The 115,343-nt window shown below is 38.1% G+C and carries 100 protein-coding genes and 1 pseudogene (2 of these 101 running past the window's edge); 67 read left to right on the top strand and 34 right to left on the bottom strand.

All coding sequences use genetic code 11. The annotated features are described in order from the left end of the window. Nucleotides 1-208 carry the 3' end of a hypothetical protein gene (locus tag JG479_RS17765; RefSeq protein WP_200220622.1) on the top strand. 524 nt of this gene lie to the left of the window's left edge, so only the last 208 of its 732 coding nucleotides appear in the window; its start codon lies off the left edge, out of view; its stop codon occupies nt 206-208. An 18-nt stretch (nt 209-226) separates the two neighbouring features. Here JG479_RS17765 and JG479_RS17760 read toward each other — a convergent pair whose 3' ends face one another. Beyond that, nucleotides 227-718: a helix-turn-helix domain-containing protein gene (locus JG479_RS17760; protein ID WP_200220621.1), complete on the bottom strand. Its 492-nt coding sequence runs from the start codon at nt 716-718 to the stop codon at nt 227-229. A gap of 338 nt (nt 719-1,056) precedes the next feature. Here JG479_RS17760 and JG479_RS17755 point away from each other — a divergent pair, with 338 nt between their 5' ends. Genes JG479_RS17755 through JG479_RS17735 form a run of 5 tightly spaced genes read left to right on the top strand, consistent with a single transcriptional unit; the run spans nt 1,057 to nt 7,973 of the window. Beyond that, nucleotides 1,057-1,929, top strand: coding sequence for a TnsA endonuclease N-terminal domain-containing protein (locus tag JG479_RS17755; RefSeq protein WP_024611443.1), 873 nt, complete (start codon nt 1,057-1,059; stop codon nt 1,927-1,929). Further along, complete coding sequence (locus JG479_RS17750) at nt 1,917-4,208, top strand: hypothetical protein (RefSeq protein WP_200220620.1); 2,292 nt, start codon at nt 1,917-1,919, stop codon at nt 4,206-4,208. The genes JG479_RS17755 and JG479_RS17750 overlap by 13 nt, the downstream gene beginning before the upstream one ends. Then, entirely contained in the window at nt 4,205-5,611 is a 1,407-nt protein-coding gene (locus JG479_RS17745; protein WP_200220619.1) for an ATP-binding protein, read from the top strand. Before JG479_RS17750 ends, JG479_RS17745 begins: the two co-directional genes overlap by 4 nt. A 50-nt stretch (nt 5,612-5,661) precedes the next feature. Continuing rightward, nucleotides 5,662-6,567, top strand: a complete 906-nt coding sequence (locus JG479_RS17740) for a hypothetical protein (RefSeq protein ID WP_200220618.1) — start codon at nt 5,662-5,664, stop codon at nt 6,565-6,567. Nucleotides 6,568-6,569: 2 nt separating this feature from the next. Beyond that, nucleotides 6,570-7,973 (top strand): TnsD family Tn7-like transposition protein, encoded by a 1,404-nt coding sequence (locus tag JG479_RS17735; protein WP_200220617.1) that lies wholly within the window; start codon nt 6,570-6,572, stop codon nt 7,971-7,973. 7 nt (nt 7,974-7,980) lie between these two features. On the opposite strand, the gene JG479_RS17730 is transcribed toward JG479_RS17735, so the two are convergent. Further along, entirely contained in the window at nt 7,981-8,373 is a 393-nt protein-coding gene (locus JG479_RS17730; protein ID WP_200220616.1) for an antitoxin Xre/MbcA/ParS toxin-binding domain-containing protein, read from the bottom strand. Between the two features lie 534 nt (nt 8,374-8,907). Next, entirely contained in the window at nt 8,908-9,876 is a 969-nt protein-coding gene (locus JG479_RS17725; protein ID WP_193227147.1) for an integron integrase, read from the bottom strand. 229 nt (nt 9,877-10,105) lie between these two features. Here JG479_RS17725 and JG479_RS17720 point away from each other — a divergent pair, with 229 nt between their 5' ends. The 14 genes from JG479_RS17720 to JG479_RS17655 all read left to right on the top strand — a co-directional run bounded on the left by JG479_RS17720 (nt 10,106) and on the right by JG479_RS17655 (nt 24,130). Continuing rightward, on the top strand, nt 10,106-10,528 hold the full coding sequence (locus JG479_RS17720; RefSeq protein ID WP_200220615.1) for a hypothetical protein: 423 nt from the start codon (nt 10,106-10,108) through the stop codon (nt 10,526-10,528). Nucleotides 10,529-10,649: 121 nt separating this feature from the next. Then, nucleotides 10,650-11,024 carry a hypothetical protein gene (locus tag JG479_RS17715; RefSeq protein ID WP_200220614.1) on the top strand — a complete coding sequence of 125 codons (375 nt, stop codon included), beginning with the start codon at nt 10,650-10,652 and terminating at the stop codon, nt 11,022-11,024. Nucleotides 11,025-11,117: 93 nt separating this feature from the next. Then, nucleotides 11,118-11,501, top strand: coding sequence for a hypothetical protein (locus tag JG479_RS17710; RefSeq protein ID WP_200220613.1), 384 nt, complete (start codon nt 11,118-11,120; stop codon nt 11,499-11,501). A gap of 123 nt (nt 11,502-11,624) precedes the next feature. Further along, the gene (locus JG479_RS17705; protein WP_200220612.1) at nt 11,625-12,035 is read left to right on the top strand and encodes a hypothetical protein; all 411 of its coding nucleotides are present in this window, start codon (nt 11,625-11,627) and stop codon (nt 12,033-12,035) included. A 122-nt stretch (nt 12,036-12,157) separates the two neighbouring features. After that, nucleotides 12,158-12,601: a hypothetical protein gene (locus JG479_RS17700; RefSeq protein ID WP_121955211.1), complete on the top strand. Its 444-nt coding sequence runs from the start codon at nt 12,158-12,160 to the stop codon at nt 12,599-12,601. Between the two features lie 259 nt (nt 12,602-12,860). Continuing rightward, a complete protein-coding gene (locus JG479_RS17695; protein ID WP_200220611.1) occupies nt 12,861-13,835 on the top strand; it encodes a transposase in 975 nt (324 codons plus the stop codon). A 591-nt stretch (nt 13,836-14,426) separates the two neighbouring features. Then, nucleotides 14,427-15,401 (top strand): hypothetical protein, encoded by a 975-nt coding sequence (locus JG479_RS17690; protein ID WP_200220610.1) that lies wholly within the window; start codon nt 14,427-14,429, stop codon nt 15,399-15,401. A gap of 124 nt (nt 15,402-15,525) precedes the next feature. Beyond that, nucleotides 15,526-15,933 carry a hypothetical protein gene (locus JG479_RS17685; protein ID WP_200220609.1) on the top strand — a complete coding sequence of 136 codons (408 nt, stop codon included), beginning with the start codon at nt 15,526-15,528 and terminating at the stop codon, nt 15,931-15,933. Between the two features lie 277 nt (nt 15,934-16,210). Next, nucleotides 16,211-17,167 (top strand): phosphotransferase, encoded by a 957-nt coding sequence (locus tag JG479_RS17680; protein WP_200220608.1) that lies wholly within the window; start codon nt 16,211-16,213, stop codon nt 17,165-17,167. A 146-nt stretch (nt 17,168-17,313) separates the two neighbouring features. Beyond that, complete coding sequence (gene upp, locus JG479_RS17675) at nt 17,314-17,943, top strand: uracil phosphoribosyltransferase (protein WP_002958676.1); 630 nt, start codon at nt 17,314-17,316, stop codon at nt 17,941-17,943. 10 nt (nt 17,944-17,953) lie between these two features. After that, complete coding sequence (locus JG479_RS17670; protein WP_200220607.1) at nt 17,954-19,192, top strand: uracil-xanthine permease family protein; 1,239 nt, start codon at nt 17,954-17,956, stop codon at nt 19,190-19,192. Between the two features lie 145 nt (nt 19,193-19,337). Continuing rightward, complete coding sequence (locus JG479_RS17665; RefSeq protein WP_149603638.1) at nt 19,338-21,083, top strand: HAD-IIB family hydrolase; 1,746 nt, start codon at nt 19,338-19,340, stop codon at nt 21,081-21,083. After that, the gene (locus JG479_RS17660) at nt 21,076-22,296 is read left to right on the top strand and encodes a glycosyl transferase (RefSeq protein ID WP_002958673.1); all 1,221 of its coding nucleotides are present in this window, start codon (nt 21,076-21,078) and stop codon (nt 22,294-22,296) included. The genes JG479_RS17665 and JG479_RS17660 overlap by 8 nt, the downstream gene beginning before the upstream one ends. Nucleotides 22,297-22,351: 55 nt before the next feature. After that, on the top strand, nt 22,352-24,130 hold the full coding sequence (locus JG479_RS17655; RefSeq protein WP_200220606.1) for a sugar phosphorylase: 1,779 nt from the start codon (nt 22,352-22,354) through the stop codon (nt 24,128-24,130). A 421-nt stretch (nt 24,131-24,551) separates the two neighbouring features. On the opposite strand, the gene JG479_RS17650 is transcribed toward JG479_RS17655, so the two are convergent. Further along, the gene (locus tag JG479_RS17650) at nt 24,552-27,398 is read right to left on the bottom strand and encodes a TonB-dependent receptor domain-containing protein (protein ID WP_149603640.1); all 2,847 of its coding nucleotides are present in this window, start codon (nt 27,396-27,398) and stop codon (nt 24,552-24,554) included. Nucleotides 27,399-28,011: 613 nt separating this feature from the next. Between JG479_RS17650 and JG479_RS17645 the strand changes: the two genes are divergently transcribed. Both JG479_RS17645 and JG479_RS17640 read left to right on the top strand, forming a co-directional pair. After that, a complete protein-coding gene (locus JG479_RS17645; RefSeq protein WP_200220605.1) occupies nt 28,012-28,401 on the top strand; it encodes a cytochrome b562 in 390 nt (129 codons plus the stop codon). Between the two features lie 83 nt (nt 28,402-28,484). Continuing rightward, nucleotides 28,485-28,871, top strand: a complete 387-nt coding sequence (locus tag JG479_RS17640; protein WP_002958670.1) for an OsmC family protein — start codon at nt 28,485-28,487, stop codon at nt 28,869-28,871. A 63-nt stretch (nt 28,872-28,934) separates the two neighbouring features. On the opposite strand, the gene ykgO is transcribed toward JG479_RS17640, so the two are convergent. Further along, nucleotides 28,935-29,069: a type B 50S ribosomal protein L36 gene (gene ykgO, locus JG479_RS17635; protein ID WP_138490415.1), complete on the bottom strand. Its 135-nt coding sequence runs from the start codon at nt 29,067-29,069 to the stop codon at nt 28,935-28,937. Further along, nucleotides 29,066-29,332 carry a type B 50S ribosomal protein L31 gene (locus tag JG479_RS17630; RefSeq protein WP_149603641.1) on the bottom strand — a complete coding sequence of 89 codons (267 nt, stop codon included), beginning with the start codon at nt 29,330-29,332 and terminating at the stop codon, nt 29,066-29,068. Before JG479_RS17630 ends, ykgO begins: the two co-directional genes overlap by 4 nt. A gap of 241 nt (nt 29,333-29,573) precedes the next feature. On the opposite strand from JG479_RS17630, the gene JG479_RS17625 reads away from it, so the two are divergent. Then, complete coding sequence (locus JG479_RS17625) at nt 29,574-29,843, top strand: hypothetical protein (RefSeq protein WP_039487544.1); 270 nt, start codon at nt 29,574-29,576, stop codon at nt 29,841-29,843. A 324-nt stretch (nt 29,844-30,167) separates the two neighbouring features. Further along, nucleotides 30,168-31,130: a sensor domain-containing diguanylate cyclase gene (locus tag JG479_RS17620; protein WP_200220604.1), complete on the top strand. Its 963-nt coding sequence runs from the start codon at nt 30,168-30,170 to the stop codon at nt 31,128-31,130. Between the two features lie 74 nt (nt 31,131-31,204). Here JG479_RS17620 and JG479_RS17615 read toward each other — a convergent pair whose 3' ends face one another. Together JG479_RS17615 and JG479_RS17610 are read right to left on the bottom strand one after the other, a co-directional pair. Beyond that, nucleotides 31,205-32,245 (bottom strand): metal-dependent hydrolase, encoded by a 1,041-nt coding sequence (locus tag JG479_RS17615; protein WP_200220603.1) that lies wholly within the window; start codon nt 32,243-32,245, stop codon nt 31,205-31,207. A gap of 107 nt (nt 32,246-32,352) precedes the next feature. Beyond that, nucleotides 32,353-33,240, bottom strand: coding sequence for a LysR family transcriptional regulator (locus JG479_RS17610; RefSeq protein WP_039487554.1), 888 nt, complete (start codon nt 33,238-33,240; stop codon nt 32,353-32,355). A gap of 116 nt (nt 33,241-33,356) precedes the next feature. Between JG479_RS17610 and JG479_RS17605 the strand changes: the two genes are divergently transcribed. The 7 genes from JG479_RS17605 to JG479_RS17575 all read left to right on the top strand — a co-directional run bounded on the left by JG479_RS17605 (nt 33,357) and on the right by JG479_RS17575 (nt 38,848). Then, nucleotides 33,357-34,529, top strand: coding sequence for an MFS transporter (locus JG479_RS17605; RefSeq protein ID WP_039487557.1), 1,173 nt, complete (start codon nt 33,357-33,359; stop codon nt 34,527-34,529). A gap of 424 nt (nt 34,530-34,953) precedes the next feature. After that, nucleotides 34,954-35,769 (top strand): 2,5-didehydrogluconate reductase DkgB, encoded by an 816-nt coding sequence (dkgB, locus tag JG479_RS17600; protein ID WP_024605501.1) that lies wholly within the window; start codon nt 34,954-34,956, stop codon nt 35,767-35,769. A gap of 79 nt (nt 35,770-35,848) precedes the next feature. Further along, a complete protein-coding gene (locus JG479_RS17595) occupies nt 35,849-36,136 on the top strand; it encodes a putative quinol monooxygenase (RefSeq protein WP_002958660.1) in 288 nt (95 codons plus the stop codon). A gap of 449 nt (nt 36,137-36,585) precedes the next feature. Beyond that, complete coding sequence (locus tag JG479_RS17590; protein ID WP_039487563.1) at nt 36,586-36,807, top strand: hypothetical protein; 222 nt, start codon at nt 36,586-36,588, stop codon at nt 36,805-36,807. A gap of 94 nt (nt 36,808-36,901) precedes the next feature. Next, nucleotides 36,902-37,246 (top strand): hypothetical protein, encoded by a 345-nt coding sequence (locus tag JG479_RS17585; protein WP_039487564.1) that lies wholly within the window; start codon nt 36,902-36,904, stop codon nt 37,244-37,246. Between the two features lie 294 nt (nt 37,247-37,540). Then, nucleotides 37,541-37,945 (top strand): hypothetical protein, encoded by a 405-nt coding sequence (locus JG479_RS17580; protein WP_002958658.1) that lies wholly within the window; start codon nt 37,541-37,543, stop codon nt 37,943-37,945. A gap of 138 nt (nt 37,946-38,083) precedes the next feature. Beyond that, entirely contained in the window at nt 38,084-38,848 is a 765-nt protein-coding gene (locus tag JG479_RS17575) for a 2-keto-4-pentenoate hydratase (protein WP_200220602.1), read from the top strand. A gap of 77 nt (nt 38,849-38,925) precedes the next feature. On the opposite strand, the pseudogene JG479_RS17570 reads toward JG479_RS17575, so the two are convergent. Both JG479_RS17570 and JG479_RS17565 read right to left on the bottom strand, forming a co-directional pair. After that, nucleotides 38,926-39,776 (bottom strand): annotated as a pseudogene (locus JG479_RS17570) (delta-class carbonic anhydrase). Between the two features lie 96 nt (nt 39,777-39,872). After that, the gene (locus tag JG479_RS17565) at nt 39,873-40,526 is read right to left on the bottom strand and encodes a DUF6058 family natural product biosynthesis protein (protein WP_002958653.1); all 654 of its coding nucleotides are present in this window, start codon (nt 40,524-40,526) and stop codon (nt 39,873-39,875) included. Between the two features lie 171 nt (nt 40,527-40,697). On the opposite strand from JG479_RS17565, the gene dapA reads away from it, so the two are divergent. Both dapA and JG479_RS17555 read left to right on the top strand, forming a co-directional pair. Next, on the top strand, nt 40,698-41,615 hold the full coding sequence (dapA, locus tag JG479_RS17560) for a 4-hydroxy-tetrahydrodipicolinate synthase (protein WP_138490423.1): 918 nt from the start codon (nt 40,698-40,700) through the stop codon (nt 41,613-41,615). A 129-nt stretch (nt 41,616-41,744) separates the two neighbouring features. Continuing rightward, nucleotides 41,745-43,049, top strand: coding sequence for a DEAD/DEAH box helicase (locus tag JG479_RS17555; RefSeq protein WP_002958629.1), 1,305 nt, complete (start codon nt 41,745-41,747; stop codon nt 43,047-43,049). Nucleotides 43,050-43,080: 31 nt separating this feature from the next. Here JG479_RS17555 and JG479_RS17550 read toward each other — a convergent pair whose 3' ends face one another. Further along, the gene (locus JG479_RS17550; protein ID WP_200220601.1) at nt 43,081-44,580 is read right to left on the bottom strand and encodes an amidase family protein; all 1,500 of its coding nucleotides are present in this window, start codon (nt 44,578-44,580) and stop codon (nt 43,081-43,083) included. A gap of 95 nt (nt 44,581-44,675) precedes the next feature. Continuing rightward, the gene (locus JG479_RS17545) at nt 44,676-46,283 is read right to left on the bottom strand and encodes an NAD(P)/FAD-dependent oxidoreductase (protein ID WP_182673551.1); all 1,608 of its coding nucleotides are present in this window, start codon (nt 46,281-46,283) and stop codon (nt 44,676-44,678) included. 194 nt (nt 46,284-46,477) lie between these two features. Between JG479_RS17545 and fdxA the strand changes: the two genes are divergently transcribed. The 3 genes from fdxA to JG479_RS17530 all read left to right on the top strand — a co-directional run bounded on the left by fdxA (nt 46,478) and on the right by JG479_RS17530 (nt 51,504). Next, nucleotides 46,478-46,801, top strand: a complete 324-nt coding sequence (gene fdxA / locus JG479_RS17540) for a ferredoxin FdxA (protein ID WP_002958626.1) — start codon at nt 46,478-46,480, stop codon at nt 46,799-46,801. Nucleotides 46,802-46,938: 137 nt separating this feature from the next. Continuing rightward, the gene (locus tag JG479_RS17535) at nt 46,939-49,182 is read left to right on the top strand and encodes a carbohydrate binding family 9 domain-containing protein (protein ID WP_200220600.1); all 2,244 of its coding nucleotides are present in this window, start codon (nt 46,939-46,941) and stop codon (nt 49,180-49,182) included. A gap of 567 nt (nt 49,183-49,749) precedes the next feature. Then, complete coding sequence (locus JG479_RS17530) at nt 49,750-51,504, top strand: putative bifunctional diguanylate cyclase/phosphodiesterase (protein WP_442793220.1); 1,755 nt, start codon at nt 49,750-49,752, stop codon at nt 51,502-51,504. Between the two features lie 115 nt (nt 51,505-51,619). Here JG479_RS17530 and JG479_RS17525 read toward each other — a convergent pair whose 3' ends face one another. From JG479_RS17525 to JG479_RS17495, 7 genes are all read right to left on the bottom strand, one after another. Next, on the bottom strand, nt 51,620-52,321 hold the full coding sequence (locus JG479_RS17525) for a TorF family putative porin (RefSeq protein ID WP_138490427.1): 702 nt from the start codon (nt 52,319-52,321) through the stop codon (nt 51,620-51,622). Nucleotides 52,322-52,330: 9 nt separating this feature from the next. Beyond that, the gene (locus tag JG479_RS17520) at nt 52,331-53,548 is read right to left on the bottom strand and encodes a BCCT family transporter (protein ID WP_182716610.1); all 1,218 of its coding nucleotides are present in this window, start codon (nt 53,546-53,548) and stop codon (nt 52,331-52,333) included. A gap of 158 nt (nt 53,549-53,706) precedes the next feature. After that, on the bottom strand, nt 53,707-55,374 hold the full coding sequence (betA, locus tag JG479_RS17515; protein ID WP_024596000.1) for a choline dehydrogenase: 1,668 nt from the start codon (nt 55,372-55,374) through the stop codon (nt 53,707-53,709). An 11-nt stretch (nt 55,375-55,385) separates the two neighbouring features. Next, complete coding sequence (gene betB, locus JG479_RS17510) at nt 55,386-56,849, bottom strand: betaine-aldehyde dehydrogenase (RefSeq protein WP_002958619.1); 1,464 nt, start codon at nt 56,847-56,849, stop codon at nt 55,386-55,388. A gap of 1 nt (nt 56,850) precedes the next feature. Then, entirely contained in the window at nt 56,851-57,426 is a 576-nt protein-coding gene (gene betI / locus JG479_RS17505) for a transcriptional regulator BetI (protein ID WP_002958618.1), read from the bottom strand. A 409-nt stretch (nt 57,427-57,835) separates the two neighbouring features. Further along, entirely contained in the window at nt 57,836-58,141 is a 306-nt protein-coding gene (locus JG479_RS17500; RefSeq protein WP_002958617.1) for a hypothetical protein, read from the bottom strand. Further along, nucleotides 58,141-58,398 (bottom strand): DUF3081 domain-containing protein, encoded by a 258-nt coding sequence (locus tag JG479_RS17495; protein ID WP_002958616.1) that lies wholly within the window; start codon nt 58,396-58,398, stop codon nt 58,141-58,143. The genes JG479_RS17500 and JG479_RS17495 overlap by 1 nt, the downstream gene beginning before the upstream one ends. Before the next feature lie 146 nt (nt 58,399-58,544). Here JG479_RS17495 and JG479_RS17490 point away from each other — a divergent pair, with 146 nt between their 5' ends. Further along, a complete protein-coding gene (locus JG479_RS17490; protein ID WP_002958615.1) occupies nt 58,545-59,825 on the top strand; it encodes a flavohemoglobin expression-modulating QEGLA motif protein in 1,281 nt (426 codons plus the stop codon). A gap of 71 nt (nt 59,826-59,896) precedes the next feature. Here JG479_RS17490 and JG479_RS17485 read toward each other — a convergent pair whose 3' ends face one another. From JG479_RS17485 to JG479_RS17470, 4 genes are read right to left on the bottom strand one after another with little or no spacing between them, the layout of a single operon-like run. Next, entirely contained in the window at nt 59,897-60,700 is an 804-nt protein-coding gene (locus JG479_RS17485; RefSeq protein ID WP_096794559.1) for a DUF1338 domain-containing protein, read from the bottom strand. Between the two features lie 35 nt (nt 60,701-60,735). Further along, nucleotides 60,736-62,202, bottom strand: coding sequence for a succinylglutamate-semialdehyde dehydrogenase (gene astD / locus JG479_RS17480; RefSeq protein ID WP_200220598.1), 1,467 nt, complete (start codon nt 62,200-62,202; stop codon nt 60,736-60,738). A gap of 7 nt (nt 62,203-62,209) precedes the next feature. Then, nucleotides 62,210-63,244, bottom strand: coding sequence for an arginine N-succinyltransferase (gene astA / locus JG479_RS17475; protein ID WP_182671203.1), 1,035 nt, complete (start codon nt 63,242-63,244; stop codon nt 62,210-62,212). A 50-nt stretch (nt 63,245-63,294) separates the two neighbouring features. Further along, entirely contained in the window at nt 63,295-64,500 is a 1,206-nt protein-coding gene (locus JG479_RS17470; RefSeq protein WP_200220597.1) for an aspartate aminotransferase family protein, read from the bottom strand. A gap of 194 nt (nt 64,501-64,694) precedes the next feature. Between JG479_RS17470 and JG479_RS17465 the strand changes: the two genes are divergently transcribed. From JG479_RS17465 to JG479_RS17455, 3 genes are all read left to right on the top strand, one after another. Then, complete coding sequence (locus JG479_RS17465; protein WP_002958609.1) at nt 64,695-65,123, top strand: Lrp/AsnC family transcriptional regulator; 429 nt, start codon at nt 64,695-64,697, stop codon at nt 65,121-65,123. A 266-nt stretch (nt 65,124-65,389) separates the two neighbouring features. Further along, complete coding sequence (locus JG479_RS17460) at nt 65,390-65,764, top strand: hypothetical protein (RefSeq protein ID WP_033020651.1); 375 nt, start codon at nt 65,390-65,392, stop codon at nt 65,762-65,764. Nucleotides 65,765-65,865: 101 nt separating this feature from the next. Continuing rightward, nucleotides 65,866-67,035 (top strand): cache domain-containing protein, encoded by a 1,170-nt coding sequence (locus tag JG479_RS17455; RefSeq protein WP_200220596.1) that lies wholly within the window; start codon nt 65,866-65,868, stop codon nt 67,033-67,035. Between the two features lie 57 nt (nt 67,036-67,092). On the opposite strand, the gene JG479_RS17450 is transcribed toward JG479_RS17455, so the two are convergent. Continuing rightward, a complete protein-coding gene (locus tag JG479_RS17450; RefSeq protein WP_039487606.1) occupies nt 67,093-68,025 on the bottom strand; it encodes a hypothetical protein in 933 nt (310 codons plus the stop codon). A 386-nt stretch (nt 68,026-68,411) separates the two neighbouring features. Here JG479_RS17450 and JG479_RS17445 point away from each other — a divergent pair, with 386 nt between their 5' ends. The 10 genes from JG479_RS17445 to rluF all read left to right on the top strand — a co-directional run bounded on the left by JG479_RS17445 (nt 68,412) and on the right by rluF (nt 83,949). Further along, complete coding sequence (locus JG479_RS17445) at nt 68,412-68,714, top strand: isoamylase early set domain-containing protein (RefSeq protein ID WP_002958606.1); 303 nt, start codon at nt 68,412-68,414, stop codon at nt 68,712-68,714. Between the two features lie 9 nt (nt 68,715-68,723). Beyond that, a complete protein-coding gene (gene malQ, locus JG479_RS17440) occupies nt 68,724-70,718 on the top strand; it encodes a 4-alpha-glucanotransferase (protein ID WP_200220595.1) in 1,995 nt (664 codons plus the stop codon). After that, complete coding sequence (glgB, locus tag JG479_RS17435) at nt 70,719-72,926, top strand: 1,4-alpha-glucan branching protein GlgB (RefSeq protein ID WP_200220594.1); 2,208 nt, start codon at nt 70,719-70,721, stop codon at nt 72,924-72,926. Beyond that, nucleotides 72,919-74,982 (top strand): glycogen debranching protein GlgX, encoded by a 2,064-nt coding sequence (glgX, locus tag JG479_RS17430; protein ID WP_200220593.1) that lies wholly within the window; start codon nt 72,919-72,921, stop codon nt 74,980-74,982. The genes glgB and glgX overlap by 8 nt, the downstream gene beginning before the upstream one ends. Next, complete coding sequence (locus JG479_RS17425; RefSeq protein WP_200220592.1) at nt 74,975-77,512, top strand: glycogen/starch/alpha-glucan phosphorylase; 2,538 nt, start codon at nt 74,975-74,977, stop codon at nt 77,510-77,512. Before glgX ends, JG479_RS17425 begins: the two co-directional genes overlap by 8 nt. A gap of 14 nt (nt 77,513-77,526) precedes the next feature. Beyond that, nucleotides 77,527-78,828, top strand: a complete 1,302-nt coding sequence (gene glgC / locus JG479_RS17420; protein ID WP_002958601.1) for a glucose-1-phosphate adenylyltransferase — start codon at nt 77,527-77,529, stop codon at nt 78,826-78,828. A gap of 80 nt (nt 78,829-78,908) precedes the next feature. Next, the gene (locus JG479_RS17415; RefSeq protein WP_200220591.1) at nt 78,909-80,444 is read left to right on the top strand and encodes a glycogen synthase; all 1,536 of its coding nucleotides are present in this window, start codon (nt 78,909-78,911) and stop codon (nt 80,442-80,444) included. A gap of 89 nt (nt 80,445-80,533) precedes the next feature. Continuing rightward, complete coding sequence (locus JG479_RS17410; protein WP_200220590.1) at nt 80,534-81,748, top strand: EAL and HDOD domain-containing protein; 1,215 nt, start codon at nt 80,534-80,536, stop codon at nt 81,746-81,748. A 30-nt stretch (nt 81,749-81,778) separates the two neighbouring features. Further along, a complete protein-coding gene (locus JG479_RS17405) occupies nt 81,779-82,849 on the top strand; it encodes a DUF418 domain-containing protein (RefSeq protein ID WP_200220747.1) in 1,071 nt (356 codons plus the stop codon). Nucleotides 82,850-82,935: 86 nt separating this feature from the next. Then, entirely contained in the window at nt 82,936-83,949 is a 1,014-nt protein-coding gene (gene rluF / locus JG479_RS17400) for a 23S rRNA pseudouridine(2604) synthase RluF (RefSeq protein WP_200220589.1), read from the top strand. Between the two features lie 22 nt (nt 83,950-83,971). On the opposite strand, the gene JG479_RS17395 is transcribed toward rluF, so the two are convergent. From JG479_RS17395 to JG479_RS17385, 3 genes are all read right to left on the bottom strand, one after another. Beyond that, nucleotides 83,972-84,556, bottom strand: coding sequence for a hypothetical protein (locus JG479_RS17395; protein ID WP_200220588.1), 585 nt, complete (start codon nt 84,554-84,556; stop codon nt 83,972-83,974). 11 nt (nt 84,557-84,567) lie between these two features. Then, the gene (locus tag JG479_RS17390; protein ID WP_039487621.1) at nt 84,568-84,825 is read right to left on the bottom strand and encodes a hypothetical protein; all 258 of its coding nucleotides are present in this window, start codon (nt 84,823-84,825) and stop codon (nt 84,568-84,570) included. Between the two features lie 92 nt (nt 84,826-84,917). Next, a complete protein-coding gene (locus tag JG479_RS17385) occupies nt 84,918-85,658 on the bottom strand; it encodes a putative quinol monooxygenase (protein WP_200220587.1) in 741 nt (246 codons plus the stop codon). Nucleotides 85,659-86,002: 344 nt separating this feature from the next. Here JG479_RS17385 and JG479_RS17380 point away from each other — a divergent pair, with 344 nt between their 5' ends. After that, complete coding sequence (locus tag JG479_RS17380; RefSeq protein ID WP_200220586.1) at nt 86,003-86,335, top strand: PBPRA1643 family SWIM/SEC-C metal-binding motif protein; 333 nt, start codon at nt 86,003-86,005, stop codon at nt 86,333-86,335. A 109-nt stretch (nt 86,336-86,444) separates the two neighbouring features. On the opposite strand, the gene JG479_RS17375 is transcribed toward JG479_RS17380, so the two are convergent. Continuing rightward, the gene (locus JG479_RS17375; protein ID WP_039487627.1) at nt 86,445-89,525 is read right to left on the bottom strand and encodes an efflux RND transporter permease subunit; all 3,081 of its coding nucleotides are present in this window, start codon (nt 89,523-89,525) and stop codon (nt 86,445-86,447) included. Nucleotides 89,526-89,527: 2 nt separating this feature from the next. Further along, entirely contained in the window at nt 89,528-90,610 is a 1,083-nt protein-coding gene (locus JG479_RS17370) for an efflux RND transporter periplasmic adaptor subunit (protein WP_039487629.1), read from the bottom strand. Nucleotides 90,611-90,732: 122 nt separating this feature from the next. On the opposite strand from JG479_RS17370, the gene JG479_RS17365 reads away from it, so the two are divergent. After that, nucleotides 90,733-91,629, top strand: coding sequence for a LysR family transcriptional regulator (locus JG479_RS17365; RefSeq protein ID WP_200220585.1), 897 nt, complete (start codon nt 90,733-90,735; stop codon nt 91,627-91,629). Next, nucleotides 91,619-91,930: an MGMT family protein gene (locus tag JG479_RS17360; protein WP_200220584.1), complete on the top strand. Its 312-nt coding sequence runs from the start codon at nt 91,619-91,621 to the stop codon at nt 91,928-91,930. The genes JG479_RS17365 and JG479_RS17360 overlap by 11 nt, the downstream gene beginning before the upstream one ends. Before the next feature lie 56 nt (nt 91,931-91,986). Here JG479_RS17360 and JG479_RS17355 read toward each other — a convergent pair whose 3' ends face one another. The 3 genes from JG479_RS17355 to JG479_RS17345 all read right to left on the bottom strand — a co-directional run bounded on the left by JG479_RS17355 (nt 91,987) and on the right by JG479_RS17345 (nt 97,046). Continuing rightward, nucleotides 91,987-92,565 (bottom strand): DJ-1/PfpI family protein, encoded by a 579-nt coding sequence (locus JG479_RS17355; RefSeq protein WP_039487634.1) that lies wholly within the window; start codon nt 92,563-92,565, stop codon nt 91,987-91,989. A gap of 440 nt (nt 92,566-93,005) precedes the next feature. Next, entirely contained in the window at nt 93,006-96,203 is a 3,198-nt protein-coding gene (locus JG479_RS17350) for a DEAD/DEAH box helicase (RefSeq protein ID WP_200220583.1), read from the bottom strand. Next, nucleotides 96,204-97,046, bottom strand: coding sequence for a hypothetical protein (locus JG479_RS17345; protein WP_200220582.1), 843 nt, complete (start codon nt 97,044-97,046; stop codon nt 96,204-96,206). 467 nt (nt 97,047-97,513) lie between these two features. On the opposite strand from JG479_RS17345, the gene JG479_RS17340 reads away from it, so the two are divergent. Continuing rightward, nucleotides 97,514-100,027, top strand: a complete 2,514-nt coding sequence (locus tag JG479_RS17340; RefSeq protein ID WP_200220581.1) for a metallophosphoesterase family protein — start codon at nt 97,514-97,516, stop codon at nt 100,025-100,027. 133 nt (nt 100,028-100,160) lie between these two features. Here the strand turns inward: JG479_RS17340 and trhA are convergent, their stop codons facing one another. Beyond that, on the bottom strand, nt 100,161-100,790 hold the full coding sequence (trhA, locus tag JG479_RS17335; RefSeq protein WP_182681986.1) for a PAQR family membrane homeostasis protein TrhA: 630 nt from the start codon (nt 100,788-100,790) through the stop codon (nt 100,161-100,163). 219 nt (nt 100,791-101,009) lie between these two features. Here trhA and JG479_RS17330 point away from each other — a divergent pair, with 219 nt between their 5' ends. The 3 genes from JG479_RS17330 to JG479_RS17320 all read left to right on the top strand — a co-directional run bounded on the left by JG479_RS17330 (nt 101,010) and on the right by JG479_RS17320 (nt 105,679). Continuing rightward, nucleotides 101,010-103,361 (top strand): TonB-dependent receptor, encoded by a 2,352-nt coding sequence (locus JG479_RS17330; RefSeq protein ID WP_200220580.1) that lies wholly within the window; start codon nt 101,010-101,012, stop codon nt 103,359-103,361. A gap of 88 nt (nt 103,362-103,449) precedes the next feature. Next, nucleotides 103,450-103,800, top strand: a complete 351-nt coding sequence (locus tag JG479_RS17325) for a hypothetical protein (protein WP_200220579.1) — start codon at nt 103,450-103,452, stop codon at nt 103,798-103,800. 400 nt (nt 103,801-104,200) lie between these two features. Continuing rightward, nucleotides 104,201-105,679, top strand: coding sequence for a cellulase family glycosylhydrolase (locus tag JG479_RS17320; RefSeq protein WP_200220578.1), 1,479 nt, complete (start codon nt 104,201-104,203; stop codon nt 105,677-105,679). A 60-nt stretch (nt 105,680-105,739) separates the two neighbouring features. Here JG479_RS17320 and JG479_RS17315 read toward each other — a convergent pair whose 3' ends face one another. After that, entirely contained in the window at nt 105,740-107,431 is a 1,692-nt protein-coding gene (locus JG479_RS17315; RefSeq protein WP_200220577.1) for an alkaline phosphatase D family protein, read from the bottom strand. 298 nt (nt 107,432-107,729) lie between these two features. Between JG479_RS17315 and JG479_RS17310 the strand changes: the two genes are divergently transcribed. From JG479_RS17310 to JG479_RS17265, 10 genes are all read left to right on the top strand, one after another. Then, nucleotides 107,730-108,002 carry a hypothetical protein gene (locus JG479_RS17310; RefSeq protein ID WP_002962453.1) on the top strand — a complete coding sequence of 91 codons (273 nt, stop codon included), beginning with the start codon at nt 107,730-107,732 and terminating at the stop codon, nt 108,000-108,002. A gap of 235 nt (nt 108,003-108,237) precedes the next feature. After that, nucleotides 108,238-108,816, top strand: a complete 579-nt coding sequence (locus JG479_RS17305; protein WP_039487779.1) for an LON peptidase substrate-binding domain-containing protein — start codon at nt 108,238-108,240, stop codon at nt 108,814-108,816. 68 nt (nt 108,817-108,884) lie between these two features. Continuing rightward, complete coding sequence (locus JG479_RS17300; protein ID WP_002962457.1) at nt 108,885-109,508, top strand: sigma-70 family RNA polymerase sigma factor; 624 nt, start codon at nt 108,885-108,887, stop codon at nt 109,506-109,508. Beyond that, entirely contained in the window at nt 109,501-110,181 is a 681-nt protein-coding gene (locus JG479_RS17295; RefSeq protein WP_002962459.1) for a ChrR family anti-sigma-E factor, read from the top strand. Before JG479_RS17300 ends, JG479_RS17295 begins: the two co-directional genes overlap by 8 nt. A gap of 8 nt (nt 110,182-110,189) precedes the next feature. Beyond that, nucleotides 110,190-111,143, top strand: a complete 954-nt coding sequence (locus JG479_RS17290) for a YbgA family protein (protein WP_138490055.1) — start codon at nt 110,190-110,192, stop codon at nt 111,141-111,143. Beyond that, the gene (gene phrB / locus JG479_RS17285) at nt 111,143-112,537 is read left to right on the top strand and encodes a deoxyribodipyrimidine photo-lyase (protein WP_200220576.1); all 1,395 of its coding nucleotides are present in this window, start codon (nt 111,143-111,145) and stop codon (nt 112,535-112,537) included. The genes JG479_RS17290 and phrB overlap by 1 nt, the downstream gene beginning before the upstream one ends. A 1-nt stretch (nt 112,538) precedes the next feature. Continuing rightward, complete coding sequence (locus JG479_RS17280) at nt 112,539-112,967, top strand: nuclear transport factor 2 family protein (RefSeq protein WP_002962464.1); 429 nt, start codon at nt 112,539-112,541, stop codon at nt 112,965-112,967. Between the two features lie 2 nt (nt 112,968-112,969). Next, nucleotides 112,970-113,680, top strand: coding sequence for an SDR family NAD(P)-dependent oxidoreductase (locus tag JG479_RS17275; protein WP_002962466.1), 711 nt, complete (start codon nt 112,970-112,972; stop codon nt 113,678-113,680). After that, nucleotides 113,677-114,933: an NAD(P)/FAD-dependent oxidoreductase gene (locus tag JG479_RS17270; protein ID WP_002962467.1), complete on the top strand. Its 1,257-nt coding sequence runs from the start codon at nt 113,677-113,679 to the stop codon at nt 114,931-114,933. The genes JG479_RS17275 and JG479_RS17270 overlap by 4 nt, the downstream gene beginning before the upstream one ends. Next, nucleotides 114,926-115,343: the 5' portion of a DUF1365 domain-containing protein gene (locus JG479_RS17265; protein ID WP_149603676.1), read on the top strand. The gene runs 320 nt beyond the window's last position; the window shows 418 of its 738 coding nt (coding positions 1-418); the start codon lies at nt 114,926-114,928; its stop codon lies off the right edge, out of view. The genes JG479_RS17270 and JG479_RS17265 overlap by 8 nt, the downstream gene beginning before the upstream one ends.

Here is a 115,343-nt window from a genome sequence, read left to right as displayed (position 1 = left end):
AGCGATTATTCATTACGCTGCTGCAAAATTTGGAGCTAACTCCCCGTTTTATCGCTTATCCAAAGCAATATTGAGCCCTCTTACATCTTTTAGTATTGAATTGACGGGAACAAGTGTAGTCATCAAAGGTTATTATCCTCGGGGAGATTCAGAGTTCTACCTAAAGGTAAAAGAGATTGATTTTATTATGAAATATCTCCCAAGCTAAGGTGCTATCGAAGTCAAACTACTTATCTTCTAGGGAAGTGGGGCCATAATTTTCGAGATCGTCTTTAAGGTTTTTTAGTTCTTTGGCATTAAAGTTAGCGAGTATTCGATAAACACCCTCAAGCAAGGGTTTTGATTGCATCTCTAATATAAGGGCTAATAAACTATCAGGGTCACTCAGACCTACTTTTATAAAGCCTAACTTTTCTTCATCGAGATATATTAGTTGTTCTAATAGCCCCGATATATCATCAAGTTCATATACCTTTTTACTCATTACCTCAGGAATGTAACCACCAAGCATTAATACCTTGGTTTCGTTTATACAATAATACTGGGCGATTTTTTGAAGAAAAGCACGTGATAGCTGTTTTTCTTTGCCGCTCTCGACTCGGCTTATATAGCTGCGATTGCAATCTAAGGCTCGCGCAACAGCCGACTGAGAGTATTTAGCTTTTCCGTCAAGTAGCTCTAATTGGCTACGAATGTCTTTTAAATATTGATTTATCATAATGTTTCGTAATTACGAAACAAAAAGTTATAAGGCAATATCACTTATGATGATATTGCTTATATTTTGTTCGCATTAAAAGCTTCTCTTTTACAACTAAAAGTTATCAAAATAAAGATATTTCAATTAGTTACAAAAAAAGATATTTTTATAACTGTATGGAATACCAGTTGTTTTTATGCATTCTAATGAAATTTACTAAAAAAGTAAAAAACTACTCTCTATTCATTACAAAAAAAGATAAAAATCAGTAGGTTAAATAAATCCTCGTTTGCTTGTACAAACAAAATTTGGGCACTATAACTTTTACCAATTAAGATTTTAAAGTTGGTGAAAACATGACAAAACCTGAGAAAACTAAAAAACACTCGCCTAAAGGCCAATTATGGCTTCGTGACGTAGATAGGAAAAAATTTATCAAATGGAAGGAAACCACTTCCTCGCATAAACCTTATGAATCTTTCATACGGACTCAATCCACTCATTCACTCGGGCGAAAACATCAGCTTTTTTGTAAAAAGCAAAATCGATTAGTTACGTTGCTGAGTGACGGAGAATTACTTGCTTATAAGCACCTTATCTGGACACAAAATGTATTCAGTGTCGAAGAACAATATGCATTAAATCCAGTAGAGACATTCAATATCGCAAAGCAGTTAGATATTGTGCATCCTTATGATTTCAAAAAGGCTATTCATCATGTAATGACGACTGACTTTTTAGTGACATCGTTTAATGATGATGGGGAACTATACAGAACAGCCTATTCATATAAGCCAGTTTTTGATGGAAAAAAGACGTCACGTACATATAAAAAATTACAGATAGAACAAGCTTTTTGGGCACGAAAGAAAATCCCTTATCGTGTTATTACTCGTTGTGATTTTGGTTTGAATGAAGAAAAAGATAGTAAGGCTTGGCTGGCTTCATTGTTATTTTGTGAAATTCATTATGATAGTGCTATCGATGAAAATGCACTTCAGTTATTTACGCATAACTTAATTATGCAACATCAGTTAGAGCCATGGTCTCCACTTCGCAATATATTGAAATCATTGTCAAATAAGTATCGCTATACCCAAATTGAAGCCGAAATATTTTTTAAAAATGCCGTATTAAAAGGGTTTCTCAAAATACAAAGAGCTAAGCGTATCCGTTTAAACGAAGCTTTGAACTTAGACCTAGTGGGAGGTAGTGAGTGTTTTATTTAAATACAGAGCTTCGACTAAAGCCTGAATCATTACACAGACTTAGAAAGGTCTGTATATCCGATGTTTTTGTTGTTTGCGTTGAACTCCAGATGAAGCGAGTTGCTATTGTTAATATGAGCGAAGCGCTAGGAATTGATGTTAATAAAAATACTCTCATTGATAAAGGTATAAAGAAAAAAGCTTATCAGATAACAAAGCCTAAGGTTTATTTATTTGATGAAGCTAATGAAATATTTGATTTAGTGCAGTTAAACGGCGGAGTCAAACGTTTCATACCACCAAAGCTTCTTAGAAATCCAACGGAAGTGCTGAGTGAAGAAAAGCGAATTACTTGGTTCAAAAAGCGAGATCTTGCATTAAATAAACTTGGTTTTCTGATAGAAGATGAAAGTGTGAAGCGGTATCTTTTTCAATATAACGCGACTGAGTTATTAGAAAAGCGCTTAGCTGAGTTGCGAGATGAAGATCCGACTAAAAAATATTCATCCCCTACAGCACTAATACGTTATTTAAATCAGTTTATTACACTAGGCAGAAATACAAATGCGTTGTTACCGATTGGCTTAATGAATAGCGGCTGTAATTATCAACATAATACGGAGGAGAAAGTTATTAAACGCGGCCGTGGTGGCGCTGATGGTCGAAATACACTATCAAGGCATAAAGCTATAACCGCTAAAGAAAAACGCATCATAAAGAAAGTTGCGAAGTTATTTGGTACAAACACGAGAAGTGGCCAGCTCCTTTTTACTGAGATTTATTATGAATACTGCTTATATTCACTAGAGCTGGAAAACTACACGTTACCAAAGCCTGATAAGAATGGAATGCGTGATCTATCGAACCTTGAAAAATACATTATTTCATACGACCAATTTATTTATCATTACAAGCAAGTAATCCCACTAATAGATCGCTTACTTTTACGATATGGAAAAATTAAGACAAGTCGCGATATGGTTGATCGTCAAGGCATATCAACGGATGGGGTTCTTGGTGCTAATCATGTAGTGGAAATTGATTCTACAGAGTTATCGCTTCATGTCAGGGATATGCGAGTAGGCCACAAGCGACTCTCAGCAGGCCGTCTTTTTATTTGTATCGCGGTATGTATAAAAACACGCTACATATTAGGTTACAGCTTATCTTTTAAAGCGCCTGTTTGGGAAAATGTTGCTGAATGTCTTTACAATATTTTAGACGACAAAAAATCCTACTGTGCAAAATATGGCATTCCACTTCAAGATTACCAATGGGAATCACATCATGACATTTATTCAGCACGTATCGATAATGGTATTGAATACCCAGAGGAACAAGTTGACGAACTTTTGAATGGACGGTACGGGCCAACTAGGGTCGAAACTGTGACTAAAGCTCGTGGTGATTTAAAGGGAATTATTGAGCGTTTAGTTGGTACTGTTGATCGCATAATTGCAACTCAACAAGGTGGAATTGAAGCTCAGCGTGACCATACGGAGCAGGATGCATCCCAAAAAGCTATTTATTCAATCGAGCAAGTACACCAAAAAATTATTCGTGAAATCATCCATCATAATACTTATAAAAACTGTGCAAAAATTTTAGATGCTGATATGGCTGAAGCTGGTATTGGTATAACACCGAGAAGTATGTGGAATTTTAGTATAAAAGAACAAATGTCGGGGGGAATACCTATTGCTAAAGAGCAATTACCCTCATTTCGTTATCAATTATTACCTAAAGCTAAAGTGACTGTAAAAGAGGATGGTATTTCTTGTAATGGACTCATTTTCACTGGTGATTATGCAAAGTCTGAAGAGTGGTATTTGAGAGTAAAACATGGTGAAAAGTTAACTTTTAAAATGGCCTACACTCCGACAAATTGTAATGTCATTTTTTTTGAGGATAACAAAAGTAATATACATCCATTTATATTGTCAGAAAAAAGTGAACAGTTTAAAAATTTAAGTTGGGTAGAAGTTCATGAGCGACGAGAGTTTTTACGAGAGCAGCAAAGGGAATTAAGTTCTCAGCGATTAGCAAATAAACTTGCTAATAAAACCGAAGATAAAGAAATGCTTATTTCTGCGAATAAAGAGGCTAAAGATGCTCCGCGAAATGATCAAACTAGCTATCAAAATGGCGTTAATAATCGCCGAAAAGAATACGCTGAGTCTCAAGCCATTTCTAAAGATAAAGAAATTCAAAAAGAGCTTATTAATCAAAATAACGATTTTACTAAACAAGATCCCCCATCAGTAGAAGTAGATACATTTTCAGAGGACAAATTCATATGATACACAACGCGATATACGCACCTGCACAGTCAAATATTTATAAAAACAATCCTCTTATTGAATGCATACCGATCATTGAAAGTGAAGTCGATTTCTACAATGCTATTAAGACGACCCCCGAGCTACCTGTTGGACTTTGGGATTATGATAATTTCTCAGCAATGGACTACTTCTCAGAACTTGAGGTGGCTTACTTGCCACACCCGAGTGCTTGGACCCTTTATCTTCATTTTATTCAGCAGATAAAGTCGGGTTATCGGTCTAAAAATCCATTAGACAAAAGTGGTCAGTGCTTTATTAATACCGTAATAACTCGGGGCAACTTCGAGCAAAAATATGCCATTCCAAAGCGAAATAAAGCGCACGCAGGAAAAGCTAAATGTTCATTCGCGAAGGGGATTTCGGGGGTTGGTAAGTCGGAGGTAATAAATACAGTACTTAGTTGTATTCCACAAGTAATTAGACATGTCGAGTATAACTCGACACCGCTTATCATGGATCAGCTAGTATGGGTTTCAATAGATGTTAGTGCATCAAATAGTTTAAAAGGGCTTGCTTTGAATTTCTTTACAGCACTCGATGAGCAGCTGGGGACAAGCTATGCGTATAATAATAGGGCATTAAGAAACCCTGTCGATTTTTATATTGGTGCGATTAGAGAGTTATGCGCAAAGCATATGATCGGATTTGTTCATATCGATGAATGTCAGCACCTTTTGAAAAGCATTAAAAGTGGAGAAAGTGCCACTTTAGAGCATCTTGAAAGCTTATTTAATCGAATAGGCATTCCTATGCTTATGACGAGTACTCCTGAAGGTGCTAAGTTGTTTTTTAATGATAATGATGAAGGAAGCTCACCAAGAGTCCAAAATGTAAGGCGTTTAATGTCTGAGCGAGTATATGAATTTGAACCTATCGACATTAACAGCAAATTTTATCATACTTTTTTTGATTTATTTTTACCCAAGTACCTATTCACTGATAGTGAAGTGCAAAAGAATGAATTTAGACATCGGGTTCATTATTTAACGTTTGGCATACATGCAATTATAGCTCGATTGTTGCGTTTATTTTTTGAAGCGGCTCATAAATTGAATCTCACACCTGAAAATGTAAATACTGGTGAGTATTTCTCGTTACTGGACAAGGTGTACTTACAACATTTTGAAGCAATTTCCCTATCTATCGCACAGTTGAGACAAAATAAAGCTCAAGAATATGAGTATATGATTCAACAAAGTTCGGATAAGAAGCCAAAAAAACTGAATACATCTAGAACTATGCATTCATCTGTACGAGGTGCAAAAATGGCATCAGAACGGTCAAAAGCTAAATTGAATAGTTGTAATGCTGAGGTTCATAAAAATGAGCTACAGGCCGGTTTATCGGAGCATCACCAGTAATGCTACCCAAGTCACAATACATACCCGTAATTCACCCTGACGAGCATTACATGAGTGTTATTTTGAGATGGGAGGGGGTACATAATAGTTTCCCTCTTTTTAAAGAAAGTAAATTCAATAAAAATAGAAGCTTGAGTAAGTACTTGAAGGTTTCATTTATTAAAAAACTAGTATGGGAACTGCCCTCCGGCTTGGACCTTAATTGGTTTCTATCAAGGACAACACAATTTGGTCACTTTAACTTTTATGGAGCAGTGCTAGATAAGGCGATAGAGTTTTGTGACAGCATAAAAAAAGACAGCCAAATACTTCATGTAACTGATCTTCAATTGCGTTGGTGTAAAATGTGCGCGAGAAATGATATTTCAGATTATGGGTATTCTTTCTGGAGAAATAGCCATCAGGACCCTCGGTTAATTCGTTGTCCGCGTCATAAATTGATTCTGAATTCTTGCTGTAAATTTTGCAATATTAAAACACCTGAATATAAGCAACTTAAAGCATTTAAAACTTTAGAAAGATGTATCGTTTGTAATACTTTATTACCCCCATCAGTGAAAATAAATATACTTACACCGTTTGAAACGTGGTTAGAAGAGCTTCACCATTTATCAAATAAAGGAATATATGTTGATAAGTTAGCTTTAATTGATCGTGTTAATCAGATCATTAATACTAATGATAATTTTACTCCGAAGAGTAGATTAAGCACACGACGAAACGAAGCACAAAAGCATTTAGTGAGTGAATACAACGAAACTGGAGCCTATAAATTATTTACTTTTAAAAAAGTTACTTATGATGCAGTTAGACATTATAAGGAGCTAACTCTTGGGTGTATTTTAAATAAATCTACATGCTACTCACCTGTAATATATGCACTTTTAGGTTGGGTTTTTCTGAGTATTGAAGAGCGAAATGAGCTTTTCGGATCGTTTAAGAAATGGGGTAAATAACAATGGAGACATGTCCTACTTGGTTAGACGGTGAAACTGTATTTAGTTTGATTCAGCGCTTAGCCGTATTGCAATGTAAAACTAATAAAATGCATAGTCTCGACCACCTTTTTGGATCTTGCTCACTATTATATTTTTCTGACTTTCCATCTTTTCTACCAAAACTTAGCGAATTAAGTGGGGTCGATATTGAGTATATAATTCGTGAACATACGATTTTACCTGCTTGTAGAGTATTTTTAGCACCCTCTAAATATAAGTCTGTGATGTCAGGATTACTCAAGTCAGAATCGAAAAAGGTGTTCACTTGTCAGTCGCTCACAGCCACTAAGAACTATGAAAAGAAAGTGCTCTATTTTTGTCCGCAATGTGCCCGAGATGATGAATCTGAGGTTGGTGTTGCGTATTGGCATATACGTCATCAATTACCGGGTGCTCATGTATGCCTCAGACATAAGTGTATACTGGAGAAGCAACTAGCAACGAAATACGCATTTGAAAACTGGCCTAATTGGTCTAGATGCCAGCACGTATTAGCAAGTGATAAAGCCGTTAAATTAACGCAGTTTATTAACTACCTTTATGATACCCCATTTTCATTTCAGCATAGTCTTAAAGCGTTATATATAATCGCACTGAGATATAGAGGTATGGTAACGCGAAAGGGATTGGTTCGGATGACGCTATTGCGAGAGCAATTAATCCAATACTGGGAACCACTTTTTAATATTGATGAGATTTCAGATGTGTTCTCTGCAAAACAGAGTGAGGTATTTCCAGAGGCCATTTTTTATCGCTCTGATAGTACGTTTACACCCATAAAGCATTTATTGATAATGGTGTATCTATTTAAAAGTGTCCATCAAATACGTAGCTTTGATAGGAACTATGATGATTTCGTATTAGCTTCTAGCGCTAACTTAGCTTTTACTCAATCATTGGGTGGATCTGAAATGATTATTGAGTTGATTGAGAAAAAGTACACACTCCATGAAATTGCCGAAACGACCACGATGTCTATAAATTATATCCGTAAGATAGCTAAAAAAAGTGGCCTAAATATAAAAGCCAAAAAGCACTTTATGCCACAAGCAGAGCGTAAGGCGATTATTTTCAAGCTATTAGCTGGATATTCAACTAAAAATATAGCGATGGAATTTGAACGTCATGAGGGTACTATTGAAAAGATTTTAAAATTACATCCAGATATCGTTGAGCTCAGGGTTAAAAGGCGTCACTACAAAAAACGTAAAATTGAAAGAGAAAAATTATTACACTATTTAGCTCATAATGAAGCGAAGACCAGAAGAAAAATACAGCTTGCGATTACATCTACATACCACTGGTTGTACAATTATGATACAGAATGGTTGTATGGGCACGTACCTGCATCTATACGATATTAAAATTACTCTAATTGTTTATTTGCGCATCGATATACTCTCTAACTTCTCGTAAATTAAACACTTCGCCCTGTAACATATAATCAAGAGCAGAGAGACTACCGAAATTTACATTAGGTTTTTTAATCCATTTATTACTTTGTGTTCTTGTCGGTAATAAATTACCCAAACCTTTGTATATACCTAGGATATAAGAAATACGTTTTAAGATTTCATCAGTAAGAGTTACCGGAGTGCTTATTTTGAAATTATCTAGGCTTTCAGCCTCTTTTAATCCAAGTAAGTTCGCTTGATTGGCTGCTGGGACTTCCCACTCATCCATGATGTTAAAAAATGTTTTGATTGCAATAGCACTTATTTTATCACCGGATACTTCAGAAATTTCATTTGTTAAATCAGCCATTAAAACCCACATTCATATTATTTGTTTATATCTAAATCTAGCTCATAAACTACACTAGAGCAACGACTTCATTTACCAGCAATCTCATTCATGTAAATTTTTGACTAGGAAAAATGCACTTGTATTTTCTATTCATTAGATGTAACTTGATTAACAATATGAAATAATTAATAACATAAAAGCAACCTATCTAATCTAAGCGGTTTTTAATATATTCTAAATTTAAAGCTGTTAATTTATCATCACAATCTTAATTAATATTAGGCTGAGTCTTATTGATTATAATTGGTTAATATCACAAACTTTATTAATATCCCCTTAGTATTAATTACAGTCGTGTCGGTGAATAAAATCACAAACTTAATTCAAAACTGACAGCAGTATCGGCGCTTTTATTGTTGAGTAAAGAATTAGTGTGGGGCCCCGCTTGTGTAAAAACAAGCGGGGCTTTTTTATGTGTTATTTAAAGTAGAAATAGATGACGGTATTGGTTTGAAAGTGAATATGTATCTGTAGAGGATTAAAAAGAGACGCTTATAATCTTGAAAAAGGGCTAACAACCCCGTTAGCACCTTGCTGTAGTACATGGGTATAAATTTGTGTAGTTTTAACATCAGAATGGCCAAGCTGAGCTTGAACAGTTCTTATATCGGCGCCACTTTGCAGTAGATGAGTAGCAAAAGAGTGTCTCAATGTATGAGGTGTTATTATTTTTGTTAACCCTGATTTTTGGACGGCTTTTTTAATCTCTTTTCTAATACAAGAGTGATGAAAATGATGTCGCCTTATTTCACCACTTTGAGGATCTGAACTTAATATATGAGAAGGAAATAAATATTGCCACGCAAGCGATTTTGCGGCACTTGGATATTTTTTTGTTAAAGCATATGGCATCCATACGCCAGAATATTCCGTATTATTTAAATCCAGTTTTAAATAGTCATCAACGTTCAAAATTTGATTTCTCAGCATAGGAATTAGCTCTGTGGCCAGCGTAACAATGCGGTGTTTATTACCTTTTCCATTCCATACTTGAATGCATTTATAATCAAAATCAATATCTTTTACTCTTAATTGCACCGCTTCCATTACTCTTAAGCCACTTCCATACATAAGGGCTGCAATTAAATAATAGCGCTTATTTAAATGAGCCATCAACATTTTAACTTCCTCTGGGGTCATCACCACAGGGAGCTTTGCTGGTTTTTTACTACGGGCAAAATTTAAATTTAATGAGAGTTCTTTTTTTATTATGTGCTTGTATAAAAATGACAATGAATTGAGTGCGGTGGCTTGCGTACGTGGTGCAACGTTTTGCTTTAACACTAAATGTTCTAAGTAGCGTTCGACTTCATTGTCCCCCATTGAGGCGGGATGGCGTTTATTATGAAAATGGATATAAGATGCAATCCATCTTAGGTAGGTATCTACGGTGCGTAATGAATACTGACGTACCAACATATAATCGGCTATATAATTTAAAAATGGGGAACGTGTTTTCATACTATTACCAATAATGGCGCTGTTTTTATATACAGTATAGTTGTGATGCACACATATTCAAGAAAATGAGCGGCGAGCGCATTTTCTCTTTTATTGAGAGTTTGAATGCTAATAAAAATTATATATAGCAATGTGTTAAGTTATTTGGTAAAAATGATTTATAAAATACATGAGCGTATCGTTGGCAGAAATATGCGCGATGAGCGCACTATTAAATTGTTATACGCTAATGAAACTTTTATTTTTAATTACTATTATATTAATCATACCGTTTAAGGCAAAAGCTCTTGATTCACCCATATTCCATTCGGTCAATATTGGTGATCAGTTCATAGGTGAATATATATATTTGGGCTATTGGGATCAGGAACCTTTAGAAGGAGGTGCTAAGGGGATATCATATAGATATGGACTTGGAACCCATGGTCAAAAGGTTACAGTGTCATTTTCTAAATTTCAGTATTTTGGCGGCTATGATATTGGTTTGAGCTACATTAAACCATATGAAGAAAATACTCATGTATTTAATGGGAAAAACTCTGCATTAGCTATTGAAGGAACCTTAAGGTTTTTTCTATCAAATCTGACTATTGGTGTCACTGAAGAAACTGTATATGCTTCAGTAGGGTGGTCTTTCAATTATGGCTTTTAGCGTATAACAAGCGCATTAATAATGGACGTCTTAAACTTGGCTGGACGCTCATTCTTCGCTAATTTTAGCCAAGTCTAATACGCCCATTATGCGGGCGTTTTATGTTGCAAAGGAAGTGTAATTGAAAATTTCTATATTTTTATTATCTTGTTTATTTTCGGCCAGCTCCTATGCATGCTTTTCACCACCTGAAGGTTTATATGAACAACATGAACTCCAAGCTAAAATATTTTTTTCATTAGCTATCGCACTTTGTTTATTGTCAATTACTATACGCTTGTTATCAAACTACAAAAGAGTTTGGGTTCCTCTATTATTCGTCACTACCTTTACATATTGGCCAGCGTATATTTGGCACTGGGGGCATGCATATTCTGGTTCATGTGGCATGCCTGAAATAGTTTTGGCTTACCAGATACTTGCGGGCGGCATGGCAGTTTTATTGGCATATGAAGCATTTAATTTTTACAAGTTGCGTCGTAATAATGCAACATAACAAACCAAGTCATCGGAAAACCACTCACTGGCTGCGCCAAAGCGTTCGCGTTTTCCGCTGCTTGGGGCGTTATGTCTCAGAAGGAATTGATAAATGCGGTTAATTTTTTTATTACTTCTATTAGTCAATTTTGGCTGTCTTGCCTCATCCTGTATAGTAACCGATGAAATGCGCGAACAGTTCAATTCCAAACATGTCGAAGATGTTGCTATTGATACAACCCTTAGAGGTTCAAACTTCTTTGTAACTATTAAATTACCAGAGAGCATTGAAGGTCAAAGTTCTTATTCAGTGCGGCTGGTATCAGACAGCCTTGTAGAACCAACATTCATCTTCCCTCTAGACTTGTATGAAGAAGATAACCAAACAAAGGCATGGTATGAAATAGATGCGGGGCTTGTGAGAAAGCACTTCATAATGGTCAGCTTAAATGACTATTGTGCTCCGAGCATATTCAAGGAAGTTTTTTACCAATGAGACATAACAAAAAAATTAAGTTCGCCCGCTGCGCGGGCTGGGACGCAAACATGTGGGCTGCTCACTTCGTTCGGATTTTAGCCCACATGCCTGCGCCCCTTATTTAAAAGTTATGTGTAAACTATGAAATCAACATTTGTCGCAATTTTAGCAACTATATTCACAACATTTCTTATTACATTTATTGTTACTTATATAGGCACGCTTAATTCAGAGTATTATGATTTTAAAATGGCTTTGTTAATGTCTAGTGTGGCAGCTTTTGTTAGCTTAATAGTTACAATTTGTTGGTCTTTACCTATTCACTTATATCTTAAAAAGCATAATAAAGTTAGTTTAGGTTGGTATGCTTTAATTGCTGTTATTCCATCACTTGGATTTATTTACCTACTAAAACCATTTGGGGAAGACTCTGCATCAGACTTGTTTACTCAAGCATTATTTTGTACTTTAGTTGGCGTGGTTGCTGCCGTGGTGTTTTGGTATTTCGCTGTTTACCAAATTACACATAACAAGCAAATCAACAAGGACTAAAAACAGCGGGCTGTTCGCTCCGCTCCATTTTAGCCCACTATTTTTAGCCTGTTATTTAGGCGTTATGTAACCAAGGAAGAATCGTGAAATTCTGGAGAAACTCGTCCACAGAACATTATCCAATGTGGAAAGCATTCTTGATGTACATCTGGGTAATACCTGGAGTTCCGATAGGAACCTTTTTAGGTGTTTATTTCTTAGAGGCTCGTAATAGGAGCGATGATGAATTATTACTTAGCTTGCTTAACTATCGTTTAGATTTTACTTTGATTATTTTATTTGGTGTTGGTTTTATCCTTTGGGTTTGGTCTATTAGAGCTTTAAGTAAGCCTGTTTTTCAAATTCATCAAAATAGGTTGTACTTTTACGGTTATGGCTTTTTTAAAGATGACATTGCACTTGATTCACTTCAAGAAATACGCTCCTATAATCTTGGTCCGCTGGGTCACCTAATAGACTTTAAATCTAAAGTCGGTATTACCTTTAGATCTTTTGCTTTTCTATCAAACATTAATAAAAGTAAATTAGAAAAGTTTTTTGAGGAAAGTGGTATAAAGGTTACATAACAAACCATTCAAGCAGGACATTGCTCCTCACCCGTTTTAGTGGACACCTCCTCATCACTTTGAAGAGGCTAAAATGCCTAAATATACTCAACCTAGGAAGACATGGTTTTATCCAGTTAATTTCAAAATCAAAGTGTTGTGGCATAGTGATTTTGGCCACTATTTACAAGAAAACAAATTAGACACCCATCCTAAATTTTGCACTTTTCAAAATAAAAGGCTAGCCTTTTATTAGTACAAAAAAAAAGCAGGGCGTCTTATGGCAATTGCAAGAAAACGACAAGTAAGTTTGGTTGATACAAAATACTACCACTGTATTTCGCGTTGCGTGCGCCGTGCATTTTTATGTGGCGAAGACCGTTTTACTGGTCAATCTTACGAGCATCGACGAGGGTGGGTTGAAGATAAGCTGCTTGAATTAGCGAAGGTATTTTGTATTGATGTATGTGCTTACGCTGTTATGAGTAATCACACCCACTTAGTACTGTATGTTGATGATAAAAAAGCGAATCGATTAAACGATAAAGCGATTATTATTCGCTGGCATAAACTCTATAAAGGCACATTGCTAACGCAAAAATATGTACAAGGTGAAAAGCTAAGTAAAGTTGAACTCATCTTTTTCAATCAAACGGTTAAGCAATACCGAGAGCGCCTATCAAGTATCAGCTGGTTTATGCGGCTATTAAATGAAGACATTGCTCGCAGAGCAAATAAAGAAGATAACTGCACTGGACGGTTCTGGGAGGGTAGATTCAAATCGCAGGCATTACTAGATGAAGCAGCCCTAGCGGCCTGCATGGCGTATGTCGACTTAAATCCCATTAGAGCTAAAATGGCTAACACTCCAGAGGATTCAGGCCATACCAGCATCAAACAGCGTTTAACGTATGCAAAGGATGGTAAACAACCAAAAAAACTACAGCGCTTTTCAGGCATGCCACGTCAGATAATGCCAAAAGGGCTGCCGTTTGAGCTTAAATCGTACCTTGAACTTGTTGAATTAACAGGACGTTGTATACGAGAAAATAAGCGAGGGTATATTGAAAGTACACACTTGCCTTTACTAGAAAAGGTGAATATATCTCCAGAAAACTGGTTAAAGCTTACAACCCAATTTACGCGCGTATTTCATGGCGCAGTGGGCAGACCAGTCTCACAAGAAGGTTATTGTGAAAACTTAAACCGAAAGCGGCGAACGAATATCAGTAACTGCGAAAAGCTACTGGCATAAAATTTAAACTACTCAGTAAAACTATTCAGTAAAAAATCACAACTGCACCATGCAGTCATTTTCATGCGTGCAATTTAGATTAAGAGCGCTAGTGACTTATTTGATGGATGAAATAAAAATAACCTGTCGATAAAAGATATATTATTAGCCTACAAATTAAATTTTATGGCAACATTTTGTTTGTTCAATTAGAATGGCTGTCCAGTTTAGCTTTATAAAACTATTATTCCTTTAGAATTCAATGCCGCTATAGCATCATCTGGAAATTTACATAATCCAGCGTTAATCCCTCTAATGAATAAATTTGAAGCTGCATTATCATCAACTAATTTTTATATAAATTTAGCTAAAGAATTAAGTCAGATTGGTTATATTATCGAGTATGTTCAATTTGAAAAATTCACATTTATAAATAGTGAGGTTTTTGTAGCAGAAATTACGTTAAGGTGTAAAAATGCTACATAACAATAAAATCAAGCAGGACGCCTAACAGCTGGCTGTCGTTCGTGCCTCACTAATTTTAGCCAGCTATTATCCGCCTCTTATTTAGGCGTTAGGCTTTCAGCATTTACTTTAATCTTCGGAGTGTTAATGAAACCAATAATCATTGATGCAGCAACCATTTTTGACCCTGCACGACTCTTAGCAGTGTTAGCATCAGTAGATATCCGACACTCAGAAGTATGGGTGTCTCAACGATATGATCATTTTAAGGAAAAAGATTTTTTGACTGGTTGGGGGACTGATAGTCGATTTGCGTTACTTCCTGATTCAAAGGGTAAATATAAATGTGATCCTTTAGGTGTCCCACTAGCGGATGAAAAATTACCCGCTAATAGTGATATGACTGGGCCCAAAATTTTACGTTGGGCTTTAGATAAAGGCATGGTTGTAGTAAAAGATTTATATAAGTATGAAGAGCTGGCAATTGAACTTGAAAATCAATATAAATTAAATGACTTATCTGAAGCCATAATGCTTGGTCCTCCACATGAATACGATCTTCGTGCTGGAAAAGAAAGGACTGAGGAGTTTTTACAACGTTCTGGAAAAACAGCTTTAGGGCCTGAATATGCTTGGAGATTAGAGCCATACGGTATTGGGCACGGACTTGGCTTAATTTTAGCCGCTGCTCAAGAGGATAATGTAGAACCATTTCTTAGTCACCCATATTTTAAAGATAATGTATCAACACATAATTATTCTTTTTATAAAAAAGATGAAGCATTGAAGCTGCTACTATCAGACGATGTAGATAATTCTTTCCAAATTATTGAGGTAGAAAAAACACTTAAAGATGCTAAGCGTTTACTTAAAACTCCAGAGTCTTTGAAAATAGCTGAAATTGCTTACTACCTAAATCAGAAAGAAAGAATTGATACTATTAGTGGGTTAATTACTGCTTCAGAGCAGCTTGAAACAAGAAATAAAGACTGCGGTATAATTGCTACTAAGTATGTTGGAACATTAACGACTGATTTAGCTCTGTTTGGTGGTATTCCTATTACTTCAACTCTTACTTCTATTTATGATGTTGGGACTAGGTTCTTCAAATCGTCCCAATAGTAAAAAAGCCTAACAAGAATTTCAAGCAGGACAAAATACAGTTGGCTTTTTGTTCACTACGTTCACCTATTTTAGCCAACTATATTTTGCCTCTTAAATGGGCGTTATAAAGCAAGGAAGATGTATGAAGTATCACGTAAAATCAGAGGGCCCAAATCAAGAAGGTTTCTTAAAGGGGCTCGAAAGTGCGATTAAAATTGCAATTAAGAATGGAACTAATGAAGTAGCGTTAGCAGTTCATGGTAAATCTAATCTATCGGGAACAATTCAAGATGCATTAGATGAAACCTTTGTAAAACAGCTAAAAAAAGATGGTTTCATAAATAATAAAGGCATAAAAATTTTTCTGCTAACAGAGAGAATTCAATCTAGTTTTGAGAGTGGAGTTATTTTGGCTTGCCACGCTAGCGGAAAATATCTAAATAAATTAATCAATGATTATCGTGCAACAGATATTGTATATGTACCTTGGCATCCTGATGAAGTAGCTGTATATCTTGAAAAGTATGATTCTCAAGAAATAGCGCTATAGCTTTATAACAAGACGTTCTAACGGATAATGTTCCTCACCCGTTTTAGTGGACACCTCCTCATCACTTTGAGGAGGCTAAAATGCCTAGATATACTCAACCTAGGAAGACATGGTTTTACCCAGTTAATTTCAAAATCAAAGTGTAGTGGCATAGTGATTTTGGCGACTATTTACATACAAACTTGTATAAAACCAAGTGGGGCTTTTTTATGCCTTAGTTTTATTAAAAACGTCCACTAATGTTAAACTACAAAAAACTTAATTACTTAATATAGCTATGGCATTTTACATTCCTTTATTACAACCTCACTTTAAGCACATTGAAATTGGCGATACGCTTACATCACTTTGGAGTGGATGTGGCAGTATTGTGCAGTGCCAGCTTGATGATAAAGCCTGCGTTATTAAAGCTATTAAAATACCCAGTTATATATACCATCCTAAAATTAAACAAAGCGAATTTGCGCTTAAAAGAAAGCAGCATTCATATAGTGTTGAATACACATTTTATAAGCTTTATAGCCAGCATTTACCAGTACATGCGCAAAGTATTGAATGTATAGGTGCAATTAATAAAGATGATGAATATGCGCTGGTGTTTAAGGATTTCACCAAACATGGGTTTACTCAAGCAGGGCCACAACATGTTAAAGCTATATTAAGGTGGCTTGCACACTTTCATGCGTTTAACTTAAGTAAACCCGCTGAAGGGTTATGGCAGCAAGGCAACTACTGGCATTTAAGCACGCGCCCAGATGAGTTTAATAAACTAAAAGATAACCTTGATAAAAAGTCCGATATTAAAAATGCTGCACATAAAATAGATGAGCAGCTACAAAGTTGTGCGTATAAAACGCTGATTCATGGCGATGCAAAACTTGCTAACTTTGCAGCAAATGAGCGCGATGAAATACTCGGTTATGATTTTCAATATATAGGTGCAGGTTGCGGGATTATTGATGTAATGTATTTTATGACCAGTTGCTTAAGTGATGCACAATTACACGAGTGCGCTGATGAGTACATTGCGTATTATTTTGACAATTTAAAGGCTGCTATTACTACTTATCACCCTACAGCACCAGCAAGTAAAATAGCTGACGATTGGCTCGCTTTATGGCCTTCTGCATGGGCTGACTTTTATCGATTTTTAGCTGGCTGGAGCCCCGAGCACCAAAAAATAAATAGTTATATGCAACAGCAAGTAAACAGCTGGTTAGCGAGTAACATTTAATAAACACAACGGGTTGATTGCTTGCATAAATATCAAGCAAAACAATACATTTTGGCACGATGTATGAAAATCTCTTTAAAACTACAGGTCAAATGACCTTTTTTAATATAAAATACTGCAAATTCTTGTATCAGTAGGTTTATATCATGGCAATTCACGTTATTTCACACCCTCTTGTTCAACATAAACTAGGCCTAATGCGAGCGCATGGTATTAGTACTAAAAGCTTTCGTGAATTATGTTCTGAAGTTGGAACCTTATTAACTTACGAAGCAACTAAAAACCTACAGTTAGAAGATAACGAAATTACAGGCTGGGATGGCAATAAATTAAAAGTAGAGCATATTAAAGGTAAAAAAATTACCGTAGTGCCTATTTTACGCGCAGGTCTTGGCATGATGGACGGTGTTATGCAGTTATTACCGGCGGCTAAAGTAAGTGTTGTTGGTCTTGAACGTAACGAAGAAACGCTAGAGCCAGTACCATATTTTGAAAAGCTAGTAGGTAATATTGATGAGCGCTTAAGCTTAGTTATTGACCCTATGCTTGCAACAGGTGGCTCAATGATTGCCACAATCGATATGCTTAAAAAAGCAGGCTGTAAAGAAATCAAAGTAATTGTATTAGTAGCTGCACCAGAAGGTGTGGAAAAAACACTTACAGCACATCCCGACGTAGAAATATTTACAGCCTCTGTAGATAGCCACTTAAACGAAAAGGGCTATATTATCCCTGGTTTAGGCGATGCGGGTGACAAAATATTCGGTACTGTTTAGGAGTCTTTAAGTGCAAAATAATGACACCTTTTCAATAAAAACTATTTTAACAGGCGCGCAAATGCTGTTTGTAGCATTTGGTGCGCTGGTATTAGTGCCACTTTTAACGGGCTTGGATCCTAATGTTGCGCTTTTTACCGCTGGCATTGGTACTTTGCTGTTTCAGGTAGTGACTAAAGGCCAAGTGCCTATATTTTTAGCATCATCATTTGCTTTTATTGCACCCATTATTGCCGCTGTGCAAATGTGGGGCGTGCCAGCCACTATGGGCGGCTTAATGGTAGCGGGCTTTGCTTATATGCTTTTAAGTTTATTAGTAAAATTTAAGGGCGTTGCAACGCTTCATAAAATTTTACCGCCTGTGGTTGTAGGCCCTGTAATTATGGTTATTGGTTTAGCGCTTGCACCTGTTGCTGTAAATATGGCGATGGGTAAAAGTGGCGACGGCAGTATTCAAATTATTGATTACAACAGCGCTATTTATATTTCGTTGTTCTCGTTAATGGTTACGCTTATTTTTGCAGTGTGGGGAAAAGGCGTATTTAAGCTTATACCTATTCTGGCAGGGGTTGTAGCGGGTTATTGTTTATCGCTTGCAATGGGCGTTGTGCAATTTGATGCAGTAACTAACGCACAGTGGTTTGCTGTACCAAACTTCACATGGCCTGAGTTTAAATGGCAGGCTATTTTGTTTATGGTGCCTGTAGCAATAGCACCTGCAATTGAGCATATTGGCGATATGATGGCTATAAGCCAAGTAACCAATAAAGACTTTTTGAAAAAGCCTGGGCTTCACCGTACTTTGTTTGGTGATGGCCTTGCGACGTCTGCTGCATCATTATTTGGCGGCCCGCCTAACACAACTTACTCAGAGGTAACGGGAGCAGTAATGCTTACCAAAAACTTCAATCCTAAAGTAATGATGTGGACAGCCATTATCGCCATTATTTTAGCCTTTGTTGCTAAAATGGGATCTGGCTTACAGACTATACCTGTACCTGTAATGGGCGGCATTATGATTCTACTTTTTGGCTCTATTGCTGTAGTGGGTTTAAATACATTAGTTAAGTCGGGCGATGATTTAACAGCACCACGTAACTTAAGTATTGTTGCACTTATTTTGGTGTGCGGTATTGGCGGTATGCATATTGGTGGTAGCCAATTTAGTTTAGAGGGCGTAAGTTTATGCGCTATTTTAGGCATTGTGCTCAACCTTGTATTACCTAAGGCGCAGCCTCAAGAGAGTTAATAGTGCACGTAAGTTAAAAATATTGCACCAAAATAGCGCATTTTCAATGCGCTATTTTTTTAACCTACTAATAAATATACAAAAATAATAATGGTCTATTACCTGCATTTAATTTCCAGAACGCATCGTATGCAAAGGAGTTACTATGTCAGAGGCCAATATTGTGGATATAACCCCGTTTTTAGCAAAACACCAACTGCCTTTAAAGTATCAATATTTGAGTGAGCAATATTTTGTTCCACTTGCGCATGACATCCTCGAATCTAAAAAAACAAATACTCCTATTTTTGTTGCCATAAATGGATGCCAGGGCTCAGGAAAAACAACACTCGCAGATTTCTTAGTTACGTGGTTTTCTAAAAACACACCACTTAACAGTGTAGCATTGTCAATTGATGACTTTTATTTAGCAAAACAAGCACGTACTGAGCTTGCCAAAGACGTACATCCTCTTTTTACTACTCGCGGAGTACCGGGTACTCACGACGTAGCGTTAATGAATAGCACAATAACTAATTTACTGGCAGGAGAGGTAAACGTACCGCTTCCACGTTTTAATAAACACGAAGACGACTGCGTGCCAACAAGTGATTGGCTAACAAATGAAAAGCCAGTTGATATTGTTATTTTAGAAGGGTGGTGCGTTGGCAGTGAGCCACAACCGCTGTTTTCATTAAGTGAGCCGCTTAACGAGTTAGAGCAACAGTTTGATAAAGAAGGCGTTTGGCGCCGCTGTGTAAATAGCTGTTTGGCAAATGAATATAAAGCCGTTTTTAACCTAATTGATTATACAGTTATGCTAAAAGCACCGAGTTTTAGTGATGTTTTTACATGGCGACAAGAGCAAGAACAAAAGCTAATAGCCAAAAAAGGTGAAGGCTCAGGCACCATGACTAATGAGCAATTGGTGTATTTTATTTCTCATTTTGAGCGCATTACGCGTGAGAACTTAAACACACTGAGCGCTAAAGCAAATGCTTTAATTGAACTTGATAGCAACCGAGATATTAGCGGTATGCACCTAACGAGTGATGACACCCTTCAACCTATTATTTTTACAGATTTGGACGGTACATTACTCGATCACGCCGATTACAATACCAATAATATCAGTGAGTTATTACAGCAGCTGCAAAATGCACATATTCCTGTGGTGTTTAATACCAGTAAAACTTTTTGCGAAGTTATAGAGCTTAAAAACGATTTAAATATTCAACAGCCTTTTATTGTCGAAAACGGCGCAGCGGTATTTATTCCAGAAGACTATTTTGAATTAAAGCCAATTGGTTGTAAAAAAGTAGGCGCTTATTGGTGCTACGCAATGGCAAAGCCGTTATCGAGTTTATTAAATGATTTAAATACTTTAAAGGCGGATTATAAAGCGCATTACAAATTGTTTAGTGACTTATCGAGTGAGCAAATATCAGAGCTTACCGGGCTAAACGATGCACAAGCAAGGCGCGCACAAACTCGCGATTATTCAGACCCACTTTATTGGTATGGCAACGACGAATTGCTCACAGCCTTTGTAAACGATGTTGAAGCACTCGGCTACGATATAAAAATTGGCGGACGCTTCATTCATATTGCCAAAAATACCGATAAAAGCGCTGCACAGCAGTGGTTAGTTAAACAGTTTACCCATCATTTCAGAAAGCCTCTCACGGTTATAGCACTGGGTGATAGCGATAACGATAAGCAAATGTTAGAACACGCAAATATCGCCATTATTATTGCCAATCCGGCGAGTAAAAAGCCGGTTAAATTGTCGCACAACAAAGCACGATATTCTCAATCACCAGCACCGCTGGGCTGGATTGAAGAAATAACGTCGTTGCCGTGTATTAGCAGTATTTTAAGTATTTCTGAGGAGCAAACATCTCATGGCTGATTTTTACCAAAATGGCATTATTACAACACTACATAATATTGCCGACAGACCAATAGAAGACCTAGAAAAAGAGCTACTTACTTTTAGTAAGCAGCGCCCTATGGGGTTAATACTTCCTTCGCTATTTAGTGAACTTGAAGGCCCTGCGCTGCAAAATATAGTTAGTGAATTACGCGAAGTACCATATTTATCACAAATTACGATAGGCTTAGATAGAGCCGACGAAGCACAGTACCGTCATGCACTTGGCTTTTTTAAAGAGCTAAACCAAAACCATAAAGTATTATGGAACGACGGCCCACGCTTACAAGCACTAGATAAAGAATTACAAGAGCTAGGTGTTGCACCACGTGAGCTGGGTAAAGGGCGTAATGTGTGGTACTGCATGGGCTATAAATTAGCTACAGCAGAAGTAGAGTCTATCGCGCTACATGATTGCGATATTTTAACCTACGACAGAAGCCTACTTGCTCGCTTAATTTACCCCGTTGCGCATCCGCGCTTTAACTATGAATTTTGTAAAGGGTTTTACCCGCGTACTGCGAATGGCAAAATTAATGGCCGTGTATCGCGCTTATTAGTAACGCCATTGCTTCGCTCATTTAAAACAATTTTAGGCAATACCGACTACCTTGAATATATGGACTCTTTTAGATACCCACTTGCAGGTGAGTTTTCGTTTAGACGCGATGTATTAAACGATATTCGTATCCCAAGTGATTGGGGCCTTGAAATAGGTGTACTGAGTGAAATGTATCGTAACTATTCGCATAACCGCTTGTGCCAAGTAGATATTGCCGATAATTACGATCATAAACACCAAGAACTTTCACTTGATGATCAAAGTGCAGGTTTGTCTAAAATGTCGATTGATATTACTAAGGCATTGTTTAGAAAGCTGGCGACTCAAGGTGTTACTTTTACCAGCGAAACAATCCGTTCATTAAAAGCAACTTATTACCGTATTGGTCTAGATTTTATAGAAACGTATCATAACGACGCGCTAATGAACGGGTTAACGCTTGATGTACACCAAGAAGAAAAAGCAGTGGAAATGTTTGCACAAAATATTATGGAAGCAGGGCAACACTTTTTAGAAAACCCAATGGAAGCGCCATTTGTGCCAAGTTGGAACCGTGTTGTATCAGCAATGCCAGACGTACTTGAGCGCTTAAAAGAAGCCGTAGAGCTAGATAACGAAGAATATAGTTAACCTGCGTGCAGGTTAACTAGCCTATAAGTCTAAACAATAAATATTAGGGGCGCATGTGAGCACAGTTAGCGAATTATTTTTACAACGAGTAGAGCAACATCTTCATATTATTTATGAGGGTGTTGAGCTGCCTTTATCGGTTACTGAGCTTGCTCAGCAACTCATTAAAATTATATTAGGTAGCAATGCACTGCGCGACCCGACACCCCATACAAATCGATGGGATGAACAAGATATAGTATTGATTGCTTATGGCGACTCTATTATTAAACACGATGATAGCGAATTTGCCGTATCGAGCCCAATGGAGGCACCGCTTAAAACACTACACAGATTTATAAAAGAGCAATGTGATATGCAACTAAATGCGCTGCACATATTGCCATTTTACCCGTACAGCTCAGACGAAGGCTTTGCCGTAATGAACTACGTGCAAGTGAACGAGTCCTTGGGTGATTGGGGAGATATTCAAAATATCGCTAAAGATGTAAAGCTAATGGCGGATTTGGTTATTAACCATTGCTCAAGCAGAAGTGTATGGTTTGAGAACTTTTTAAATGATTTACACCCGGGTAAAGATTATTTCAAAACGGCGAGCTTAACGGATGATTTAAGCCAAGTTGTACGCCCGCGAACCTCATCGTTATTAAATACTGTAACTACGCCAAGCGGCGAAAAACACGTGTGGTGTACGTTTAGTCACGATCAGGTTGATTTTGATTTTGCAAACCCCGAGGTACTTAAAGAGTTTGTGGGAATAATTCGCCATTATTTAGACAATGGCGTGCGTTTATTTAGACTTGATGCGGTCGCATTTTTGTGGAAACAGCTTAATACAAGTTGTATTAACTTGCCGCAAACACATGAAGCCGTAAGGCTAATGCGAACACTTATTGAGCACGCAGAGCCGAGCGTAGTTATAATTACCGAAACCAATATTCCAAATCAAGAAAACTTGTCTTATTTTGGTAATGCCAACGAAGCGCACAGTATTTATAACTTTGCACTGCCGCCTTTATTGCTTCATACATTACTTAGTGGCGATAGCACTGCAATTAAGCATTGGATGATGAGCATGCCACCTGCGCAAAATGGTACGGCATACTTTAATTTTATAGCCTCGCACGATGGAATAGGGCTCAGACCAATTGAAGGTTTATTGCAACCCAGTGAAGTGGCGTCACTTGTAAGTACCACTATGCAATTTGGTGGTCGTGTATCAATGCGAACCAGTAACGATGGAACGCATACACCGTACGAGCTAAATATTGCTTTATTTGATGCTCTCCAAGGGACGCACAATGGCCCAGATAAGTTTGGCCTGGAGCGGTTTATGTGTGCTCACGCAATTATGTTTGCGCTTGAAGGTATCCCAGGGCTTTATATTCATAGTTTGTTGGGTACAACTAACGATTACGAACGCTTTGAAAATTCACAGCATAACCGTGCTATTAACCGCCATCGTTGGCAAGAGTCAAAGCTACTGGCGGCAATTGGTGAAAAGTACAGTCATCATCATAAAGTGTTTAACGGCATAAAAAGCTTATTGGCAGTGCGCAAAAAGCAAAGTGCCTTTCACCCAAATGCTACACAGTTTACGCTGCATTTAGCGGGGGGATTATTTGGTTTTTGGCGACAAAGTATAGACAGACGCCAAAGCATATTTTGCGTTTATAACATTAGCGATAAACCACAAACACTCACATTGGCCGACTTGAACTTAATTAACACCCAAAAGTGGTTTGATTTGGTGGCAGATAAAACGATTGAAGAAAGCCAATTAACAATAGAGCTAGAATCATACCAAAGCGTGTGGCTGAGTAATATTAAATAAGACCTATTAAAAAGGCTCGCACTGCGAGCCTTTGTTTTAACTAGGGCGTGTTGAACTTTGTGGATTGAAATTTGTTCAATCTAGAGGCGATTAAATCGCGACGCGAGGTTTGTAACCTAGTGGGCTCGGTAACTGCTCCTGCGTTACCCTACTGGCTTACATCCATGTAAGAATAAGTAAAAACCGAGCAAAGCTTCCGCGTCCTGCTCACGCCCCTTACCTACATCCATGTAGGCAACAAAGAGTTAATCGTCCCTAGAAAGAACCCTTCGGGCAGCGCATGTTTGGTATTTATGCTGCGTTATCGCCTATTTATGGGGAATAACCACACTACATAGGCTCTGCCTTGCCTAAAAACCAAACATACTGCTGCAAATTCACCCACCAATGATCAACACGCCCTAATAAGTTATTTTATTAATTATAAGCTGTAGCTTAAGTTAATGTAGCCAAAGCGGCCAATGTTATCGTAACTTGCGCTGCCCGCGCTTGTACCACGTGAACCGTACGGAAGTTTACGATTAAATACGTTATCAACACCTACTTTAACGCCTAAACCGCTATCGAAGTTGTAACCAACAGTCATATCGGTAATAAAGTATTTACCGTAAGACATTTGGTTACTTGGGTTCGAGTTACTTTCAAGCTCAACATTTGTATATAAATCTACTTCACTTAAAAAGCGTGTTTCAACTGTTGAGAAAAAGTTATCCATAACATAGCTTACAGATAAGTTAGTTTGCCACTTAGCTTCACCTGTAGTACCGGCGTATTCAATGTAGTTACTAGGGTCGTCTTGGAACGGGTAATCTTTACGTTCAATTAAGTAAGTACCAATTAAGCGGGTTTTAAAGCTACCTTCAAGCGCGTCAAAGTCGTAACCTAGTTCAAAATCTATCCCTGATGCTTTTTGGCCGGCAACATTTAATACAGAGTTTTGTATTAAAGTAATTTCACCATTAGCATTACGTGTAATTAAGTTACAGTACTGATTGTTTATACCTGTTGCGCTATCAACACAGCGATCAAGAATGTCTTGCGCGTCGATTGTGTCAATCGCATCTTCAAGTTCAATTTCCCAGTAATCAATAGTAAGCAGCGCGTTTTCTAGAAACTCTGGTTGGTAAACAATGCCTACAGTTGTACTTGTTGACTCTTCGCCTTTTACATCGCGGTTACCGCTAGTTAAACCATCTAATGAGGCTGCATCGTAACCTGAGTTAAAGTCACTCGCTACACCTAATGCGGCACAGTTTGCAGTACGTGTTGCACCGTTTGATAAGTCACCTAAGTTGTCGGCGCGACACGGGTCGTCTACATTGTAGAAAGTTTGACTTGCTGCCCCAAATACTTCACTAATGTTTGGCGCACGAAGTGCTGCAGATTGAGTTACACGTACACGTAGCTCATCATTTACAGTCCAATCAAGGCCAAGTTTCCAGCTAGTTGCTTCGCCAATCGTACTGTAGTCAGCATGACGTACTGCAGTATCAAACACTAAATCTTGAATAAGCGGTAAGTCAGTTAAAATTGGCATCGTCGCTTCAAAAAATACTTCGCGTACGTTGAACGAGCCTTTATCTTCGCCCAGTGCGTTAAAGAAAGTACCTTCTGCGTTATCTGGCTCTTTAGTTTCGCTTTCTTCTTTACGGTACTCGGCACCAAATGCAATACCTACATAACCTGCTGGTAATTCAAAAATAGCGCCATTAGCAAGTGATCCAGAAACAACTGTTTGCTTAATTGTTGAAGTACCAACTGATACCGTATTTATGTAATCAATAGCTTGTTGAGATGGTGCGCCAAAACCCATAATATTTACAGGTACACATCCGTCAGCTTGCGCAGCAGCGCTACGACATACTACGTTGCCATTTGTATCTTCAACGGCATCAAGTGCATTAAAGTAGTTGGCTAAAATCATGTTAGCGCCGTTTTCACGCTCTAGATCTGTTTGGCCGTATACAACTGACGTATCTAATTCCCAATCTTCTAAAACAGTCCCTTTTAAGCCTGTTACAAAACGCGTTGTTTCACGCGTATTGTTTTCAATGCGGCGGCCAAGGTCACTCATCATGCGGTTAACCATGATCGAATCAACACCTTGTTCTTCCATACGTGCTTTGATGGCTGGGTCTAGGTAAGGGTTGTCGATTTTAATGCTATTGTCGCTGTCAAAAAAGAAAAACGCAGGTTGGCCTATGCTTTCGCCTTGGCTGTTTACGTATTTTGCATCAAAGTAAACGTTTAAGTCGTCGGTAACATCGTAGTTAACTTTAAAGTTTACGTTGTAGCGCTCAAACTCAGGTTGTATTTCTTCAAATTGACCTAAGTTAAAAAAGTCACATTCTGCACATGAATATGGATCTGCGTTATTGCCTATGTATAAATCACGTGCGCTGCTATCAGGGTTAAAGCTATTAATATACTTAGTTGGATCTTCAAGTGCATAAACACCTGAATCATTGATGGCGTAATAACCCGCATTAGGTGTTAAAATATCATCAGGAAAGTCAGCACTATTTTTGTTCTCATCCGTTTGGGCTTGGTTAGGTAAGCTGCTAAAAGATGTGCTAGTCCAAGGGTGGTCAAGTGCATTTAATGAATCTTGACCTGAGTACTCAATAGCAAAAGCGGCATTACCACGGTCGTTATCAAAATTAGAGCCGTACGAGAACGTTGCTTTTTCGTTGTTGTAGCTGTTTAAATCGGCAAAACCACGGGTAACGCTAAAATCCATACCTTCAATGTTGTCTTTTAGTATAAAGTTTACAACACCTGTTACCGCGTCAGCTCCATATACAGCAGATGCACCACCAGTGATAATTTCTACACGCTCAACCCATACACTTGGAATAGTATTGGTATCTACAGCTTGAGAACCAGCTGAGCTTGATACATGACGCTTACCATTTACAAGTACTAAGGTACGGTCTGTACCCATGTTACGTAAATCAAGAATATTTAAACCAGCAGTACCAATAAAACGGCCTGAGTTAGCCATAGAATATGTATTGCCAAGTGCTGGTAAATTGTTTAGCGCTTCACCAATGTTTACAGCGCCTGTATTAATTAGTTGCTCGCCACTTATAACTGTTACTGGTGCAGGTGCAATAGCACCTTCACGTAAGATACGTGAACCCGTTACTTCAACGCGTTCAATTTTTGTTGCTTGCTCATCTTGTGCAAGCACAGAATTACTTGCTGTTGCAGCAGCAGTAATTAATGCACATTTAATGCTAGTAGAAAGTAAATTATGACGTTTCATGTGTTTCCCAAAGGACATTTTATAGTAATTTAAAACAATATTTATTTTTACCTAGTACAATTTGTATTAGGTAAAAACCTATAACTTTTGTTATGAGGGCGGCGATTATTGCATGCTGATAATCTTATTAAAAGTAAGTAACTTACTGTTAAATAAGCAACTTGAAATAATTTGAATGGCTATTGTTGCATTTTTTACATTAGTTTGTGAGGGGGATTAGGTGGCTCTTTATGGTTAATTTACATGGTAGGTTTGTTTTGTGTTTATGCTGTTTACATCTTTATAGTTTTTATAATTTTAGAGATGGTTTTTATAGCAATTATTTTTTAGTTAAAAGTAGTTAGGAATATTCTAATTTATATAAAGAGCAGGCGGTGAGTGTTATATGTACTTAGTTGTAAGTATTATGTATGTAAATCCCGTTTTAAAATGACTTTAATGTAAGGCTTTATTTTCAAATAAAGTGAAGTTTGAATATTTTTCATTATTAATGTTTAAAAAGGTCTAAACGTGTAAACCCCCTTTACAGTTTTTGGGGTCTCAATTGCTCCTTAAGTTACTTTAGCGCGTAAACTTGGTACAATTTAGCTGTTTTTAATTAATAGGTTTGACCATGAAGTATTTAGTTATTATTTTTACCTTGTTGTTTAGTTCAATGTCTTTTGCGCAGCAATCTGTCGATCTTGAAATAAATATGAAAAAAACGGGCCTTGCGTATAAACAAGCAGTACAGGCAACTCAACTTAGTGAATTTAATACTGCGATTGATGAATTTATAAAGCTAGTAAAAGTAAGTAAAACAGGTAAGTTTTACAAAAAACCTGAGCAGTCATTGCAGGGCCTTGATAAAGTGATTGCCCAAGCTGAGCTTGCTAAAAAAGCAGCGAACGAGCAGGGGCTAAGTGCGGCAAAAGAACCGTTAAAAAATATAGATAATTTACGTAAAAAATATCATGAGCTACATGAGCCTCCAGGGTTCTTTGAATTACTGTTCGGTTCATAAACCTAAACTATATGTATCTTTAGTCGCTACTTTTAAGCTAATTGCGTTAAAGGTATCTGCAGCAATAAATATAAGGAAACACAATGGAAATTTCAGTTTCAATGTTAGAAGGCCAAAAGCAAAGCGCTAAATTTGGCGACCTAGAAGTAATCAGCGATCAAAGTGTAAACGCTGGTGGCAACGCAGAGCATCCAGAACCGTTTGATTACTTTTTAGTAAGTATGGTTTTATGTGCAGGTTTTTATGCGCGTAAATTTTGTGAGCAGCGTGATATTTCAACGCAAGGTATGACGCTTACTCAAAATAATGAAAATGTAGATGATAACGGTAAAAAGTTATTTTCAATTGAGATTAACCTACCAGACGGTTTTCCTGATAAATATAAAAAGGCGCTTATTGCAGCCGTTAACACCTGTACGGTAAAAAAAGTAATTCAGGCAGTGCCAGAGTTTTCAGTAGTGGTAAAGTAATCCACCCTAAATTAGGTAGCTTTAACAAGCTACCTAAATATGTATAGTGCCCCACGGCTTAACTTATTTTTTTTTCATTCCTTGTACTGCTTTAAAGCGTGGGTTGTTTTTACAAATTACAAATACACGACCTTTGCGTTTTACAATTTGACACCCCGGACGTCGCTTCGCACTTTTTAGAGAACTTAATACTTTCATACCTTTTCCTTTTTAACAGTCGATAAACTTTTAAAACGACGGTTAAACTGTGCAACACGGCCATCTGTAGCAACAGTTTTTTGCTTGCCTGTATAAAATGGATGTGAGTCACTTGATACGTCAATAGGTACATATGGATAAGTTTTACCGTCTATTTCTACTGTGCGGCTTGTTTTAATGGTTGAGCCAATAATAAAGTAAGAATCGGCAGCAGTATCGTGAAAAGCAACCTCTTGGTAATCAGGATGAATATTTGGTTTCATAATACGCCTCAATAAATGATATGTGATAATGTATCATTTTAATTTAACGTATTTATTCTCCCATTGCAAATTATTTAAATGTTCCTCAAAAAGGCCATAGTTGCTGGCTATTTGCGCAAACAAATCAAAAAATAAGCACTTGAATCAAAAATGCTGGCTATTGGCGTTTAGGCTGTTATAACTATATTTAAGAGTTAAAACGTTAACAAATACGGTTATAAAGTTATTACAGAGGTTATGTATGAGTGACGCAACACAACAACAAGAACAAATTGACCAAGGGGTGATGGAAACCCTAAGAGAGCGCGACCACAGTACCTTGGCGCAACAAGTAAATCCGTTAACCTGCAACCACAATGATATTGTAGAGTTACTAGCAAGGTATATGGCACTAAGCGAGCAAGAAGATGATGAGCTGTTTGATACTTGGTTTGATAACCTAACTAAAGAGCAACATACTGTTTTAAAAGTATTTGAAGTTTACCGTGGACAATATGAGCACCAAAATTAAAGTGTTTATTTTTGTAAGTATACCAGGTTCAGTGGCTATTTAAATAAAACTAAATAACCACTACTGCCTTTTGTATTAACCAGTAGCGCTGCTTTATTGATCACAACCCCACGTGTTTACACCATAAGTTCGGATTTAATATTATCTTTATTTAGGCACTAGTTACTGATATTTATCAGTATTCATTTATTGCTATTTTTAAGTAATGTTCTAGTTTTAATTGGTATGCTGTTTATAGTTTAGATAAGTTTATCGGATTATATATTCGAAAATATTCGCTCCCATTTCGTAATTCATAAAACACTTAAAATTAATTGAGCTTTAATGATTAAACCTGAGATCCCAAGTAACGAAGCAGAGCGATTACATGCGTTAAAAACATTAAAAATTCTAGATACGTCGCATGAAGAGCGCTTTGATCGTGTTACTCGTATTGCCAAGCGTATGTTTAATGTTTCTATTTCATTGCTTACTTTGATTGACGAAGACCGCCAATGGTTTAAATCTAGGCAGGGGCTTGATGCGCCTGAGCTTCCTCGCGAAACCTCATTTTGTGGCCATACCATAAATCAAGACGAGCTCTTAATAATCCCAGATACAGTCCAAGATAAAAGGTTTTTTGATAACCCTTTTGTTACAGGCGATCCTAAAGTACGCTTTTATGCTGGCTTTCCTTTAAAATTAAGGCAAGGGGTTATTATAGGCACTTTATGCCTTGCCGATAATAAACCTAGACACCTTAATGGTGAAGAAAAACAATTACTAAAAGATTTAGGCACGTTGGTTGAGCAAGAGATTCAATCAATTCAACTAGCCACAATTGACGAGTTAACAAGAATCTCTAACCGGCGTGGCTTTTTGAACCTTGCTGAGCATACGCTAAATATATGTAGGCGAAACAAAGTATCAATGTCGTTTATCTTGTTTGATCTTAATAAGTTTAAACAAATTAATGATGTTTATGGACACCACGAAGGCGATTTTGTATTGAATAAATTTGCGCAAATTATGCTTAGTTCATTTTGTGATTGTGAAGTAATAGGTCGACTTGGCGGAGATGAGTTTGTAGTAATGCTAAGTGATTTAGATGAAACAAAAGCTGAGTTTGTTTTACAAAGGTTTGCGGATGCAATTGCGCATGCCAATAATACCTTAAATAAGCCTTATAAAATCGATTACAGTGTAGGGGTAACACACTTTAAATACGATACAGGTAAATCGGTTGAGGATATGATTCAAGATGCTGATGTTGCAATGTATCAGCAAAAAAAGCAGCAATCACTTTAGTGATCTATTTAGTTTAATTGCTGCTTGAACTTCACTTAACTTCCTCATGCTAGTACGAATCTTATAATAGGTAGTTATTGGCTATTGCAGTCATTTTTTGCAGCGGGTGATGCTAAAGACACATTTGGTTGCCAAATCCTGTCCCATATTTTATGAAGATTGTTTAAGTTTGGTCTTTGACTTATTTTTTCAAAGTTACCAATGCTCACCTCTGAATCATTTTTTTGACCCACTACAAAATTAAACACATAGTTGCATTCCATGCCCATACGTAAATCAGAAAGTACAATACTGCTTTGCTGTTGGCGCACCGAATAAAACCCTTTAGTAAACCACTGCAAGCGTTTTATAGCCCATTCATCGCTAATATTATTTAACAGTGAAGGCGTTGTTTGATAAGGCGTTAATGTAACATCGCTGGGCGCGTCAAATACTGATGCATAACCTTCGTAGTATTGTCCGTCAGACATCACAACAATACGCCACAGCAAAGTGGTTAGCGGAGCAGGCGTACTAACATACGCATTTACTGGTATTTGTCTGTTGTTGAGAGCCGTTTTTACTTTGTCATCAATATTTACTTTTAAAATTAAAGCGCAAAATAAATATAGACTACTTAAAACTAAAGTCGCTGCATTTATACGATAAGCCGTTGCTGCTTTTATTTTGGGTATTAGCGTACATATTACGCCAATTAATAAAGGAAGCGTGTAAGCGGGGTCAATAATAAACACACTAGAAACCGCAAAGGGGTACTCAGTAAAAGGCCAGAGTAGTTGTGTACCGTATACCGTTAGGCTGTCTAATATGGCATGTGTAGATAAACTTAAAAATACTAGCCAAAACCAGCGCACTTTATAAATTTGCATTCCGGTGTGTATTTTTAATATTAGCCATACAATGAGCGGGCTAATTAATAAATGTATTAATAACGAATGACTAAAGCTACGGTGATAAGTAAATGCTTCTACAGAGCCACCATATGGCAAAAATACATCTAAATCAGGGAGTGTGCCTAAAATTGCTCCCCATAAAACGGCTTTTCGACCTATTTTATTGCCTAATACCGCATAACCTACAGCACTGCCTAATGCTATCTGCGTTAAAGAATCCATTTTGATTAATACCTTTAATTACTACTTTTATTATTTATACTTTTTGATTATTAAAAAGCGTCAAAAAATAATGTGAAATATTTGATAAGCACATCAATGCCCAAAATTTATAAACTAAGCCTAGGTTTTATAAAATCTAAAAATGCTGTAATGCGAGACGATACAGCACTATTTTTATAATACACGGCTTGTACAACCTCTCGGTTATTAGGTGAGCTAACTGCACTGGGTAACACTTCAACTAATTTACCTGTTTTTAGGTCATTGCCAATCATAAAGTGAGAAAGTAGCGCCACACCTTGGTTTGCAATACATAGTTGGCGCACTGTTTCGCCGCTGCTTGCGCTAAGCGAAAACGTAAATAAAGCGGGCTTTACTAACGGCCAATTGTTTAATTTAGGGAAGTCACTAAAACCAATTATCTTGTGATTTTGTAAGTCATCTATTTGTGTAATTGCTGCGTTGTTTTTTATATATTCTGGGCTGGCTACAATACGTAACTGGCTGCTGCCAAGTTTACGAACATGTAAATTTGAGTCTTTTAAATCACCAATACGTATGGCTAAATCGGTTTTATGTTCAAGTAAATCAATAATGCTGTCGTGTGAGGTTATATCAAGCGTTATGTGGGGGTATTGCTTGGCAAATTCGCCAATTAAAGGCGTAAGTTGGTGCAATACAAAAGGGCTTGCAGCATCTATTCGCAGCTTGCCACTTGGCGCTTGTTTTAAAAGCTTTATGGCTTCTTCACCGGTATAAAGCGTATTTAACCCTTCGCGCGCATATTTTATAAAAGTATGGCCTTCTTCGGTAAGCTCTAATCGGCGTGTTGTTCTGTTTAGCAAAGTACATTGCAATGTATTTTCAAGGCGTGATACAGCTCGCGACACTTTAGCCACCTGTTGATCAAGCAAATTAGCCGCCCCCGAAAAGCTTCCGCAATCTACTACCGTTATAAACGTTTCTAAATCTTCAGTTTTTGAATGAACAGCCATAAGTATACCAACACCATCTTTGCATTATTAACAAAAGTATTTTGTCACTAATGCTATTTTTTGCAAACGATATTTTAGCCAAACTACATTCTTCAAATATTAATGAGGATATAACTATGCCATTGGCTTTATGGGCGCTTACCTTAAGCGCATTTGCAATAGGAACAACTGAGTTTGTAATAGTGGGATTAGTACCCACCATTGCAAACGACTTAGGCGTAAGCCTACCTTCAGCAGGTTTGCTTGTAAGTTTATATGCGGTTGGCGTTGCCATTGGTGCGCCGGTGCTAACAGCTTTAACGGGTCGTTGGAATCGTAAAGTGGTACTAATAAGCTTAATGGGCTTATTTGTTTTAGGTAACTTACTTGCATGGCAAGCGCCAAGTTACGAAACATTAATACTTGCGCGCATTTTAACGGGGCTTGCCCATGGTGTGTTTTTTTCAATCGGATCGATGATTGCCACTAGCCTAGTAAGCAAAGACAAAGAAGCCAGTGCAATAGCCATTATGTTTACCGGGCTTACTGTAGCACTAGTAACTGGTGTGCCACTAGGTACATGGATTGGACAACACTTTGGTTGGCGTGCAACGTTTTTAGTTGTGTCGGTATTAGGTTTAATTGCATTAATCGGCAGCTCTATTTTAGTACCAAAAAACTTAAAACAATCAATACCAGCGACGTTTAAAGAGCAACTACAGGTAATCGTAAAACCGCGTTTATTACTCGTATATTTAATGACGATATTGGGCTATGGCGGCACGTTTACAGCGTTTACTTATTTAGCACCTATTTTAGAGCAACAAACAGGTTTTGCGCCTTCGGCTATTGCCTTAATAATGCTTGTTTACGGTGTGTCGGTAGCGGTAGGTAATATTTGGGGTGGAAAGTTGGCCGACAAACGCGGCCCAATTAGCGCACTGAGCATTATATTCAGCGCTTTGAGTATTATTTTACTGATATTTACTTTTACGATGGAATCAAAAATTGCTGCTGTACTTACTATTTTAGTATGGGGCGCATTTGCTTTTGGTAATGTGCCAGGCTTGCAACTTTATGTAGTAAAGCAAGCACAAAAGCACACGCCCAATGCGGTAGATGTTGCATCAGGTTTAAACATAGCCGCATTTAATATTGGTATTGCACTTGGCTCAATTATTGGCGGTAGTGTAGTAGAGAACATGACACTGCAAGATACAGCATGGATAGGCGCCGTTATCTCTGTTTTAGCACTTGGTGTTACACGCTACAGCGGTATGCTTGATAAACGTGAAATTCAGCAAGCATAAAGTATCTTCTGTTAACCTTGAAACTAAAATTAATGACCTCATACCTGTTATGAGGTCATAGATTTTTAAGTGACAGTCGTAATAAGAAGTAAAAGGTGTATTTCGTAAAACTATAGGGCGTGTTGCTCTTTGGTTGTTGAATTTGCAGTAGTAAGTTTGGTTTTTAGGCAAGGCAGAGCCTATGTAGTGTGGTTGTTCCCCATAAATAGGCGATAACGCAGCATAAAAACCAAACATACACTGCCCGTTGGGTTCTTTCTAGGAGCGATTAACTCTTTGTTGCTCGGTTTTTACTTAGCCCACTAGGTTACAAACCTCGCGCCGCGATTAAATCGCCCCTAGATTGAACAAATTTCAATCCACAAAGAACAACACGCCCTAGTGAAGTTTGTATTTCAAACCGATTATTTTATAAGGATAAACCATGACAAAACGTGTAATAGAAATGCCAGAACTAGGTATGGGAACATTCCGTTTGGAGGGCGACACTGCCTATAACTCAGTAAAAATGGCGCTCGAAGTTGGGTTTCGCCATATTGATACTGCACAAATTTATGGCAACGAAGAGCAAGTAGGCCAAGCCATAAAAGATAGTAATATTCCGCGCAGTGAAATATTCTTAACTACCAAAGTGTGGAATAACAAATTAAATAAAAGCGACTTTATCCCAAGCGTTAAAAAGTCACTTGAAAAGCTACAGGTTGATTCGGTCGACCTACTGCTAATTCATTGGCCATCGCCTGCTAACGACGAGCCAATGAGTGAATACCTCACTGAATTACTAAAAGCGAAGCAGCTTGGTTTGACTAAGCACATTGGTGTATCAAACTTCACCATTGCAAACTTAAATGAAGCAATGCAAACACTCGACTCGCGTGAAATATTTACCAATCAGGTTGAGGTTCACCCATATTTAACTAATACTAAATTACGCGCATTTTGTGCTCAGCACGATATACATGTAACTGCGTATATGCCATTTGTAGTAGGTAAAGTACTTAAAGATCAAACTATTATCGACATTGCTAAAAAGCACGATGCAAGTCCAGCACAAGTTGTTTTAGCATGGGTTAACGCAAGCGGCATGACGACAATTCCATCATCAACTAAGCGCAAAAACTTAGAAGATAACTTTAACGACCACGTTAAGTTAGATGATGAAGACATAGCCCGCATTGATGGTCTTGATTGTGGCGACCGCCAAGCAACACCAGACTTTGCGCCGCAGTGGGATCAGTAAACTTACCTCAAACGCAAAGTTAAACTAAATATTTTAAGGTGTAGATTATCTACACCTTAACTTTTAAAAAGGAATACACATGTTAACGGTTATAGCTGCACTGTCGTGCAAAAATATTGATGCAGATGTGATGCTTACAGCACTTGAAAACTTACAAAAGTCATCGCGCCAAGAAGTAGGGTGCTTACGTTATGAACTATCGGTAAAAAGTGATGATGAACATACCGACTACGTTGTTAGCGAACAGTGGGCGTCTGACGAGCACTTTGAAGCGCATAAAAACGAGCCACACTTTAAAGCATTTGGTACGCAAGTTACTGGGCTTTTAACCAATAGTAGTATTGATGTATATAAATCAATTGGTTAAATTCTTTTTATAGTGCCTTTTATGGTACGTATTAAAATACTTAGCTAAATTACGTGTAACCAAGTAAATACTCAAATAGGTGCTGTTAACTTACATCACCTTTTATTCTTACACTCCAACCTGCCTAAATACTCAACTTCGCCAATATCAATGAAACCTATTAGGACTCTTTTTTGTTAATGCACAGTGCGTCGAAATCAAAAGAGGTTTATAACTTTATTAAAGTCGTTTTGGTATCACAACCCACTCTAATAAATAGCCTATTTAATTTGTTGTTTACATTAAAGTTCTCTGGTGTAAATTATAGAAATATAATATGGCATTTTAGTCAGCCGTAAATAGTTCGAGTGGTACTGAATAAGAGACTCAAAATAGCAAACTATTTATATATTTTTTGTGTGTTATATTTTTAGAGCTGAGTTAATTAAACTAATAATGGAGACATGGGTATGGAAATTAATAAATCTAATCAATCTATTCTTATTTTTGTAATTCCTTTATTAACTGCGTATTTTGGATCAAAAGTTATATTTCATTTATTTTCTTTTGAGTATCTTGTGTTTACAGATACTTTTGACATTCTAAAGCTACTCATTGATATTAGTGTATTTGGAGTGTTGTTCTATATTAGTTCGCTGGGCGTTGGTTATGTCATCAGAGCTAAAACATAAGTTTTTAATCATTAGCTGGTAAATTGCTAGCTAAAAAATCACAGCCAATAAAGCCTTAACAGCTTTAAACTGTATAATTTATATGGAGATAATAATGAAAAAATTAATCGCAATAGTAGCGTTGTTAGGCTTTGCCTCATTTGCACAAGCTAATGATAGTTTTGTAGTTAATGCTAAATTTTATGATAATAAAAACTTAATTGGTTCACCTGTTTTAGTAGTCAATTCAAATGAAGAGGCGTCAGTTTCAGTTGATAATTCGTATAGTTTTGCTCTTACAGTAACGCCAATTGATGATTTTACTGTTAGTTTAGCAACTGACCTAAAACTAGGTGGAAAACATATGGCTCCCTCTTTAGTTGTTGAACTAGGTAAAGAAGCAAGTATTAATATTGATGGTAAAGAACTGTCAGTTTTAGTAAGCAAATCAAGCAGCTAATAATTTAAAAACTAGGAATATAATTAATGAGAAACTCAAGAAATGAGATAGTAAAATATGGAGTCTCTTTTGGTACGGCCCTAGCAATTGCTATTTCATGGAGTGCTAATGAGTCTGTGTTATGGGCAATTTTGCACGGTTTTTTGTCTTGGTTTTATGTTATTTGGCATGTAATTACGCGATAAGTATTTTCGCGTGTGCACTCATTGATTATGTATATTTCGGTCAATGTTAATACTCGAGCAATTACCATCTAAAACTATTAAGTTAAAAATATAAAAGGAATAATTAATAATGAAAGGTGCGGGTGGAAGCTCTGGTGGTATTGGGCATTTTTTTATTGGTTTAATTATGATGTGCGGTGGCTTTTATATGCTGCTAAACGCAATTTCGGTGACCTCTAATTTTGGACTAAGTTCTCGCATTTATAGTGTTAATGCTTTAGGTGGCTTTGGCGTTACAGGCGGCATGGTTATGATCCCGTTTATTTTTGGTGTGGGTCTGATTTTTTATAATTCTAAAAATATTTTAGGCTGGGTGCTATCTCTTGGCTCGTTAACCGCACTAATATTTGGTGTTATATCGAGTGTTCGATTTAGTATGCGAACTATGACGTCGTTTGATTTGATCGTTATTATAATTTTAGCGTTTGGCGGTTTAGGACTGTTTTTACGCTCGCTCAAATCTATTGATACTTAAATAATTACCACGCTTTGTTTTAAATACAATTTTAATTATAGGCATTTAACATGATGTTCTAATGCCTAAGCTAATGCATTAATAATGTAATCCTTCCTATTTACTGCTTAACCAGTAACGTATTTTAAAGAGATTTATGTGAACAACTCAATACAGCTAAAACTAATTGCTACTCACTTATTAGCACAAAGAGAAGAAAACCCAGCGCGTTCAAACTTTCCTAAAGAGTTAGTACTAGACTCGACTGACGATGCAATAGAAGTACAAAAGTTGATGATTTATTTAAATGATCAAACTGTATATGGCTGGAAGTGTATGCTGCCTTTAGATGATGGCTCAATTATATTAGCGCCTCTTTTACATGCACCTATAAAACAAGCTGAAAATTGCCCACTGTATACAACAAACAATAAAGTGCTAATTGAACCAGAAATTGCATTTATTTTGCAAAGCGATTTACCAAGTAATAAAACCTATACAAATGAAGACGTAGATACTGCATTTGCCAGCGCCCATTTAGCACTTGAGCTTATTCAAAAAAGGTTTGATGAAGACACTCCAAGCACTCACATTGAAAAACTGGCCGATGGCCTATCCAATCAAGGCGTGTATTTAGGCCCGCAAATAGATAAAGCCAAAGCGTATAACGCAAGTACTGTAAATATCAACGTTAAGCAAACTGAGCTGGAGTTAAACTTGGCAGGTGTGCATCCTGCAGAACTTGCGCAGCTTCCTCTTTATTGGGCGGTTAATTACTTATCAGCAAAGGGAATTAACTTAAAAGCAGGGCAAGTGTTTATAACTGGTTCTTACTGTGGTGTGGTTGAGCTTAATACTAATGAGCAAACATGTATTACATATGAAGATTTAAATACATTTAATGTGACATTTTTATCCCATTAAGCGAAGTACTCATTTTAACGGTCATAATAAAAACAACCCACTAATTAGTGGGTTGTTTATATTTGGCTAAATTTTAATTATTTGATTTTAGAGAGTAGTGCGGGATTTATTACGAGATTTCGTACGCCGTGGGCATGATCTTCATCAAAGGTGTTACTTTCACACCATTTACCAACACTGTTTATATCAACCTTTGCTACTTTTGGTTTAACTGACCATGTTACTTGAAAAGGAGAGCCTGCTTCGTTGTAACTCGGGCCAGTAGTTGAACCGCTATAAACAACAGGTTTACCCGTATCTGTAGGTGTAGCAATAGCTTGATAGTAACCATTAACAGATGACACGGCGCTTATTTGAGCAAAATCAAGTGCGTTAGCATCGTTTACTAATACATATACTTGAGCTTTAACACGTAGTTGCGGATTTTTAATCGAATCACTTAAACAGTAGGGCCTGGTTTTACAATTGCTGACGTATGAACGTTATGAACCTCAATGGTATCGCCAACTAATAGCGCGCCGTGATCGCTTGGACAAATTTCAATTTTTGCTGGTTTACTTTCACTTTTAGTTAAAGAGCCTGAATATAAGTAGCCACTTTGAAAACCTTTTCCATTACCATTTCCTGCATATTTGCTAAATTCGCCACCGGCATGTTCAGCATTTTTATGAAAATGTATATTACATAAGTTCATATTTGATGAAGTTGGGGCATGAGAGAAAACTGCCGTGTTTTCGCCTTTATAATTATCAATATTGCGTGGAGATTGTGGCCCAAAACCTTTATTAGCGGTGTTTTTAGCAAGCGCTGCACGCTGTATTTTTATTATGTCGTCATTTACTATTTCGTGGTTAGCTTTAGCTGGTGTATTAAAAGATAGGATAGTGATTACAGCAGAAATTACACTTATTTGTGTTTTGATTGTCATTGAGTCAGTGCCTTTAAATTATTTTTTGCGTAACAATTAAGTTAACAGCTCTTGTTTTTCGTCAAATAATCCTAAAATAATTAGACTAATGCAAAACTATTTAATAGATAAATCGTATTTTAAAATAAGTGCATCTATATAGCGGGTGCGTAATGTATGTTGTTTTTCATGATCGGCGCCATGCCCTAACGCTTTGTTTAAAAGCTTCATGGCGGGGTGTAGTAGCGCTCTTTCTTCTTGGTTTAAACTCGCTTTACTGCGCAGTTCTGTAATGTCGTCAACTAATAGCCTGCCAATGTCTACCGAGACTATTTCGTCTATTAATCCATTTTGAGTAAGTACGCCATATTTACTGCATAAAAACTGTTGCCAAACTTGCTGTAAGTGCTCGTCTATTTCACAGCCAAATAGCTCTTCGCTAAACGTAAATCCTTGCTGAGCGAGTTTAGTTAGGCTTGCAGTATATTGCTGCGCAAAATAATTAAAAGCATGGCTTGATGATTCTATTTTTTGTTTTAAAAGACCTTGCCCCCAATTAACACAGCCGCGCGGATAATAGTCGTCATATTCTTCGCATTCATACAAACCCGAATATGAGCTGCAGCTAAGTTGACTTTTAATACAGTAACTTGGTTTGGGGAACACACTTCGCTCTTGCCAAGCTAAAAGTGTATCTGCATCTATGTTTAATGCTTGGCACAGTTCATCGGTGTTATAAAAATGAGTTGCTAAGTAGTCAGATAAACGCATAAAGCCTCTGGTATCGTTAAAAATAAAATACTGTTTTTATATACAGTTATTCATTTTGTATTACCAAACTCAATAACACAAGCGATTTTATAATTAAATGTGCGCTTATACCTCCAAAAATACTGGCAAGTATGTTACAAATAGCGCAAGTTTTATAAATAATGAATTTTTATGCGCACCCTAGACCAAATTAAACAAGCAAGCCTTATTACAGCTATTAAAACGCCATACTTAGCAAACGGTGAAATTGATCTCGCAAAGTACGATGAACTCGTTGAAATACAAATTGCAGCGGGCGTTGATGGCATTGTAGTTGGTGGCACAACAGGCGAAGGCCAGTTAATGAACTGGGAAGAGCATTTAATGCTTATAGCGCACAGTGCAAACAAATATGGTGACAAACTGGTTATTGTTGGTAATACCGGTAGTAACAACACCCGTGAAGCGATTAAAGCAACTAAATATGGCTTTGCCAGCGGTATGGATGCAGCACTGCAAATTAACCCATATTACGGACGTACGTCAATCGCGGGTGTTAAAGAGCACTTTAAACGCGTACTTGATATTGGACCTGCCTTTATTTACAACGTAGCCGGTCGCACAGGTCAAGACCTAACACCTGATATTATTGAACCATTAGCACAGCACTCGAACCTAATTGGTATTAAAGAATGTGGCGGCAATGAGCGTATTGCACGCTATGAGCAGCAAGGCATTGCGTGTTGGTCTGGTAACGACGATGAATCACACGACGCTCGTCATGTACACAAAGCTCACGGTGTTATTTCGGTTACTTCTAACCTTATTCCTGGGTTGTTTCGCCAATTAATGGATACTAAAAATGATGAGTTAAATACGTCATTACAACCATTAATGAGCTGGTTGTTCTGTGAGCCAAACCCTATTGCTATTAACACTGCGATGATGATGACAGGTGCAGTAAATCCAGTATTTAGATTACCGTATTTACCGCTTAGTGATGAGCAACAAAAAGTAGGTTTGCCATTAATAAATGAGCTTAACGAACGTGAAGTTGTCGGTGGTAAAGCACAGTTATTAAAACAGAATGAGGTATTAACGCTTTCTTGAGTTGATAATCAATATTTTAATGACTTAACAAACTAATTTTTAGCTTTTAATCCAGTTTAAAGCTAACTGTTGACTCGTTTTTGCTGTATAATTTGCGACCCTTGATAATGTGGCCGTAGGTTATACAGCATGAATTTTAAATCTTTTAGTTTCGCTCCTGAAATCATCCAGGCGTTGGACGAACTTAACTATCACACTCTTACGCCCATTCAGCGCGCAGCAATCCCTGCTGTTCGTAAAGGTAAAGACGTTTTAGCCAGTGCACAAACTGGTACCGGCAAAACTGCCGCGTTTGCTTTACCTATCATCCAAAAATTGGTTGAGTCTGAACTCAGCACAACGAATGCACCTCATGCGTTAGTACTTGCTCCAACGCGTGAACTTGCAGAACAAATTGCAAATAATTTTAGAGATTTTGCAAAGCATACATCACTTAAAGTCGTTAGTTTATTCGGTGGTGTTAGTACCGCCGGCCAAGCAAATGCTTTAAAAGAAGGTGTAGATATTGTTGTTGCAACCCCAGGTCGTTTATTTGATCATATTCGCTTAGGTAACTTGAGCCTTGCAAGTGTTAAGCACCTTGTTCTTGATGAAGCTGACCGTATGCTTGATATGGGCTTTATTGAAGACATGCAAAACGTGATTAAAAGCTGTGCAGAAGAGCGCCAGATTTTACTTTTCTCTGCTACTTTCCCTGCAGCAATTAAACAATTTGCATCTAAAGTATTAAAACAAGCTGAAATAGTGCGTGTTGATCAAACTAACAGTACAGCAAGTACTGTTGAGCATGTTGTTTACCCTGTTGAAGAACGTCGTAAGCAAGAGCTACTTTCTGAATTGATTGGTAAGAAAAACTGGCAACAAGTGCTTGTATTTGTAAACATGAAAGAAACGGCTGACGAGCTTGTTAAAGAGCTTAACCTTGATGGTATTCCGGCAGGCGTTTGCCACGGTGACAAATCTCAAGGTAACCGTCGTCGTGCTTTACGTGAATTTAAAGAAGGCAAAGTACGTGTATTAGTAGCTACAGAAGTGGCTGCTCGCGGTATTGATATTGATGGTTTACCTCGTGTAATTAATATTGATTTACCATGGCTTGCAGAAGATTACGTTCACCGCATTGGCCGTACAGGTCGTGCTGGTCGTCAAGGTCAAGCAATCTCATTTGTTAGCCGCGAAGAAGAAAACACTTTGTTTGAAATTGAAACGTTAATCGGTCAAAAAATCAAACGTGTATATTTAGAAGGTTACGAAGTGAGTAACCGTGAAGTACTCATTGATAAAATTGGTAAAAAACCAGCGCATTTACGCCGTACACGTTCTAACAAGTTATCAGGACAAGCAACCGGTGAAGCGAGAGCAGTAAATCGCTCACGTATTTCAAGCGTTCGTAAAAGCTTAAAAGGCGAAAAACTGTCACTTAAAAAGTCATAGTTAACGCTGTTTAGTTTAAAAAAACCTGAGTTTACTCAGGTTTTTTTGTGCCTGGTGATAACACCTCATCAATAATATTTGCGTATAAATAAGCCGCTTGCTCGTCCTCTTTATTTGCTATTATGGACAAACCAACCGGTAAACCACTTACTTTTCCGACCGGTAGGGTTATGTGCGTTGTGCCAGCAATAGCAGATAACGAACTACTACCGCCATTAAAATTATCACCATTAACTAAGTCTGTTTTCCAGGCTGGTGATACTGTAGGCGCTATAACAATATCAAGCTTGTTGTTTTTATATACATTAACAATGGCTGTCGTTGCTAAAGTGCGATAGCGTTCTTTAGTCTCCTGATATTTTTGTTTGTTAGTTAAATCAATGGCCTGCGATTGAACTAGGATGTCTTGCTCAAAGTGGGGCATTTCTGTATTTTTATTTTTAATATTAAAATTAATAAGTGCTTTTAGGCTTTTAACAGCCACTTGTGTTGGAGTGTTTGCGAGGTAATGATTAATTTCGGCTTTAAAGTCGTAAAGTAAAATATAGTATTCATCAACAAATAGCGTATCTAAGTTATCAGTAATATCTACATTAATAACAGTGTGCCCAGCCTGTTTTAATGCTTGTAACTGCTTGGCATAAAGGCGCTGCGTTTCAACTGTAAATTTATCGCTAGGGAGTGCACCAATAATAAGTGACGATTTTGATTTTAGATTACCTGTTTTTAATTTAAACCCTGTAGTTGTTGCATCAAGGGAGTCCTCACCTTGCAAAACTGATAAAACCAGCAATGCATCTTTAAGTGAATGCGCCATCGGCCCTACTGAATCTTGGCTACTTGAAAGAGGTATAACGCCTGAGCGTGATACTTGGCCCATACTCGGTTTTATTGCATAAACTCCATTTACTGAGGCAGGGCACGTAATTGAACCGTCTGTTTCAGTCCCTAATGCTATAGGCGCAAAGTGAAGTGCGACTGCCACAGCAGAGCCTGCACTAGAACCACATGGATTACGTGTTACATCGTGCGCATTATGTGTTTGTCCGCCTACGGCACTCCAGCCTGACGACGAATAGGATGAACGAAAATTTGCCCATTCACTTAAATTAGCTTTACCTAAAATTATAGCGCCCGCATTACGTAGTTGTTTAACAACAAAAGCATCATTATTAGTAACGTTATTTTTAAGTGCTAAAGAGCCAGCCGTTGTGGGAAGTGTGCCCTTCGTTTCTATATTATCTTTAAGAAGTACAGGTATTCCGTGTAATGGACCTGCCCAAGTGCCTTTGGCGGCAAGTTCATCTAACGTTTTAGCTTGAGCAATCGCTGTAGGCTCAATACTAATAACTGCATTGTATTGTGGGTTAAGTTTATTAATTCGGTCTATATAATTTTGGGTGAGTTGCTGTGCATTAATAGAATTATTTTTATATGCACTGTGGATTTCATCGATGGCTTTTAGCTCTTGTGCTTTAGCGTTAAAAATTGCTAATACACTAAGCAACGAAAAGGTAAATGTTTTGATCATTGTTGAGGTGCTTGAGTTGTTATTATTTTCTATACATTTAGCACAAAAAAACCTCACAAAGTGAGGCTTTTCGATAAACAGCTTAAAAAAGAGGTTTAAGCGCTTTCTAACATAGACAGTGCGACTGCTTCAGCTGCTTTAATACCATCAATACCCGCTGATAAAATACCGCCAGCGTAACCTGCGCCTTCACCTGCAGGGTAAAGCCCTTTGGTGTTAATACTTTGGAATGTTTTATCACGCTTAATACTAATAGGCGACGAAGTACGTGTTTCAACACCGGTTAATAAACCGTCGTTAGTTGAAAAGCCACGAATTTGTTTATTAAACGCTGGTATCGCTTCGCGAAGGGCATCAATTGCAAATTGTGGTAACACTTTACTCAAGTCAGTTAACTTAATACCAGGTGTGTAAGAGGGTTGTACTTCACCTAAGTCTGCAGATGATTTACCTTTTAAGAAATCTCCAATTAACTGTGCTGGTGCGTCGTAGTTGCTACCACCAAGCTCATACGCTTGCTCTTCAAGTTTGCGTTGTAAGTCTATTCCAGCAAGTGGATTACCAGGGAAATCTTGCTCTGGTGATATACCTACCACAATAGCGCTGTTAGCGTTGCGCTCACTTCGTGAATATTGACTCATACCATTGGTAACAACACGGCCTTCTTCAGAGGTTGCCGCGACTACTGTGCCACCTGGGCACATACAAAAGCTGTAAACCGTGCGGCCATTGTCGCAGTGATGAACAAGTTTATAATCGGCAGAGCCTAAAATTGGGTTTCCTGCATTTGTGCCAAAACGACATTCATCGATCATTGATTGTTTATGTTCGATTCTAAAACCGACTGAGAATGGCTTTGCTTCAACATAAATCCCTTTTTTGTGGATCATATCAAACGTGTCACGTGCGCTATGGCCAACGGCTAATACAACATGGCGAGTGTTTAGTTGCTCGCCATTTGAAAGCGTTAAACCTGTTACTTGCCCGTCGTCTAAATGAATATCGTCAACACGTGTGCTAAAGCGAATTTCGCCGCCAAGCTCTATTATACGAGCGCGCATTTTTTCAATCATGGTGACAAGTTTAAACGTACCAATGTGTGGCTTACTTACGTATAAAATTTCATCGGGTGCGCCTGCTTCTACAAATTCAGTAATGACTTTTCGGCCATAATGCTTTGGATCTTTTACTTGGCTGTATAACTTACCGTCTGAGAATGTACCTGCGCCACCTTCACCAAATTGTACATTTGATTCTGTATTAAGTGTGCGTTTACGCCAAAAGCCAAACGTGTCTTTTGTACGTTCACGTACTTCTTTACCGCGCTCTAATATAATGGGTTTAAAGCCCATTTGAGCAAGTAATAAGCCCGCAAATAAACCACAAGGACCAAAACCAATCACGACAGGGCGCTCTTTGATATTATTGTTAGCTTGGGCTACAAATTTATAACTTGTGTCTGGTGCTACTTTTACATGTTGGTCTTTTTCAAATGCTGCGAGTAGCTCGGCTTCGTTATCAACTTCTATATCGAGTGTATAAATAAGTAAAATAGCTGATTTTTTACGTGCATCATAACCACGTTTAAACACATTAAAACTGTGCAATTGTTCAGGTTGGATTTTGAGTTTATTTACAATTGCTTGACCAATTGCGTCTTCGTCATGATCAAGTGGCAGCTTTATTTCGGTTAAACGTATCATTTATATCTCTTTTAGGTGTCATAGCGGGGTATTATTACCGCTCACAATAAGGGGATGCAGGGCACAACGAGTGTGCAAACATTAGGCGCGCATTTTACGTTAAAATAGCCTGATATGGCACTTATTTATTGTATTTTTGGAGTGGATGGGTATGATCCACAACTGTTGTTCAAAATCTTAGGTATTAAAATAGTATGGCGTTTGTTGTCACCGAAAATTGTATAAAATGTAAGTACACCGATTGCGTATCAGTGTGCCCAGCAGATGCATTTTTTGAAGGCCCTAATTTTTTAGCAATTAGCCCGATTGATTGTATCGATTGTGGTTTATGTGTCCCTGAGTGTTCAGCTGATGCGATATACCAAGAAGATGAGCTACCAGAGTCTCAAAAAGAGTTTACTGAATTAAATGCTGAACTTGCACTGGTCTGGCCGCGCATTACAGAGGTTAAACCTGCTCCAGAGGACGCTGATGTATGGAATGGCATAGACGATAAGCTTAAACTACTCGAAACGTAATGTATAACAATTAGTTACTCCTTTATCATTAAATAGTTAATTTTTTTATTTCAAAGTATTAACAAATGTACCTGGATAAATTACAATCCTCAGCTTAAGTTGCTCCTTATGAGTAATTACAGTCTAAATGGATGTTTATGCAGTACTTTATAACTATAATAAAAAAGTTTACCTTCCTATTTTTAAGTTTTGCTTTATTACTTTCAAGCCTTGATGTAGCGGCTAAAAAACAGCAAGTATCCTTATCCCGTATTGATTCAAATATCACCGTTGATGGTGTTATGGATGAGGCGCACTGGCAAAATGCAACACGTGTATCTTTACTCTACCAAGATGAGCCTAACGAAAAAGGCACTCCTCCTGTAAAAACTGATGCCTTTATTTACGAAGATGGCACTAACTTATATGTTGGTTTTATTGCTGAGGATCCTAACCCTGAGCAAATTCGTGCATCACTTCGTGACCGCGATACGCTATGGGAAGACGACGTCGTTATTCTTGTTATTGATACATTTAATGATGAACGCAGTGGTTATGAATTCCATGTGAACCCGCTGGGCGCGCAAGGCGATATACGAATGACCGACACCGATGGGTGGAGTTCTGATACCTCATGGAATGCTATTTGGGATAGCGCAGGACAAATTAACGACAAAGGTTATGTTGTTGAAATGCGTATTCCTTTTAAAGCACTGCGTTTTCCTGAAAATAAAAATGAGCTAACGTGGGGTTTTTCTGTAATGAGAAACTACCAACGTGATGTGCTATATCAGCTATCAAATATGGGGTTTGATAGAAATGTGAAATGCAGCCTTTGCCAGTTTGATAAGTTAGTTGGATTTAGTGACATTGAATCAAGTAAAAATATCCAATTAACACCTACATTAACCACACTGCGTAACGATAATAAATCTGCGTTGCCAGGTGATTGGGATAAGGGTGATATAGATACTGAAGTGGGTTTAGATTTACGCTGGGGTTTAACAAAAGATGCTGTTTTAAACGCGACAATTAATCCTGATTTTTCGCAAGTAGAAACTGACTCTTTAGAGCTTGATGTAAATACAACCTTCTCAATTTATTACGCTGAAAAACGTCCTTTCTTTTTAGATGGTGCTTCTTACTTTAAAAGTAGCTTATTTGAGCTTTTATATACACGTACAATTGCAGAGCCTACTTTAGGTGCAAAGCTGACGGGTAAAACGGGCGATCATAGTTATGCGCTAATGCTAGCTGATGACGACAATAGTAATATTTTACTGCCAACGAATCAGGGCTCTGGCTTTGCAAGCTTAAACGAAAAAACGAATGCAGCCGCAGGGCGTTATCAATATGACTTAGGTCAGCAAGGTACTATTGGTATTTCAAGCACGCACAGAGAGAGTGATGACTATCACAACACTGTATTATCAGTGGATGGTAGCTACTGGTTTAATCAATCGGATACTCTTTTGTATCAAGTATCATCTGCTGATACTCGTAACTCTGAATTTTTAATTCAAAATTATAATCTATCCGAAACTCAATCAGATGAAGCTTATGCTCTAGAATTTACCCGCGATAAACGTGATTACAAATTATTTGCATCTTATGAAAATATTGGGCAGGACTACCGCACTGATTTAGGTTATCAAGCTAAAGTCGATTATGAAAAAGTAGGCTTTGGTGGCGGACAAACATGGTACAGAGATGAGTCTGATTTACTTACCTCATGGTCATACGAAGCTGACTGGGATAAAACGTGGGCGCAAAATGGCGACTTACTTGAAGAAGAATACGAAGGCTTTTTGAGTTTTAAAGGCCAAAAACAATCTATTTTTGAAATTGGTTTAGTACACCGTTATGAAAATTATAATGACAATTTTTATAATCAAAATATTGGTTACATTTATACGGGCTTTAAACCCACTAAAGATTTAAAGTTATCATTATATATTGAATACGCTAGCCGCATTGATTATTCAAATGAGCAATTAGGCGATGCGTTTGACACCCAAACCCAAATGGTGTGGGACATTAACGACCATTGGCAGCTCGATGTAAAACATAACTACAGCCAATTAGATAACCCACAAGGGGAGCGTGTATTTACAGCTAACTTAGTTGATTTTAGGCTTCATTATAAATTTAGTATGCGTTCAATTCTTAAGCTTATTTTACAATTTGAAGATATTGATAGAGACGAAAATGCCTACTTTTATCAAGTTAGCCAAATTAACAAAGACTATGGTAGTCAGCTTGTTTACTCATATAAAATTAATGCGCAAACACTGTTTTATTTGGGTTACTCAGATAGAGGTTACCAAGATGATTCACTTAAAAATATTGAGCGGGATCAACGTACCTTATTTACAAAAGTTAGCTATGCCTGGCAGCTTTAAATATTAATAATAACTTTATTAGCGATAATTCTTACTAGTTTGAGTAGCAATGCATAATGCGCAAGAATAATTTTTAAATGATGTACGACAGCGGAGCAAATGCGATAAAGGTTGAGTAAATATAAGTACTTAAAGCTGTAGTGGTGAGGCATAGATTAATGCGGCAAAAAAACGACAAAGCTTATATACCTAATGTATTAAATTTTAAACAATTGAAACGTTTTTGTTTATTTTTATTAATCCCACCTATACTATATGTAGATATAGTTAGTTAATCCATTATCGTTACAATTTTTTGTTATTCTAATGGCTTAGGGTTATATCAATGCTTGCGTAGTACTAAATGCAAGCGATATAATCCGTTTTTGGTAATAGGTTTTATAGGAGAAGCAAAATAGATGGATTTTTTTTATGAATAAACTTAAGCCACTCGGTTTTATTTTCCTAATCATAGTTCTATTTTGTTTCTGCTTAAACATAGAGTTAACGAATCAGATAAACCGTATAAATCTATTTCAGACTAATATTGATATACGAAGTTTCGAGATCACGAATACCTCCCTTGATATGGCTCCTTGGTATAATCCCATTTTAAATGGCCATTATATAATTGAGCAGCCAACAGCTGATTTTTTACTTATCAAAACCACTGATACCCAATTTGTAGCAGCTGATTCTAATAAGTTAATTATGATGACGCTCTCATCACCCATGAACTTTTTATTTTTATGTATATTGATATTTGGCTCAGGTATCTACTTACGTAGAGAACGTAGAAAACGTCATTATAAAAATCAAATAGCGGAGCTCAATCGCCAAGCCAATAGCTTACTTACTGCATTTAATTTACAAGTTAAACCGGCAGAGAACCCATTAGGTGTAAACAGCTTAAGCCAATCTATAAATAGCTTAAATTCACACGTAGTTAATTATGTAAAACAAACTCAAACAAGTATTTGTCAAGACAAACTGACGCTGTTAATTGACCGCCATGCATATATTGAACACATAGACAGACAAATAAATCATGCGAATCAGGAAGATCTCAAGTGTGCGCTTCTATTTATCGACTTGGATGGCTTTAAACAAGTAAATGATTCGTTTGGCCACAGTTTTGGTGATGAAATATTAGTTCAAGTTGCCAGTCGACTTGCAAATGTTTTACGTCATCATAAGTTAAGTAATATTAATAGCGCTAATCAATTAGAGCAAAACTTATCAAGATTAGGAGGAGACGAATTCTCCATATTTATAGAACTACTTGATGATAGCGACAGAGTTGTTGACATAGCGAAACACGTGCTAAGTGAGCTTGAAAAAGACTTTGTGCTTGGCAATAAAATAGTAAAAATTAGTGCCAGTATTGGTATTGCTGCTTACCCAGAAAGCGCGTCAACCCCACAAGCACTTTTACAACTAGCTGATGTTGCTATGTACAGAGCTAAGAGTGATGGTAAGGGAATATTTAAAGTTTACTCGCCAGAGATGGGTAACAAAATGCGCCGCTACCATTATTTACTCGAAGAATTGCGTTTAGCGCTAGCGTGTAAAGATTTTTACTTATCTTTTCAACCAATTGTGCATGTTGAAGATTGTATGATTGATTATTTTGAAGCGCTTACACGCTGGGACCACCCTGTTGAGGGTATGATCCCACCTTCAGAATTTATTCCAATAGCAGAAGAGTCGAATTTAATATTAGAGCTTGGCGATTGGATTATGCTTGAATCGTGCCGGCAAATGGCCGCATGGCATAATGCAGGTATGCGCAAAGTAAAAATATCAGTTAACGTTTCGGGCATTCAGTTAAAGCACCGTGATATTTATGATTGGATAATGAATAAGCTCAAAAAAACCGGCTTACCGGCGACGTCTTTAATGCTTGAAATTACCGAATCAACATTTATTCAAGCCAGCCCTAGAATAATTAAAGAGCTAAGTAGATTAAGAGAAGAAGGCATCACTATTGCAATTGATGACTTTGGTACAGGTTTTAGCTCGTTAAGTACATTAGCTGATTTACCAATTGATGTTATTAAAATTGATCGCTCGTTCATAGCTCAAGCCAATAAAAGTCAAAAATATAACGATATATTAAATACAATTAGTGAGCTTGGACAAAAGCTTGGCCTTAAAATTGTAGCTGAAGGCGTTGAAGAAATAGGGCAGTTTGAGCTTGTTAAAAAAATGGGGGTGAGTTCAGTTCAGGGGTATTTAGTGAGCCGTCCTGAGTCATCAGTTAATGTAGGCAATAAAGTATTACGTAATAATACCAGCAATCTTTCTGCATCGGGTACAAGTGCGTGGGATATTGTTAGTTAGTTAGTTAGTTAGTTAGTTAGTTAGTTAGTTAGTTAGTTAGTTAGTTAGTTATTTTACAAATAAAAATGCCACTCTAAATAGAGTGGCATTTTTTGTTTAATCAGTAATTAATGTATTAAAGATCAAATGTGCGTGAAACAGCAAGTACAATACGCTCATCAGCATAATCGTAATCTAAGCTAGTGTTTTCAGCAGCCACTTCAATACCAAAACCTTCGTAGCTTGTTTGATAAGCTAGGCGGTAGTGCTTGTACGATTTTTTCTGGTTTGTATCCCAAGCCCACTTTTCACCATCAAGTGAGTTTGAAATATCAAAACTTGCACGTAGTGCGTGATTTGGAGCTAGTTCATAAGTGTGAGCAACCATTGAAATTACATGACCCGCACCTGTTCCAAAGTAATCCCAGCTATACCAAAAGTTAAGCTCAGTTTGGCCGTATTCACTTGCATAACCAAACTTAGTGTAAGCTTCGGCGTAGTTACCATCGCTGTTATTACCTTGATAAGTGTAATAAGCGATACCGTAATCAACGCTAAATTGCTCATCAAGTTGTACATATTTACCTAAGTAAGCATCTAGCTCAAAATCAGTGTCGTCACCAAAATCTACGTTTGAGGCCCAAACACCAGCGTAAACACCATTATCAAAGGCATAATCTAAGCTGCCTTGAATTGCAGGGTCGCTATCGGTCTGTGTTACACCATTAAAAGTGTAGTCAGACGCTGCAGTGATTGTTGTTGACCAATCAGCTGCTGCAGTTGTTGATAAAAGTGCAAATGGTAGTGCTACTACAAGTTGTTTTAGTTTGTTATTCATTATTAATCCCTAGTGTACTGTGTCTATTTTTGTGTAATCAATTGCGTTTGCTTTTGGTGAGCTATCTATATTCGTTACTGTTTTAAATTTACTGTAACCAATAAAAGCTGCACAGATAAAGAACAAGCCAATAACTAATGCGCCTACCCACTGAATTTGTAAAAATTCTAATTTAAACAATAGTGTAAGTAATGATAGAGCAACAACATTTCCGATTATGTATTTCATTTTGCCAAAACGCTTTACGGTAAAGTTTAGGTTATCTGTATATAAACGCACTAACGAATCAAGTGAGTTAATTACAAATACAATACCTACAAATACCATAGCGAAGTTTTTAATACCTTGAGTTGGGATGCCCGCTTCATGGTAGTGATAAAGTACGCTAAACCAAATCGCAATAGGAATAGAAGGGAAAATCAACATTGCAGCTAATACTTGGTATGTTTTAAGTCCACCAACAAAGCGTGATGTAAATTGACCAATCATTATGCTCCACGCAAACCACCAGAATAAGTAAAACTCATGGTAATCATTAAGCGGTAAAACAAATTCATTAATGTTTGCAAAGTAAGTACCAATAGAACCTAAGTTATCTGTAAATGCTGACATTTGACTATCACCAATCACAAATGCGCCAGCCCACATAAAGGCGATTAAGGCTAAGAATAACCACGTAGTAGAGATACTTAAAATACGTACATATTTAATGTCAGTACTTGAGTACACAGCAAAACAAATAGCCGCGAATACAATTAAATAAAACTCAGAAACTATACTTGTTCCATCGCCTAATTCGGGTAAATACCATGGTAGGTTTGTAAGCAGTAAATAAGCGGTAAATGCACATGTACCAATAATTACAACGTTATTGATAAATTTAACCCAAGGAATTTCGAAAAATTTCACTTTAGGTTCTATTACACAGAAATAAAAGCACGTAAGAAAGTAAAATCCCCAGATCAAAAATCCCCAGTAGCCAAACTCAATAGCCAGTGGATTTGCAAACGCGTATTCTGGGCTTGCTTTTATGTCTGCATAACCTGCAAACTCAGTTAAAGGAAACATAATAAGGCCAACATCAAGGCCAGAAGTAAATAGTATTGCTATAAACGTAAAGGTTCGAACTGGTGTTACACCTACTACGCGAACATTACCCCATTTAATTAAAATAGTGATAATAGCAAGTAAGGTAAAAATGATGCCTGCATTAAGCCAAATAGTCATTGTTACCCTCCAATAATGAATAAAAATAATTCATAAGCACTCCGTATTTTATTGTTTTATTCTCGCATTAACACAACGTAACCTATTTACATCGTGTGCCACTGCAAGGCACGCAATGGTTTAGCCCGGCGAGGCTAAACCTGAGCATGAGGCTAAAGTTAGATCTCCGAACTACGTTGTGTTTCTTGCCAATTTGTTGTTATGGCAACATTCACATCCGATTTCTGTAATGGTTCTTTACCTAAAATTATGTCAGCTGCTTTTTCGGCAACCATAATAGTAGGCGCATTCAAGTTTCCGTTAGGAACTGTTGGGAATATAGATGAGTCAACAACACGTAGTCCTTCAATACCATGTACTTGCGTATTTGAATTAACAACGGCCATATCATCTTCACCCATTTTGCATGAGCAAGAAGGGTGGTAGGCACTTTCTACGGCTTGGCGTACAAAGGCATCTATTTCTTCATCTGTTTGAATATGTTTACCTGGTTGAATTTCTTCATCGCGGTATTCATCAAAGGCACTTTGTTCGATTATGTCGCGTGTTAAGCGAACGCACGCTCTAAAGCCTTCAATATCGTCTTGGTGTTCAAGGTAATTAAATAAAATGGTTGGTGGTTGCTCAGGGTTCGCAGAAGCAATAGTGACACTACCGCGACTTTTTGGTTTGTTATGACCAACATGTACCTGAAAACCATGACCTGCAAATGCACTTCTACCATCGTAACGCATAGCCGCTGGTAAAAAGTGATATTGAATATCTGGCCATTCAACACCTGGTTTTGAGCGAATAAACGCACACGATTCAAAATGATTCGTTGCACCTAAACCCGAACGCGTTAATAACCAGCGCGCACCAATCAACCCTTTTGAAACAATGCCTAGTTTGCCGTTAAGCGTGATAGGTTGCTTACACTTGTATTGAAAGTAAAACTCAAGATGATCTTGTAAGTTTTGACCTACACCTGGTAGATGATGCTGTACTTCAACGCCTGCTTTTTCAAGCGCTTGAGTATCACCAATACCAGAGAGTTGTAAAATATGTGGAGAGCCGATAGGGCCTGCACTTAATATAACGTCTTTTGCAGCATGTGCAGTTTTAACGTCGCCATTTACTTTGTATTCAATGCCTGTGGCTTTTTTACCATCTAAAATCACGCGCTGTGCTAGTGCACCTGTAATAATCGTTAAATTACTACGCGATTTAACAGGGTCTAAATACTCACGCGAAGCAGAGCTGCGCACGCCGTCTTTTACGGTCATGTGCATTGGGCCAAAACCCTCTTGCTGCGATGCATTATAATCATCTGTAGACGCGTAACCGGCTTGTACACCTGCTTTGATAAAGGTGCGGTAAAGCGGGTTTTTCATTTCGTTGCCGTTATTAACGCCAAGCGGGCCTTTGCCACCACGGTAAGTATTTTCACCAAGATAAAAGCTTTCTGCTTTTTGAAAATACGGTAAACACGATTGGTAATCCCAGCCGTTTGCACCGTGTTGCTGCCATTCGTCAAAATCTTTTGCGTGGCCACGTACGTATACCATGCCATTAATAGATGACGAGCCGCCTAATACTTTGCCTCGAGGACAATGCATCTCACGGTTATCTAAATGAGGCTCAGGCTGCGTATGAAACTGCCATGCATATTTGTCACTATTCATAGGAATAGATAACGCGGTTGGCATTTTTATAAAAATACTTTTATCACTACCGCCAGTTTCAAGTAGTAACACGCGGTTACTTGAATCTTCAGATAAACGGTTTGCTAAAACACAACCCGCCGAACCCGCGCCAACAATAATATAGTCGTAATGATTACTCATAGTAGGGCGCCTTAAAATGGGCTTTCTATGTCGGCCATACCAACATAAATAGACTTAGTTTGCGTGTATTGATCAAGAGTTTGTATACCATTTTCACGGCCAATGCCCGATTGCTTATAACCGCCAACTGGCATTTCAGCAGGTGAGTTACCGTATGCATTAATCCAACAAATACCCGCTTGTAACTTATGAATAACGCGGTGCGCACGTTTAATATCGCTAGTAAATACGCCTGCGGCCAAGCCTAGGTGGGTTGCGTTAGCGCGTGCAATAACATCGTCTTCGTCGTCAAAAACAAGCACGCTCATTACAGGGCCAAATATTTCTTCTTTAACGATTGTCATATCGTCGTTGCAATCAATGAACACAGTCGGTGCTACAAAATAGCCATTAGGTGCAGATTCAGGTGAAAGCGTTGTACCACCAGTTAATAGCGTTGCACCTTCTTCGATGCCTTTATTAACGTAGCTCATCACTAGTTCTTGGTGCTTTTTAGAGATAAGTGCGCCAAAGTTTGTATTTAAATCTTGTGGGTCGCCAGCAATAATGTTTTTCTCAGTGCGCGCTTTAAGCTCATCAATAAACTGCTGATATACATTTTTATGAACGTAAATACGTGTACAGTTAGTACAAATTTCGCCTTGCGTATAAAAGTTACCTAACATAGCAGCGCTAACCGCTTGCTCTATGTTGGCATCATCAAATACTAATAGTGGAGATTTACCACCAAGTTCCATCGTGACATCTTTTAACGTACCGGCAGCACTCGCGACTACTTTTTTACCTGTGCCTACTTCACCCGTAAACGATACTTTATCAATATCGCTATGCTGCGTTAGCCACTGGCCTACATCGCCTGCGCCTTGAACAACATTAAACACACCTGCAGGTACACCAGCTTCAACAAATACTTCTGCAAGTTTAATAGCGCCAAGTGGTGTTTCTTCAGATGGTTTAAATATAAATGCATTACCAGCAGCAAGGGCAGGGCCCGACTTCCAACATGCAATTTGTAGTGGGTAGTTCCATGCACCTATACCCGCACAGATACCTAATGGCTCTTTACGTGTGTAGTAAAAGTCATCACCAACCATTTGTTGTTGGCCTACTTGTGCTGGCGCAAGGCCTGCAAAGTATTCAATTACATCAGCGCCGGTTTCAATATCAACACAATTTGCTTCTTGCATTGGTTTGCCGGTGTCGAGTACTTCTACAAGTGCCAGCTCATCATTGCGCTCGCGTAAAATAGCCACTGCTTTTAATAAAATACGACTACGTTCAATAGGTGTCATTGCTGACCACTGTGCAAAACCTTGCTTTGCACTGGCAATGGCTGCGTTTTGAATAAATTCGTCGGCAATTTCTACTGCGTAAATAACCTCACCCGTTGCTGGGTTTGTTACATCAAATGTTTTGCCGCTCTGGTTTGCAAGAAAATGGCCGTTAATAAAATTTTGATAGACAGGTGTAGTCACGCTAGGCTCCATATTGCTTGATAAGTGAAAGTACATAGCTCTTTGCTAACTTTTCACTGTGTTTAAACTGATTATTGTCTGATTTACTCAGTACTGCTCTTAACCATAGGCCATCGATCATTGCGGCGCTAAGTTCTGCAGCTTGATTTGCTTGCTCAATAGGCATTAATTGCTTAAAAGAAAATGCTAAATTACTTTGCAAGCGTTTACTGTTTACGTTTTGTAGTCTGTGTAATTCTTCATCATGCATCGATTGCGCCCAAAAACTTAACCACGTTCGGGTTGTATCATTACGCTGTTGTACAAGCGCAAAGTTGGCTTCGATAATAAACATTAAACGCTCAATGGCAGTGGTTTGATGATTTACTTTACTTATTAAGCCTTGCTTTAAGCTTGTTAGTAAGTATCTAACCGTGGCTTCAATTAACCCCTGCTTACCATTAAAATAATGACTAATGATGCCTGACGATAAACCTGCATTTTTACTAATGCTGTTTATTGTTGTGCCTTGTAGTCCCTTAGTAGCAACTGACTCTATAGTTGCGTCAATTAGCTGCTGACGTCTGACAGGTTCCATTCCGACTTTAGGCATAATTTTTATTAATTGAACGTTCAATAAACATAAGCTTAAGGTAATAGCTCTAACAATTCAAGGCTGAAGTAAATACCTAGATGCCAAAATGTAGATTAATCATTAATAAAAGAGCAATTAATAGGACAAAGAAGATGTGGTTTTTATTTGTTTAATTTCATTTAAAACAGTGGCTTGAGAATTTAATTTTTAAATTCAATAATAGTAATGATTTGTTTACAGCAATAAATGAATAAAATGTCAAAAAACCATTAGAACAATAATAGTTAGAGTACTAATAGTATTATTTTGATACAAAAGAGCACTAAACCTGCAATTGCTTAGTGCTCTAATAAATTTATATGGAGAGTAAACTTTGTGGTTTTATCGTTTTAAAGCGCTTGGTATTGAAAGGTCAGGCATTATTAATAACGCCTTTAAAAAGTAGGGGGTAACGTCTTAGTCTATTGCCAATGTAGTCATCAGCTAAAATTTGCTGGCAAATGAAATCAATATCTTTGCTTGCTTCAAATACCCAATCAAAGCGTTCTATAGCCAGTAAAAAACCACGCTTTAAATGAGTTTGAGAACGGTACTGTTCTAGGTTGTCTTGAATAATAGAGACTTTACTTGGATTAGCTTTAAGCTCTTCTACTACTTGATTAATAAAAGTAGTATTGAGCTTACTGGTCGGGCGGTGTCTTAGTTTTCGTGGGTGCATTAGCTCTCGTTTGCAATGTTATATAATTTTTTCAAAAAGTCGTCTTTATGCTTTTCATGTTCGTAGTCAAGGTGGTAAGTATTATGAAAACCAAAGCGCAGTTCTACACCGCTACCTTGTAGATATACGGTGTAACCGTCTACGTCTGAATATGCAGTAACTCCCTGATAATGTTTGCCTTCATCAGTCATTTCACCTTTTTGAATTATGCGTTCATATACGGCTAAAATCTGTTTATTGTCGATTTCGTTTTTCATGTTTTATACCTTTTATTAAAAAGCTAATACGATATAGATATGAGGGTCGATCATCTTAAAAACAATAGCTAAAAAAATGTGATATTGCTTTGTAATTTGGCCTTTTTAAATTATGCTCAAAATTCATTTATTGTTGAGCTTACACCATGATAGACAAGGCGTTACTACTAAAAACTCGTGAGTTATCGGATCAATTAATTGCATTGCAAACGCCTATTAGGATACTCGATGCTATTAATTGGGATAAACAAACTAAAGAGGAGTTTTTTAGACAAAAATGTCAAAAAAATCCACTGATCGATCGTGCATACTATCAACAGCGCGATCTTGGTTTTGTACCTAGCGAGTTACGCCAAGCGTTTTCTACTTTGCACCGTAACATTATTAACCAATTGGGGCAGTTAAATCCCATAGCTCAATACATGGGAAAAATGTGCACAGAGTATAAAACAGTATTAAGTATGCTTGAGTATCGTGGCACACCAGAGTTTCATGACTTATCGGTGGAGTTATTTGGTCACCCTAAAGATTTATTTCATGCCGGTGAGCCCTCACTTTCTGAGCTAGCTAATATGCTAGATAAACCGCTGCAAAATTTACTTATAGCCGACATACTGCCTGACGACCCTAAAAATATTGATGCTGTTGATGCAGTGCGTATTTTGTCTGAGCAAGTAACCGCTAGTATGGCAGGCATAAACGTAGAGGTAATGCTTAGCGATGGTATTGTTAGTGATGCAGCCGCAGGTGCTAATAATATAAAGCTTAATCAAGATGTTAAGTTTTCGCAGCGTGAACTTGATATCTTAGAAGTTCACGAAGGGTGGATACACGTAGGTACCACTCAAAATGGTTTAGCTCAGCCTTATTTAACGTGTTTGAGTAAAGGTACGCCAAGCTCCACTATTACCCAAGAAGGTTTAGCGGTACTAACCGAAATTATTACTTTAAAATCAACCCCAAGGCGTTTATCTAAATTAGTGAATCGTATTCAAGCCGTTACAAAGGTAATAGATGGCGCTGAGTTTGTAGACATTTACCGTGATTACGTAGCGCAAGGTTTATCAAAAGATGACAGCTACACACTTGCGCAGCGTGTATTTAGAGGCAGTACGCCAACAGGCTTGCCTTTTACAAAAGATATTGCCTACATTAAAGGCTTTGTACTGGTTTATAACTTAATACGCGTTGCAATACAGCTTGGTCGAATAGATAGACTTCCTTTATTACTGGTAGGTAAAATATCGATAGATGATTTTAGATTAATATCGCAGCTTCATGATTTAGGTGTAATAGAGAGCCCACAATTTGTACCACCACACTTTAAAGATTTACGCGGTTTGGCAACTTGGTTGAGCTTTGGCCGTTTTATTGGCGACTTGTCGTTTGAAAAGTTAGAAAACGATTATAAACCGCTATTTTTATAATTAATCAATATAACTTACCGACATAAAAAAAGCCCGTAACGGGCTTTTAAATTAAAGTACTTTAAATGTAATTATCGCGCGTTAGTGCTTTCAAATATTTTGTCAGCTGAGGCTGCAACAAAACCAGTATAAAGCTCGCCGTCTGCTTTAGGGTAACGAATAGCAAACTCATAAAAGCAGCTAGGAATGCTCATATCACCGTCACTAAAGGTAACAGAGTATTCATCAGCAAGTGTTGACGATTGCTCTAGTAACACCTCTGGTGAGCCTTTAACTTCGCCGCCTGATGTATTAAGTGAAAAACCTGCATTTTTTAGAGCTTGGTTAACATCATGAATGTTATCAAACTTAGCAAGCGTATTAATATTTACGGTAAAGTGATTGGCACGGTAACCCCACGCCGACATCCACGCTGCATATTCGCTTTCAGCTAGCAGTTGTTTGTAAGTATCGGTGCTTACTTGCCAATGCGTGCCTGAATATAAAAAGTTGTCTGCTGTAACTGCACTTTCGTCAATTTGGCTTACCATATCTGTCACGATGGCTTGTAACTCTGGCGAGCATTTTTCTACTAATAGTTCAGAGATAAATACTTTTGGCTGATTAGGATCGCTATGCTCATAGTGTTTTGCGTAAAGTTTTTTAGCTTCAAAGTGGTACTCACCACATTCTTTGTAACCAATTGCTAAAAAGTGAGCGGCGAGCTTTTCAAGACTCACTTTTTCTATATTAAATGTACGCAGCGCAATATGATCGTTAATGATGTCATCTTTTTGCGTTGAACCTAAAAGGTCATGAATTTTATCTGCCGATGGAGTTACGTTTAAATAGTTTTCCCAAAGGTTCTCAAATAATGTATTTACATCAGTATGCATGTTAAGTCCTTAAATCTAAAATTTGGTTTTATTGCTTATTCAATTACTAAGCCCGGCGCTAGGGTTTGCGGTAAGCTCACTTTATCTGACTCCACAGATGCTACAGGGTATGCGCAATAATCGGCGGCGTAATATGCACTTGCTCTGTGATTTCCACTGGCGCCAATGCCGCCAAATGGAGCTGCACTAGAGGCACCTGTGATAGGGCGGTTCCAGTTAACAATACCGGCACGAATGCGCTTTAAAAAGTGAGTGTAGTCATCTTCACTGTCGCTAAGTAAACCTGCAGATAAACCAAAGCTTGTGTTGTTAGCTTCAATGATTGCGCTGTCAAAGTCGGTGTAACGATACACTTTAATTAGCGGTCCAAAATGCTCTTCATCTGGCATGTCGGTAATGCTTGTTACATCAATAATGCCAGGGCTTACAAAACCTGTGGCTGGTTTTAATTGCTTAAGTTCAACAAGGATTTGCGCGCCTTTTGACACTAATTCACTTTGCGCAGCAACCATACCCAGTGCTGCTTTTTCGCTTATCATTGCACCCATAAAAGGCTGCTCTGTAGCAAAGCTGTCGTCTACAACTAAGTTTTTAGTCGCGCTTATTAGCTTTTCTAAAATAGCATCGCCGTTGGCTGATTTTTCAATAAATAAGCGACGTGCACACGTACAACGTTGACCTGAGGTAATAAAGCCTGATTGAATAATATCGTGTACAGCGGCGCTTATATCGCTCACATCTTTTACAATAAGAGGATTATTACCGCCCATTTCAAGTGCTAAAATTTTGCCAGGGTGTCCTGCAAACTGCTTATGTAGTAAGTGACCTGTGTTTGAGCTACCGGTAAAAAATAAGCCATCTATGTCTTTATGAGAAGCAAGCGCTTTGCCTGTTTCAATTTCACCTTGCACAAGGTTAATAACACTCGCTGGCAAACCTGCTTTTAACCAAAGTGAGAGGGTAAATTCTGCAACGTGCGGAGTCAATTCTGATGGCTTAAATACCACGGTGTTGCCTGCTAAAATTGCAGGAACAATATGCCCGTTTGGTAAATGTCCCGGAAAGTTATACGGACCAAAAATAGCCACAACGCCATGCGGCTTGTGTCTAATAAACGCTTTAGCACCGGGCATTGGGTTTTCGGTTGTACCTGTACGCTCATGGTACGCTTTTACAGATATAGCTACTTTGCCTGTCATTGCGCCCACTTCGGTGCGGGTTTCCCATAATGGCTTACCCGTTTCGCGTGCAATAATAGTAGCAAATTCTTCGCTGTGTTCTTTTAATTGTGCTGCGAACTTTTCTAAAATGGCGATACGCTCTTCAAGCGGTTTGTCTGCCCATTGTACCTGTGCTGCTCTGGCTGCTTTTATAGCAGAATCTACTTGCTGGGCGTTTGCGCCATTACCTTGCCATACCACATCGCCATTACTTGGATTGGTTGACTCAAATGCTGGACCAAGTCCCACATGCCACTGGTTATTAATTAGGTGTGTATTCATAAATAATTTACAGGCGGAAAAATCGCGCTGCATCTCCTTGACTTAAATTAAGTGCTTTAGCCACATCTTGGCTAATGACGAGGGTATGTTTTGCATGATTGTAATGTGCTTCTTTGGTAAATGTTGCTCTAAAGCCACTTACGCCTTGATTACATACAGCCAGCGTATCTGAGCTATTTTGTGATATGTGATCAAGCTCGCCAATCGTAACAGGGCAAACTTGAGAGTCGCGAATGCTGCGAATATTACCAAGCTTTGCTTCAACTGTTGGGCCTGCATCAAATAAGTCAACGTAGCCTCTGTGCTCAAAACCTTCCTTTTCTAATAGTTTTAGCGCAGGTTTTGTTTTTTCATGCACATGCCCAATCACTGCTTGGGCTTTTTTACTAAGCAAGTTCACATAAATAGGGTATTTAGGCATTAACTCGCTAATAAATACCTTATCGCCTAAGCCAACTAAGTGATCCGCTTGTGGAAATTCGATACTAAAAAAGTGCTCTTGTAGCCATTGCCAAAAAGGAGAATGACCGTCTTCGTCGCTAACACCGCGCATTTCTGCGATAACAGTATCGGCAAAACGCTCGCTATGTTGAGCCATAAACAAAAAGCGTGAACGTGATAAAAATCGACCCGTTAAACCTTTGCGGCTATTTTCGCGCAAAAATAATGTACATATTTCTGAGCAACCAGTGTAGTCGTTACACATGCTTAAAATATCAACGGTGTTATATACATTTAAAGTAGGCGAGTGGTGTACTGTTTTACCCAAATGATAATGATATAAAGGCACCGATAAACCTACTGCGGCTTCTATAGCGGTTGTGCCAATAACGTCACCTGTTTCACTGTCTTCTAAAACAAATAAATAGCTTTCATCAAGTGGCTGGTTAATGTTTTTGGCAAAGCTTTTTTCAGCACGTTCAATTTTTTCTTTAAGCTGTGTATCGTCCACAGGTAAAGAGGTAAACCCATGACCGGATTCAATCGCTATTTGTTTAAGCGCGTCAAAATCATTGGCAGTAATAGGACGTAATACTTGCATTTATTGCTTGCTCCAATAGCACGCCAGTAGGCGTGCTAATTTAAACTATATTAACCGTTTACTACGTCGCTAACGGCTTTTTCAAAGCGCGCTAAGCCTTCTTTAATATCTTCAAACGGAATAATTAAAGATGGTGTAAAACGAATTACATTCATACCCGCTACAAGATTCATCAAACCATTATTAGCACTGGCTACTAAAAAGTCGCGTGCGCGGCCTTCAAATTTGTCATTTAGTACTGCGCCAATTAATAAGCCTTTACCACGTACTTCGCTAAATACGTTGTATTTTTCATTAATTGCGTTTAATCCGTCACGGAATAATTGCTCGCGCTCTTTAACACCGTTTAGTACGTCTGGTGTATTTACTGTATCAAATGCCGCTTCAGCCACAGCACAAGCAAGTGCGTTTCCGCCATAAGTAGAACCGTGAGTACCAATTTTTAAATGCTCAGCAATAGGTGTACGAGTGATCATAGCGCCAATTGGAAAACCACCACCCAATGCTTTTGCCGTTGTTAAAATGTCAGGAACAACCCCTAAACCTTCATAAGCATATAAATCGCCTGTGCGGCCAACACCCGTTTGTACTTCATCAAAAATAAGTAACGCGTTATGTTTAGTACAAAGTTCACGTACTTTTTTAGCAAATTCATCTGTTGGTGAAATAATACCGCCTTCACCTTGTAATGGTTCCATCATAACAGCACATGTTTTATCGCTGATCAGCGCTTCAAATGCCGCTATATCGTTAAAATCACAATGTACTATGTCAGCTGGTTTTGGACCAAAGCCATCTGAATAAGCCGCTTGCCCGCCCACAGTTACTGTAAAGAATGTGCGACCATGGAAACCTTTATTAAATGCAATAATTTGCGTTTTTTCAGCGCCATATACGTCCAATGCATAACGACGAGATAATTTAAGCGCGGCTTCGTTTGCTTCTGCGCCTGAGTTTGCAAAGTAAACTTTATCAGCAAATGTTGCTTCAACCATTTTTTGAGCTAAACGAAGTGCTGGCTCATTGGTCATAACATTTGATAAATGCCAAATTTTTTCGCCTTGCTCTTTTAATGCTTTAACTAATGCAGGATGACAGTGACCCAAACAGTTAACGGCAATACCACCGGCAAAATCAATGAACTCATTGTTATTTTGATCCCAAACGCGTGAACCTTCACCACGAACTGGGATAATTGCTGATGGGTTATAGTTTGGTACCATTACGTCGTTAAATAAGTCTCTTGTTACTTGCATTTTTACACCTAAATTTAATGGGCTTAGATAAAAGATTAGTTGCTAACTCAAAGAAGAATATAGCCTTTATTCTTCAGCAAACACGTTATTATTTCTGTTAGGTGCCATTATCGAAGGTTGGCAGTGAAAATTGCAGTGCTATTTTGTGAAAAATGATTAAAATAAAAGTCAAAATAACGAAGAAAATTACCATTATGATAACTCCACAAGATGAAAAGCTACTTTCTGTACTAAAAACAAATGCAAGAGCGAGTATTTCTGATCTTGCGCGAATGCTTGACTTATCTCGTTCAACTGTACAAAGCCGAATGCTCAAATTAGAAGAAACCGGTGTGATTAAAGGTTACAGCGTTGATTACGGTGACGACTACCTTAGTAAAATGGTATCAGCTCATGTGTCTATAAAAGTAAGACAAAAATTAACGACTAAAACAAACATTGAGCTTAAGCAAATTGATGCTATTTCACAGCTATATGCCATAAGTGGTGAGTTTGATTTAATTGCTGTAGTACAAGCTCAAAATTTAGAACAGCTTAGTCATTTGTTAGACGATATAGGAAATCTTGATGGGGTGGAGCGAACAACATCTTCTGTTATTTTAGAAACTAAATTTAAGCGTTAATCTCCCTTTACACTTGAGTCGTTAAATGCTGTTTACATATTTAGGGTTACTATAAACATTGCTAAATAAATTGTTTATAGACTCTTGCTTTATTTCGCTTGAGTGATAAAATCAGGTACAGTTTTTAATTGCGTTTTTAGTAATTATTTAACAAGGATTTATTTAGTATTTACATGGATGTAGAGAGTCTCACTCCCTCGTATTTATGTAAAAATTCGTACTATTCTATAAAAAATATAATATTAATTATTATTTTAAGGGAAATTATGAAAACGGTTTTTACAGTGATATTATCAATCATACTTATAGGCTATTATTTAACTGCCAAAGCTAGTCATTTTTCTTCAAAGAAGAATACAGAAGTTAATACGTATAGTGATATCTATTTTAAACTCGAAACATCCTCAGTAAATATCAATGAAATAATTGCTGGCGCTACAGATTTTGCTTTAACTATGTGCGCAGATAAAGCTTATCAGGAAGCTTTAGGTAATACTGTTGCTAGCTGCAATTCTCAATTTGAAGAATCTAAAAATGTTTGCTCAAAGCATATTATGAAAAATGCTAAGCAGCACTATACAGACAAAGCTACAGTAACACTGCTAACAGAACGGTTTATTAACTGTGTCAGCGCTGCATAGCGAGGAAAGTAGAGCTGTTACTTAATAATTACAGCAAATAATGCAATTTTAATCTGTTTGGCTACACTTATTTTAATTTGTACATTATTTAGCAATAGATTATGCCCGCATATTTTTTTACTCTTTTATTAGGTTTAACTGAGCCTCTCCAGTTTGGGACAAACTTACCCACCACGGCACCTAATAATGCAGTCAACCAAGTCGAGTGTATTTTATTTGAAATGGGAGCCCCTTTTCAGCTACAAACCTTGCCATGGTTACGTGCACGTAGAGAAGTAAAGTTAGAGCGCTTAGATGGATATTTCACAACCCATTTAATGCCTGAAATGAAAGCTTATGGACGTATATCATCACCCATTTTTTTAGAAAGCTGGTACTGGTTTACTCATCCAGAGAGCATTAATAAACCAAAAAACAAAATGCGTTACGGTGCAGTAAGAGGAAGTTATCAAGCAAATTGGTTTAAAACTCAGAATATTATTGCTGAGGTAGAGGTAAATTCATTAGAAGAAATAGTAAATGTAATGCACCATAAACGGATTGATAGAATCCTACTTGATTTAGACGATTTTGAATTAGCAGCCTCTAAGCTAGGGATTAATAAAGACGAGTACCAAAAAGAATTTTTTAGATATGTACCTTTGGGATTATTTGCTTCGCATTCACTTCTCAAACGCCTTCCTGAATTTATGCATCAGTTCGATGAAAATATAAATACTTGTGCGCAAGCTCCATTTTCACTATCAAAAAGTGAAGAAAAGCAAATACTTGATAGGCTCTATAGTAGCGCTAAAACCTTATTAAACTTACCTAGTTTAGTCGAAGAAGTTCAAATAAGTAATGAGTCTCCTTTGAGTGAGCCTGAAATTATGAAACGAGACCAGCTATGGATAAAAGAAAGTAAACACGTTGGGCATGCTGATGCGTTAACTATGCTTGATTTACCGTTATCTAAGGTATTTAAAAAATGGCAATCGCAGTTTAAAGGTGTTGTTACTGAGCTTATATTGACTGATAGCCAAGGAAAAAATATAGCAATAAGTAAGTTAACCAGTGATTACTGGCAAGGGGATGAGAATAAGTTTACTAAAATATTTAAACAGTCAAAGGACTATAACTTTGATAGCGTTACATATGATGCATCAACCCATCATTTTCAAGTACAGCTAAGTTTTCCTGTTTTAGATAATAATAATAGTCATATTGGAGTGTTGATTTTAGGTGTTGATGTAGAAAAAGCACTCCATTCGTCAAACGAAAAGAGTAACTAACTCGATACCTTTCATAAGTTAGCTAAGCTTTGGAACTTTTGCTTAGCTAACATTATATTATGGATGTACTTTTTCTGAGGTCGGCTTTTTTCTTATAATTTCTTTTTTGGCTTCATCAAGCTTTATAAAATAAGCATTACCGCCAATACCTTTAAACTCTTCATCTGTAAATACAATAGTATTGTCATCAAAAAAAGTGACAGCCTCTTTTTGAGTTACTATTCCTAAGTCAATTTTTGATACATCGCCAGAAAAAAACTTATCACCCTCAAAATTTTCGAATAACCAAATACTGGTTGAATCAAGTAATATCAGCTTTTTACGATCAGGGCTTAAAGCAGCCGATGTTATCCAGCATAGCTTTTCTAAAGTGGTACATGTTTTAAATGAATCTATTAACTCGGCTTTAAAATTAGCGGCATGATCGCCCACTTTATAAACCTTAGTAATACCATCAAATGGTTCTGTGCGGTTTTTAGTAAATAAATATAAGTGACGTCCTAGAGCTACAAATGCCTCTAAATCAAAATTACGGTTATTAGGCTTTATAGGAGTGCCATCCATTTCGGGGTAGGTAAACTTAATTATTTCTGCTTGAGTCGTATCTGTTTTTATATCTATCGGGTTTTCTATTTTATAAATAGTGAGCCATCTACGATCGTTTTTGTTATTACCAAAATCGCCTAAAAAGAAGTGCCCAAATTTGTTTTGGGTCATGTCTTCCCAATCAATGTTTTTAGCGTTTTCAACTAAAATTTCTTTAGCAATAGAACCGTCTTTATTGAGTCTATATAGCTTTGGTTCATTGCCTCCGTCGTTAATAGCCCATAAACGTTGCTGTTTATCAAATTCTATTCCTGATATTTCTTTTAATTTAGGATCAACTGAGATTTCTTTTTTACTGTATAGGGTATAAATTGAGGTACCAATAAATGCAGCTACAACTAAAAAAATGATGGTGGTAGTTATTAAAATGGTTTTTTTCAACATGAAATTAATGATATTTCAGAGTATTAGAATGATGTGTATTATCCATGATGAAGTAATATAAAAAAAGTAATTTAGGATTTTAAATTTTCTTCGGATATTTGCAGCTATAAATATTTATATATTGAACTAATGAGGTTTTTAATAGTTTGTTGGTTTGAATATTGCTCTGTATGTTAAGTATCATTTAAAGCGTATTGTATATAAGGTTAATGCACCTTTTTGGTGTAATTGAAATATTATTTGCACTGTAATAAAGCGTAAATAAAGTTTTGTTTAACTAATAACACGTTTAATGATTTTTAGATGGTTACCACATCGCCTTTTTGTTTAGTTGTATGGCCTGTGGCAAAGATTAAGTACCCTTTTTGGTTTAGTTGGAGCCTGCTATGTTGAATAAACGTTTTTTTAAAACAAAAGATGAAGCTGAAGTTACTTTTGAATTTTCTCATCCAGAGGCAGAAGAAGTTTGCTTATTAGGTGAATTTAATGATTGGCAACCAGTGCCAATGAAGCTTTATAAAAAACAAGGTGTGTTTAAATTTAAGCAACGCTTACCTATCGATCAACAATTTCACTTTCGTTATCTGATTAATGGAGACATTTGGGATAACGACCATCAAGCTGACGGTTATATCGGCAATACTTTTGGCACAGAAAACAGCATAGTAAATACACAACGCACTAATTAAGGCGATTCAATGGATGCTCTTTCGCAGTTGTTTTACCTGCATGGTATTGGCTTTGAATTCACTAAGTATACAGGTGAACAGGTGTTTTTTAGCGAAGAAACGCGTAAACGTGCTTTGCAATGTTGTGGTGTTGATACAAATAATGAAGCAGGAATAGCTCAACTAACTTATGATTTAGATGCATCGCTTTGGCTGGATTTAGTACCTAGTGTGAGTTTAGTTGAGCAAAGTACATGTTTGTTAAAGCTTCGTATAGATGAACGTCAGCAATATTTAGCCGCTAATATTGATGTCCCTTCACTTGGAATGCACATAGCATTTGACAACCTTTATAACTTGGCCGTCACTGGTGAATATTACTTGCATGGCGTTCGCTATATTGAGCTGGCACTACCCATTGATAATATGCCAATTGGCTATCATGACGCTAATGTTCAGGTAGGTGAGCAACACGCTATTACACAAATTTGGTGCGTGCCTGAGCAAGTCTATCAAGTGGAAGACACAAAGCGCACGGGATTATCTATTCAGCTTTACACATTAAAAAATAGAGCGAATTTGGGTATTGGCGACTTTGACGATTTATTAGCGCTTACAAAACTATGCAGCTCCCAAAACATGGATTACATATTACTTAATCCACTGCATTTGCTATTCGCTGATATGCCAGAGCGAGCCAGTCCTTATAGCCCTAATAGTCGCGCTTTATTAAATCCTCTTTATATTTCCATCGTACTAAGCGAAGACGCAATAAATAACGAAAACCTTGACGCCATTATGCAGCAAGATGATGTCGCTGCACTTATTAAAAGTAATGATCAGTTTATAGATTATGAAAATGTAAGTCGTATAAAGTATACGTTATTTGAAGCGCTTTATAATCAGTTTGAATTAACGGCAAGTGATGAGCGTCGCCAAGTGTTTACTGATTTTTGTAATACTCATTCTACTACGTTAAATACCCTCGAATCAGATAACCTAACATTTGCTTATTACCTGCAATGGCAAGCGCATATGCAACTGGCACTGTGTCAAAAAAGTTGCGCAGAGAGAGGCATGGCTATTGGCTTAATAAACGACTTAGCTGTTGGTTGTGCTGGCGATGGGGCTGAATTTAAAAATCAGCAATCGTTGTTTAGCCAAGGTGCAAGTGTAGGCGCTCCACCCGATCCATGGGCTGAAGCAGGTCAAAATTGGGGCCTCCCAGCCCTCAATCCCCAAAGCCTTAGCAATAATCACTACCAATTTTACCGCTCGCTCATTCGCGCAAACATGCAAAACGTAGGTGGACTTCGAATTGACCACGTAATGGCTATTAGGCGCCTATGGTGGTGCTTTGAAAGCAATGGCGAACAAGACGGCTGTTATGTTTATTATCCGTTTGAGCATTTACTTGCCATTTTAAAAATTGAATCGCATATTAATCAGAGTATTGTTATTGGTGAAGATTTAGGCATCGTACCGCCAGAGGTTAGCGAAGCTTTGGCATCTAGCGGTATTTTTTCCAACAGCTTATTTTATTTTGAAAAACAACACAGTGGAGAGTTTTTATCGGTAGATGAGCTAGCAACACATTGTTTGTTAATGATAGCCAATCACGATGTCCCTCCATTTACAGGCTGGTGGCAACATGATGATTTAGATATTAAGCAACAATATAAGCTTATAACTTGCAATGAATACGAGCAACTAAAGCAACAGCGAATAGAAGAGCAACAAAGGTTACTACGTTTTATTAATCACCATGGCAATACAACTGAGCTTTTATTACAGAGTGAAGCAGTGACTGTTTATAGCGCACTTGCATTGTGTTTAGCAGGCTCTCAATCGCGTTTATTTGCAATACAAATAGATGACTTAGATGAGCAGAAGTATCCGGTCAATATCCCCGGAACAGATAAAGAATATCCTAATTGGCGACGTGTATTAACGCATACCAGTGAAGAAATTTTTACCAAAAATGCCTCACTTTTAGCTGCTATCGATTCAATAAGGAAAGGTTAAATGAGCAGTACAACTAATGAAAATAGTTACGATGCACAAGTACACGCATTAAATACAGGGCGATTTAAAGACCCATTTAGCTTCTTAGGGGCACATAAAACGAATGCCGAAGTTGAAGTTCGTTTTTATCTACCTTGTGCAATAAGCGTAAGTGTTACATTAAATAATAAAACTATTAAGGCGCAGCGCTACCAGCAAAGTGATTTATTTATAGCCAAAGTTGATGCTTTGCCCACTGCGCCATATGAATGCATTGCTCAGTACACAGATAGCAGCGTTACCTTTTATGATGAATACAGCTTTGAAAGCACACTTGATGCAGAGGCAATGTATTTATTTAACGAAGGCAGCCTTGAACATGCTTACTCGCATTTTGGTGCACATTTTAGTACTCAACAAAACGTAGACGGTGTGCGTTTTTGTGTATGGGCGCCTAATGCGGCAAGTGTCTCTATTATTGGTGAGTTTAACTTTTGGCAAACGAATCGCCACTTTATGCGCTTTCATCCTGCAAGTGGTGTATGGGAGTTATTTGTACCAGGCCTTAAAGCTGACATGTGCTACAAATTTGCAATTACCGCGCAAAGTGGAGAGGTGCTCGAAAAAGCCGACCCCTATGCATTTAAAATGCAACAAGCACCTGGCACTGCAAGTGTACTGCAGTATAAACCAGAACCTATAAAGCTTGGCGAGCAGGCACTTCAAAACAGACAAAAGCGTAACCATATTGATGCACCAATTAGTATTTACGAAGTGCACTTAGGCTCATGGCAACGCGCTGAAAACAACCGTTATTTAAGTTACACAGAGCTTGCCGACAAACTCGTTAACTACGCTCTTGAAATGAATTTTACTCACCTGCAACTTATGCCAATAAGTGAATACCCGTTTGATGGTTCGTGGGGGTATCAGCCTGTTGGATTATTTGCACCTACCAGCCGCTTTGGCGACTACAACAGCTTTAAATACTTTGTAGAGCAGTGCCACAAAGCTAATTTAGGTATTTTACTTGATTGGGTACCAGGGCATTTTCCCAGCGATCCGCATGGCTTACATCGATTTGATGGCACCCATTTATATGAGCATGCTGATAAGCGCCAAGGGTTTCATCCTGATTGGAATACCTACATTTATAACTACGACCGTCCTGAAGTTAAAAGCTTTTTAATATCAAATGCTATGTATTGGCTACATCAATTTGGTTTAGATGGCCTGCGTGTAGATGCCGTAGCCTCTATGTTGTATTTAGATTACAGCCGAAAAGAAGGCGAGTGGGTTGCTAATTGTTACGGCGGACGTGAAAACTTAGGTGCAATTGAGTGCCTAAAACAAGTCAATATGCGCAGCTATAAAAACAACCCAGGCATTATGATGGTGGCTGAGGAGTCAACAGCATGGCCGGGTGTCACCCAAAGTGTTGAGCACAACGGTTTAGGCTTTGGTTATAAGTGGAACATGGGTTGGATGAACGATAGTTTGCATTACATGCAGCACGACCCACTTTATCGTCAGCATCATCATCACGAAATGACTTTTTCGATGGTATACGCGTTTAGTGAAAACTATATATTGCCATTAAGCCACGATGAGGTAGTACACGGTAAAGGCTCGTTAATTGAAAAAATGCCAGGCGATGATTGGCAAAAATTTGCAAATTTACGCGCTTATTACGCATTTATGTGGGCACACCCGGGTAAAAAACTCTTATTTATGGGCGGTGAAATTGCACAGAGAAAAGAGTGGGGGCACGATCATTCTATCGATTGGCATTTACTTGAGCACCAAAGCCACAGCGGTATAAAGCACACCGTAAAAGCGCTCAATACCGTTTATAAAAACCAACCTGCGTTGTATGAGCTAGATTCGAGCGCGGCTGGTTTTACCTGGATAGATAACAATAATAATCAGCAGAGCATTTTGAGCTTTGTTCGCTATGCTAAAAACGCAAAAAACTTAGTGGTTGTTATTGCTAATTTTACCCCCGCGTCCTATGAAAACTACGTTATTGGCGTACCGAGTAAAGGGCGTTACAAGGTCATTTTAAATACAGATGATACTCAGTTTTTTGGCTCTGGCGTTGAGGTAACTAAAGATTCATCGCAGATAGTTCAAGCAATAAACGAATTAAATCATGGTTTTAAACACAGTATTTCAATTGCCATTGGTGGCTTAACTACTATTTATTTACAAAAGGTTGATGATGAGTAACCGATTTGATGTAGCACCCGGTAATGTAGAACCACTTGGCTCTAGTGTTATTGATAATGGGGTCAACTTCGCGCTTTATGCGCCTGGGGCAAGCCAAGCTTATGTATGCCTGTTTGATAAAAGTGGCCATTCAGAAATACTAAAAATGGCGATGAATATCAACGAAGGGGGTATTTGGAGTATTCATATTTCGCCATTAAACGCCGGTGCGCTTTATGGTTTTAGAGTTGAGGGTGAATATAACCCTAAAAATGGTCAACTGTTTAACGAAAATAAGCTGCTGATAGACCCATATGCAAAAGACTTGTTTGGCGAGTTTACTTGGAGTGAACGCCACTACGGGCAAATGCCAATCGGTACTAAAAGCACTGTAAATAATGCGATTGATATACCTAAATCAAAAGTAGCGGCTCCTACGTTGTATACGCATAAAAAGCCTAACCACCGTTGGTCAAACACGGTTATTTATGAGTGCCATGTGAAAGGTACAACGTGTCGTCATCCTAAAATACCTAAACCTCTACAAGGAAAGTTTTTAGGGTTAAGCCACCCAAGCTTTATTGAACACTTACAAAGCTTTGGTGTTACAGCCGTTGAGCTTTTGCCTGTTCATTCTTTTATTAGTGAGCAATTTTTAACAGGGAAAGGTTTGCAAAACTACTGGGGTTACAACACGCTTAACTTTTTTACGCCCCATAAAGACTATTTGGTAAACGACGATATAAACGAGTTTAAGCAAATGGTGCAAGAGTTCCATGCTGCAGACATAGAAGTCATATTAGATGTTGTTTACAACCATACAGCTGAAGCAGGGGCGGATGGCCCTATACTATCGCTTAGAGGCTTTGATAACTTAGCCTATTACCGCACAGTAGATGGCCAGCCTGACGTATATATAAACGATACCGGCTGTGGTAATACCATAAATATTGACCACCCTAAAACACTGCAACTTGTACTTGATAGCCTTCGTTATTGGGTTGAAGTAATGGGAGTTGATGGTTTTAGGTTTGATTTAGCGACCATTTTAGGCCGCTCAAAAGCAGGCTTTAGCTCCGCACATACTTTTTTACAAGTAGTTGCCCAAGACCCTGTGCTTAACAAAGTTAAGTTAATAAGTGAGCCTTGGGATATAGGCCCAGGTGGTTATCAGCTTGGTGCATTTCCGCCGCCATGGCGAGAATGGAACGATCAATATCGCGATGTAATTAGACGTTTTTGGCAAAGTGAAACAGGCATTATTGCCAACGTTGCAAAACGTTTGCATGGATCGTTTGATATTTTTGAGCACAGCCAACGTGGGCCGCTCAATAGTATTAATTTCATAACGAGTCATGATGGTTTTACCCTTGCCGATTTAGTGAGTTATGAGCATAAACATAACGAAGCTAATGGCGAGCAAAATCGAGATGGGCACAGTGCAAATCATTCGTTTAACTGTGGGGTAGAAGGTTTTACCAGCGACTCTAAAATAAACGCACTGCGCTTACAGCAACAAAAGAACTTTTTACTTACTTTAATTCTCTCAAAAGGTGTTCCAATGATTGCCGCTGGCAGCGAAATGGCGCACTCGCAAGGGGGGAATAACAATGCTTATTGCCAAAATAATCGCACTAGTTGGCTTGCCTGGAAAGATTCTCAACTTAATCATTCGTTAACACGATTTATTGATGATGCATTAAAAATTAGACGTGCGCACAGTGCGTTTAAACACAGTGTATTTTTAGATGATATAGACGAGCGTTTTACCGTTAAGTGGTTTACCGAACAAGGTAAAACCATGACTGATGCTCACTGGCATGAAGATACCAGGCAGTTTTTAATGTATAGCTTACTTGATAAGCAAAACAATCATGCATTGCTGATTGTATTTAATGCCAGTGAAAAAACAATTTTTTGTCAAATGCCTCCATCGCCAATTAATGCGCCGTGGCAAATGATTCTATCAAGTGTACATAATGCATCTGTGAGCAGTAATGAAGATGCGATGGTTGAAATTTCAGCACAAAGTAGTTGGGTTTTTAGTGCCAATTTAGAGGATGTTAGTCATGGTTAAACAAAGTGATCAAGTGTGTGTAGTAAAGGGCTGGCAAGAAGGGCCCGTTATTGATGAAAGTACGCTTAAAGATGACTTAACACGGCATTTTTATTATACCCTCGGCCGAGATAAGGTGGGTGAATCGCAGCATTATTTGTATCACGCTTTAGCGCTTACTATTCGCGACAGACTTGTGGCCCGCTGCAGAGAAACGAATCAACAAATTAAGCAAGAGAAACGCCGCAAAACGGCTTACCTTTCTCTTGAGTTTTTGATGGGGCGTGCGCTAGGTAATGCTGTTTTAAATCTAGATTTAGATGAACAAGTAAGCTCAGCACTACAAGAGTACTGCACAACAATAGAAACAATTGAAGACGCCGAGCACGACGCTGGCCTAGGAAATGGCGGGCTAGGGCGCCTTGCAGCTTGCTTTTTAGATAGCTGTGCTAGTTTAGCGTTGCCTGTTATTGGCTATGGCCTACGATACGAATACGGCATGTTTAATCAATCGATTAAAGATGGTAACCAAATTGAGCAACCAGATAACTGGCTACGTGAAGGACATCCATGGGAGCTAAGCGCACCAGAGCATGCAAAACGTGTGAAGTTTGGTGGTTATGTGCAAAGTTACACAGATAAATTTGGCAGAGAGCACCGTCAATGGATGGGCTCACAAGATGTATTAGCTGTACCGTACGATGTACCTGTCCCTGGTTATAAAAACAATATCGTAAATACACTACGTCTGTGGAAATCAGAGGCAACAGATGAATTTAATTTAACCGAATTTAATGCGGGCAGTTATTCAGAAGCCGTTGCACAAAAAAATCTAGCCGAACAGATCACCATGGTGCTGTATCCAAATGACAGCAGCGAAAATGGTAAGGAGCTTAGGTTACGCCAACAATACTTTTTATCATCGGCGAGTATTCAAGACGTAGTAGACCAATGGGTTTCCCAACATGGCGAGAGCTTTAGTGACTTTGCTGATTTTCATGTTTTTCAGTTAAACGACACGCATCCAAGTATTGCTGTTGCAGAGCTAATGCGTATTTTAATTGATGATTACGAATTAGATTGGAACGATGCGTGGCAAATCACAACTAAAACAATGGCCTATACAAATCATACGCTACTTCCTGAAGCGCTTGAAAAATGGTCTGTTTCGTTGTTTTCAAAATTATTGCCACGCATTTTAGAAATAGTTTACGAGATAAATGCACGCTTTTTAGCACAAGTTGCACAGCAGTGGCCGGGAGATGTTGAAAAGCAACGTGCATTGTCATTGATTGAAGAGGGTGATGAGCCGCAAATTCGTATGGCTTATTTAGCTATTGTAGGTAGTTACTCTGTAAATGGCGTAGCAGCACTTCATACTGAACTGTTAAAAGCGGGATTATTTAAAGAATTTTATGCACTGTGGCCAGATAAGTTTAATAACAAAACAAATGGTGTAACGCCTCGTCGATGGCTTGCGCATTGTAATCCAGTATTAAGCGAATTAATTGGTGAAAAAATTGGCCATGATTGGGTTAAAAACTTTACAAAAATTAGTGACCTACGTCGTTTTTATGACGACAAGGCATTTCATGAGCAGTGGCAAAATGCTAAACGTGAAAACAAACAACGTTTAGTTGATTTAGTTAAGGCTCGCTGCGATATCGATTTTGATGTATCAATGATGTTTGACGTACAAGTAAAACGTATCCACGAATACAAACGTCAGCTATTAAACATACTTCATGTGATTCATTTATATGACCGTATTCGCCGTGGGGATACCCAAGGACTTGTTCCTCGTTGTGTTCTATTAGGTGGTAAAGCAGCGCCTGGTTATTACATGGCTAAAAAAATTATTAAGCTTATTAATAATGTGGCAGAGGTTATAAATAAAGACCCTCAAGCTGCGCCATATTTACGCGTCGCATTTTTACCTAATTACAACGTAACCGCAATGGAAGTTATTTGTCCAGCAACCGATCTCTCAGAGCAAGTATCTACCGCTGGCAAAGAAGCGTCTGGTACTGGCAACATGAAATTTATGATGAATGGTGCATTGACAATAGGGACGCTGGATGGCGCAAACATTGAAATTAGAGATGCTGTTGGTGCTGATAACTTCTTTTTGTTTGGCGCACAAGCGCACGAAATTGACGATATTAAATCACGTTATAATCCAGAGCATTTAATATCGCAAAATAGCGATTTAAAGAATGTGATGCAATTACTCGAGAGCGGGCATTTTAATTTATTTGAGCCATGCTTATTTGACGACATAACAAATGCAATTAAGAGCCCGCACGATCCATGGCTTGTTGCTCACGATTTTGAAAGTTATGTAGCAGCTCAAAAAGAAGTTGATAAAGCTTACGCAGATCAGACCTACTGGACACAAATGAGTATTTTAAATACAGCAGCCAGTGGTATGTTTTCAAGTGACAGAACCATAAGCCAATACAGTGAAGATATTTGGCATTTAGAACCCCTCAATATTAGTGAAACAGACTTAACGACAACTAAAAGCCATGCCACTAACAGCCTAGACTAAATGGAGAGAGTATTATGCCTAATTATGCAAATCGCTACATAAGTAGCCTAACCAGAGAAACTTACGCGTTAATACTGGCAGGCGGTCGCGGTTCTCGCCTGCATGAGTTAACCGATTGGCGAGCAAAGCCAGCAGTTTACTTTGGTGGTAAGCATCGAATTATCGATTTTCCACTATCAAACTGCATTAACTCGGGTGTGAGGCGTGTTGGTATTGCTACACAATATAAATCACATTCATTAATACGCCATGTAAACCGCGCATGGGGGCACTTTAAAAAAGAGCTAGGAGAGTCGGTTGAAATACTACCTGCATCTCAGCGTCAAGGTGATGACTGGTATTGTGGAACCGCAGATGCTGTTTTTCAAAACATAGATATTATTCGTCACGAGCTTCCTAAATATGTGATGATTTTGTCTGGAGATCATGTGTACCGTATGGACTATGGTGCTTTATTGGCTGAACATGTGCAAAAAGGCGCAGATATGACAGTGTGTTGTATTGAAGTCCCAGTAGAGGAAGCCGCAGACACGTTTGGTGTAATGACCGTTGATGAAGAAAATAGAGTGTGTCGTTTTGATGAAAAACCAGCAATGCCGAGCTCCGTACCCGGCAAGCCAGGTACATGTTTAGCATCAATGGGGAACTACATCTTTAATACTGAATTTTTGTTTGAGCAACTTAAAAAAGATTCTGAAAATGAAGGCTCTGGACGCGATTTTGGTCATGATATTATTCCAGCGATTATAGAAGAGCATAATGTGTTTGCTTTCCCATTTAGAGATCCAAACCAAGAAGGTCAACCTTATTGGCGCGATGTAGGTACGCTTGATTCGTTCTGGGAAGCTAATATGGAACTGGTAATGCCAGAGCCGCAACTTGATTTATACGATCCAACGTGGCCAATATGGACTTATCAAGAGCAACTACCACCTGCTAAGTTTATTTTTGATGATGAAGATAGACGTGGTATGGCTTTAGACTCAACAGTCTCAGGTGGGTGTATTATTTCGGGCTCTGCGGTTAGAAAATCCCTGTTGTTTTCTAACGTTCACGTTCGCTCATTTTGTACCATTGAGCAGTCGGTAATTTTACCCGGTGCAGTTATAAACCGAGGTTGTAAAATTAAACGCGCAATAATAGATAGAAGCTGTGAAATACCTGCGGGTCTTGAAATCGGTTTTGACAAAAAAACAGATGAAGAAAACGGCTTTAGGGTATCTAAAAAAGGTATCGTTCTTGTTACACGTGATATGCTCACTGAGCTTGCAAAAAAGTTAGAACGCCAAGCGCGAGAAAATAAAAAGCTAGCGTAACAACAAGTTAGATAAGCACGACAACATAGCTTGCTCATTTGTGAGCAAGCTCACACAGGTTTAAAGGAAATAATAAATTAATGCATGTATTAATGGTTGCAGCAGAAAATGACGCGTTACCAGGCGCAAAAGTAGGCGGTGTGGCAGATGTAGTACGCGATGCACCTAGGGCACTCGCTAAGCAAGGTATAACGGTTGATGTTGTTATTCCTGATTACGGGTTTGAGCCGCTTGAGCGTATTTATGTAGGTGAAGTAACTGTTGCATTTAATGCTCAACCCCATGTATTAACCATTTTTAAAGTACAACAAGCCGAAAATAATGTAAGCCAAATTGTTATTAGCCACCCGTTATTTAGTGAATCAGGCAGTGTATATTGTAATGATGCACCGGGGAGGCCTTTTGCAACTGATGCGACTAAATTTGCTCTATTTAACGCAGCCGTCTGCGAAGCGTTATTACAAGGTGTATTAAAGCGCCCTACAGCGCTGCATTTACATGATTGGCACAGTGCCTGCGTTGCAGTTTTACTTAAGTTTGAGCCACGTTATAGCTCACTTAATACCTTACCCATTGCCTTCACAGTACATAATATTGCACTGCAAGGTATAAGACCTTTCAAACATGATGATTCAAGCTTAGAGGCGTGGTTTCCATCACTTAGTTATAATGGCCAGCAATTATGCGACCCGCGTTACCCTCATTGTTTTAATCCTATGCGCAGTGCAATAAATTTGTGCGATAAGATACATGTTGTATCGCCAACTTACAGCCAAGAGGTTCTTGAACCGAGCAATTACGAACATGGTTTTTTTGGTGGCGAAGGGCTTGAGCAAGATCTGCAAAATGCAGCAAGCCAAGGCAAGCTTGTTGGTATTTTAAATGGCTGCGAATATCCAAGCAATGCACTTGTAGGAGCAACTCTCGCAGACTTTTATAGCCAAGCTGAGAGTACTTTGTTTGGTTGGATGGCCAATTACGAGCAGTTACAAAGTGGCTACTATATTGCCCACCAACGACTACAGCAATTTAAAGCAACGGTTAATAATGGTCCATTAGTCACAAGCGTTGGCCGTCTTACTGAGCAAAAAGTGTTGTTATTGTGCCAGCAGGTTAATGGGGTTTTAGCTATTGATAAAGTGTGCCAATTAATTAGTGAACATAGCGGCAAACTTATTATTCTCGGCTCGGGTGACAAAGAGCTCGAAAGCATATTTACCAAAGCAATGGCGCGTAATTCCAATCTTTTATTTTTAAAGGGCTATGGGCAAGGTGTTGGCGATTTAATGTATCAATTAGGTGACTTATTTTTAATGCCAAGCTCGTTTGAACCGTGTGGTATTAGCCAAATGCTAGCAATGCGAGCGGGGCAACCGTGTTTAGTACACAGTGTTGGCGGATTAAAAGATACTGTTAAACACCACGAAAATGGTTTTAGCTTTAATGGAGACACGTTGGCAACGCAAACGCGTAATTTAATTAGCTGTTTAGACGAAACTCTCTTAATTAAAAAGCAAAATCCTAAAAGATGGCATAAAATTAAGCACAGCGCAGAGCAAATGCGTTTTTCGTGGCCACAAGTGGCAACTGATTATATAACAACCTTATACCGGTAAAACGTTGCTGTACTTTAAAGTTTAGTGACAAATCTACCTGCTTAGGGTTTAATTACTTAGTATTATATAAAAGCTAAGAAGTAGGTAATGTGTCTGTATTTGTTGCAAGGCAAGCAATATTCAATCGAAGTAAAAAAGTAGTAGCCTATGAGCTACTTTTTCGTGATAGTCCAAAAAATTATTTTCCAGATATTGCAGAAGGCCAAGCAACAGCAAGGCTTATTATGGAAAATCAATTAAATTTAGGTACACGCCATATTACATCAGGCAAAAAAGCGCTTATTAATATAGGACCAGAATCACTAAAACTCGATTTATGTGCTTTCTTACCATGCCAAGACGTTGTGATTGAGTTGCTCGAAACCATAGAACCTACCGACGACAACTATGAGCTATGCCGAGGTTTATTTCATAGTAACTACAAACTCGCGCTCGATGATTTTGTATATAAACCACAATGGGATCGTTTTTTAAAGCTTGTGAAGCTCATTAAATTTGATATTGCAATTACACCTCTTAGCGAAATACAGCCCATAGTTACTAAGTTACAAGCGCATAAACAAATAAAAATACTAGCCGAAAAAATAGAAACACAAGAAGACTATGAGCTTGCCCTTGATATGGGGTTTGATTATTTTCAAGGCTATTTTTTTGCAAAGCCTACCATGATCAAGCAAAACGACGTTGATTACAATTACGGTCTAGTTGTTGCCATATACGCAGAAATCATGAAGCAAAGCCCTGATATTAAAACCATCGCAAGCCTGTTTGAGCTAGATGCTGCACTCGCATATAAGTTACTAAGATTAATAAACAGCGGTGTGTTTCCTATACAAAGCCAAATATCGTCATTAAAGCAAGCGCTCGTGTATTTAGGGCACGAACGCCTTAAAAAGTTTGTGAGCCTTATTGTTACTGCTCATACAACGGGTAAAAAACCTGCAGAGCTAATGCAAGTGTGTGTTGTACGTGCTCGCTTTTGTGAGCTTGTGGCAAAAAAGGTTAATAAAAGTCAGTCAGGCGAAGCATTTTTAACAGGGTTATTCTCGTTACTGGATGCAATCCTTGATCAACCAATGAGCTTGCTTGTTGAAAAGCTACCTTTCCCTGATGAAATAAAAACGGCATTATTAGGGGACAAAAACACACTTTATTATATTTTAAACGTTGTTAAAGCATATGAAACAGGAAGCTGGTGGGCACTTGAACAAGCTGTACTTTTGCTAAATATAGACAGTGCTATACTACCTCCACTTTACCAGCAGTCAGTCGATTGGGCTGACAGTTATAAGAATAATATTTAACGGATAATAGCTTTAATGCGCAATTATAATATGGACTTTATTCGCGGCGTTGCCGTGCTTGGCCTCGTTTACATGAATGGTTACGCCTTCGGCATTTTTGAATACGGGTATAGCTCCTTAACTAATCCTCCTGTTAGCGACTCAATTATTCACACCCTTAGCAGCGTGTTTGTAGACGGGCGTTTTAGAACGCTGTTTAGTTTGCTTTTTGGTGCTGGGCTTTACATTCAGTGGCAACGTTACAAGTCTGAAGTGCAAATAAAAAGCAGGCTCTATTGGTTAATCCTCTTTGGTTTAGCGCATGGTTTTTTACTTTGGGCCGGTGATATTTTATTTGTTTACGGTGTATCTGGCTGGTTTGTTATTAAATATTTAGAAAGTGATAGCAACGTACTTTTAAAAAGAGGGCTTGCATTTACCTTGTTGTCGGGTGTAGTTACCTTACTTGTTATATCTAGCGTACCCGATGAAGTGATTTACCGCGATACAGCACAGTTTATTGAATTATATAACCCACACTATATTGATTACTTTATTAGTAACCTTGCTATGAACACGTTAATGCTTGTTATGGTGCCAATAATGACAATGTGGATGTGCGTGGGCCTTATGCTCATTGGCATTTATTTATATAAACAAGACGTTTTTAGTAAAGGCTTAACGACTCAGCAATTAATAGTTTGCGGTGCAATGACCCTTGTTTTTTGTGGGATCAGGCTTTATGCATCACAGCTTAATGGCAGCTTAGGATATGGGGTGCAAGAATTTGTAAATATTTTTGCGGCGCTAGGTATGGCTACGCTTTATATTCATTTAATTGTTAAATTTTGCAATAACAGCGCACATGTTGGCACGCTTATTCAACAAGCGGGGCGCTTAGCATTTACTTTATATATTAGCCAAACACTCATACAACTGTTGTTATATAAAGTGCTATTTACACACTGGGTGCTCAATTTTGATCGTATTGACTACTGGTTAGTTGCAACGTCATTAGTTGCACTGCAGCTCATATTTACCTTTATATACAGCCGCTATTTTAACCAAGGCCCGCTTGAATTTGTATGGCGTAAATTAACGAAAGCAAAAATTAATGCTTAAACACCTATAAATTTTAAATTAGGGGCGAAAAAATAGTGTGGGTGGTTTACACTACTCGCCTTAAAAATTACTACGCTATAAGTGCCATGACCGAATTAAAACGTTTAAATAAATTTATTAGTGAAACAGGATTTTGTTCACGCCGCGAAGCCGATAAATATATTGAGCAAGGTCGTGTCAGCGTTAATGGCTACTCACCAGAAATGGGCGTAAAAGTAGCCGCTACCGATGTTGTATTGGTTGATGGCAAGCCACTTAAAGCCACACCAAAGCGCGTTTATATCGCTTACAATAAACCCGTTGGTATTACGTGTACTACCGAAAGTAAAATTCAAAGTAATATTATTCGCGCGGTAAATTATCCTACGCGTATATTTCCAATAGGGCGTTTAGATAGACCGTCTGAAGGGCTTATATTTTTAACTAACGAAGGCGACATCGTTAATAAAATTTTGCGTGCGGGTAATAACCACGAAAAAGAATATGTTGTTACGGTTGATAAACCGCTTAATCGTCAGTTTGTTACAAAAATGGCCAATGGCGTGCCTATTTTAGATACCGTGACTAAAAAGTGTAAAGTGACACAAACTGCCCCTAAAGAATTTAAAATAGTACTTACACAAGGTTTAAACCGCCAAATACGCCGTATGTGTGAATATTTAGGTTACGAAGTGGTGACGTTAAAGCGCACTCGTATAATGAACGTAACACTAAAAGGTTTAAAGGTAGGGCAGTGGCGTCATTTGTCTGATACTGAAATGGCGCAAATAAACGACTCGATTTCTGACTCAGGTAAAACTCAAGAACATTCGCTTGATGCTAATAAACAATCAGAAAATAATACGCCTTCAGCTCCTAAAAAGCGTGATTTTCAGGGTGAAAATCCTCGCCGTTTTAATAAAGGCGAACAAAGTGGCGAGCGAAATTCAAGTCGCAACTCTGAACGCAGTAATGCTAATGGCGAGCGCAAAAATGAGCGCAGTAAAGCACCTTATCAAAAGCGTTCTACCACGTATGTTGGTAAGCCAAAAAGTATTAAAGAGAACAAGTCGTCACAGTCAAAACCTAGCTCGGGGCGTACCCTTAGCTTAAAAAAATAATCTGCAGCTAAGTGGTATTCTACTACCACTGTATTTCTTGTACTATATTACCAAGTGGGCTTGTAACGCCCACTAAATTTATATTGTTATTTTGCAAAGTCACCAATTTATTCTTATCTAAATACCATCTAAAAGTGTATTTTCTGTAGTTCTGTAAACTAAGCACTGTTAGCGTTGCACAACTGTACTCATAATCAGTTGAGCAACTACCTACCTCAAGTAATTGATGCTCTTGCTGCCATATATTATTGCTGTGTTTATTGGCCCATAATTTCACAGAAATACAAACTGACGTCCATAACCATAAGTAAATTAAAATAGGCAAAAACAGTGGTATAAATGCGCTTCGGAACTTCCCATGCTCAGCAATATAATTTTTAACTGTATGTTTAAATTCAAAATTATTATTATATTTTTTATATAGGTGCCTTAATAAAACAATCGACAACACTATCGCCGTTATTGGAAATAACGTAAATGTTAAGGTGTTATATATACCGTTGGGAATAAATGCGGGATCGGCTTGTTCATCCCATGCAAGTAAAACCAGTGGAGGAGCCGTTACTAAAAGTAATAGGGTGCTGTTGAAGAGTTGCTTAAAGGTCAAAGGGTATTCACTTATAAAATGCTAAAGCCAATATAAAATAAGAGTATACCTAAATAAACTGCAATCGCCGATAACGAGTTTTTAGAGCGCAGGCGCTTAACAAGGTCGCGTGTGCCATCAACCATACCTGAAATCACAAGCAGTAAACCACCTGTAAATCGGTAGTTGTTTAAGTTCACGTTACCATTCTCGTCAGTTATAAAGCGTAAATAACCAAAAAGTATAAAAACGCTGCCCGCTATTAGTATCGCGGTTTTAAAATTTTCCAAGGCTTTTCCATAATATTTAGTTAGATACTAAAATGCCACTGAGTTTAGTCAGTGGCATTTAACTATATTACGAATTTAGTATTTATCCATACTTACTTTGCAAAACCACCTAGAGGCTTTAATAGAAGTGGAGACAAAGCAGCATGTTTATCGGTTAGTTCTTTAGGTAAATCACCCAAATGAACCATGCGTGTTGGTGTTGCTGCAGCAATCCAACGCTCTGCATGATCATCCCAGTTTTGGATGTGTATGTGCGATGCTTCTAAATCTTTAAAGCGCTCATAAACCATAATATCGCCATCGTCAGACATGTAATATTGGTAATTTAGTGTACCAGGCTCTGTTTTTGCACGTTCTACTTGTGAGTTCATTACTTCACGAAAGGTATCTAACTGGCCAGGGTTTAGCTTGGCTTCAACAATCCAGCCAAAATTATCAAATGTCGTATCACCGTTTTTGTTAATTTGACTCGTTTGTTCTTCTTCGCGAGAAAAGCCACCAAATGGTTTTAGCCAAAGAGGGCTTAACGCCGAATGGCGCTCACGAACATCGTCAGGTAATTCACCTAAATGCACCATGCGTGTAGGTGCAGCAGCTGCCATCCAACGTGCTGAATGGTCGTCCCAATTTTCAATATGTTCGTGTGAAGAGTCTGCATCAACAAAGCGTTCGTAAACTAAAACATCGCCAGCATCAGACATATAGTATTGATAATTTTTAGTGCCAACTTCATTAAGTGCGTGATTAACTTGTGAATTCATCACCGCTTTAAAGTTTTCAAGTTCACCAGCATTAAGTTTAGCTTCTACTATCCATCCAAAATTTTTAAACATGACTTTCTCTACTTAAATAAATTGCCTCTGTATAAGTGAGGCTAAAAAGTTAAAGGCAATTTCTATCGCCCTAGTTAGCATACCTATCGCTTAATTGGTAAGTGCTTAGATAACGAAGCTAAGTGTACAGAGTATTTAAATATTGATAATAACCGCATTTATTTAATCAGTTTATAGTAAATGTATATAATAATAGTTAGCCTATTTTGCAGGCCATTTAAATTTTTAAGTTAAAATTGCTATATAGACGTGTTGTTAAGCTATTTACAAGTACACTTAGTTATATGAAGGGTAAGCTGTTAAGATGCGCCGTCTTAATAATGCAGAAAGGTTATAGAAGTAACATGTCAAAATTTTTCTTTATGGGTAAGCCCGACATAATGGGTAAAAATAACAGTAATGAATTTGCACCAAAACGTACTGCCAAGCCAGGCACAGAGTTACACCCGTTAACGCTAATTGTAAACTCAGTTGCACGACAATCAGAAATAGAAGCAATACTAGAAGAGCATTCGCTGTTTGCTTCAATTGAAGTTAAAGCTGAAGTACCAGAAGATATTCGCGAACTAGACTTTGCGCTTAGCAAGTCAACACCACAAGTATTTGATAAAGTACCAGAGCGTAACGCACCTTGTGTATGTGGTAGCGGCAAAAAATATAAGAAGTGTTGCGGTTAGTTTCTTAACAACTAAATATGTAGCCTTTCTTTTTTCATCGGTATTAAACAAAAATGCCACTGACCTTGAGCCAGTGGCATTTTTTAATGTTAACCGATTATATGCTTAACTACTTACGCGGTTCGTAATCAATTCTAAATATAACCGTGTAAAGTACTGGCACTACAATTAGAGTCAAAATTGTAGCAAAGCCTAGACCAAACATAATCGTTACCGCCATTGACTGGAAGAACACGTCAAATAACAGCGGGATCATACCTAAAATAGTGGTTATTGCTGCCATTGCTACAGGGCGCACACGGCTAACACCAGACTCAAACACAGCTTGATAAGGCGATTTACCATCGCGAAGCTCAAGGTTAATTTGGTCGACCAACACAATGCCGTTTTTGATTAACATGCCGCTTAAGCTTAATAAGCCAAGCAATGCCATAAAGCTAAACGGCGCATTCATTATCAACATACCCGCACTTACACCAATAATGGCAAGTGGCACTGTAGCCCAAATAACTAAAGGTTGTTTAAGCGAGTTGAATAACAGTACGGTTACCGCAAACATAGCTAAATAGCCTAATGGCAATGAGCCAAAAATAGCCGATTGCGCATCAGATGACGATTCATATTCGCCGCCCCATTCTAATTTATAACCACGCGGTAGCTCTATTGCTTCTACAGGCCCTCGTATGCGGGCAAATAATTTAGCAGCGGTTTCGTCACCTAAAACGTTTTGATCGGCCATTACCGTTATTGTACGTTTACGGTCGCGGCGCATAATTAGGCTGTCTTCCCATTCAACCACAAATTCGTCAACCACTTGCGTTACTGGCACAAACACACCAAGTACTGGGCTATAAATTTGTAAATCGTGAACGCTTTCTACATTTAAACGTTCATTAGCAGGAGAGCGGGCAATAATAGGTAACAGTTGCGTACCATCTCTGTATACGCCTACTTGTTTACCAGAGAGGCTAGTAAGCAGCACATCATCAAGGTCAGATTTACTAATACCTAAACGGCGCGCTTTTTGTTCGTTAAACTGCGGGCGAATCATTTTAGTACGCGCACGCCAGTCATCACGAATATTATAAGCCCCTTCATCCTTTGCTATAACGTCTTCTGCTTTAGCTGCAAGTTTTCTAAGAACTACTGGGTCTGGGCCTGTAAAGCGTGCTTCAATTTTAGCATCGGTAGATGGGCCAATTTCCATCGGCTTAATTTTAAGCTCGGCTGAAAGTGGCGTACTTTGTGAGTATTCACGCACCTTTTGCATTACTATAGCAACCGCCTCGCGGTTTTTTACTCTAATAATAAGCTGCCCATAAGAAGAGTACGATTTTTGAGGAGCATAAGTAAGCATAAAGCGCGGCGCACCTTGGCCTGTTGTACTTGTTATTTCCTCAACGAGCTCTTCATTTTGTAAGTAGTTTTCTAGCTTTTTAATGCCATCAAGGGTTGCACGTATATCTGAGCCTTGCTGCTGCCAGTAATCTACATAAAACATTGGCGTGTTAGACGCAGGGAAAAACGACTGCTTAACCGCACCAAAGCCAATTACTGCAGAGCAAAGTAATACAACCATAAGAACAAGAGTTGTTTTACGATAATGCATAGACACATCTAAAAGTGCTTTATAGCCTGTAAAAATAAAGCCTTTGTACGGGTCGTCGTCTTCCTCTTCGCCCTCAGCATTCTTACCTTTTTTAAACTCATCTTGTTTAAACATTAAGTTTGCAAAAAATGGCGTAAGGGTGATGGCGGTGATCCAGCTTAATAAAAGCGATATAAATAACACCCAAAATAAGCTGCCAGCAAATTCACCCGTGGCATCAGAGCTTAATCCAATGGGAGCAAATGCAGTAATACCAATAACTGTCGCGCCTAGTAGTGGCCATTTAGTTTGCTCAACAATATTAACTGCCGCTTTTAACTTAGTTTGGCCACGTTTTAAATTTATTAATATGCCTTCGGTTACTACTATGGCGTTATCTACCAGCATACCTAGGGCAATAATAAGTGCTCCCAGAGAAATACGTTGCAGGTCTATGGCAAACAACTTCATAAATATAAAAGTGCCTAAAACGGTCAGTAATAAAATACCGCCAATTAAAATACCGCTTTTTAAACCCATAAATATAAGCAGTACCACAATTACAATGGCAATAGCCTCTACAAGGCTTACAATAAAGCCATCTACCGATTTTTCTACTTCTTTAGGTTGGTTATATACCGATTCAACATGTATGCCGTGCGGACGCTGGTATTCAAGCTCTGCTAAGTGTTCGTCAATACGTTTACCTACATCAACTACGTTAACTCCGTTCATAAACGACACACCAATTAACAGTGCTTGCTCTGAGTTGTAACGAATAACATTAGTAGGTACTTCGGCGTATTCTCTAAATACTTTTGCTACATCGCCTAAATAAATAAGCTCACTTGCACCAGGTTTTGAAATAAGCAGAGTTTCAAGCTCACTTACATCTTTAAATTCCCCGGTTGGGTGAAAGCGAATAGACTCATCGCCAACACGTATTTTGCCCGCATTAGACACCGTATTTTGCGATTGCAGCAAGCCAAAAATATGGCTTGGGGCTATACCTAGTTGAGCCAATTTACGTGTAGATACTTCAACCATAACTTGTGGTTGTTGCTCACCAGCAATAGTTACTTTACTTACACCTTTAACCAAGACTAGCTCGCGCTTTAAAAAGTCTACGTAGTCTTTAAGCTCGTCATATGAGTAGCCGTCGCCAGTAACCGAATATAAAACGCCGTATACATCGCCAAAGTCATCTAAAATAGTGCTTGGGTAAACGCCGCTTGGCAGCGAAGGAGAAAGGTCATTAATTTTACGACGCATTTCATCCCAAATTTGGCGCAGCTGCTCTTTTCGATAAGTGCTTTTCATTTCCACCGAAATTTGAGATTTACCATTTGATGAAATAGAGGTCACATAATCAACATAAGGGAGTTGCTGAATCGCATTTTCAATAGGGAAGGTGACTTCCTCCTCGACTTGCTGCGGCGATGCACCCGGGTACATGGTAATAACCATGGCAGTTTTAAGAGTAAACTCAGGGTCTTCTAGTTGGCCTAGGTCAAAATACGACACACTACCGCCAATTAACAGCAGCAGCGCAAACATCCAACTAATTACTTTTTTCTCTATGGAGAGTTGCGCAAAGCTCATAATTATAAGCCTCGCTCTTTATTCCATGGACGTACTTTCATGCCTTCATCTAATGAATGTACACCGGCAGATACAACCATTTGGCCTTCTTTTATGCCGCTAAGTACTTCAATACCATCACGGTGAACTTGCCCTACTTTTACAGCCTGCTTATTAACAACACCTGTTTCTGGGTTGTATAACCACACATACGCGTTATCAGACACGCTTTCTTTTGCTTCTGAAAAAACCGACTCAACAGGTAAAATTGTATACGCTACTTGCGAGCTAGTAACTTTAGATAAATCAATAAATACACGCCCAGTCATACCGGCAAGTAAATTAAAGTCATCAGGTACTGGCAGCGAAAAAACAACTTGGTAGGTCAGGGTGGTTGGATCAGCCTGTGTATCCCACTCTTTTAAATCAAGGGTGTATTCTTTTTTTGCAAAGCCATCAAACACAACGGTAGGGTGGTAATCGGTACCTTTTTTAATGCGCGCTATTATTTTTTCAGGAACTTGGATTTCTACATCCATTAAGTCGCGTGTTTCTAAGCGTAAAATGTTTTGCTTGGCTTGAATGTTTTCAAAGTTTTTAACAAATACTTTAGCCACAGTGCCTGCAAATGGTGCGCGTAATTCACTGTATTCTAGGTTTGTTTCGGCAATTTTAAAGGCAGACTCTGCCACCTGCATATTGGCTAATGCTTCATCGTATTCAGATTGGCTTGCGATTCTTTTTTCAAGTAATTGCTCAATACGACCAAGTTGCGACTTAGCAAGCTCAAAGCGGGCTTTTCTATCATCGTATTGTAATTGAAAGTCTTCTGGGTCGAGCTTTGCCAGTAGCTGACCTTTTTTAACTTCTTCACCTGCTAAAACCGGAAACTCAACAAGCTCACCATTTACTCTAAACGCCAAGTAAGAGCCTTGGTTTGCAACAACCTCAGCAGGAAAGCTGCGAATGTTAGTTTGAGAATCATGACCTATGTTGAATAATTTAACAGGGCGAATGGGCTCTTCTTTAACTTGTTGTTCTGGCTCAGAACAGGCTATTAAGCTTAATAAAGTCGTAGTTAAAAAACATAGACGAAAGAGTTTCATGTCTTCTCCGTTGCAATGATGGCAAAATAATTAAGTGCAGCATACGCTGCAAACATATAAAATAAAAATCATTAAATCTTAGAAACTCAATAAGTTTTACTTATAATGTTGCAGAGTGCTATATGAAGCTGAATCAATTAATAATTTTAGATGCCATAGTGCAAAGCGCAAGCTTAAGCGGGGCAGCACTAAAGCTACATAAAACCCAGCCAGCGCTTACACTTGCTATTAAAAATTTAGAAGAAAAAATAGGGTTTGAGTTGCTAGACAGAAGTAAGTACCGATTACAGCTTACTGAAAAAGGGCGAATTTTCCACCGCGAGGCGCAGCAACTTCTGTATGCCAACGACGAGCTAGCGCAGCTTGCTAAAGAATTGGCACTCGGTAATGAACCCCAATTTAGAATTTGTTACGAACAACTTTGCCATACGCAGAGTTACAACGAGATCATAAGTAATACTTTTAGATTGTTTACCAGCACCGAATTTAGCTTAACAAGCGGGAAGCGCTTTATTTCGTTAGAGCAAGTAAATAGTGGGCAAGCCGAATTAGGCATTGGTCCGTGGTTTGATTTATTTCATGCGACAGGCGATTTAGAAAGCGTACCTATAGGCAGGCTCGATATTGGCATTGTCAGCGCTAAAGGCGTACTTCCTCAAAAGCTAACCTATAGCGAACTGCAAACGTATCCGTGTTTAGCCATGTTTGAAAGTGACTTGAGTATCGACAGCGACAGACTATCGTATTCAAAAGGCTCCGCCATGATGAAAATTGATGATGTATCGACCTTAAAATCGTTTTTACTCTCAGGTGCAGGTTGGGCAATGATGAGCTTAGAGCACTGCGCTCCTGAAATAAAAGCAGGCTTACTTCAAGAAATACACATAACTGACCGAGAGCATAAATTTAGCGCACAAATTAGAGCCTTTAGACAACATGCAGTGCACCACGGCCCTGTAGCGCGCACTATTTGGGAGCAATTTAAAGTACTTAGTGAGGCGTATTTAAATGAACGCTGATATTGATAAAGAAACACTTATTTATACTGTTATCGCAGGCATACCAATAGGTAAAGTGGCAAGCTACGGGCAAGTTGCAGCTCTTGCGGGCTACCCGCAAAACTCACGGTTGGGCGGGCGCTTATTAAAAGTGATGCCAAACGACTCGGTTATACCTTGGCACAGGGTAGTGAATAGCCAAGGTAAAATATCATTCCCTGAAGGTAGCGAAAAATACCAAGAACAACGCGAAAAGTTATTATCAGAAGGCGTACTGTTTAAAAACGACAAAGTGAATATGCGCGAGTGCCGGTGGGAGTAATATGACTATTATTGGCAGGTAAGTGCCATAGCTGACTACGACGACTTAGCCTGTTGTTATGTGCATTTTTGCCAGTGATACTCCATTTGCTTAGCTGTTTGCTCAGCTAAATTTAATGTCGATAGTTCTGACACTAAGTGTAAACTCATATCAATTCCAGCTGATATGCCACCAGAAGTTATATATTTACCTTGAGAGACCCAACGATGATCACTCACAACATTTAATTTCGGGTAGGTCGCACTGAGATCGGCTATATCTTCCCAATGCGTTGTAACTGTTAAACCATTTAGTAAATTAGCTTCAGCTAAAATGAACGATCCTGTACAGACAGATGCGACTCTTTTTGATGTACTAGCAACATTCGAAATCCAAGATATTACAGCAGGCTTTTTAACTTCCTCTATATGTATACCTCCAACAACTATAAGCACATCAATATTCGGATGAGTCTCAAATGAGAAATGTCCGTGCACTGGAAAACCACCACGAGCTTGTACAACATCAGGTTTTTCAGAAACTAAAAATACATTCCAATTTTTATTGCCTAAACGATTTGCAGTACTTAAAACTTCAAATGGTCCAGAGAAATCAAGAACTTCTGCATCATCGTATATGTATATTCCGATATTCATACTCTGTATACTCCATTACACATAACAATCTTAAAATGCGCTAATCACGAATACTCCTGCTGTTGCCACGCTCATTTTTCTGCTTTATATAGTTTTAACAAATTCCCTAAAATATTACTGTTACTAAGTTTTCTATTATCTTTGGTAAAGCTAAATGTAACAATATGCGGGTGTCGCAAAAGTGCCATGAGCAGACGCTGGTAATGCTGCGTTAAGTAGTGAGCAACACCACCACGAAACCTAACAATAACACTGTAAACACAAAATCCAACGATAGAATGAAAAATACCATGCGTTGGGAGCAACTTCCACGTGCAGTTATTTGTTATATGGCACGTAGCTCTGCCAACTGTTTGCTTTTGCAGCCAAAATCTTATTTAGCTACCTACTGTATTAGCACCAGCTGACACTAATACAGTAGTTCTAAAACTAACTAGTTATTATTGCTCACTTTCTTGAGAATAAGTTCGGTGCACTCCAACCCGGGATAAAATCGACGGGTTAGAAAATGAAAAGTTTAATTTTTCATGTGTATTATACCCCAATCGAATAGCCGCACTTAGGGAATCAACAACGTCAGGAGATAAGTTTTCTTGTAAATGGTATGGATTAACTTCTGTAACTACTCGCGTTATTAAGCCCATGATAAATGAAAGAGCTCTTGGTAAAACTGTGCCCACTAATTCTCTTGCCCTAGGACAAGACTTTTTGGTTTGGTTATTTGAATCAGGCTCCCCCCCTAAAGCCAGTTCAATTTCTTTTAGTGGTCGACCAAATATCCAAGCGTTTATTCCTGGAATTAAATCGTTTAATACTTGTTCTGTAATGTACCCACTCTTATTATTTCCTGTTGCACCAAGAATAGAAGATCTAGCATCAAATAATAACAATTCCATAGCCTCAACATCTAAAGTAAGCCAGCTGATTAGCCATGTAACCCAGTCCGAAATAGAAGATGGCAGATTTCCGATATCTAACTCAATTTTTTGCTTCAAGCGGTAAAGAATAATTGGAGGTAACCCACTTTGTGATGCAAGAATTGAAAGAGACTGATCAATAGCATCGTTGGCTTCCGCTTCAACTAAACGTCTTAGCTCAGCTAATTGATTATTAAACCGTTGTTCTTCGCCGCCATCTCGTAGTCGGTAAGCGGCAAATGATCTCTCTAGGCTAAACAGTGTATTCTCGTCATTTTCTGTATCGTTTAGAGTTGCTAACCGATTAACCATATAAACAACGTCTTTGTCTGCTATATTCCCATCTGATATCCGGTCTAAAATAACGCCTAAAGGATCGGAAATTTCAACGCAGTGATCATCTTCTGGTATTAGTGCTTGTAGCTTCTCAACAACGCTTCTGCTTAACTGCTGATTCTCTGGAAATGAAAGAGCAGGCTCTGGAACAAGTAGAACAATTCCGTTAGCTAAGTGGCCAGCTCTACCTGCGCGTGCAGCGGCATTTAATAACTCATGAGCTTCTAAAGATTCGCGTCCACCACTTTCAACTTCGGCACGTTTGTCTCCAGCCAAAATTGCTAACTGCGCTGGAAGGTTGAGTCCTTGAGCCAAAGTTGGTGTAGCTACTATAACCATAGCGCCCCCCTCACGTTTATACATATGTTCAGAAAGCTCTCTCTCCATGCGGAGCATGGAAGCATTGTGTGGTACGGCAGCATTACCTTTAGTTAGTAAGGAATGCTTTAGATCACCAAGTTCCAACTCAAGAGCATTCCATCTTAAAGTTTCTTCATCAGTAGGTAAGATATTTAAAGATAAAGAACTAGAGATCTTTTTTGCAGTAGAGATTGCATGAGACTTCTGATTGACAAAAATAATAGTTTTTAGATTGTTCTTAGCACTAAGTTCCGCAATTTTCGCAGAAACGACGTTTACATTAGGCTTTATTGCCAAGCCATACGCATTCAAGGTGCCAGAAAGAGCCACTGAGCTATCTATAAGTTTTGTGAAAGTACAGGTAGCACTATTTTTAACCTGATCCAACCAGTTATGCTGAAGCCCCCAAATGGCATGAGGAGTTATTTGTAGCTCTCGTGATGCTGCAGCACGTAAATCAGTTGCAGTCTTGCCTAATTGATAGTTTATCTGATTCTGAACTTCTAAAGCTCTACTTTTGATTGCTTCTATTTCTCCTTGTTTGTAAATAACAACGCCTCTAGCCTGTCTGCTAGGCTTCCACAGTAGATCGATACTTATACAGTTTCTGCTTGTAAGCTGAGATATCCATGCTGCAAACTCTTGACCATTATTAACCATCGCAGATAGAAAAAGAGTATCAACATCAGGCGCTATTTTGTTGAAGGCTAAAACGCAAAGCATACTATCTAGCGAACGTCTAATTCTCCCAGATTGAGGGCTCAGTAGGTGGCATTCATCGAAAATGAGAAGACCTACATCCTCAAATGAATCAGGAGAAAAAGATAGCATTGCTAAACATCTTTCCGGTGTCATAACTTCGATTTCAGGCAGGACAGCATCAACTTGAAAAAGTAAATCAAAGTCACTAGATACTGAAGATCCTAAAATATCTTTCGGAAACATTTCTTGAAGATCGGTAGTAAGCTGTTCTACAAGCGCATGTGTAGGAGCAAGAAATATAACCTTCTTGCCTTGGCCAAGAACATTGGCGATTTTTATGGATGATACCGTTGTTTTACCCGCGCCTGTTGGTAACACCATTACTGCTGAAACTCCACTCTTGTGAAATCCATCATCTAGTGCTTTTCTGTGATTTGGCCAAACATAAGGGAATTTATTTGCTCTAAATGATATCCATTTTATCCAAAATTCGGAGTCGCAACCTTGTGGAACAGGTAAATTTGTTAAAGAGGATTCGGATATTCCTTCGTAAGCAGCTACAAGTAGTGACGATAAATGATAAATGCCTGGGTAGCTATACTCGATTCTAGGAGACGTATCGCTTTCAATTACAATTGCAGATAGAGATTTAACTTTTTCAAAGATAACTTTTGGTGACTGCTGCTGAGCGTCTAAGCCTAAGGTGCTCTTTGCCGCGAGTTCGATTCCTTGGGCAAGCGAATGTAACATTACCAATGTGGCAGTACCCTCATTTGGAGCTACAGCTACTTTAGAGAGTTCAACAGCTCTTACTTCGCCACGAGCAACAATATCAGAAAGGTTACCCTTCGCTAAGTCAATAATATGGCTTGTGATAATATAGGCTATCGAGCTTTGGTTCTCGCTCTGATTAGAAATTTGCGAAGCAGCTTCATGGGCATCAGCGTATTGCTCTGAAGATAAAAATAAAAGTACGGCTGCTAGTTCAGGTGATAATCGATCACGACTGATATTGAACGGGGTTTCTTCCCCATCATTAAGAAGTTTCTGTCTACGAGCAATAATAAGTTGCGCACTCGCAGCGACAAATGCAGATGGGCGTCTAATTGTGCTGTCTTCACTAACAGATACAATGAGCTCATAAGTATCAGCGATCTTATCAAGACTCCACTCTCCCTGATTATTACTTTGCTCTTCACCTCCAAGTCGAATTGAAACAATTTTCGCATAGTGACTAGTCAGCAATTGAGGTAAATTAGCTGGATTAAGGTTTGGGAGTTTTGGTGCTGAGCGAAGTAATGCTGCAGTTTCTGGATCGTACATTTAGGATACCTCTAAATTCTGAATGTAATGCACTATTTTATCAGCCAAAATATCAAACCAATCTCTTAATTCGCCATTAACAATTAAACTTGCTCCGATTCTTTGATCTTGATTTATATCACTTATCTTGTTGTAGCCTTTGAAAAGGGCTTTTTGTGCCTCTTCACCATCAAAATTCTGGGTTAAAGCAAACCCTGCGCGATACTGCCTACAACTATTATCGATAACCTTATTAACCATGCCCATTGCTTGTCTGTTAGATGCACCACTCATTTTTATTAAATTTGCAGCAGCAGCAATAAGCTCAGCATTTCTTGTATTACCATGCCTATCTAAAAAACCTGGAATTACCTTTTGCGTAAATGTATTTCGCGGTGACTCTACACATTTATCTTCAAAAATCGTCGACTTTAATATCTCACTACGATCATTACTCAGCTCTATCATAATGCCGTCTAGACCTTGGGACGTGGCACTAGTATGCGGATCTTTAAGGAAACACCTATCACCCGAGACTTGTTTAGCGGCAATCCAAGAAATAAGTTCAAAAATCAAACCATCTCGGTGAACTCTTGGGTATCCGATTCGTGGGCTTTGGTTAACGTCCTGTACTGTGAACTTTATTATTGCTTCCTGCTTAAGAGCCTCATTTGTAAATGCAGGTACAGCTGGTAAAAGCTCTTCGATGATATGCTCTGCTTGCATCGCCTGTCCCATAACGATTGTCGCAATTAAGCCTGCTAGCTGATCTTCATTAGCAACGGTCCATTTAGAACCGACGCAATCATCATCAATTGGGAAGCTAATTATATTTAAGGCGGCAAGATGGGGGTGTGCGGGCATTTATAAATTTCCTTATAGTTGTAAAATTCGACCAGTATTATTTAAACAAACACAACATCATATTTAGAGCATAAAGTAGATGTTGGCCGATCCCTTTAAAGTGCCTTCTACAGCTTTATCAGAGGACACTTTTCTATTTTAGCGCAAAACATCCTTATTTTATAAACTTATATTAATAACAAATAGTGTAAGTTATTGCCAGTTATAAATATTATGCTCAATGTAGTTGGCTAATTAACAATGACACCCATCCAAATTTTGGTGTGGCTGTCTTGCTTAATTGTTGTTTAATTTGTTTGCGTATTACTCTTTGTCCCCAAATTAATAATTTTCACTTCAGGTTTATATCACGTTAATTTCCATAAAATTGTAATACTTCCCCTGTACCTTATTTACTTTATTTCTATTTGGCAGCTGTGAAGCTAAGTTGCCATAAAATTATAATTAAATAATAGGTAAATACCCTAATGAAGGCTTTAATCAAAACCGCTTTAATAGTTGTTATTTCCAATGCTCTTTTTGCATGTGGTTCTGATAATTTAGTTTCAACAGAAAATTCTGATCAAGTTGAAAATGAAAGTACGGTAAGTACTACGGTGACGCAAGGAGCTAATAAACTTGCAGAAAATAATAGTGATAATGTTTGGCGCTTTGCGGTTATACCCGATACCCAAGGTCGAGATGATGATGATTATAAACAAACAATTACACATACCTACGATGGTATAACGTTATCTGTCGATATTGGTTATGACGTTAATAATGATGACATTTTTGATGGTGAAGGTTGGAAGATTGACGTGTCTGACCCTTATAATGCTATTTTTGTTGATGAAAATGGAGATCCGCTTGTTGCTGGCGGCGTGCCGGTCGAAATTGCAAGTAGCGAACGTTCAGATACGCCTTATGATTTTAAACACCTTCCTGCTTTATTAGTTGACCCTATTGTTTCTAAGATAAAAGAAGAGGGGGTTTCAGTTGTACTCGCAGTAGGTGATATGACCGATGTACGCACAGAAAATGAATATGTTGAATGGATGAATAAGGTTGGCACGCCTTTAACTGAAGCCGGAATGACTGTTTTACCTGTGCGTGGTAATCACGAAATTGTAGATGGTTATGATTGGCTAAGTTGGTTTACTACTTCAGTGGATACGACAGACAATCGCTCTGTTAATAATATGGATAATGGTATTGATGCATATACCGATGCAGATTCACAGGAATTCGATCAAGGGTACAATTTGTATCAACAATACCCAGGAAAACTATTAAGCAAAGGGTTAGAAAGCGGCGAAATAGTGGGTTACGAAGGTATTGAAGATCTTATGTACTATACCGTTCAAAACAATACCCTATTTATTGCTATAGACTTTTATGCCAGTGATTTAGTGTCTGTTAACTATGAAGGTACTTGGCTTCTTATTTACGATTGGTTAAAAAATGTTTTAGAAACAAAAGGGACTACGGTTGATCATATCGTTATGTTTGGTCATGAAGCTTTATCAACCAAAAAGCGTCCATCTGTTTATAATTATGATGAATATTTTGATTATATTAGTTCGTTAAAAAGCGATGGTACAAGTGGAGATGAGGATGAAACTGAGCCAGGTATATTAGGGCTTGATACTGGTCAATTAGGTTATTTACAGCTGCAAGATGAGTCTTCACCTGGCTTAATGGATAACGTCCTTAATTTATTGAGTGAATATAAAGTTAACTATATTGCTGGGCACGATCATCAATACTCTCGTAGCTTAATTCATCCAGATAATTCGAATCCATCCGTTGGCTTTACGCAAATTGTTGCCGGTAATGCATCTTGGAAAGCGTATAACAATCGTTATGGTATTCATGATAAATATGAAACGGGTTTAGCGCAGGATAATTTTGCTCAAGTAGGTGACTACGAAGGAACAAATAGTCAGTACACTAAAGATTTAACTAAGTATGAAAAATCAAACAAAATATCATTCGTGATTGTTGAAGTTAATGGTCGTCAAATTACGTTTAAAAACTATTATGCACCGGTTAATTTCTCAGAAGCAGATATGAACATGGGTACATATTGGGATGAACCTCAAAATGCTTGGGTGCAATATGATGTTGATTCAGCAGGTAAAACCATTGAAGAAATTATCCCTATTGAATGGAATGTAGGTGATAGTGCAAGCTATACGAGCGATGCGCTACAGCGTGTTGTTTCTCCTTACGAATCTTATTGGGCAACAACAAAAACACCTGATGAAGCCGGTTATATTGGTACGCAAGCGGCTATTTTAGATGGTTTTAATTTAACGTATAACAGTGTTGAAGTGTTAACTACCGATACCCAAGATAAAAAGCAGGTGGGCGTTGATGCAAACTATCAAGATGATTTAGGGACAGGTAAAGGTGAATATACAATCTTTGCTGATGCTTATAGTATTCCTCGAGAAGAGCAAGCAATGAATGAATTGTTGTCATTGAGCTGGTTTACTGACGAGGATGCTACAACTGTATCTGATATTTTGTACATTAATGGTAATTTAAACCAAGATGGCTCATATAAAAACACAAACGGATTTGTGCAAACCAGCTCTCCTTCAGAGTTGTTTTTTGATAAAGATGCAGTGGAAACCGATAATCCCACGAATGTTATTCGCGATGGTGTAGTGACAGCTGAAGATGACGCTGATGCAATGACGATTGCAATAACAGCTCCCGAAGGCGTTGATTTATCTACTTTAACTATTGGTCGATACAATGAAGAAACGGGTGTTTGGGACGCGTTTTTAGATGAAAACTGCTTTACTGCCACATCTTACTCGGATGACTTTAGCGTTATGTTTCAATCGGGTGCTGGTAGTGCGCCAAGTGATGTAAGCAGCAGTTGTGGGACTTATTTGTGGGGTTATAATTATAACAATAACTCTGTTTGGGGTTTTACACATAAAGACGGTCGATTTGCTTTGGTTTTAAAAGTTGATAATGCTGGGTAAAGACCTCATTATTTTTGAATTTATATAATTTAGTGTATTTTAAATCGATATAGAGCCTGACTTTATATCGATTTTACATATGTGATCCTCTAAATATTTCGATGTACTGCTTGTTGTGCACTTTAAGTCGTTATCAATAAACATAATTACTAATTGAAATATAATGACAAACACACCCAGCAATAACAAATAAGTGCCAAATTGCGTGGCTAAATTGTGTGCTTTTAGCGCTGTAAAAAAAAGTGCCTAAACTATAAAAAATACCGCCGGCAAGTAGCCAGTAAAGTGCTTTTACATCAACACTAGAGTAGAGCGGATATACAATAGCCAGTGCAAACCAACCCATGAGCAAGTAGGTAGCGAGTGATATTTTTTTATTACCGTTTTTTACAAATACTTTGTACGCAACGCCCGCTAGTGCCACCGCCCAAATAAATGTAAGTGTGGCCCATGACCAAGCACCGGTTAATGAGATTAATAAAAAGGGAGTGTAGGTGCCGGCAATTAATAAGTATATGGCGCAGTGATCGCACTTTTTATAAAAGGCTCTTAAGCGCGGTTGAATACTGGCGTGGTACAAAGTGGATGACAAAAACAGCACAAATAGGCTACTGCCATAAATTGCAGTACTAACATACGCTTTAGTGCTGGTGGCTTGGCTAAATAAATCCCACATAACAAATGCGGCAAATACAATACCAAGTGCATGACTAATTACGTTTAGTTGTTCTTCTTTTTTAGAATAGGGCGCTTCTAACGACATGACAGATCCTACCACTATTTGAATGAATTTTAGTGTACAAGTGTACGCTGAGTTTTTCAATATTATAATTTTTATATGAATACAATAATTTATTATTTTTCATAAAGTTGAAACATCAATTTAACCAATGCGTAATTAATAAGACGTAAAAAAGTCGTAATAGTTCGTTAGATTAACGGTAATTCCTAAAAACAATTAACCGGACGAACAGTGAAAAACATGAAAAATAAATTAACAACACGGCCTTTTCTTAAACTTACTAAATTGTCTGTTGCGATGATTTGCGTTACATCAACAAATAGTTTTGCAGATCAAACCATAAATAAAGAACTTGATGAAATAGTGGTTGTTGCTCAAAAGCGTGCCCAATCAATACAAGATGTGCCTGTAACAATAAGTGCCTACGATGGCGACTTTTTAGAAAGCTTAGGTATAGGTGAACTAGACACTTTATCTGAAATAACACCTGGGCTTGTTATTCAAGAGCAAAGTCCTAACAACCCAGGCTTTGTAATTCGTGGTATTACGTCTGATAGTGGGTCGTCTCAATCATCCCCTCGTGTGTCTATTTATTATAACGGAGCAGATGTATCACGCTCTCGTGGCTCATACTTTGAGCTTTTTGATGTAGAAGGTATTGAAGTTGTTAAAGGACCACAAGCAACACTGTTTGGAACAGCAGCTTCTGTGGGGGCTATTAGTGTAGCAACACGCAAACCAGAAAAAGATTTTTCGGCTCAATTAAAAGCATCCGTTGGTAATTACTCGGCCAAAGGTGTTAGTGGTTTTGTAACGGGTGGTAATGATTTAATGCAAGGCCGTGTTGCTTTTACTTATCGTGAACGTGATGGGTTTATAAAAAATATTGCAGGAGATAGTAACTCCCAAAATCCGGCTGGGTTTAAGCAAGATGATATGCATGGTATTGAGCGTTTTTCTTATCGTCCGTCTTTACGTATTACACCTAATGACGATGTAACGATTGATTTGGTGTATACGTATGAAAAAAATGATGACTCGGGTACATCTTTTAAAAATGGGCTTTATGCACCAACCGGTGGTGATACAAGCCCATATAGCTTTGTTGAAATGCCAGGTAGTCCGTATGCAGAGTCTGTGTTTGGAAAAAAAGACTTAGGTGTAGAGCGCACAGTTAACGATTTAAGTTTGACTGTAAATTGGGATGTAAGTAACGATTTAACAATCACTTCAATTACTGCAGGGCGTAATTTTGACTCTTTAGAAGTGTTTGATGCTGATGGTACGCAGGCATGGTTTTTAGAATTTGCAGAAGCTGCTGAGGGCGACCAATTTAGCCAAGAATTACGCGCTGTTTATACGCAGAATAAGTTCACTAGTATTTTTGGTGTGAGTTACTTTGAAGAAGATGGTAGCCAGCGTGTTCCATTTAGTACAGAGGAGTCTATATTTTTAAATTGCTTGGGCGTATTGGGTTCAGGTGTTCCTTGTATTAATAATGATGGTAGCGTTAATATTTTAACACCAGCATTAACAGGTGGTGCAATAAGCGAGTTGCCATATTCACTAGAGTTTACAAACTATGGTGAAAACAAAGCGTACTCAGCGTTTGCTGATGTAACTTATGCTGCAACTGAGGCACTAGAGTTAACAGCGGGTCTTCGTTATATAAAAGAAGAAAAGCGCAGTGGTTATAGCTCTGCAGCACCCAATAGTGTTTTAACACAAGCGCCATTGTTTACGGTTGATACAAATGGTGAAACATTCTATGGCGATGCTGATTATGATGATTGGCTGCCACGTTTTAATGCGCTTTATATAATAAACCCTACTACAAATATGTATGCGACTGTTTCAAAAGGGCGTCGTTCGGAAGTACTTGAAGTAAGTTCGGCTAACGATGAACAAGGGAGTGTCGAAGCTTCTATATCAGAAGTCCCAGCGGAAATTATTTGGAACTACGAAACCGGTATTAAAGGCAAAGCGCTTGACGGGCGTTTAGATTACTCTGTCGCTGTATTTTATCAAGATTACTCTAACTTTCAGGTTACGTTACAGGATGATGAAGGCGTTGCGTTTTCTGCAGATGCGGGCTCTGCCACTAATGTTGGCGCAGAGGCTGAAGTAAGGGCGTTAATTAATAATGAGTTTGAGGTATTTGCCAATACGGCTTACCTTGATGCTGAAATAGATGATGACAGCAATAACGGTAACCTCGCAGGCAATAAATTTAGATTACAACCAGAGTGGACGTTTAGTACGGGGCTGTTTTATTCAACAGAATTGTCGAACTCACTTAATTTAACGAGCTCTTTAATATATAGCTACCGCTCTGAAGTGTATTTTGAGCCAGCAAATGCGCCAATATCAGGCTTAGATATTAGCCAACCTGGGCTTGGATTAGTCAGTGCGCGCTTAGGTATCGCAAATGGTGATGACTGGGCTGTTAGTGTATTTGCTAGTAACTTATTAGATAAAGAGTATTTAGTTGATGCAGGTAATACTGGAGGAGGATTTGGCAACCCAACATTTGTTGCAGGGGCACCTCGCTTTGTTGGTATTGAGTTAACTCTCGGGTTTGGTGGACAATAATACATTTAACTACTTGATATTTTAATTGAGCCACTGCAAAGTGGCTTTTTTATGTGATCACGTTAAAGTGAATTTATATTAGGCAAAAATGAAACAAGATCTAAAAGCTGCTTTACTTACCGCCATTGTTTATCCTGGAGCGGGGCATTTTTCTTTAAAAAAACACCTTATAGGCGCTATTTTTGCGGGTGTATTCTCTGTTCTTTTAATTTTAACCTTTCAAGATATATTTGCGATTGCACAGTGTACTGCAAATGAAATTGTAAACGGAAAAATCCCCATGTCGGTTACGGCCATTTTAAAAGCCGCGCAACAACCATCTGACGCCTGCGCTCAACTCGCTGAATATAAGTATGTGCCTTTAATGATTATAATTTGGGTGCTGAGCATAGCCGATGCATACCGTTTGGGCAGAAAAGCGCTGCCTACTAAAAAATAAGCCAGTTAATCAGAACTCGGTTTGGTTGGCTTATTAATTTTCTTCCCGCATATTTATCCCTGATATTTAGCTATTATTGATGGCGGTAATAATTATTATTACCGCTTTTTCCATTTTTATACATATTTTTTGTAACCGAGATTTTCGCCTGCACCATGTAAACATCGTGTAAACTCCTGTATATACCCAGTAAAATCCTCAAACCTCGTTAAATCGCTCACTTGTTGATATTTAGTTAATTAAAATCCTTCTCCTTGTACCTTTTTATTCATTTAATGTTAATAAATAAATGGTACTTTCTGCTCGCCAAATTAACTTTGTTTAATTATTAAGTATTGCTTTGGTGTCAATTTATTACGTCAAACGATGACGATTGATAATTTCAATTTAAGGAAATACGATGAATAACAGTTCAAATAATCACAAAAGAAAGGATTTTAAAGTGGCGAGCTTATCGTTAGCTTTATTATTAGGATGCTCAACTATGGCCAATGCCGCTGTTGAAAAGTTAACGGTGAGTGGGAATCAAATTCTTGCAGGTGGAGAAAACACAAGCTTTGCAGGACCTAGCCTATTTTGGAGTAACACCGGTTGGGGCGCTGAAAAGTTTTATACAGCACAAACAGTAGCAAAGGCAAAAACTGAATTTAATGCAACATTAATTCGTGCAGCTATTGGTCATGGTACGAGTACTGGTGGTAGTTTGAACTTTGATTGGGAGGGCAATATGAGCCGTCTTGATACTGTTGTAAACGCAGCTATTAGCGAAGATATGTACGTTATTATTGATTTTCATAGCCATGAAGCACATACCGATCAGGCGACTGCAGTTCGCTTTTTTGAAGACGTAGCTACCAAATATGGGCAGTACGACAATGTTATTTATGAAATTTATAACGAGCCGTTACAAATTTCATGGGCTAACGATATTAAGCCTTACGCAGAAACAGTTATTGATAAAATTAGAGCAATCGATCCTGATAACTTAATTGTGGTTGGTACGCCTACGTGGTCGCAAGATGTTGATGTGGCATCACAAAACCCGATAGATCGCGCCAATATTGCTTACACTCTGCATTTTTATGCTGGCACGCATGGTCAATCGTATCGAAATAAAGCACAAACAGCACTCGATAACGGCATTGCACTATTTGCTACAGAGTGGGGAACAGTTAATGCTGATGGCAATGGTGGTGTTAATGCTAATGAAACTGATGCATGGATGGCATTTTTTAAAACAAACAATATTAGCCACGCTAACTGGGCTTTAAATGATAAAAACGAAGGTGCTTCGTTATTTACTCCAGGCGGTAGTTGGAATTCATTAACCGCGTCAGGCACTAAAGTTAAAGAGATCATTCAAGGTTGGGGTGGTAGTACGGTTGCTTTAGACTCTGATGGCGATGGTATAAGTGACAGCCTTGATCAGTGCGATAATACTCCCGCAGGTACAACGGTTGATAGTATTGGTTGTGAGGTAACTGACAGCGATGGCGATGGTATTAGCGATAGTGTTGATCAATGCCCTAATACACCTGTAGGTGAAACTGTTAATAATGTAGGTTGCGTTGTTGAAGTAGTTGAACCACAAAGCGATGCGGATAACGATGGAGTGAATGATGATATTGATCAGTGCCCAGATACACCCGCTGGTACAAGTGTTGATACAAACGGATGCAGTGTTGTAAGTTCAACAGATTGTAATGGTATTAATGCATATCCTAATTGGGTAAAAAAAGATTATTCGGCCGGTCCGTTTACTCACAATAAAACCGACGATAAAATGCAATATCAAGGTAATGCATACAGCGCAAATTGGTATACAAACAGCATTCCAGGAAGTGATGCTTCGTGGACGCTTATCTATAGCTGTAATTAAACGCGTTAAATAAAATATGTGAAGAAGGTAAATAATACATTCACCTTCTTTTTAAAAGTATTAGCCTTTATAAACACTTTGGTGTTGATCAGTGATGTTGTAGCTTGGGGAATTTATGTTATCTATATAGCGCCAATCGGTTGTGATTTGCTCTTTAGTAATAGTCAGTAACATATATCCACGGTGTGATAAGTCACAATAGTTTAAGTCGTTTATTAACAATGAAAGCGAGTCAGCCATTTGCTTTGCTTGTGCTGTATTAAGCGCTAAATAATGCTCCATACCCGGGGATGTAACACCAGGCGTTGCAAATTCTACTCCTACGCTTTCGCCTTTTGCATTTTTTAATGTGCCATGCCACGCATTGTGCGTATCACCTGCAACCACGACTAACTTTTTATTTAATGCGGTAACGCCTTTGTATAATGCTTCGCGCTCGCTGGGGTAACCATCCCACGCATCTAAATTATAAGGCATTAAAGTATTTACGCGTGCGAGTTGCTCGGGGGTTACCGCTTTATTAGCTAACACGGCTTTTTTAATGGCAACAAGCTCTTTTAACACCTGAGGTATTTTAGTGCGATCGGATTGCGAGAATATTTCAGTAGGTAGCCACATTTTAGTCATCAATACTTGCTGACCCAATACTTGCCATTTTGCATTTGATTTAGTTATTGCACTGGTGAGCCAGTTTAGTTGTGTGTTACCTAGTAACTGCCTATTTGGATTATTTAAATCACTGGCAAAGCGCGCAACATCCATTTGTTTGGTCTCTAGGTTTTTGTAGTCGCTGTAAGCAAGTTGTTTATCGCGTGCTATTACGCGAGTATCTAGCATGTGCAAGCTTATTAAATTACCAAAATCAAAGGTGCGGTATATTTGCGGGCTTTGTTCGCCCATTGGCGGCCTAATTGGCAGCCATTCGTAATAGGCTTGAATAGCTGCTGCACGGCGCTTAAAAAAGTCACCTTCATCAGGGGTATGATTTTCAGCACCACTTTTATAGGTATCGTTGGTAACTTCGTGATCATCCCATATTGCGATAAAAGGCGCTGCAGCGTGAAGAGCTTGAAGGCCTTGGTCTGTTCTGTAAATTGCATAACGTTTGCGGTAGTCGCTTAGGGTAATAATTTCACCGCTGTTATCAGCTGCTAATTGGCGGCCAATTTTTTCAGCATTTTCGGTAGCGTATCCGCCCATTGGGTATTCGTAAATGTAATCACCCAAATGCAGTACTACATCTAAATCTTTTTGTTTAGCGGCATCGGTGTAGGCATTAAAGTACCCAGCAGGGTAGTTTGAGCACGACACAACAGCCATTTTTATTTGTTCAACATTGTTTATTGGTAGTGTTTTAGCACGGCCAATTGGGCTTTGTGTATTTAAACCCACAAATCGATAAAAGTACTCTGTGTTTGGAGCAAGTTCTTGCACATCTATTTTTATTGTAAAGTCTCTGCTTTTATCTGTTTGTTCGCGCCCGCTGCGAATGATGTTTTTAAATTGAGAGTCACTTGCCAGTTCCCAAGCAACAGTAACTTCAAAATTTGATTGAGAAGTAGTTGCACGTGTCCAAATTATTAAAGCATTACTGAGCGGATCGCCACTGGCTACACCGTGTTTAAATTCAATAGCCGATAGAGGTTTGTTTGTTAATGTTTGAGCACAACCTGTAATGGCACTCGATACTGCGACGGTAAATATGCTTGCTGCTGAGGTTTTTAAAAAATTTCGACGTGATGAAAGGGTCATACTGCACTTTTTGAATTATTAATAGTGGTGTGCACTTTAGCGGGTAGATATGACGTTTTTATAAACGCTAAATGTATTTAGTGTGACGGTATTAATACATTTAAACCCTTTTATTTATTAACTAAAAAGTAGTCAAAAAATTAAATTAAATGGTTAAATTAACAAGGTATGAATTTTTTAAATTAAAGCGATGCATGTAAAACTGTTTAATTACAGTTGCTTATGATTTGTTTTTATGTTGGCACAACCCTTGAGTATGTAACTACGTCTAAACAATACACAAACAAGGAATACCATTATGAAACATTCAATTAAAATCGCTATGGCAAGTTTATTAGTATTAGGTTCTGCGCAAGTACATGCAACAGAAGTGGACCTAGATGTAACTGATATATTAACTCAAAGTGTAGCAAGCTACGTAAAGCAAACCACAATCGAGCTTGAAAAATCACTAAAGGAAACGCTTTATTTTGATGCTAAAACTGTTTTAGAGGGTTTATTAGATGAGCCCGTTTTAACACATAGCACAACGCCTAAAAATACTGACACTAGTATTAAAAACGCAAAATAAATTATTTAAAGGATTAAAACGATGAGCAGTGAACTTGGATTATTTGCATTAATGTTAGCACCCGTAGTCAGTATGATTAGCGCTTATTACTCGGTTCAAGTGTTTAAAGCTATGGGAGGTTGGTTTAATCTTTAGCCAATTATATAGCTGGTAATTAATTCGATTCATACAAAGCTGATCGACTTAGCAAAAGCGCACGTAAATAAAGGCAGAGTGTTTGAAAGAAGTAGACTTTATGAAACGTGCGATTTTTCCATTACCCATTTTTATGTTACCAGAAGGCTATACGCGATTACGCATATTTGAGCCTCGCTATTTAAATATGGTTAAAACCGCATTAAAAAACAATACAGGGTTTGTGCTTTGTACATTTGAGCACGACACACCATTTAATATAAGCGCGCAAGGTTGCCTTGTTGATATTATTGATTTTGACCAAGACGATAACGATGTATTATTAATCGATGTGTTTGCCTCTCAAAGCGTTCAAATAAATGATGTTTATCAAGACGAGGACGAATTACGTCATGGCTTGGTATCGCCTTGTAATACGCCATATTGGTATAAGGATTCTAACAACTCAGTTGGCGAACATGACTTATTGCATGATGCGCTTTTAAATGTGTTTAAAAGTAATCCGGAACTTAATTTACTGTACAAAAAAACTCACTTTGACAAACTGCCTTGGATTGCAGCCCGTTGGCTTGAGCTCCTACCTATTTCTATTGAGAAAAAACAGCAACTTGCGTTTGAAACGAACTTTGATAACTTACTGAATTTCCTCCATACTGTGATTAATAACGAATTTGCCTAAATTTTATGATCCTAAATTAATTATTGCCCGTATTAATTAATACAAAAGCAATAACGGGATAAATTATTATGGTAAGTCAACAACAGTCACCACGTTGTGAACCTAATACAGGTAAGTACACTGCCATGCCAGAAACGCCGAGTAAAGAACTCATGCAAGCGCTTATAGATGTTGCACAGTCACGCGATAAAAAAGCATTTTCCTATTTATTTGAATACTTTGCGCCAAAAATTAAACGCTTTGGAATTAAGCAATTTGGTGTTGAAGCTCAAGCAATGGAGCTTGTGCAAGAGACGTTAACATCTGTTTGGCGTAAAGCACATTTGTATCACAGTGATAAAGGTGCGGCTACTACGTGGGTTTATACCGTTATGCGTAACGCTTCATTCGATATGCTTCGTAAAATGAAAAGCAATAAAGAAGAAAACATAAGCGAAGATATTTGGCCGTTATTAAACGAATCACAAGATACACATCATGAATACAGTGATCATTTAGAAGATAAACAAATTAAACGTTATTTAGACAAATTACCTATTGCTCAACGCGAAGTGGTAAGAGGCGTTTATTTTCAAGACATGTCGCAAGAGCAACTTGCACATCAACTTAATATTCCAGTAGGCACGGTAAAATCACGATTACGTTTGGCCTTGCAAAAATTACGTAATGAAATGGGAGATCAGCATGATTAAACATCACCCGAGTGAAACTTTACTGACACAGTATTGCGATGCATCACTTGCTACATCATTGAGTTTAGCCGTTTCTATACATGTAGATATGTGCCCTGTGTGCCAAGCTAAAGTAGCTAAAATTGAGGCAAGCAACGCAAACGCATTATTTAGCGAAGAGCCAGCGCAATATGAGAAACCTCAAGCTGAGCAACCTGAGTTACTTGAAGAATTTGAATTGAATGTGCTTGATATGATCACGTCTGATGATTCTATCGACGAAGTTTATGAAGTAGAGCCTGTTTCTATTAAAGTTAATGAGCATAACTATCAGCTTCCACGTGCGCTAACGCGTATTTCTCACAGTAAATTTACCCAAGTGGGTAAGCTTGCTAGATCGCGTATTGCACTTGATGATGGCCCATTACGCTCTAGCTTGTTACATATTGATGCTGGTGGTGAAATACCAGAACACACGCATACTGGCTTTGAAGTTACTTTACTCCTAGATGGCGAGTTTAGTGATGAAGAAGGAAAATATGTACCAGGTGACTTTATATGGCAAGATGGTAGCCACCAACATACTCCTTTAACAAAAGATGGTTGTTTGTGCTTTACAGTTGTCAGTAGTGCGCTACATTTTAATAAGGGCTTCAGCAAGTTACTAAATCCAATAGGTAATTTGATTTACTAAGAGAATTTATGCACACAGATATAATAAAAATAGGTATAAGCGCCTGCTTAGCAGGCGAAAAAGTTAGATTTGACACAGGTCATAAAAAGTCAAACTTCTGTATGGATGAGTTAGGTAAACACGTTGAATATACACGGTTTTGTCCGGAGGTAGCGGTAGGTTTACCAATACCTCGTCCAACTATTCGCCAAGTTAAAGTTGGCGATACTATTAAAGTATGTCGCCCAGATGGCACTGGAGATGTAGGTCAACAACTTACCGAGTATGGTAAAAAAGTTGCAACAGAACAAGCTAAAGAGTTGAGCGGGTTTGTATTTTGCGCAAAAAGTCCAAGCTGCGGCATGGAGCGCATTAAAATATACAACGAAGCAGGCACGGGTAATACCTCTGAAGGCGTTGGTTTTTTTGCTGAGCAAATAATGAAGCACAACCCATTATTGCCATGTGAAGAAAACGGTCGCTTAAACGACATGCATTTACGTGAAAACTTTGTAATGAGAATTTACGTATTTAAAAATTGGCAAAAGTTAGTGCAAGAACCACTAACTGTTCACAAGCTTACTCAATTTCATTCTCAGTATAAGTACTTGTTAATGGCTCATAATTACCAAGCTTATCGAGATTTGGGTAATCTGCTTGGAACGTTCGTAGGTGACGATATAAATGCAGTTGCGGATGAATATATTTTAGGTTTGATGACGGGTCTGAAAAAGCCAGCTTCTCGCAGAAATAATTGCAATACCCTAATGCATTTACAAGGTTACTTTAAAAATGATTTATCGAAGGTTGAAAAACAAGAACTTCGTGATGCGATAGACGAATACCGCGAAGGATTGGTGCCATTATATGTACCACTTACCTTGTTAAAACATCATTTGAAGGTTCATCCGAATGAGTACCTTGAAAAACAAGTGTTTTTTAACCCTTACCCTCACGATTTAAAACTACGATTTGGTATTTAATGGATACATTATTTTGGTTTAGGCGCGATTTGCGCCTTTTTTCTAATGAAGCGTTAATTCAAGCGCTAAATAATGGCGCTAAACACGCCATTTTTTTTGTGTCTGAAAAACAGTGGCAACAACACCAAGCTGCGCCTATTCAGATTGACTTACTCAAGCGCCGAGTTACTTATCTTCAATCACAACTTGCTGATTACGGTATTACTTTACATATTATTGAAGCGCCTAGCTTTTGTGATTGTACGCGCGAGCTTATTAACTTTTGTAAAGCAAACGATGTAAAACACGTAATTGCTAATACAGAATATGAGCTTAATGAAGTAAACCGCGATAAAGCAATTTTGCACGAATGCGATGAGCTTTCTATTACTTTTACTTTGCACGAAGGTGATTTAATTGCACCTGTTGGAACGGTTAAAAATCAAAGTAATGAAATGTATAAAGTGTTTACTCCCTTTAAACGTGCATGGTTAAAGCAGTATCAAAATACACACTTTAGTTTGCCACAATGGCCTTTAACTTCTGACCCTATTGAGTTTGACGAGAGTGATTTACTAAAAAGTGATGGGTGCTCAGATAAGTGGCCGGTTGACGACGAAACACTCTCTACCGTAGTTGATAATTTTATATGCGACAAACTTACAAGTTACGATGACCAGCGTGATATTCCCAGTGTAAAAGGCACATCGGGTTTAAGTCCGTATTTAGCACTAGGTATTGTAAGCACAAAGCAACTGCTTATTAATATTCAGCAGCGTTATCCTGATATTTTAACTACATCAAAAAGTAAAACGTTTACGTGGATTAACGAGCTTGTTTGGCGCGAATTTTACAGACATTTAATTGCTGAATTTCCGAAGCTTTCGCGCGGCGATAACTTTAACGAAAAGTATAATGCTGTAGTGTGGCGTAAAAGCGAAAGCGATTTTAAAGCATGGTGCGAAGGGCGTACAGGTTACCCATTAGTGGATGCAGCAATGCTACAACTTAAGCAAACCGGTTGGATGCATAATCGTTTACGAATGGTTGTTGCAAGCTTTTTAACTAAGCATTTATTAATAGACTGGCGTGAAGGTGAACGCTTTTTTATGCAGCACTTAATTGATGGCGATTTAGCCTCAAATAATGGTGGTTGGCAGTGGGCTGCAAGTACGGGCTGTGATGCTCAGCCTTATTTTAGAGTTTTTAATCCAATCAGACAAAGCGAGCGCTTTGATCCAACGGGCAAGTTTATCCGTAAGTATTTGCCAGAGCTTGAAAACGTGCCAGATAAACACATTCATTTTCCACACACTTATTTAGCCGCAACAGGCAAAGATAAGGAATGTTACTGGCCAGCAATAGTTGATCATAAAGCGGCACGAGAACGTGCACTTGCTGCATTTAAGGTGTGATATGGATAACCAGTTACCAGTAGATAAGTTTGTTGAAATATACCAACAGCTTGATAGTACTAATCTTGATTTATTGAGTGATATTTACTGTGACAACATACAGTTTATAGACCCGATGCATGAAATTAACGGCATTGTAGAATTGCGCAGGTACTTTGCTAACTTATACAGCAATGTTAAGCATTGCCAGTTTGATATTAGTGATTCGTTTAATAGCGGTAACAATGCTTTTATTTATTGGACTATGCATTATGCACATCCAAAGCTCTCATCAGGTAAAACTATCTCGGTAGACGGTCATAGCAAGCTTATTTTTAAAGATGGCAAAATTATTAAGCACAGAGACTACTTTAATGTTGGCGAGTTGTTATACAAACACATTCCTTTACTTGGTAGCGTTATAAAGCTAATTGATAAAAGGGCAGGTTAATTATGATCACACTTATAACGGGTGCTACATCAGGTATTGGCGAGCAGCTAGCAATTAAATATGCACAGCTAGGAGACACTGTTATAGCTTGCGGCCGTAATAGTGATAAGCTCGCCGAGCTTGCTAAATACGACAATATCCAAGCATGTAAGTTTGATGCAACTAACCTGCAAGATATAAAAGAGTCTACTATTGGCTTTCCTCATTTTGACCGTGTTATTTTAAACGCTGGTAATTGTGAATATATAGATGATGCTCGCAACTTTGATAGCGCGTTGTTTGAGCGTGTAATAAACGTTAACTTACTTTCTATGGGGTATTGCCTTGAGGCGTTACTTCCTAAAATAAATCCAGGCGGCCAACTTGTTTTGGTCAGCTCAAGTGTTACTTACCTTGCGCTACCTCGTTCAGAAGCTTATGGCGCATCAAAAGCGGGTGTAAGTTACTTAGCAAAAAGCTTAGCGGTTGATTTAAATGATGTTGATGTAACTTTAGTTCATCCTGGGTTTGTAAAAACGCCACTTACTAATAAAAATGATTTCCCGATGCCTATGGCCGTTACTGCTGAAAAAGCAGCTGACTACATGATTAAGGGTATTCAAAAACGCCGCAAAGACGTTCATTTCCCTTATCGTTTTACACTTATATTAAAAGCTTTACGCATTTTACCACTGCCGATTTGGCTTAAAATCGCAAAAGGATTAGCCCGTTGAAAAAAATAGCAATAATAGGAACTGGTGTATCTGGTTTAACATGTGGGCATTTGCTTCACAAACATTACGATGTAACCGTATTTGAAAAAAATGATTACATAGGTGGCCACACAGCAACGGTTGATGTTGATGTGTGTGGCATCAAATACGCAATAGACACTGGCTTTATTGTATTTAATGACAGAACTTACCCATATTTTGAAAAGTTACTTTCGCGCATTGGTATTGATAAACAAACAACCCAGATGAGCTTTAGTGTGCATAACGAAGCCACTGGTTTTGAATACAATGGACATACGTTTACAAGCTTATTTGCACAGCGTCGTAATATTTTTAGACCTAAGTTTTGGCGATTATTGTACGACATTGTTAGGTTTAACAAACTGTGCAAAGCAATGCATGAAAAAGGTGATTACCAATCTGATCAATCATTAGGGCAATTGCTTAACGATAACCAGTTTAATGACTTTTTTAAATACCATTATATTCTTCCTATGGGCGCAGCTATTTGGTCTACCAGTATTAAAGAAATGGAAAACGTAGGCGTTGAGTTTTTTGTTAAGTTTTTCTTTAATCATGGGCTTTTAGATGTAACCAATAGACCACAGTGGTATGTAGTACCAGGAGGCTCTCGTCAGTACATTAAGCCGCTGATCAGAGGTTTTGCCGACAAAATTAACCTCAATACAAATATTAAATCAGTTACGCGTCAAAATGATGAAGTAACAATAGAGTTTGCCAATGGTGAGCAAAGTAAATTTGATAAAGTAATATTTGCTTGTCATTCAGATCAGGCGCTTGCACTACTGGGTGATGCTACTGAGCAAGAAAAGTCAGTATTGGGTGCAATAGCTTACACTGAGAACTCAGTGGTGCTGCACACCGATACAAACCTTTTACCAGATAGAAAAGCGGCATGGGCAAGCTGGAACTACTTACTTAACAACAACACGGATAAAGCCGCTGTTGTTACTTACCAAATGAATATTTTGCAAGGTATACAATCAGATACACAGTTTTGTGTAACGCTTAACCATCTTGAAGGAATAAGCCAAAGTAAAATTTTGCGCGAGTTTACTTATCACCACCCTGTATTTAACCAAGAGTCTATTGCAGCTCAAAAACTTAAACACAGTATTGATGGACACAACAATAGTTATTTTTGCGGTGCTTATTGGTACAATGGTTTTCATGAGGATGGCGTACACAGTGGTGTAGATGTAGCCAAGCAACTTGGGGTCGAATTTGACTAGTGCAGTGTATTTAGGCGATGTTAAACATCGCCGTTTTGCTGTTAAAGAACATCGCTTTAGTTACCCTTTATATATGATGTGGGTAGATTTAAATAATCCTCAACAACTAAATGGTGTGCATAAACACATAGGTACGTCAGGCTTAAAGGCGTTAAAGTTTAATGAAGCTGATTATCTTACAGGCACCTCACAGCTTGCTAAACGTCCTCTTATTGAGCGTGCACATGAACAACTTGCCAATTTAGGTATTACTGAAACCTTTTCTCATATTTACATGCTTGGGCAACTTCGTTGTTTTGGTGTGTATTTTAGTCCTGTTAATTTTTACTTTTTTGGTCATAACGACACCCGTTTTAAATACATGATTGCTGAAGTAAGTAATACACCATGGAACGAACGTCATTATTATT

The organism is Pseudoalteromonas sp. LC2018020214, from assembly GCF_016598755.1.
GTDB lineage: Bacteria > Pseudomonadota > Gammaproteobacteria > Enterobacterales > Alteromonadaceae > Pseudoalteromonas > Pseudoalteromonas distincta.
The sequence above is the reverse complement of the archived record's forward strand: the minus strand, read 5'-3'. Positions and strand labels throughout refer to the sequence as shown.

Excerpts from the sequence above, each read along its gene's own strand:
- JG479_RS17580 (WP_002958658.1), top strand. The coding sequence starts at position 37,541 with ATGAAAGGTGCGGGTGGAAGCTCTGGTGGTATTGGGCATTTTTTTATT.
- JG479_RS17550 (WP_200220601.1), bottom strand. The coding sequence starts at position 44,580 with ATGATCAAAACATTTACCTTTTCGTTGCTTAGTGTATTAGCAATTTTT.
- JG479_RS17615 (WP_200220603.1), bottom strand. The coding sequence starts at position 32,245 with ATGGATTCTTTAACGCAGATAGCATTAGGCAGTGCTGTAGGTTATGCG.
- JG479_RS17525 (WP_138490427.1), bottom strand. The coding sequence starts at position 52,321 with ATGAATAACAAACTAAAACAACTTGTAGTAGCACTACCATTTGCACTT.
- JG479_RS17620 (WP_200220604.1), top strand. The coding sequence starts at position 30,168 with ATGATTAAACCTGAGATCCCAAGTAACGAAGCAGAGCGATTACATGCG.
- JG479_RS17605 (WP_039487557.1), top strand. The coding sequence starts at position 33,357 with ATGCCATTGGCTTTATGGGCGCTTACCTTAAGCGCATTTGCAATAGGA.
- JG479_RS17375 (WP_039487627.1), bottom strand. The coding sequence starts at position 89,525 with ATGAGCTTTGCGCAACTCTCCATAGAGAAAAAAGTAATTAGTTGGATG.
- JG479_RS17500 (WP_002958617.1), bottom strand. The coding sequence starts at position 58,141 with ATGCACCCACGAAAACTAAGACACCGCCCGACCAGTAAGCTCAATACT.
- JG479_RS17370 (WP_039487629.1), bottom strand. The coding sequence starts at position 90,610 with ATGAAACTCTTTCGTCTATGTTTTTTAACTACGACTTTATTAAGCTTA.
- JG479_RS17520 (WP_182716610.1), bottom strand. The coding sequence starts at position 53,548 with ATGACTATTTGGCTTAATGCAGGCATCATTTTTACCTTACTTGCTATT.
- upp (WP_002958676.1), top strand. The coding sequence starts at position 17,314 with ATGGCAATTCACGTTATTTCACACCCTCTTGTTCAACATAAACTAGGC.
- JG479_RS17590 (WP_039487563.1), top strand. The coding sequence starts at position 36,586 with ATGGAAATTAATAAATCTAATCAATCTATTCTTATTTTTGTAATTCCT.
- JG479_RS17455 (WP_200220596.1), top strand. The coding sequence starts at position 65,866 with ATGCCCGCATATTTTTTTACTCTTTTATTAGGTTTAACTGAGCCTCTC.
- JG479_RS17695 (WP_200220611.1), top strand. The coding sequence starts at position 12,861 with ATGGCAATTGCAAGAAAACGACAAGTAAGTTTGGTTGATACAAAATAC.
- JG479_RS17530 (WP_442793220.1), top strand. The coding sequence starts at position 49,750 with ATGGCTCCTTGGTATAATCCCATTTTAAATGGCCATTATATAATTGAG.
- JG479_RS17490 (WP_002958615.1), top strand. The coding sequence starts at position 58,545 with ATGATAGACAAGGCGTTACTACTAAAAACTCGTGAGTTATCGGATCAA.
- JG479_RS17745 (WP_200220619.1), top strand. The coding sequence starts at position 4,205 with ATGATACACAACGCGATATACGCACCTGCACAGTCAAATATTTATAAA.
- JG479_RS17565 (WP_002958653.1), bottom strand. The coding sequence starts at position 40,526 with ATGCGTTTATCTGACTACTTAGCAACTCATTTTTATAACACCGATGAA.
- JG479_RS17630 (WP_149603641.1), bottom strand. The coding sequence starts at position 29,332 with ATGAAACCAAATATTCATCCTGATTACCAAGAGGTTGCTTTTCACGAT.
- JG479_RS17325 (WP_200220579.1), top strand. The coding sequence starts at position 103,450 with ATGAAACAAGATCTAAAAGCTGCTTTACTTACCGCCATTGTTTATCCT.
- JG479_RS17755 (WP_024611443.1), top strand. The coding sequence starts at position 1,057 with ATGACAAAACCTGAGAAAACTAAAAAACACTCGCCTAAAGGCCAATTA.
- JG479_RS17330 (WP_200220580.1), top strand. The coding sequence starts at position 101,010 with ATGAAAAATAAATTAACAACACGGCCTTTTCTTAAACTTACTAAATTG.
- JG479_RS17740 (WP_200220618.1), top strand. The coding sequence starts at position 5,662 with ATGAGTGTTATTTTGAGATGGGAGGGGGTACATAATAGTTTCCCTCTT.
- JG479_RS17320 (WP_200220578.1), top strand. The coding sequence starts at position 104,201 with ATGAATAACAGTTCAAATAATCACAAAAGAAAGGATTTTAAAGTGGCG.
- JG479_RS17485 (WP_096794559.1), bottom strand. The coding sequence starts at position 60,700 with ATGCATACTGATGTAAATACATTATTTGAGAACCTTTGGGAAAACTAT.
- JG479_RS17685 (WP_200220609.1), top strand. The coding sequence starts at position 15,526 with ATGAAGTATCACGTAAAATCAGAGGGCCCAAATCAAGAAGGTTTCTTA.
- JG479_RS17315 (WP_200220577.1), bottom strand. The coding sequence starts at position 107,431 with ATGACCCTTTCATCACGTCGAAATTTTTTAAAAACCTCAGCAGCAAGC.
- glgX (WP_200220593.1), top strand. The coding sequence starts at position 72,919 with ATGAGTAACCGATTTGATGTAGCACCCGGTAATGTAGAACCACTTGGC.
- JG479_RS17425 (WP_200220592.1), top strand. The coding sequence starts at position 74,975 with ATGGTTAAACAAAGTGATCAAGTGTGTGTAGTAAAGGGCTGGCAAGAA.
- rluF (WP_200220589.1), top strand. The coding sequence starts at position 82,936 with ATGACCGAATTAAAACGTTTAAATAAATTTATTAGTGAAACAGGATTT.
- JG479_RS17735 (WP_200220617.1), top strand. The coding sequence starts at position 6,570 with ATGGAGACATGTCCTACTTGGTTAGACGGTGAAACTGTATTTAGTTTG.
- JG479_RS17720 (WP_200220615.1), top strand. The coding sequence starts at position 10,106 with ATGAAACTTTTATTTTTAATTACTATTATATTAATCATACCGTTTAAG.
- JG479_RS17310 (WP_002962453.1), top strand. The coding sequence starts at position 107,730 with ATGAAACATTCAATTAAAATCGCTATGGCAAGTTTATTAGTATTAGGT.
- JG479_RS17555 (WP_002958629.1), top strand. The coding sequence starts at position 41,745 with ATGAATTTTAAATCTTTTAGTTTCGCTCCTGAAATCATCCAGGCGTTG.
- JG479_RS17415 (WP_200220591.1), top strand. The coding sequence starts at position 78,909 with ATGCATGTATTAATGGTTGCAGCAGAAAATGACGCGTTACCAGGCGCA.
- JG479_RS17545 (WP_182673551.1), bottom strand. The coding sequence starts at position 46,283 with ATGATACGTTTAACCGAAATAAAGCTGCCACTTGATCATGACGAAGAC.
- JG479_RS17665 (WP_149603638.1), top strand. The coding sequence starts at position 19,338 with ATGTCAGAGGCCAATATTGTGGATATAACCCCGTTTTTAGCAAAACAC.
- JG479_RS17680 (WP_200220608.1), top strand. The coding sequence starts at position 16,211 with ATGGCATTTTACATTCCTTTATTACAACCTCACTTTAAGCACATTGAA.
- ykgO (WP_138490415.1), bottom strand. The coding sequence starts at position 29,069 with ATGAAAGTATTAAGTTCTCTAAAAAGTGCGAAGCGACGTCCGGGGTGT.
- malQ (WP_200220595.1), top strand. The coding sequence starts at position 68,724 with ATGGATGCTCTTTCGCAGTTGTTTTACCTGCATGGTATTGGCTTTGAA.
- JG479_RS17660 (WP_002958673.1), top strand. The coding sequence starts at position 21,076 with ATGGCTGATTTTTACCAAAATGGCATTATTACAACACTACATAATATT.
- JG479_RS17300 (WP_002962457.1), top strand. The coding sequence starts at position 108,885 with ATGGTAAGTCAACAACAGTCACCACGTTGTGAACCTAATACAGGTAAG.
- JG479_RS17730 (WP_200220616.1), bottom strand. The coding sequence starts at position 8,373 with ATGGCTGATTTAACAAATGAAATTTCTGAAGTATCCGGTGATAAAATA.
- glgC (WP_002958601.1), top strand. The coding sequence starts at position 77,527 with ATGCCTAATTATGCAAATCGCTACATAAGTAGCCTAACCAGAGAAACT.
- JG479_RS17595 (WP_002958660.1), top strand. The coding sequence starts at position 35,849 with ATGTTAACGGTTATAGCTGCACTGTCGTGCAAAAATATTGATGCAGAT.
- JG479_RS17760 (WP_200220621.1), bottom strand. The coding sequence starts at position 718 with ATGATAAATCAATATTTAAAAGACATTCGTAGCCAATTAGAGCTACTT.
- JG479_RS17690 (WP_200220610.1), top strand. The coding sequence starts at position 14,427 with ATGAAACCAATAATCATTGATGCAGCAACCATTTTTGACCCTGCACGA.
- glgB (WP_200220594.1), top strand. The coding sequence starts at position 70,719 with ATGAGCAGTACAACTAATGAAAATAGTTACGATGCACAAGTACACGCA.
- JG479_RS17640 (WP_002958670.1), top strand. The coding sequence starts at position 28,485 with ATGGAAATTTCAGTTTCAATGTTAGAAGGCCAAAAGCAAAGCGCTAAA.
- JG479_RS17610 (WP_039487554.1), bottom strand. The coding sequence starts at position 33,240 with ATGGCTGTTCATTCAAAAACTGAAGATTTAGAAACGTTTATAACGGTA.
- astA (WP_182671203.1), bottom strand. The coding sequence starts at position 63,244 with ATGCAAGTATTACGTCCTATTACTGCCAATGATTTTGACGCGCTTAAA.
- phrB (WP_200220576.1), top strand. The coding sequence starts at position 111,143 with ATGGATACATTATTTTGGTTTAGGCGCGATTTGCGCCTTTTTTCTAAT.
- JG479_RS17275 (WP_002962466.1), top strand. The coding sequence starts at position 112,970 with ATGATCACACTTATAACGGGTGCTACATCAGGTATTGGCGAGCAGCTA.
- JG479_RS17280 (WP_002962464.1), top strand. The coding sequence starts at position 112,539 with ATGGATAACCAGTTACCAGTAGATAAGTTTGTTGAAATATACCAACAG.
- JG479_RS17445 (WP_002958606.1), top strand. The coding sequence starts at position 68,412 with ATGTTGAATAAACGTTTTTTTAAAACAAAAGATGAAGCTGAAGTTACT.
- JG479_RS17450 (WP_039487606.1), bottom strand. The coding sequence starts at position 68,025 with ATGTTGAAAAAAACCATTTTAATAACTACCACCATCATTTTTTTAGTT.
- dapA (WP_138490423.1), top strand. The coding sequence starts at position 40,698 with ATGCGCACCCTAGACCAAATTAAACAAGCAAGCCTTATTACAGCTATT.
- JG479_RS17725 (WP_193227147.1), bottom strand. The coding sequence starts at position 9,876 with ATGAAAACACGTTCCCCATTTTTAAATTATATAGCCGATTATATGTTG.
- JG479_RS17365 (WP_200220585.1), top strand. The coding sequence starts at position 90,733 with ATGAAGCTGAATCAATTAATAATTTTAGATGCCATAGTGCAAAGCGCA.
- JG479_RS17535 (WP_200220600.1), top strand. The coding sequence starts at position 46,939 with ATGCAGTACTTTATAACTATAATAAAAAAGTTTACCTTCCTATTTTTA.
- JG479_RS17355 (WP_039487634.1), bottom strand. The coding sequence starts at position 92,565 with ATGAATATCGGAATATACATATACGATGATGCAGAAGTTCTTGATTTC.
- astD (WP_200220598.1), bottom strand. The coding sequence starts at position 62,202 with ATGAATACACACCTAATTAATAACCAGTGGCATGTGGGACTTGGTCCA.
- JG479_RS17650 (WP_149603640.1), bottom strand. The coding sequence starts at position 27,398 with ATGAAACGTCATAATTTACTTTCTACTAGCATTAAATGTGCATTAATT.
- JG479_RS17710 (WP_200220613.1), top strand. The coding sequence starts at position 11,118 with ATGCGGTTAATTTTTTTATTACTTCTATTAGTCAATTTTGGCTGTCTT.
- JG479_RS17585 (WP_039487564.1), top strand. The coding sequence starts at position 36,902 with ATGAAAAAATTAATCGCAATAGTAGCGTTGTTAGGCTTTGCCTCATTT.
- trhA (WP_182681986.1), bottom strand. The coding sequence starts at position 100,790 with ATGTCGTTAGAAGCGCCCTATTCTAAAAAAGAAGAACAACTAAACGTA.
- JG479_RS17405 (WP_200220747.1), top strand. The coding sequence starts at position 81,779 with ATGGACTTTATTCGCGGCGTTGCCGTGCTTGGCCTCGTTTACATGAAT.
- betA (WP_024596000.1), bottom strand. The coding sequence starts at position 55,374 with ATGAGTAATCATTACGACTATATTATTGTTGGCGCGGGTTCGGCGGGT.
- JG479_RS17495 (WP_002958616.1), bottom strand. The coding sequence starts at position 58,398 with ATGAAAAACGAAATCGACAATAAACAGATTTTAGCCGTATATGAACGC.
- JG479_RS17340 (WP_200220581.1), top strand. The coding sequence starts at position 97,514 with ATGAAGGCTTTAATCAAAACCGCTTTAATAGTTGTTATTTCCAATGCT.
- dkgB (WP_024605501.1), top strand. The coding sequence starts at position 34,954 with ATGACAAAACGTGTAATAGAAATGCCAGAACTAGGTATGGGAACATTC.
- JG479_RS17460 (WP_033020651.1), top strand. The coding sequence starts at position 65,390 with ATGAAAACGGTTTTTACAGTGATATTATCAATCATACTTATAGGCTAT.
- JG479_RS17700 (WP_121955211.1), top strand. The coding sequence starts at position 12,158 with ATGTGGAAAGCATTCTTGATGTACATCTGGGTAATACCTGGAGTTCCG.
- JG479_RS17290 (WP_138490055.1), top strand. The coding sequence starts at position 110,190 with ATGCACACAGATATAATAAAAATAGGTATAAGCGCCTGCTTAGCAGGC.
- JG479_RS17345 (WP_200220582.1), bottom strand. The coding sequence starts at position 97,046 with ATGCCCGCACACCCCCATCTTGCCGCCTTAAATATAATTAGCTTCCCA.
- JG479_RS17360 (WP_200220584.1), top strand. The coding sequence starts at position 91,619 with ATGAACGCTGATATTGATAAAGAAACACTTATTTATACTGTTATCGCA.
- betI (WP_002958618.1), bottom strand. The coding sequence starts at position 57,426 with ATGGAACCTGTCAGACGTCAGCAGCTAATTGACGCAACTATAGAGTCA.
- JG479_RS17465 (WP_002958609.1), top strand. The coding sequence starts at position 64,695 with ATGATAACTCCACAAGATGAAAAGCTACTTTCTGTACTAAAAACAAAT.
- JG479_RS17625 (WP_039487544.1), top strand. The coding sequence starts at position 29,574 with ATGAGTGACGCAACACAACAACAAGAACAAATTGACCAAGGGGTGATG.
- JG479_RS17645 (WP_200220605.1), top strand. The coding sequence starts at position 28,012 with ATGAAGTATTTAGTTATTATTTTTACCTTGTTGTTTAGTTCAATGTCT.
- JG479_RS17705 (WP_200220612.1), top strand. The coding sequence starts at position 11,625 with ATGAAATCAACATTTGTCGCAATTTTAGCAACTATATTCACAACATTT.
- JG479_RS17380 (WP_200220586.1), top strand. The coding sequence starts at position 86,003 with ATGTCAAAATTTTTCTTTATGGGTAAGCCCGACATAATGGGTAAAAAT.
- JG479_RS17350 (WP_200220583.1), bottom strand. The coding sequence starts at position 96,203 with ATGTACGATCCAGAAACTGCAGCATTACTTCGCTCAGCACCAAAACTC.
- JG479_RS17385 (WP_200220587.1), bottom strand. The coding sequence starts at position 85,658 with ATGTTTAAAAATTTTGGATGGATAGTAGAAGCTAAACTTAATGCTGGT.
- JG479_RS17305 (WP_039487779.1), top strand. The coding sequence starts at position 108,238 with ATGAAACGTGCGATTTTTCCATTACCCATTTTTATGTTACCAGAAGGC.
- fdxA (WP_002958626.1), top strand. The coding sequence starts at position 46,478 with ATGGCGTTTGTTGTCACCGAAAATTGTATAAAATGTAAGTACACCGAT.
- JG479_RS17470 (WP_200220597.1), bottom strand. The coding sequence starts at position 64,500 with ATGCAAGTAACAAGAGACTTATTTAACGACGTAATGGTACCAAACTAT.
- JG479_RS17295 (WP_002962459.1), top strand. The coding sequence starts at position 109,501 with ATGATTAAACATCACCCGAGTGAAACTTTACTGACACAGTATTGCGAT.